Genomic DNA, 99,998 nt, shown 5'->3' on the forward strand with positions numbered 1-99,998 from the left:
CTCCGTCCACGCATTGAACGCCCCACCCACAACGGCATGTGGGGCGACTGCGAAAGGCCACGGATTCGGTGTTCTCCGATTCCGGCAAGAGACCTCACTGGACGGAGCACCATGAAAAAGAATCGCCTTACCGCAACCATCCTGGCCGGAATGCTGATCGGCATTGCCGTGGGCTACGCGTGCCACAAGCTGGCACCCAATGCCGATGCCGCCAAAGCCATCGCCGGCTATTTCTCCATCGTCACGGACATCTTCCTGCGGTTGATCAAGATGATCATCTCGCCGCTCGTTTTTGCGACGCTCGTGTCGGGTCTGGCCGGTATGGATGGCACGCAGGCGGTGCGCCGCATAGGGCTACGCTCCGTGGCGTGGTTTGTCTGCGCGTCGTTGATCTCGCTGGCGCTTGGGCTGGTGTTGGCCAACGTGCTGCAGCCAGGCGCGGGATTGAACATGACGCCCAACGCCGCTGACGTTGCTACCGGCCTGAACACTGCCGGCCTGAACTTCAAGGACTTCATCACGCATGCGTTCCCGACCAGCGTGCTCGATGCGATGGCACGCAACGACATCCTGCAGATCCTCGTGTTCTCGGTGTTCTTTGGCGTGGTGCTCGGCGTGCTCAAGGGCGACGAGCGCGTAGCTCCGCTATCGCGCGCCATCGATGCGCTGGTACCCGCCATGCTCAAGCTGACGGACTACGTGATGGCGCTGGCGCCCATTGGTGTATTCGGCGCCATTGCTTCGGCCATTACGCTGCATGGGCTCGATGTGCTGGCGACGTACGGCAAGCTGGTCGGCAGTTTCTACCTGGGGCTGGCGCTCCTGCTCGCCATCCTGATTAGCATCGGCCACCTGTTCCTCGGGCGCCAGACGTGGGCATTACTCAAGGCGATCCGCGAGCCGGCCATGCTGGCGTTCTCCACAGCGAGCAGCGAGGCGGCGTACCCACGCCTGACCGAGAAGCTCGAAGCGTTTGGCGTCGACAAGAAGGTGGTGGGCTTCACGCTGCCGCTGGGCTACGCCTTCAATCTCGATGGCTCGATGATGTACCAGGCGTTTGCGGCCATCTTCATTGCACAGGCGTTTGGCGTGGAGATGCCGCTGTCGCAGCAGATTCTCATGCTGCTGGTGCTGATGATCAGCAGCAAGGGTATGGCCGGCGTGGCGCGCGGCTCGGTGGTGGTTGTGGCGGCCGTAGCGCCGATGTTCCATCTGCCGCCGTCGGGCGTCGTGCTGATCTTGGCGATCGACCAGATCCTGGACATGGGCCGCACCGCCACCAACGTGGTCGGCAACAGCATCGCCACCACGGCCATCGCCAAATGGGAAACCCGCCGCGCCGCCCGGGAGCAGACGCAGGTGTTGAGCGGCCTCTCGAATATTTCGGGCGAAGTGAAATGACAACTCCGCACGCCAACCGTCGCTCGCTGGGTGTGATCGGCGGCCTGGGTGCCCTGGCCAGCGCAGATGTGTTCTTCAAGCTGATCCAGTCCACCCCGGCCAGCACCGATGCGGAGCACCTCGACATCGTGTTCGAGCAGCATCCCTTTGCTCAGGCTGGCCAGACCACGGCAGCGACCACGGAGCGCAAGCTGTACATCTTCGATCTGATCCGCGACTTCCAGCGGCGCGGCATCGGGGCCGTGGTGCTGCCCTGCTTCTTGAGCCACACCTTCATTGATGAACTTACCGCCAACTCACCGTTGCCGATCATCGACATGATGGCAGGGCTGCGCAGCCATGTGCGGCGCAAGTTCCCAAGGGCGCGGCGGATTGGCGTACTGGCCTCGGACACCACACGCAACAAGCGCCTGTTCGAGCGCTACTTCGACGCGCCGGAATTCGACGTTATTCACCCGCGCATCGACTACGGCATCGATCGGGTAACGGACGCGGTGTACGCCGCCGACGGCATCAAGAGCGGCATCCTGCGCGGTCGCCCGATTACGTTGCTGCGCGAGGCGTGCCTCGACCTCATCGACCAGGGCGCCGAGCTGATACTGCCGGGACTGACCGAGATCGCCCTGGTGCTCGACGAGCTTGGCCCGCTTGGCGTGCCCATCGTCGATTCCAACCTGGCCTACGCGCAGTACGTGGTGTCGGGGCAGCCCGAAGCGCCCGGCAAGCTGTTTAAGGTCGGGGTGGTGGGTGGCGTGGGGCCGGCTGCTACGGTCGACTTCATGCATAAGATCGTGCGTAACACGCCGGCCACGCGTGACCAGGACCACATCAAGCTGCTGGTCGAGCAGAACCCGCAGATTCCCGATCGCACCGAGAACCTCATCGGCGAAGGCCCGGACCCGACCATCTCACTGTACGCCACGTGCCGCAAGCTGGAGGCGGGCGACGCGGACATCATCGCCATCCCGTGCAACACGGCACATGCCTATGTCGAGCGGGTGCAACCGTATCTCGGCATCCCGATCGTCAACATGCTGACCGTCACGGCCCAGCACATTCGCAGCACGTTTCCGACACTGCGCAAGATCGGTCTGCTGGCTACCTCCGGCACCGTAGCCAGCGGCGTGTACCGCAAAGCACTGGAAGCGGCCGGCCTTGAACAGGTGGTGCCCAGCCCCGAGCGACAGGCCGACGTCATGAACGCCATCTACGGCCCGCGGGGCGTCAAGGCGGGCTTCACGACTGGTGCCTGCGTTGACGACCTGACGGCGGCCATCAACGAAATGGCCGCAGATGGCGTGGACGTGGTGATTCTCGGCTGCACGGAGCTGCCGCTGATATTGCCGCACAGCAGTGCCACCACCGCGCAGGGCCACACCGTCACGCTGGTCGACCCTACCGATGTGCTGGCGCGGCACTGCGTTGCCCGCGCGCTCGGCCAATCCTATCTCTCCAACGCTTCAACGCAAACAGCATGACCCACCGTATCGAACACGACCTGCTCGGCGGCCGCGAGATTCCCAACGATGCCTACTACGGCGTCCACACGCTGCGCGCGCTGGAGAACTTTCCGATTACCGGAACACCCATCTCGGCGTATCCGCAATTGATCAATGCGCTCGCCAGCGTGAAAGCCGACGCAGCGCTCGCCAACCTAGATGGGCCGCACGCAGCTTCAAGATGCTGTACCGATGACGCTCGGCCAGGAGTTCAGCACCTGCGCGGCCTTGTAGCCGCCGCCGAGATCCTCCGCACCACGCAGCCCCCAGCGCGACGGCAGCTCGCCGGTAATCGACGGCATCCGCACGATGCCCTTGCCCTGCGTATTCGCGTGCGACACGTATTCGACGCCCGTATCGAGAATGCCGTACAACGTCACGCTGCCTTGCGCGAAACCGGTCGTTGCGATTCAGAACAATGCTCCGCCGACGAGATGCTGAAGTCTCATGTTGTCTCCAAACCTGATGATGGTCGATTCTGTTTATATGGATAGCTGATTGATCGCATCGACCGACCGGACGGGCGATGCGCCGCCGCGACTAGGGCCGCAGCACCGCCACCGCCTTGATCTCGACGATATAGCCGGGCGAGCCGCCGAGCATGTGCGCGCCGGTCGCGGTCCATGCCGGCCGCGGATGCGCATGGAAATAACGGTCGCGCACCTGCATGAACAGCGGCAGGTCGCGCATGTCGGTGTGAAACGTCGTGAGATCGACCACATCGTCGAACGATGCGCCGGCCGCCTCCAGCACTTGCCGCAGGTTCTCGAACGCCTGCACGATCTGGGCTTCGCGGCCCTCGACCAACTGCATCGCCGTGTCGCGGCCGATCTGGCCGGATACGTAAACGGTATCGCCGACCTTGATCGCCGGCGCATAGCCGATTTTTTCGTACACGGCCTCCATGCCGGCCGGGATGATCGCTTCTCGGTTGCTCATGAATGTCTCCGTGGCCGGGCTCGCCGGCCGGTTATATGACGGTCGTCGTCGCGCGCCCTGCCGCGGCACATGCCCCCGTGAGGCAAGCAGCTCGGCCGGCGCGCCCTTCAACCCGTATCCCCACCCGCGACCGGCAGCACCGTACCCGTGATGTAGCTCGCCTCGTCCGATGCGAGGAACAGGATCGGCGCGATCTGCTCGTCGAGGCTGCCGTAGCGCTTGAAGTACGTCGATTCGGTCACCTGCCGCACGGCCTCGGCCATCCACGCCTGTTCCTGCTCGGTGTCGCCGGCCGCATTGCGCGGCACGCGGCGCGGCGGCGCGTTGGTGCCGCCCGGCGCGGTGGCGACGACGCGGATGCCGTGCTCCGCGTACTCCATCGCGAGCGCCGACGTCAACGCGTTCACGCCGCCCTTCGCCGCCGAGTACGGCACGCGGCGAATGCCGCGCGTCGCGTTCGACGAGACGTTGACGATCGTGCCGCCGCCGCGCGCGATCAGATGCGGCAGCACCGCATGGCACGCATAGAGCGTCGGCATCAGCGAGCGGCGGATTTCCGCGTCGATCTGCGCGGGCTCGAACTCGGCGAACGGCCGCATGCGGATCGCGCCGCCGACGCCGTTGATCAGGATGTCGATGCCGCCGAAGGCCTGCACCGCGCACGCCATCGCCGCATGCGCGCCTTCGTACGTCTCGAGATCCGCGACGAAGCCTGCCGTATCGCCGCCCGACGCCTGCGCGGCCACCTCGGCCACGAAATCCGCGCGATCGACAAACAGCACCTTGCCGCCCTCGGCCGCCGCGCGCAGTGCGACGCCGCGACCGATACCCTGCGCCGCGCCGGTGACGACGACGACCTTGCCGGAGAATCGTTGCATGGTCATGCCGCCTTTGCCGTGACGTTGGGGGTGAACTTCTCGTAGTGGAAGCTGTTCGGCTTCACGCCTGCGTCGTCGAAATACTGGCGCACCGCATCGACCATCGGCGGCGGCCCGCACAGATACACGTCGACGTCGCCGTCGTTCAGCGCGTCGGCCGGGATGTGTTGCGTGACCCAGCCCTTGCGCGGATGGCTCGACGCGGCGTCCGCGACGACCGTCGCGAAGCTGAAGTTCGGCAGCTTCGCCGCAAACGCTTCGATCGCTTCGACCAGCACGAGATCGAGATCGCGCGTGACGCCGTACACCAGGTGCACCTTCTGCTGCGACCCGCTGCGCGCGAGCACGTCGAGCATCGACAGGAACGGCGCGAGGCCCGTGCCGCCGGCGAGGAACAGCAGCGGCCGCTGTACGTCGCGCAGATAGAAGCTGCCGAGCGGCCCGTGCAGTTCGAGCGTGTCGCCCGGCCGCGCCGATTCGAGCCACGTGCTCATCACGCCGCCGGGAATCTTCTTGATCAGGAAGCCGACCTTCGCGTCGCCCGGCGCGGACGAGAACGAATACGAGCGGTGCTGGCCGCTGCCCGGCACGCCGATGTTCACGTACTGGCCCGGGAGAAACACCGGCGCGCTCGCGCCGACATCGAGCTCGAGCACGACGGCCGCATCGTTGTGCTGCTCGACTTTCGCCACCGTCGCGGCAAAGCTGCTCTGCCCGGTCTTGCAGGCGACCGACGACGTCGGCACCGCGATCACGCAATCGCCTTGCGGCACCATCTGGCACGTCAGCACGAGGCCGCCGTCCTTCTCGTCCTCGGTGAGCGCGTCGTCGATGTAATCGTCGCCGAGATCGTAGCGGCCGCTTTCGGCGCGGCACTTGCAGGTGCCGCACACGCCGTCGGAACAATCCATCGGCAGGTTGATCTTCGCGCGAAAGGCCGCGTCGAGCACTTTCTCGCCAGCCTTGCAGTCGATGAAGCGGGTGACCCCGTCCTCGAAATTCAGTGCAATCTTGTAGGTGGACATGACGTCGCCTCCCTTTCCTTCCTGTCGAAACGATCGGCGTCAGACGTGGTACACGTCGAGCACCTGCCGGATGTAGTCGTTCTTCAGCACGATCTTCTTGTTCGAGATCAGCAGCGCGTCGCCCACCTTGCGCAACGTGACGAATATCGTGCCGAAGAAGTGATCGGTCACGCGGTAACGGTGGTTCAGCGTGTGAAAGTTGTAGCGCACGTCCACCTCGCCATCGCGCTCGGCCAGCACCTCGACGTTCGTCACGTTGTGGCTGGTGCGCGGCTCGGGTGTCGATGCGCCGCTGCGCTCGGTCTTGATCCGGAACACGCGATCCTCTAGACCGCCGCGATCCGCGTAGTACATCAGCGAGATCTGGCTGGTCGGATCGTCGGTCGGGCGATCGTCGTCGTCCCACGCAGGCATCCAGTACGTGACGTCCTCGGCGTAACAGGTCAGCCACTCGTCCCACGCGCGATCGTCGAGCAGGCGCGCTTCGCGATACAGCGCCGCGCAAATCGTCCGGTAATCGAAGCTCATGCCGCCACCTCCCCGCGTTCCTTCTTCAGCGCATCGCGCATCACGTTCACCCAGTGTTCGTGCTGGCACACGAACAGCCCTTCGTCCTCGCTGCGCTCGCCGGAAATGCGCGGGTTCAGCCCCATCCTTCTCGCGTTCTCGTCCGGCCCGGCGATCCACAGCGGCGCGCCGCGCGACAGGTCGTTCCACATCGCCGTGATGCCCGCATAGCCTGCCTGGCACGCGCGGAACTCCTCGAGATCGTCGGCCGTGCCCATGCCGGTCACGTTGAAGAAATCCTCGTACTGGCGAATCCGCGTCGTGCGATCAGCTTCACTCTCGCCCTTCGGCGCGAAGCAGAAGATCGTGACCTCGGTCCTGTCGACGCCGAGCGGCCGCACCACGCGAATCTGCGTGCTGAACTGGTCCATCAGGAACACGTTCGGGTACACGCACAGGTTGCGCGTCTGGTTCACGATGAAATCGGCCCGCACGTCGCCGACGCGCGCACGGATTTCGTCGCGGTGCCGGTACACGGGCCGCACTTCCGGGTTCATCGTCCGGGTCCACAGCAGGATGTGGCCGTGGTCGAAGCCGTACACGCCCGCGACCGACTTGCTCCAGCTGTTCGCATCGACGGCCTTGGTGCCGTCTTCCTTGCGACGGCCCATCGTCGCCGCATAGTTCCAGTGCACGGTGCTGACGTGATAGCCGTCGCAGCCGTTCTCCATCTGCATCTTCCAGTTGCCTTCGTAGATGTAGGACGAGTTGCCGCGCAGCACTTCGAGCCCGTTCGGCGCCTGGTCGACGATCTGGTCGATGATCACGCGCGCTTCGCCGAGATAATCCTCGAGCGGCAGGACGTCCGCATTGAGGCTGCCGAACAGGAAGCCGCGATAGTTCGCGAAGCGCGCGACCTTCTTCAGGTCGTGGGAGCCGTGCGTGTTGAACTGCACCGGATACTCGGTCGTCTTCTCGTCCTTCACCTTCAGCAGCTTGCCGGTGTTCGAGAAGGTCCAGCCGTGGAACGGGCACGTGAAGCTGCCCTTGTTGCCGTGCTTGAGGCGGCACAGCATCGCGCCCTTGTGCGCACACGCATTGATGACCGCGTGCAGCTCGCCGGTCTTGTCGCGCGTGATGACGACCGGCTGGCGGCCGATCCACGTCGTGTAGTAATCGTTGTTGTCCGGAATCTGGCTTTCGTGCGCCAGATACACCCAGTTGCCCTCGAAGATGTGCTTCATCTCGAGCTCGTACAGTTCCGCGTTCGTGAAGATGTCGCGGCGGCAGCGGAAGATGCCGGCCTCCTTGTCATCCTGCACGGCGGTTTCGAGCAGGTGATCCAGTGTGTCGGTGTGGTCGATCGTGGCAGACATGATGGCTCCTTCCATGCGCGTGCCGCGTCCTGCAAGCACGCTCGCATCGGTATCGGTTGAATCTCGGGGGACCGGCCGGCAGCGGCGGCGCACGCGCGCCGCCCGAGCCGCCGGCGGTTATGCCGCGGCGGAAGCGCGCGGGCGTTCGACGATCTGGTTGTCCCGGCCCTGCACCAGCGGCGTCAACACGAAGTTGAACTCGATGTCCTGGTACGCATCGGCTTTCATGCCGAGCGCCGTGCCGCCGGTCCTGGCGACCACCGGCGGAATCAGCTCCTCGCGCGTCGCATACGCGAAGTCATCCCAGATCAGCGGATCGCCGTCGATGTTGAACTGCGTCGTCAGCTTGCGGTGACCGGGACCGTCGACGAAGAAGTGCACGTGCGCCGGGCGGTTGCCGTGGCGGCCGAGACGGTCGAGCAGTTGCTGCGTCGCGCCTTGCGGCGGGCAGCCGTAGCCGACCGGCATCAGCGTGCGGATTTCGTATTTGCCGTCCGCACCCGTCCTCACCGCGCCGCGCAGGTTGAAATCGCTCTGCGCACCCGTCGGGTCGAAGTGCGAGTAGAAGCCATGCGAGTTCGCGTGCCAGCACTCGACGAGCGCGCCGGCCACCGGCTTGCCGTCGAGGCCCGTGACCGTGCCGTGGATCACGAGCGGGCCTGCGCCGTCGTCGGCATCGAGGTCGATCTTCGCGACGCCTTCGCGCACCGGTGCGCCGGCCACGTACAGCGGCCCTTCGATCGTGCGCGGCGTGCCGCCGCTCAGCCCGATCGCTTCATCCTCGGCGTCCATCCGGATGTCGAGATATTTCTCAAGACCAAGGCCGGCCGCAAGCAGCGCTGCTTCGCCATCCTGACCAAGCTTGTTCAGGTAGTTCACGCCGGCCCAGACTTCGTCGGGCGTGATGTCGAGATCGTCGATCGCCTTGAACAGGTCGCCGAGCAGGCGCAGCACGATCTGCTGCGTGCGCGCGTCGCCCTTCGTGCCGTTCGCGCCCGCGTTCGACGCGGCCTTCAGCAGGTCCTGCACTTCCCGGGTATCGAAAACTTTGACGCTCATGATGCTGTCTCCACGTGTATTTGGGGGAATGACGGTCTTTGTCTGACTCGGTTACCGCACGACTTTCGTCAGCCCGTCGCGGGTGAAGCGCCTGACCTTGTCCTCGTCGAGCGCGATGCCGAGACCGGGGCCGTCCGGCACGGTCAGTTCGAAGTCGCTGTAGTCCAGCGGCTGCGTCAGGATTTCTTCGGTGATCAGCAGCGGCCCGAACAGCTCGGTGCCCCACTGCAGGTTCGCGACACTCGCGAACAGGTGCGCGGACGCCACCGTGCTGAACGCACCTTCGAGCATCGTGCCGCCGTACAGCTCGATGCCGGCCGCGTCCGCGATCGCGGCCACGCGCTGCGCGGCGAACAGGCCGCCGCTTTGTTCGATCTTGATCGCGAACACGTCCGCGCCGTGATGCTTCGCGATCTCGAACGCGCTGTCGGGGCCTTGCAGGATTTCATCGGCCATCAGCGCGACGGGGAAGCGGCGCATCAGGCGCGCCAGCGCCGCCGCGGACGCCACCGGCTGCTCGACCAGCTCGCAGCCCGCATCGGCGAGCGCCGGAATCGCGCGGGCGGCCTGCGTTTCGCTCCACGCCATGTTCACGTCGACGCGCACCGACGCGCGCTCGCCGAGCGCCTTCTTGATCTCGGCGACGTGGCGGATATCCGTTTCCGGCGCTTTCGCGCCGATCTTCAGCTTGAATACGTTGTGGCGGCGCAGGTCGAGCATCCGTTGTGCTTCGGCGATGTCGGTGGCCGTGTCGCCCGACGCGAGCGTCCACGCGACCGGCAGGCGATCGCGGCGACGCCCGCCGAGCAATTCGCTGACCGGCACGCCGAGCCGCTTGCCGTGCGCGTCGAGCAGCGCGGTTTCGAGCGCGCTCTTCGCGAAGTGGTTGACCTTCGCGAGCTTGCCGACGAACGCCATCAGCGTCTGGACGCGCGTCGCGTCCTTGCCGACGATCGCCGGCGCGAGGTACGCGTCGATCGCGAGCTTCATCGCTTCCGGGCTTTCCGGGCCGTAGGCCATCCCGGCGATCGTCGTGCCTTCGCCGATACCGATCGCGCCGTCGCTGCAGAACACCTTCACGAGCATCAGCGTCTGGCCGTGCATCGTGGCCACCGACAGCTTGTGCGGACGGATCGTCGGCAGATCGACGAGGCGGGTTTCGATGCGTTCGACGGTGGCGGAGGACATGGGGCACGCTGCGTGGGGGGAGTTCATGGGACGGATTTATACGCGGCGGGGAAATGGAGCGTCCAATACTTTTGGTCGGGATTTTTGATACCTAATGGGTATGGAAATCGCGGTCAACATGTGGAATATTGCGTTGCACCATACCTGATTTGGCTATGTATACGGGCTGGAAGGCTTGCTGGAGCGGGGTCGCGGGGGTGCGGGATATCGCTTGGTGGGGGCGCGACGCGGTTGCTTTCTGCAGCGGGAAAATCGGCTGGAATCGGCGGCCGGCCTAGGTCGATCAGGGTTTTCCTGATGGGAAAGCGGTGGAGCGGGACGCGCCGGCGTTCGGTTTCTTTGGTTTCGGTTTCTGCGAACGACAGGAAGGAAGTGGATAGGCGGGTATCGCTCTTCGTCGCCGATTCTGATCGTTCGTCAGAAGTCGACGGCAGCTATCGGCCACAAACGGTCGGTCGACTTCAACGTCCAGATCGTTGACAATTGCGTATAGGTCTTTGGCCACTCCCAGTCACGAAACCGTGTGAGGTGCCTAGTCATACATGAACTACCCTCCACTTGAACCTGGTGCTGTTTTCCAAACGGACTGGACAGAGCATCCTATTCGCGTGATCGCGTTTGATGCAGATACGGTCATGTATGACGCTTGGTGGCCGCACAAGCAAGCCTGGGGCATGGAGAGCCTGTCCGGCACCTTTAGCTACTACCGCGTGCGACGCACCTTGTTCTTGTCACGAGCGCATTATCTGCGAACCGATGAATACACTGAGCTCGAGGCTAGCATTCACAGGCCAGATCTTCCCTTGGCCTACGCGCAGCTCGAATCGTTGAACTGGTATGACCAAAGGCCCGATTCTCTATCGCAACTGGCTCAACAGATCGCCCAAGCACGAGGCCATCAAAACCCGAGTGATGATGCTTCGCTTCTAAAAACATCAGCGATCTACCTCGCGCCTTTCGGTCCAAAGGGCAGCCAGAAGCCGCCAACGGTATGCTATGCGCAGGACGGCTATGCGTTCAGTGAATCAGAAGTTCTATGGAACGCGTGGCAATTGCAGGCCCCGCACCTAGGTGATCGCCATCTCACGAGCGGCATCGGCATCTATCGTTTGGGGGTTCGGCGGCGCATCCCGACTTTCTATATCTGGGGTTCTTTGAGCCAGCTTAATGGAGGAACGCGTAGCTCGTAAGACATGGGAGCCACGATTGCTCCAGTCGCTGCTCTGCGTCCCGCGAACGGCTGCTTCCGGGATAGCCCGATGACTGCTTCGAGTCGGGTCCGGCCGACCGGAGTCGGGCAGATGTCGGCCATTTTGAGACGTTCGACATCGTGGTCTGGTTCGTCGACAATCCGCCTGGAGTTCAGGCTCCAGAGTCACGAGTGCTCCCAACTAGCGAACAATCGAATGGCGCAAGAATGACCTCGTATGCAGAAATATATTTGAAAGATTTTCACCGCCGCCGGGCAGGAGCAACGCGTCGAGCCTACGGTAATCGACCTGCACGATCTGCGCAGGCAGCATATCCCTCTTCCTATCACGCACTGGCGAATCGTGTACCGAATGAAGCGATGTCGCGGACTGTGCTCGATCTGGCATGTGGTGATGGGCCATTGCTGCAAATTCTGAACGACAGGGGACATGCAGCAACGAAGCTAATTGGCATAGACATCAGCGATGGCGAGTTAAGCGTGGCTCGGGGATTATTGCCGCACGAAATACGGTTGCTCAACGAGCGTGCACAAGAAATGTCGCTCGATAGCGGCTCGGTAGACTACGTGCTGTCGCACATGGCTCTCATGTTGATGGACGATATCGAACAAGTTGTTCGAGAGATTCGCCGGGTATTGTGTAACGGCGGCAGCTTTTCTGCTATCGTCGGGCGGAGCTTTTTGACTGGCAAGGTCGGCGAAGTCTTTTTGGACATCTTCAAGCCAATCGCGAAGGCTCAGCTTACGGAGTTGCGACTCGGTGACGCGCGCACACGCAGTGAAGCGGGTTGGCAAGAACTACTAAAGTCCGATTTTGTTGATGTGGCTTTTGAAGACATCGAAATCGACTGGACGCCTACACCCGAGCAGCTGTGGTTGGACATGCTGGATACCCATCGGCACAGTTGCTGATTTATGGCATGCGATCATTAGCTCCCCACCCCCAATCCAAGTCCAATGACCACGTTTCCAACCCTGTCAACTTCGCGGCTGTCATTGCGGGAGCTTTTGCCCGGCGACGCGCCATCGGTGTTTGCTGTCCATGGCGATGCCGAAGGCATGCGCTGGTTCGGTACTGACCCAATGACCGATATCGGGGAGGCCGAAAAACTGATTCAAGTATTCGCAGACTGGCGGCACAATAACTCTGGCGTCCGCTGGGCCATCGAGAGGCTTACAGATGGTCTTTTCCTCGGTACGTGCGGTCTCTTCCGATGGAATCGAAGTTGGCGAAGCTGCGTCGTCGGCTATGAACTGGCCCCGTTTGCGCGTGGCAACGGATATATGAAGGAAGCGCTTTCTGCTGCGATCGATTACGGTTTTGAAACTATGCAGATAAACCGCGTCGAAGCCCAGGTTCACGTTCAAAACGCATCCTCGATACACACGCTGGAGACGCTGGGCTTCCTCCGTGAAGGGTACCAGCGTCAGGCCGGGTACTGGCGTGGCTCGTATCATGATCTCCTACAGTTCTCGTTGTTACGTGAAGAATTCCGGCGTGGCATCTAGCAAACCGCTCACTGGCCGCAAGTCCGACAGTGAGCGGCCGCTTCGGAGCAAATCGGATGACCGTAACGGGTCGGCAACCGCCGCTCCGAAGAAGCATGAAGAGCGAACGTCTGGCTCGGCCCAGCTGCGCGCCGAGCCTTCAGACGCGGCATAGGCCGTACTGCACAACGATATCGGCGTGTCATCCGACAGCATGCGGCAAAGCCTCCCACAGCAACTGTTCAGTTTCCGCACACATAATCGCAAACACCTCCCAATCCACGCGCCCTCCGCGCGTGGGAAGAAACCCGGATAGCCCTGCCTCTCCACCCCCGCCTACCCTCCCGCGCATGCCGGCCAGCACCCAAGCAAAACCCCGCCCCGGCCGATCCGAATTTCCCAGGAGCGCAAATGGATAACAACACCCCCGCCCTATTCGACCCCGACGTCTGGCGCGGCAAGACCTTCACCGGACGCTGGCACACGAGCCCGCACGCGGCCGACGTGATCGAACCGGCGACCGGCAACACGCTCGGCCGCATCGGTCTTGCCGACGGCGCGGCCATCGCCGAAGCATCGGCCGCCGCCCACCGCACCCAGCCCGCATGGTTCGCCCTGCCCTACGACGAACGCGCAGCGGTCCTGCGCCGCGCGGCGGCCGTCGCGCAAACGCACTTCGACGCAATCGTCGACTGGCTCGTGCGCGAAAGCGGCTCGACGCGTGCGAAGGCGGCGTTCGAAACGTCGGTCACGATCAAGGCGCTCCACGAAGCAGCCGGGCTGCCATCACGCGCAGCCGGCGAAGTGCTGCCGTCCGCAGCCGGCCGGCTGTCGCTCGCGCGCCGCCGCCCGCGCGGCGTGGTCGGCGTGATCTCGCCGTTCAACTTCCCGCTGTACCTCGCGATGCGTGCGGTGGCATCCGCGCTCGCACTCGGCAACGCGGTCGTGCTCAAGCCCGATCCGCGCACCGCCGTATGCGGCGGCGTCGCGATCGCGCGCGTGTTCGAGCTCGCCGGCTTGCCCGAAGGCGTGCTGCACGTGCTGCCCGGCGACGGCGCGGCCGGCGCGGCGCTGGTCGCCGATCCGCACGTCGCGATGATCCAGTTCACCGGCTCCACCGCGGCCGGGCGCAAGGTCGGCGAAGCGGCGGGCCGTCACCTGAAGAAGGTGTCGCTCGAACTCGGCGGCAAGAACTCGCTGATCGTGCTCGACGATGCCGATCTCGACCGCGCGATCGCCAACACCGCATGGGGCGCGTACCTGCATCAAGGCCAGATCTGCATGGCGACCGGCCGCGTGCTCGTGCAGCGCGCGATTCACGATCGCTTCGTCGCGAAGCTCGTCGAGAAGGCCCGGAGCCTGCGCGTCGGCGACCCCGCCGCCGGCGACGTCGGCCTCGGCCCGCTGATCAACGCCGCGCAACGTGACCATGCCGCGAACCTGGTCGATGCGGCGCGCCGTGCGGGCGCACGCGTCGAGACGGGCGGCGGCCATCGCGGCCTGTTCTTCGAACCGACGGTACTGAGCGGCGTCGCGCCGGGTAATCCGGCATTCGACGAGGAGATTTTCGGGCCGGTGGCAGTCGTCGTGCCGTTCGATACCGACGAAGACGCGATCGCGCTCGCGAACCGGACCGAATACGGGCTGTCGATGGCGATCCTGTCGGCCGACGTCGGTCACGCGCTGCGGATCGGCGAGCGCTTGAACACGGGGCTGCTGCACATCAACGACCAGACCGTCAACGACGAGGCGATCAACCCGTTCGGCGGCGTCGGCGCGTCGGGCAATGGCTCGAGCATCGGCGGTGCGGCAAACTGGGAAGAATTCACGCAGTGGCAGTGGCTGACGATCAAGGGCGAAGCGCCGCTGTATCCGATTTGACGAGGAGACCGACCATGTACACCGAACACGATACACGCGCCGTCACCGCGGCCGTCGCGCGCGCCGCCGGCGCGCCGTTCTCGATCGAAGCGGCCCGGATCCGCGCGCCGCGCGGCGACGAGGTGCTGGTGCGCGTCGTCGCGACCGGCTTGTGCCATACCGACCTGATCGTGCGCGATCAGTACTATCCGGTGCCGCTGCCGGCCGTGCTCGGTCACGAAGGCGCCGGGGTGGTCGAGGCGGTCGGCCCGAACGTGAAGACGCTCGCCGCGGGCGATCACGTCGTGCTGACCTACGGCGCGTGCGGCCACTGCGCGTCGTGCGTCGGCGGTCACGGCGCGTATTGCCGGCAGTTCTTCGCGCTGAATTTCGGCGGCGCCGACGCCGATGGGCAAACCGCGATCCGGGACGAAGCCGGGCAACCGCTGCACGATCATTTCTTCGCGCAGTCGTCGTTCGCGAGCTACGCGCTCGCGCGCGAGAACAACGCGATCAAGGTGCCGAAGGAAGCGCCGCTCGAGCTGCTCGGCCCGCTCGGCTGCGGGATCCAGACCGGCGCCGGCGCGGTGATCCATTCGCTCGCGGTGCGCCCGGGCAGCAGCTTCGCGAGCTTCGGCGCGGGCGCGGTCGGCATGAGCGCCGTGATGGCCGCGCGCATCGCGGGCGCGACGACGATCATCGCCGTCGACATCGTGCCGTCGCGGCTCGCGCTGGCGCTCGAGCTGGGCGCGACGCACGCGATCGACAGTCGGGAAGTCGACGTCGTCGACGCGATCCGCGAGATCACCGGCGGCGGCGCCGACTTCGCGCTCGAATCGACCGGGCTGCCAGCCGTGCTGTCGCAAGGGATCGAAGCGCTCGGTTCGCGCGGCACGATGGGCGTGGTCGGCGCGCCGAAGCTCGGCACGAAGGCCGAATTCGACGTGAACAGCCTGCTGCTCGGCGGCCACACGATCCGCGGCATCGTCGAAGGCGACAGCGTGCCGCAGACGTTCATCCCGCAGCTCGTGCAACTGCACCTGCAAGGGCGGTTTCCGTTCGACCGGCTGGTGAAGTTCTATCCGCTCGACCAGATCAACCAGGCGGCGGCGGACAGCAGCGACGGGAGCACGCTCAAGCCGATCCTGCGTTTGCCGCACTAGGTGCGGGGCACCGCCGGCCGCCCGCCGACGCCGATCGGCGTCATGCGGCGGGCGCCCTTGCCGGGAACGAAAATACCCGGCTTCGGGCACCGGGCTATATTACGCATTCGCGCGACACGCCGGGCCGGCAACACCCGGCCCGGACATCGACCCCACTGGAGCGCAGCGTGAAGCCAGCCCCCGAATCCCTTTCTCGGCCAGTCGACCTCGACCGGCTCCGCGCCCGCTTCGCCGCGGGCGAGCCGCTGCCGGAAGCGGCCTTGCCGGCCAGCGTCGCGCGCTCGTGGGTGCGTTCGCGCGACGCCGGGCTGCGGCCGTGGCAAACCGCCCGCTACGAAATGCAGCGCGAGCTCGACGAATCGCGCGCGGACCGGCGGCTGACCCGCTGCGTCGCGCAGGAAATCGAGCCGCTGTGGGCCGCATTCGGCGGCAACGAATGGGCGATCATGTGCGTCAATCCGCACGGCACGATCGTCCATGTACGGCGCAGCCCGCAATGCGACGACGCGCTGCTCACGCCGATCGTCACTGGACGCCGGATCGTCGAACCGAACATCGGCACGACCGCCCCGAGCTGCGTGATCCACGACGGCGCCGAGACCGTCGTCGCGGGCGCGCAGCACTATCTCGACGCGTTTTCGCGGGTGTTCTGTCTCGCGGTGCCGCTGGTCGGCTTCGACGGCGAAGTGATCGGTGCGCTGGACATCACCGGCGTCGGCCGGCGCAATGTCGCGCAGTTGCGCGAGTCGTTCCGGCACGCGTCGCTGTCCGCCGAGCAGCGGCTCTATGCGATGCTGCGCGACTGCCATCTGCTGCAGGTTCAGCACGACGCGCGCTGGCTCGGCACGCCGCTCGCCGGCGTCGTCGCGCTCGACGCAGCGGGCCGCGTGCGCGCGGTGAGCCGGCTGGCGCGCCGCATGCTCGATCTCGCGCCGGAAGGGCCGCTCGGGCCGTACGATCTCCGGCAGCTGTTTCCCGGTGCGACGCCCGCGCAGCAGCGGCGCTTGCTGACGCCGTCGCGCACGCCGCAGCGGATCGCGCGCGACGACGGTAGCCACGTATGGGTGCGCACCGTGCGTGCGCCGCTCGATCGCGCGACGCTCGCGCGTCAGGCCGACGTGCTCGAAGACGCCGCGAATGTATGCAACGTAGCGCCGGCCGCCGGTCCGCAGGCGAGCCTGCACGAGCAGTCGCTCGATGCGATCCGCCGGGCGCTCGACGAGCACGACGGCAACGTGTCGGCGGCCGCGCGGCAACTCGGCATTTCGCGCACGACGCTGTACGCGAAACTTCGGCAGCTCGATACGGCGGGGATCCGGCCCGACGGGCCGCATCGGCGGTTCGGGACGAAGCCCTAAGCTGCTGCCCGCCGCTCATGCAGCCGCAACGCGAGCCATGCGATTCCGGCCGCGAAGATCGCGACCACGCCGCCGAAGGTGCCGATCCACGGCAGCCCGAAGTCGCCCGCGATATGGTTGCCGAGCAGCGCGCCAGCGCCGATGCCGACGTTGTACAGCCCGGAATAGATCGATACGGCCAGGTCGGTCGCCTCCGGCGCCAGCTTCAGCACCCACGCCTGCATCGCCAGCCCGAAACAGACGATCGCGCCGCCCCACGCCAGCGTGTGCACGGACAGCGTGACGATGTTCAGCGCGCACGGGAACAGGATCAGCAGGCAGCCCGACAGCGCGACGATCGACGCCAGCAGGAAATCGTCGGGACGGTGCGGATAGAGGCGATTGAAGCAGACCGCGGCCGGCAGGCCGGCAACGCCGAACAGGATCAGCACGTAAGTGATCCGGCTGCTGCTCGCATGGTTGACGCTCTGCACGAACGGTTCGATGTACGTGTACGACGTGAAGTGCGCGGACACGACGAGCACGGTGATCGCGTACAGCGCGACGAGCGCCGGCTTGCGCAGGAACACCCCGATGCTGCTCAGCGAGCCTGCGCCCTGGCTCGGCAGCAACGGCAACGTGGCGCGCAGCAGCAGCAACGCGACGCCCGCCGCGCCCGCGATGATCAGGAACGTGACGCGCCAGCCGAACGCCTCGCCGATCACGCGGCCGAGCGGAATCCCGGCCACCATCGCGATCGCCGAGCCCATCGCGAGCAGGCTGAGCGCACGGCTTTTGCGGTCGCTCGGCGCGAGCCGCACGGCGAGCGGGACCGAAATCGACCAGAACACCGCATGCGCGCATGCGATGCCGAGCCGGCCGATCATCAGCACCGTGAAATTCCACGCGACGCCGGTCACGACGTGGCTGCCGACGAACACCAGCAGCGCGACGCTCAACAGCTTGCGGCGCTCGACGTGACGCGTGACGAACGTCAGCGGCAGCGATACGACGGCAACGGCCCATGCGTAGACCGTCAGCATCAGGCCGACCGCGGTCGGCTGCATCTGCAGGCTGTCGCCGATCGCGCTCAGCAGCGCGACGGGCACGAATTCGGTGGTATTGAAGATGAAAGCGGCGAGTGCCAGGGCCAGAACGCCCCACCACGATTGTTCGGAACTGACGGCGTCGGGGGTTGCCATACGGGAATTCGGCGAAGGTTGGGTGCGCGGGCGGCCCGCCCGGCGCATCGGCGCGATTGTACCAGCGCTGTTCGACACGCTGCCGCGGGCGCGGCGCGTGCCACGCGGGACATGGCGGTGACACGGCTGCGCGCCGATAATGTAACGAACCGTGTTTTGCCGACGATTTGCCCGAACGCTACCGGGCCAGGAGATTCGCATGCGTATTGAAACGTCATTTCTGTTCGATCTCGACGGCACGCTCGTCGACAGCGTCTATCAGCACGTACTCGCGTGGAAAGAAGCGCTCGACGCCGAAGGCATCGAGCTGTCGGTATGGCGCATCCACCGCAAGATCGGGATGAGCGGCGGCCTGTTCCTGAATCAGTTGCTGCGCGAGACGGCCGGCGACATCGACGCGGCGCGCGTCGAGCGGCTCGCCCGGCTGCATGCGACCGCATACCAGCGCCTGCGCGCACAGGTCCGGCCGCTGCCGGGCGCGCGCGAGCTGCTGGCCGCGCTGTCGAATGCGGGCATCCGCTGGGCGATCGCGACCAGCGGGCGGATGGAAACCGCGGCGATCAATCTCGAGGCGCTCGGCGTCGATCCGGCGAAGAACGTGGTCGTCACGCGCGATCAGGTGAAGTATGCGAAGCCGGACCCGGACCTGTTCCTGACCGCTGCCGCGAAGCTGAACGTGCCGATCGAGCATACGGTGGTGGTCGGCGACAGCATCTGGGACATGCTCGCCGCCGCCCGCTGCCGCGCGCTCGGCGTCGGCCTGCTGTCGGGCGGGTATGGCAGCGACGAACTGGAACGCGCCGGTGCGCTGCGCGTGTACGACGATCCGGCGGACCTGCTGTGGCACCTCGACGAGGTGGCGGCGCGGCCCTGAGCGGCGGGCGGCGTGTCGACGTCGGCAACCGGCCCACCCGAGGGTGGGTGCAGCGATCGCATGCAAGTTTCCGGCAGCTTGCGTGGGCGACAAGCTCGACGTGAAGGCGCGGCCCGCCCGAACCGGCAGGCCGCGCGCATCGTCGTTACTGCTTCACCGGAGCGGCGATGCCGTCGATGTCGGGCGCCCAGCCGGTGGGGTTCGAGAATCGCAAGGTGTTGGCACTGCCCTGCTGGAACGTGCCGGTCACCGTCAGCGTCGATACATTCCCCCAGCCGCCCGTCGACGGGAACGATACCGTGACCGGCGTCGCGCCGTCGAAGCTGATCTGCGCGCTACGCGGCGCCCCATCGCCGTTCGCGTAGCTGACCGACACACTGTACGTCCCGCTCGCCGCCACGTTGATGCCGTTGATCGTCAGCGTGCCGTTGCTGGTTCCGTCGCCGTTGCCGATGTAGCCGACGTCCTGGCCGCCCGAGCAGCCGTTGCAGGACGCAACGCGCGCCGCACCGCCGAGCGTGTTGGCGGGCGCCTCGGCTTCGTACGCCAGCGGAGGCGGGGGCGGCAGTTTCACCGGCCCGGCCACCACGGCGACCGACGCGATCTCGGGCGCCGGCGTGGCACCGTCGAGGCTCGACAGCGTCAACGTGTTCAGCCCCGACTTCAACCCGACGTATACCGTCACGGTGCCAACGGACGCGCCGGCAGGCGGAAACGCCACCGTCGTCGGATTGCCGCCGTTCACGCCGAGCTGCGCTTTGGCGGTTTCCGGCCCGGCATTCAGGTAAGCGATCCGGACGAAGCCGCCGACCGTCGACGACGCGACGTTGCTGAACGTCACCGTGCCCAGCCCTGTGACCTTCCTGCCGCTCGCGCAATCGATGCAATGCGCATACGCGGCGCCCCCCGACAGCGTGCTCGGCAGGAACGTGGACGACGGCGCGTCCTTGCCGCGTAGCACCAGCATCACGGTGCCTCCGGCCGGAATGCTCGCGACCGTATAGGCGTCGGCGGCCGTGCCGAGATTCTTGTGCGCCCAGACATCGCGCACCGTGGCCCGGGTGCCCGCAGCCAGCCCCAGTTGCTTCCACGTCACCGTCATCGGGCTCGCCGTGGCGCCGTTGTTGAGCAGCAGGACCGCACGCCTTCCGCTGCCGGCCAGCAGCTTCGCCCAGATCTGCTGCCCGTTGGCGTCCGCGACCTTCAATCCCTGCAGTCCCAGCGCATCCTGGTCGATCGCGATCAGTTCGGGGTTGGTGAGCAGGGTCACGCTGTCGCTCGAAAGCGGCTTCGACAGATCGTTGCCGAGGATCATCGGCGCGCCGGCGATCGCCCATAGATTCACGTGGGCGAGATCGTTCGCCGCCGTCATGCCCATGCCGGCAACCATCATGTCGGGATCGTTGTAGTAGCCGGTGTGCTGCCCTTCCGGATGATAGTTTCCGTTGAAGTTGCCCAGCACCGAGCTGAATTTCGGAACGCCGCTTCCGGGGCCGTAGATGTCCCCCGTCGTACGCCACGACGTGGCGATCCCCGCGCCCCAGGCCCACGGCCCCAACCCTGCATCGGGATAACCGCTCTTGCCCAACGTGCCCCAGTCGCACATGTTCAGCACCAGCAGCTTTCCGGTAGCGGCGTAGGCTTTCTGAATGGCCTGCGAGATGGCCGTATACGCTTGCTGCGGATCGTATCCGGCCGCGCTGCCGCCGCACCAGTCGACCTTGACGAAGTCGTAGCCCCATTGAGCGAACTGCAGGAAATCGTGATCGTAGTGCGCGTAATCGCTGCCGACGAAGTGCACGCCGTTCGTGCTGCCGCAGCCCTGCGGCCCGGAGTCGATATAGATGCCCGCCTTCAGCCCCTTGCCGTGAATGTAGTCGGCCATCGCCTTCATGCCGCCCGGCCACTGGTTGGTGGGATTGCCGTTCATGTCGACGTTGATGATGAAGTTGCCGTTCGCGTCGCGCTTTCGGGAAGTCCACCAGCCTTCGTCGATATTCACATACTGGTATTTGTTGCCCGACGCAATGCTTTCGTTCAGCTTGGCCAACCCGTCCGCTTGCGCCTTGATCGTATCGAAACTGACATCTTCCGCGAGGCTGTTCCATGACGACCAGCCCATCGGCGGAGGATTCACGGCGATCTGCTTTCGCGCGGCCGGTGTCGCGTCCGTCGTCGTGCCACCGTCGGACGTCGCGGCCGTCCCAGTACCGCCGGCTCCGGTAGCCGCCATCGCGACGCTGCTACTGACGGAGGCGGGGCTCGTATCGTCACCGCCGCACCCGGATATCACGCCGGCCGCCAGCAGCATGCCGACCGTCAATATTCCTAACTTATTTTTCAAATTCATCTGCGTCTCCAGATTATTTGAGTGGCGCGTACCCGTGTGCGCGGCACGCGTTCGCAGATTAGTGAGTTCCTTGGCGTTTATTCAATCTTTGCGACGCGCGGCCAGATACTGGGATCATTTCCACGATCAAGCCGAAAGATGCAATTATTTAACCGATTCAATCAATTTCGGTTGATAGTCTCATGCTGCCGGACCGCTCCCACCGGCGTGGATAGCGTCGTCTTGCTGTCCGATCCTGTCGATGCATGAGCCGAGCAGCCGGGTCGCGGCGTGCGACGATCTCGCCAGCAACCCGCTTATCGCGTCGACATGCCCCGCAGGCCCTGCGTCTCGATTTCTGCGCGGATCGCGACTATCGCATGCTCCTGCACCATCGCAAATGCGCCCTTGATCGCGTACACATTCCGCAGAATTGCTTCGGTATCCTTATTCGCTATCGCGGCGCGCGTCTGGACAATCGCGTTCATCCAGACGTTGACGGTCAAGGCGATTTATATGAGACCAAAAAGATGACCTCGGTGAGGCGTGGAGGCGGCTAAGCGGACAAATGCACGGGATTGAAGGTTGGCACGTGAACCGGGATTCGAGGTTTGTGCGCTGAATGTCGAGAACGATCGGAGGCACATGGTCGAGCATCGAACGTACGTCGGGGCCTCCAGCACGGTGATCCTGAGATACATTGCGAATGACGCAGCGACCACGACCCACGTCATGCGCTATTCATAGTTTCAGCCGGCAACCATGCCGAAGCGATAGACCTTTCCACGACGACCCATCGAAGTCGTGCGCGTCGCGCTTCATCGCCATGTCGCCTTCCAGGATGGACGGCCGGACTGCGCAACGACCTCTGCTGCAACGACTGATCGCAGTGTTGTCACAAGTTCCACGGCACGCATTCAGGCGTCACGCGTCACACCGTCCGCCTGACCAGCATCGTCCGGATCTCCGAAATCGCCTTCGTCGGATTCAGCCCCTTCGGACACACGTCCGTGCAGTTCATGATCGTCCGGCAGCGGAACAACCGGTACGGATCCTCGAGATCGTCGAGCCGCTCGGCCGTCGCCAGATCGCGCGAATCGGCGATGAAGCGGTACGCCTGCAGCAGCCCGGCCGGCCCGACGAACTTGTCCGGGTTCCACCAGTAGCTCGGGCACGACGTCGAACAGCACGCGCACAGGATGCATTCGTACAACCCGTCGAGCTGGTCGCGCTCTTCCGGCGATTGCAGCCGCTCGCGCGCGGGCGGCGTCGTGTCGTTGATCAGGTATGGCCGGATCGAGTGGTACTGGTTGAAGAAGTCGGTCATGTCGACGATCAGGTCGCGCACCACCGGCAGCCCCGGCAGCGGCCGCAGCACGATCTCGCGCGGCAGCGTCTGCATGTTGGTCAGGCACGCGAGGCCGTTCTTGCCGTTGATGTTCATCGCGTCCGAGCCGCAGATCCCCTCGCGGCACGAGCGCCGGTACGCGAGCGTCTCGTCGTCGCGCTTCACGCGGCCGAGCACGTCGAGCAGCATGCGGTCGGCCGGGTCCACGTCGATCTCGTAGCGCTGCAGGTACGGCTGCGCGTCGCGATCGGGATCGTAGCGGTAGATATGCAGGGTGCGCGGATTGCTCATCGGTTCCTCCCGGCGCGGGGCCGGCATGGGTTCACGTCACGGGGTGCTGCGGGGTGGCGTTGCGGCGCACGGCGCCGCAAGGGCCATGCCGGTCAATCGTCGTCCACGCGCTTGTCGACCAGATAGCGGCCGCGCTCGACGCCCGCGCGCAGCGCCTCGACCTCGGTCAGCCATTCGGGGCCGGCGGCCTCCGGTACAGCCAGTTCGATGCGCGCGCCGGCGGCGTACACCTGTACCTCGTCGCGCCACGCGCCTCGCTCGTTGGGCCGCGCCCATACGAGGATTTCGTGACCGCGATACGGGTCCCGAACCTGTGCGTCCTGTTGATGTGCCACGGTGGCCTCCTGTCTTATCTGCGATGGCGATGCAAAAAATGCGCGCCGGCGGCGCGCCACGCACGCCGTCGGCCTCGTGCGCACGCGCCGTGCCCGGCCGGCACGCCGCTTGCGTCCCATTTCCGCATCGAAGCGCAACGGGCCCGCATCGCGCAGGGCCGGAAAGGATGCACATCATGATCGGCCACCTCGAATTACTCGGACGCCTGCTGCTGGCCGCGCTGCTCGGCAGCGTGATCGGGCTCGAACGCGAGCGCCTGAACTGGGCCGCCGGGCTGCGCACGCACATGCTCGTGTGCGTGGGCGCCGCGCTCGTGATGCTGGTGTCGACGTTCGGCTTCGAGGACGTGCGCGGGCAAAACGGCGTCGTGCTCGATCCGTCGCGGGTCGCCGCGCAGGTGGTGTCCGGCATCGGCTTTCTGGGCGCGGGCTCGATCCTGCTGCGCGGCGAAATGGTGCGCGGGCTGACGACGGCCGCAAGCCTGTGGGCGGTGGCCGGCGTCGGGCTCGCCGCGGGCGGCGGCATGGTGGTTGCGTCGATCGGCGCAACCGCGATCGTGCTCGCGATCCTCGCGGGCGTGAAGCCGCTCGAGCGCCGCTTCATCGCGCAGCGCCAGCAGCGCACGCTGCTGCTCGTGGCCGAGCGCGGCGGCCTGACGCTCGGCACGCTGCACGAAGCGCTCGGCCCCGGCCGCGTGCGCGTGAAACGGTTCATCGTCCAGCAGTCGGACGACGATCCGGACACCGACGACATCTCCGTCTCGTTCTCGCGCACGAGCGGGCCGGAATTCGCGGCGATCTGCGAGACGCTGCGAAACATCGCGTGCGTACGGACCTGTCGACCCGACACCTCGTCAAGGAGTTTCGCGTGACCCAGACCGACCTGCTCTCCTATCTCGTGACGAGCCAACTGGCCGCGCGCATGCGCAGCGGGGCCTGGCTCACGACCGGCCAGCTGGTCGGCGCATTGCGCGCGTGGCTCGCGTGCCGCCACGCCGAATGCGACTGGCTGGACCGGATCAGGATCGCGCACGCGTCGGCGACGATCGCGCAGGAGATCTACGAGATCGCGCTCGCGCACGGCGATCCGCACAGCGGCGAACGCGTGCGGATCGACGCGGATTCGCCGGAACTGCAGGCGCTGCGCGCACGCTGCGATGCGCTGTTGCAGTGGCTCGACGGCGACCGGGACGTCGGCGCCCGATGATCGTGCCGGATCGCATCGCCCGCGCCGACGACCGCCGGCTCGACGCCGCGCCGGCGGACGGCGCGCTGCAGCACGGCCTGCTCGAGCGCGGGCGCAACTGCGAAGCGATCCGCGGCGCGGACCGCTTCGCGATGCTGGTCGACGGCGACGCGTACTTCTCGACGCTGCGCGCGGCGCTGCTGCGCGCACGCCATACGGTGTTCATCGTCGGCTGGGACGTGGACAGCCGGATGCGGCTCGCGCCGGGCGGCGCCGACGACACGTTGCCCGACACGCTCGCGGCCTTTCTGCACGCGCTCGCATCCACCCGCCACAACCTGCGCATCTACGTGCTCGCGTGGGACTTTGCGATGATCTACGCGCTGGAGCGCGACTGGCCGCCCGTGTATCGGGCCGGCTGGCGCGCGCATCGCGGCATCCGGTTCCGGCTCGACGATGCGCATCCGCGCGGCGCGTCGCATCACCAGAAGCTGGTCGTGATCGACGACCGGCTCGCGTTCGTCGGCGGCCTCGACCTGACGCGCGCCCGCTGGGACACGCCCGCGCATGCGGCCGACGACCCGCGCCGCCGCGACGAGCACGGCATGCCGTACGGGCCGTTCCACGACGTGCACGCGATGTTCGACGGCGACGCCGCCGCCGCGATCGGCGAACAGGCGCGCTCCCGCTGGCTGCAGGCATGCGGGCGCCCGATCGCGATCCGCGCGCGGCGCCATCTCGACCGGGCGGACGACGACGACCCGTGGCCGCCCGATGCGCGCGTCGACGTGCGCGACGTGCGGCTCGGCATCGCCTATACGGCGCCGCGCCACGGCGGCCGCGAGCCGGTACGGCAGGTGCGCGCGCTCATCGAGGATGGGATCCGCGCCGCACGGCGGCACCTGTATGTCGAAAACCAGTACTTCACCGCGGCGGTCGTGCGCGAGGCGTTGTCCGCGCGCCTTGCCGACGCGCACGGGCCGGACGTGACGGTCGTCGCGCCGCGCGTGCAGAGCGGCTGGCTGCAGGAAGCGACGATGGGCGTGCTGCGCGCGCGGCTGCACGCGACGCTCGCGGCGGCCGACCGCTTCGACCGCTACCGGCTGCTGTATCCGCACGTCGACGGGCTCGGCGACGCGTGCGTGAACGTGCACAGCAAGGTTGCGATCGTCGACGACGAATGCATCGTGATCGGCAGCGCGAACCTGAACAACCGCTCGATGCTGCTCGATACCGAATGCTGCATCGCGCTCGTCGCGGCCGGCGACGCACGCATTCGCGGCGCGATCGCCCGCCTGCGCGAGCGGCTGCTGGCCGAGCATCTCGGCACGACGCCCGATGCGGTGGCCGACGCGTTCGCGTGCGGAGAGCGGCCGAACGTCGTACTCGACCGGCTGCGCGCGAAGCCGGGCCGCACGCTGCGCACGCTCGACCCGGCCGTGTCGCCGCAATTCGAGGCGCTCGTGCCGGTCAGCGCCCGGCTCGACCCCGAGCAGCCGATCGAGCCGGACCGGTTCGTCCGCGAATTCGTTCCGCACGAGCAGCATCGCTCGCTCACCGCGCGCTTTTTCGTACTGGGGGCGATCGTGCTGGCCATCGCCGCACTGGCGCTCGCGTGGCGCTTCACGCCGCTGGGCGCGCACCTGAACGTCGCGTCGCTGTCGCGCGCGGTGGCCGGCATCGCGCGGCTTCCGGCCGCGCCGGCGCTGCTGCTCGCGGCCTACGTGGTCGCGGCGACCTTCGCGGTGCCGATCACGCTGCTGATCGCCGCGACGGGGCTCGTGTTCGGCGCGTGGCCGGGCTTCGCGTACGCGGGGCTCGGCTCGATGGCGGCCGCCGCGGCGACCTACGCGCTCGGCCGCTGGCTCGGGCGCGACGCGGTGCGCCGGCTCGCCGGCCCGCGCGCGAACCGGCTGAGCGAGCACATCGGCCGGCGCGGCGTGGTCGCGATGGCCGTGCTGCGGCTGCTGCCGATCGCGCCGTTCACCGTCGTGAACCTCGTCGCCGGCGCGTCGCACATCGGGCTGCGCGACTTCCTCGTCGGCACCGCGCTCGGGATGCTGCCCGGCATCGTGCTGACCGTCACGTTCGCGCACCAGTTGACCGCCGCGCTCAGCCATCCCGGACCGGGCGCGTTCGCGTGGCTCGCGGCGATCGGCCTCGCGCTCGTCGGCGTGTCGATCCTGCTCGTGAGGGTGCTGCGACGATGGCGCTGAGCACGCACGCGGCCCCGCCGCCGCAGGTCGTCACCGCCGACGCGGCGCCCGTCGCCGCGCCGGGCGGGCGCGACCTGCGGATCGCGACCTACAACATCCGCGGCGGCTACGGCGTGTGGCACGCGCGCGCGGCCGACCGGATCGCGGCGGTGATCGACGAACTCGACGCGGACGTGATCGCGCTGCAGGAAGTACCGCTCGGCGGCACGCGCGCGCCGGACGTGCTCGCGCACCTGCGCGACGCGACCGGCATGCACGCGGTGGCCGGCCCGACGATCGACACGCCCGAGCGCCGCTACGGCAACGCGGTGCTGTCGCGCTGCCCGATCCGCGCGGCGCGCACGCTCGACCTGTCGTTCCACCCGCGCGAACCGCGCGGCGCGCTCGACGCCGACATCGACTGCAGTGCCGGCACGATCCGCGTGGTCGCGACCCATCTCGGGCTGTCGGCCAGCGAGCGCAGCGCGCAGGTGCAGCGGCTGCTCGCGGCGTTCGACACGGGCACGATGCCGGTGATCCTGCTCGGCGACATCAACGAATGGTTCGTGCGCGGCCGCGCGCTGCAGGCGCTCGTCACGCGGTTCCGGCGCGCGCCTGCGCCGCGCACGTTCCCGACCGTGTGCCCGGTGTTCTCGCTGGACCGGATCTGGATCCACCCGGGCGAGTTGCTGGTGGACGTGGTCGTGCATCGCAGCGCGCGGGCACGGCACGCGTCCGATCACTACCCGCTGGTGGCCCGGATGCGCGCGACGCCCGCGACGGGCACGGCGCTTGCGCGGTGAGCTTTTTTCGATACGACGGAGCCCGCTCATGCGAACCGACGCACTCGACGGAAAGGATCTCGATTACTGGTGCGCACGCGCGTTGTGCGCGGATGACGAAGATACGCTGCGCTTCACCGCCGTCTCGCCCATCGTCGTCGTGACGGCCGCATGCGACGCGCTCCGGCACCTCGATGCGCCGTTCGCGCCTTCGGCATCGTGGGCCGATGCGGGCGCGGTGCTCGATCGTGTGACCGACGTGCGGATCGCCGGTCACGGCAACGCCGTCGAATGCGACGCGACCTTCGTCGACGGCCCGTCGACCTGCGGTGCTCGCGGCCGCACGGCGCGCGAAGCGCTGCTGCGCGCGTTCGTGCGCGCGCGCTTCGGCGACGAGGTGGACGAGCCGCCGCCGTTCCCGCACCGGATCGAACATGGCGCGGTGGTGCGGTATGACCCGGGGGCGCCGATTCCGGACACGGATGATGCCCCGGCGACAGGAGAGAGTTCGGATATCCGGTCGATACCGCGCATGTAAGTGCAGCCGCCGGTCCGGCAGGCATGTAAAAACGACAGCCCCTTCAATTCGCATTCCCGCGGACGCCCCGCCCCGCCGACGGTCGCGCAGCAGGCACGCGCGTTGCGACGCACCGGCTTTACCGCTCGCCGCCACTCGCCCGCGCCACGCCATGGACTCCACACCGCCGTTCGCTCCGCACCTCTACTTCTGCGACGCCCGTCTCGTGGGGCCGCTCGACGCGTGGCCGTCCACCTTCGCGCACATCGCCGGCATGGGCTTCGATCACGTGCTGGTCGGCGCGTTCTGGGCCGCGAGCGTCGCCGGCTTTCCGCGCCACGTGGCCGATTTCCGGCGGCCGGCCCAGTCGTTCGCGACGCGCGCCAGCGCACTCGAAACCTTCTCGCGGCTCGCACAACTGGCGAAGGGCCACGGGCTGCGGCTGCTGCTCGAAGTCGTGCCGGACCGCGTCGCGCGCGAGAACCCGCTGCGCGCCGACCATCCCGACTGGTACGTCGAGCACACGCACGACGATGCGCTGATCGACCCGCGCGGCACCGCGCACGCGCTGGATATCGCGCAGGCGAACGCCGGCGACGCAGCGGCGCGCGACGCGCTGTCGGCATGGTGGTGCGCGCATCTCGCGACGTTCGCCGACGCGGGCGCGGCCGGCTTCCTGATCGACGCCCCCCATCATCTGCCGGCCGACTGGTGGCCCGGCTGGCGCGCGACGCTGCGTCGTACGCGCCCGGACGTCGCCGTGCTCGCCGGCGTGCCCGGCCATGCGCGCGACGCGCTCGCACAGCTCGAAACCGCCGGTTTCGACGCGGTGTTCTCGTCGGTGCGCTGGTGGGACCTGCGCGCGCCGTGGTTCGCGGACGAACACCGGCTGCTGCGGCGCATCGGCGCGCCGATCGCGTTTCCCGATGCGCCGGACGGCCCGCGTCTCGCCGACGACTGGCCCGACGCACCCGACGACACCGTCGCCCGCGCGTATCGCCGCGCGCTGTGGACGGCCGCCGCCGTCGGCACCGGCTGGCTCGTGCCGATGGGCTTCGAGCGCGGCGTGACGGTGCCGCTGATGGCCCGCGACGCGGATGCCGAACGCTACCGTGCCGCGTTCGAGCACGCCCGTTTCGACCTGTCGGGCGCGATCGCCGATGCAAACGCATGGCGCCGCGCCACGCCCGTCGTGGCGGCCCGCGGCGAAATCGTGCAACTGAGCGCGCCGGGCGCGCATGCGACCGCGCTGCTGCGCGGCACCGGTCCATTGCTCGAACACGACGACACCGCGTTGCTGATCGCGTTGAATCCCGATCTCGACGCGCCGGCCACGGTCGACCCGGCGACGATCCTGCCCGGCGTGCCGGGCGGCTTCACGCGCGTCGCCACGCACGACGGCGCGCAAACGCATCCACCGGCCGCGCTCGAGCCGTTCACGCTCGCGCCCGGCGCGTATGCGCTGCTGCACGCGTGGCAGGCGCCGCCCGTCACCACTCGCCCCGACGCCGCGCGCGAGCGCACCGTGCTGTCGGCGGCGCTCGCGGCCGACCGGATCGCGATCGAGCGCGTCGAGCCGTCGGTCGACGACGGCCGCTTCGCGATCAAGCGCGTGATCGGCGAGCCGCTCGTCGTTCATGCGTCGATCTTCACGGACGGGCACGCGCATCTGGCGGCCGTGCTCCAGTGGCGCGCCGCCGCCGACGACGCCTGGCGCGAAATCCCGTTCGAAGCCGAGCCGAACGACCGTTGGCATGCGCGCGTCATGCTCGACCGGCTCGGTCGCCATGAATTTCGCGTGATCGCGTGGCGCGACGACTGGGCGTCGCTGGTCACCGACATCGCGAAGAAGCGGGCGGCCGGCCAGGACGTGACGCTGGAGGTGCGCGAAGCGCAACTGCTGCTCGCGACCGCGCTGAAGCTCGCCGAGCCGGCCGATCCGCGGGCGGTCGCGCAAATGGAACGGCTCGCCGCCGAGCTCAAGGACGCGTCGCCCGACGACCGCCTCGCGCTGATCGGCGCGCCCGCCCTCGCCGACGCGTTCGCGGCGCTGCGCTACCGCCCGTTCGTCACGCACGACGCGACGACCTACCCGGTCGACGTGGAACGCCGCAAGGCACGCTTCTCGAGCTGGTACGAGATGTTTCCGCGCTCGGCGAGCGACGATCCGCACCGGCACGGTACGTTCGACAACGTGATCGCCCATTTGCCGCGCATCCGCGACATGGGTTTCGACGTGCTGTATTTCCCGCCGATCCACCCGATCGGCACGTCCGCCCGCAAGGGCCGCAACAACAGCCTCACCGCCGGCCCCGACGACGTCGGCAGCCCGTACGCGATCGGCTCCCCCGACGGCGGGCACACGGCCGTGCATCCGGAGCTGGGCACGCTCGAATCGTTCCGTGCACTGGTCGACGCCGCGCGCGGGCACGGGCTCGAGATCGCACTCGATTTCGCGATCCAGTGCTCGCCCGACCATCCATGGCTCGCCGCACATCCGGGCTGGTTTGCATGGCGGCCCGACGGCTCGCTGCGCTTCGCCGAAAATCCGCCGAAGCGCTACCAGGACATCGTGAACCCCGATTTCTACGCGCCGGACGCGCTGCCCGACCTGTGGCTCGCGCTGCGCGACGCGGTGCTGTTCTGGGTCGACGCGGGCGTGCGAATCTTCCGCGTCGACAACCCGCACACGAAGCCGCTGCCGTTCTGGGCGTGGATGATCGCCGACGTGCGCGGCCGGCATCCGGACGTCGTGTTCCTGTCCGAGGCGTTTACGCGGCCGGGGATGATGTACCGGCTCGCCAAGGTCGGCTTCTCGCAGTCGTACACGTACTTCACGTGGCGCGAGTCGAAGCGCGACTTCATCGACTATCTGACCGAGCTGACGGCCGGGCCCGCGCGCGAATTCTTCCGGCCGAACTTCTTCGTCAACACGCCCGACATCAACCCGCGCCACCTGCAGAACGCGCCGCGCTCGCAGTTCGTGATCCGCGCGGCGCTCGCGGCGACGCTGGCCGGCTCGTGGGGCCTGTACTCGGGCTTCGAGCTCGGCGAATCGGCACCGCTGCCGGACAGCGAGGAATACGCGGACGCCGAGAAATACGAGCTGCGCGCGCGCGACTGGAGCAAGGCCGCGCACATCGGCACGGAAATCGCGCGGCTGAATCGCGCACGGCGCGATCATCCGGCGCTGCAGACGCATCTCGGGCTCACCTTCGTCGAGGCCGACAACGATTCGGTGCTCGTATTCACGAAGGCGACGCCCGCGTTCGACAGCGTGGTGGCCGTCGCGATCAGCCTCGACCCGTGGCATCCGCAGGCCGCGAACTTCACGCTCGATGCGGCGCTGTGGCGCGGCCTCGGGCTGGCCGACGGCGAACCGCTCGATGCGCTCGAACAGGACGCCGCGCACGCGGAAAGCTGGCGAGGCCATCGCCAGTACGTCTCGCTCGACCCGCACGTGCGGCCGTACGCAATCTGGCGGCTCGCGCCGTCTCCGGGCGCCGCGCGGGCGGCGGCGCCCGCACCGGACGACGCCCGACCCTCCTCGGGAGCCCACGGATGATGAAACGCGAAGATTCCCTCGACGACGTACGGCGCGCGCAGTTCCCGTCGCTCGCGCCGGCCGGCACGCCGCGCCGGCGCCGCGCGCGACGCCGCGAACCCGCGCTCTGTGCGGACGATCCGCTGTGGTACAAGGACGCGATCATCTACCAGGTGCACGTGAAGTCGTTCTACGACTCGAACAACGACGGCATCGGCGATTTCCCCGGCCTGATCGCGAAGCTCGACTACATCGCCGAACTCGGCGTCGACACGATCTGGCTGCTGCCGTTCTATCCGTCGCCGCGCCGCGACGACGGCTACGACATCGCCGACTACCGCGACGTGCATCCCGACTACGGCACGCTGGCCGACGTGCGGCGCTTCATCCGCGAAGCGCATGCGCGCGGCATCCGCGTGATCGCGGAGCTCGTGATCAACCACACGTCGGACCAGCACCCGTGGTTCCAGCGCGCGCGCCGTGCGAAGCCGGGCTCCACGCATCGCGACTATTACGTGTGGTCCGATACCGACACGAAATACGCGGGCACGCGGATCATCTTTCTGGATACCGAAACGTCGAACTGGACCCACGACCCGGTGGCCGGCCAGTACTACTGGCACCGCTTCTATTCGCACCAGCCGGACCTGAATTTCGACAACCCGGCCGTCGTGCGCGAAGTGATACAGGTGATGCGCTTCTGGCTCGACCTCGGCATCGACGGGCTGCGGCTCGACGCGGTGCCGTACCTGGTCGAGCGCGAAGGCACGAACAACGAGAACCTGCCGGAGACGCATGCGATCCTGAAGCGGATCCGCGCGACGATCGACGCCGAGTATCCGAACCGGATGCTGCTCGCCGAGGCGAACCAGTGGCCGGAGGACGTGCAGGAATACTTCGGCAACGAGGACGAGTGCCACATGGCGTTCCACTTCCCGCTGATGCCGCGCATCTACATGTCGATCGCGAGCGAGGATCGCTTCCCGATCCTCGACATCATGCGGCAGACGCCGGCGCTCGCGCCGAGCAACCAGTGGGCCGTGTTCCTGCGCAACCACGACGAGCTGACGCTCGAGATGGTCACCGACTCGGAACGCGACCTGCTGTGGCAGGCCTATGCGAGCGACCGGCGCGCGCGGCTGAATCTCGGCATCCGGCGCCGGCTCGCACCGCTGATGGAGCGCGACCGGCGCCGCATCGAGCTGATCAATTCGCTGCTGCTGTCGATGCCCGGCACGCCGGTGATCTACTACGGCGACGAGCTCGGAATGGGCGACAACATCCACCTCGGCGACCGCGACGGCGTGCGCACGCCGATGCAGTGGTCGTCGGATCGCAACGGCGGCTTCTCGCGCGCCGACCCGGAACTGCTCGTGCTGCCGCCGGTGATGGGCTCGCTGTACGGCTATGACGCGATCAACGTCGAGGCGCAGACGCGCGATCCGCATTCGCTGCTGAACTGGACACGCCGCATCCTCGCGACGCGCCGCGCGTCGCAGGCGTTCGGGCGCGGCACGATCCGCTTCCTGCGTCCGGAGAACCGCAAGGTGCTCGCGTACCTGCGCGAGCTGGAGGGCCACGAGCCGGTGCTGTGCGTCGCGAACCTGTCGCGCGCGTCGCAGGCGGTCGAGCTCGACCTGTCCGAATTCGCGGGCCGCGTGCCGATCGAGATGACGTCCGATTCGCCGTTTCCGCCGATCGGCCAGCTCCCGTATCTCCTCACCTTCCCGCCGTACGGGTTCCTGTGGTTCGTGCTCGCCGAGCACGGCCGCGAGCCGTCGTGGCGGCAGCCGCACGCGGAGCCGCTGCCCGAATACGTGACGCTCGTGATGCGGCGCGGCGATACGCGGCCGGACGTCTCGCAACTGCATGCGCTCGCGCACGACGCGCTCGCGTCGTGGCTCGCGCGGCGGCGCTGGTTCGCGTCGAAGGATCGCGCGATCGGCGACGCGTGGCTGAACGTCGTCACGCCGGTGGCGGACGAGCCGTTCCAGTATGCGGAGGCGTGGGTGTCCGCAAGCGACGGCGGCGTCGAACGCTACGTGGTGCCGCTCGCGACCGCCTGGGGCGGCGAGACGTCTCATCCGTTGTTCACGCAACTTGCGCTGGCGCGCGTGCGGCGCGGCCACACGGTCGGCTACCTGACCGACGCGTTCGCGCTGCCGGCGTTCGCGCGCGGGATGCTGCGCAAGCTGCGCGACGGCGCGACGGTGCCGACGGCCGACGGCGGCCGGCTCGCCTTTCTTCCGGAAGACGCGCTTGTCGGGCTGGACCCGGGCGACGACGCGGAGGTGCGCTGGCTCGCGGCCGAGCAAAGCAACAGCTCGCTCGTGATCGGCGACGCGATCGTGCTGAAACTCGTGCGCAAGGTCGCGCACGGCGTTCATCCGGAAGCCGAAATGAGCCGGCACCTGACGCGCATCGGCTATGCGAACACCGCGACGCTGGCCGGCGAAGTCGTGCACGTCGATCCGGACGGCTCGCCGCACACGGTCGCGATCCTGCAGCGCTACGTCGACAACCAGGGCGACGCGTGGACGCGCTCGTTCGATTTCCTGCGGCGCGCGATCGACGAGCTCGCGCTGCCGGCCGCGGACGAAGGCGAGGCCGCCGAGACGGACGAAGCGCCCGATGCGCTGCTCGGCTACGCGGCGTTCGCGGGCATCATCGGCACGCGGCTCGGCCAGTTGCACGTCGCGCTCGCGCAGCCGTCCGACGATCCCGCGTTCGCGCCGGAGCGCGCGACGCCCGAGCACGTCGACGGCTGGTGCGTGGACGCGATCGCGTCGTTCGAGCGTGCGCTCGACGTGCTGCGCACGCGGCTCGACGCGCTCGATGCGGCCACCCGCGCATCGGCCGACGCGCTGCTCGCATCGCGCGACGCAGCCGTGCGGGCGCTCGGCGAACTCGTGCCGCGCACGCTCGATGCGCAATGCACGCGGATTCACGGCGATTTTCATCTGGGCCAGGTGCTCGACGTGCAGGGCGACGCGCTGCTGATCGACTTCGAAGGCGAACCGGCGCGCCCGCTCGAGCGGCGTCGCGCGAAGTCGCATCCGCTGCGCGACGTGGCCGGCCTGCTGCGCTCGCTGTCGTACGTGAGCGCGACCGCGCAGTTCGCGATCGAAAAAGCGCCGCCGCAGGCCGCCGGCCGCAAGCGCGCGCTGTTCGACCGTTTCGGGCAGGCCGCCGCCGACCGCTTCGTCGAATGCTATCGCGCGGCCGCGGACCTCGCGCCCGCGCGCTTCGTCGACCCGCGCTACGCGGACCGCCTGCTCGCGCTGTTCCTGATCGACAAGGCGTCGTACGAGCTGTGCTACGAAGCCTCGAACCGGCCCGACTGGCTGAGCGTGCCGGTCGGCGGGCTCGCGGCGCTGGTCGATCGCCTGCTCGGCGACGGCGTGCTGCCCGACGACGGAGGAAACCCATGACCGACACGCTGTTCGAACGCGCCGACATCGACGCACTGCTCGCCGGCCAGCATCCCGACCCGTTCGCGTGCCTCGGCCCGCACGAACAGGCCGACCGGATCGTCGTGCGGGCGCTGCTGCCCGGCGCCGAACGGGTGCGCGCGCTGTCGCCGGACGGCGCCGAACTCGGCGCGCTCGCGTGCATCGATCGCGCCGGCTGCTTCGCGGGGACGATCGCGCACGACGGCGGCTGGCCCCATTACCTGCTCGCGATCGACTGGCCGGGTGCGCACCAGGTGACCGACGACGCGTACGCATTCGGCACGCTGCTCGACGACGCGGCGCTCGCGCGCTTCTCGGCCGGCGACCCGGCCGCCGTGCTCGAGTGCCTCGGCGCGACGCCCGTGCGCATCGACGATACCGACGGCGTGCGCTTCGCGGTCTGGGCGCCGAACGCGCAGCGCGTCTCGGTGGTCGGCGATTTCAACGGATGGGACGGGCGCCGCCATCCGATGCGGCTGCGACGGCCGTCGGGCGTGTGGGAGCTGTTCGTGCCGGGCATCGGCGCGGGCGAGCGCTACAAGTACGAGCTGCGCGCGGCCGACGGGCGCGTGCTGCCGCACAAGGCCGATCCGTGCGCGCGCGCAACCGAAGCGCCGCCGCGCACGGCGTCGGTGGTCGCCGACGTCGCGGCGCTCGACGCGTTCGCGTGGCACGACGACGGCTGGATGCAGGCGCGGCCGCGCCACGACCGCTATCGCGTGCCGTGGTCGATCTACGAGGTCCATCCGGAGTCGTGGCTGCGCATACCCGAGGAAATGGAGCGCAGCGCGACGTGGGACGAGCTGGCGGAGCGGCTGATTCCGTACGTCAAGGGCATGGGCTTCACGCACGTCGAGTTCATGCCGATCGCCGAATACCCGTTCGGCGGCTCGTGGGGCTACCAGCCGCTCGCGCAGTTCGCGCCGTCCGCGCGCTTCGGGCCGGTCGACGGCTTCGCGCGCTTCGTCGATCGCGCGCATGCGGCCGGCATCGGCGTGATCGTCGACTGGGTGCCCGCGCATTTTCCGAACGACGCGCACGGGCTCGCGCAATTCGACGGCAGCGCGCTGTACGAGCACGCCGATCCGCGCGAGGGAATGCATCCCGACTGGAACACCTGCGTGTTCAACGTCGGGCGCACGGAGGTCGGCGCGTTCCTCGTCGCGTCGGCGCTCGCGTGGGCGCGCCGCTATCACGTCGACGGCATCCGCGTGGATGCGGTCGCGTCGATGCTGTACCGCGACTATTCGCGCAAGGAAGGCGAATGGGTGCCGAACGTATACGGCGGCCGCGAAAACCTCGAATCGGTCGCGTTCCTGCGCCGGTTGAACGACACGCTGCACGGTGCGGGCGCGCCGGCCGGCGTCGTCACCGTCGCGGAGGAATCGACCGCGTGGCCGGGCGTCACCGCGCCGACCGGCGACGGCGGGCTCGGCTTCGACTTCAAGTGGAACATGGGCTGGATGCACGACACGCTCGCGTATCTGCACGAAGACCCGATCCACCGCCGCTATCACCACGACCGGATGACGTTCGGGCTCGTGTACGCGTTCTCCGAGCGCTTCGTGCTGCCGCTGTCGCACGACGAGGTCGTGCACGGCAAGGGCTCGCTCGTCGCGAAGATGCCCGGCGACGCGTGGCAACGGCTCGCGACGCTGCGCGCGTATTTCGGTTTCATGTGGGCGCATCCCGGCAAGAAGCTGCTGTTCATGGGCAGCGAATTCGCGCAATGGGCCGAGTTCGCGCACGATGCGTCGCCGCACTGGGACTTGCTCGACGCGCCCGCGCATCGCGGCGTGCAGCGGCTCGTGCGGGACCTCAACCGCGCGTATGCGGCCGAACCGGCGCTGCATGCGCTCGACTGCCATGCGGCCGGGTTCTCCTGGCTGATCGGCGACGACCGCGACAACAGCGTGTTCGCGTTCGCGCGCCGCGACGATGCGGGACACCTGGTCGTCGCCGTCTGCAACTTCACGCCCGTGCCGCGCGCCGGTTACCGCCTCGGGCTGCCCGCGCCGGGCCATTGGCGCGAACTGATGAACACCGATGCCGCGTCGTACGGCGGCACCAACGCCGGCAACGACGGCGCCGTGTGGGCCGAAGCCGTGCCCGCCCACGGCGAGGCGTGGTCGGCGACCTTGCGCCTGCCGCCGCTCGCCACGCTGTGGCTGACACGTGCCTGATTTCCCGCGCCCTCGACACGGAGACCGCCCCATGCCGACCGCCCTGCCCGCCCGTCTCGACCCCGGCCGCTGCTACCCGCTCGGCGCCACCTGGGACGGCCTCGGGACCAACTTCGCGGTATTTTCCGCGCATGCGCAGCGCATCCAGCTGTGCGTGTTCGATCCGACCGGCCGCAAGGAACTCGCGCGCCTCGACCTGCCCGAATGCACTGACGAGGTGTGGCACGGCTACCTGCCCAACGCGCATCCGGGCACCGTGTACGGCTTTCGCGCGGACGGCCCGTACCAGCCGCAACACGGCCACCGCTTCAATCCGACCAAGCTCCTGCTCGACCCGTACGCGCGCAAGCTGGTCGGCCAGTTCCGCTGGTCGGACGCGTTGTTCGGCTATCGCGTGCATTCGAACCGCGCGGACCTGTCGATCGACCGCCGCGATTCGGCGCCCGCGATGCCGAAGGCCGTGGTCGTCGACGAGGCATTCGACTGGAGCACCGACCGCCGCCCGAACGTGCCGTGGCGCAGCACCGTGATCTACGAGACCCACGTGCGCGGCGCGTCGATGCGCCGCGCCGGGCTGCGCCCGCCGGAGCGCGGCACGTTCGCGTCGCTCGCGCATCCTGCGTTCATCGATCATCTGCTGTCGATCGGTGTGACGACGGTCGAGCTGCTGCCGGTTCACGCATTCCTGCAGCAGCGTGCGCTCGTGCATCGTGGCATGCGCAACTACTGGGGCTACGACACGGCCGCGTTCTTCGCGCCGGAACCCGCGTATCTCACGACCCGGCGGCTCGACGAAATGCGCATCGCGATCCGCCAGTTGCATGCGGCCGGCATCGAAGTGGTGCTCGACGTCGTCTACAACCACACGTGCGAAGGCAATCAGCTCGGGCCGACGCTGTCGTGGCGCGGCCTCGACAACGCGAGCTACTACCGGCTGCGGCCCGACGATCCGCGTTACCACGTCGACGAAACCGGCTGCGGCAACACGCTGAACATGTCGCATCCGCGCGTCGTGCAGATGGTGATGGACTCGCTGCGCTACTGGGCGACCGCATTCAACGTCGACGGCTTCCGTTTCGATCTCGGCGTGACGCTCGGCCGCGAGGATCACGGCTTCGATCCGGGCGCGGGGTTTTTCGACGCATTGCGGCAAGACCCGGTGCTCGCGCAGCGCAAGCTGATCACCGAGCCGTGGGATCTCGGCCCCGGCGGCTATCAGCTCGGCCGCCATCCGCCCGGTTTCGCCGAATGGAACGACCGGTTTCGCGACACCGTGCGGCGCTTCTGGCGCGGCGATGCCGGACAGCGCCCGGAACTGGCCGCGCGCTTGTCGGGCTCGGCCGACCTGTTCAACCACGGGCGGCGCCGCACGTGGGCGTCGGTCAATTTCATCACCGCGCACGACGGCTTCACGCTTGCCGACCTCGTGTCGTATGCGGGCAAGCACAACGACGCGAACGGCGAGGACAACCGCGACGGCCACGACGACAACTGCAGCGCGAACTGGGGCGCCGAAGGGCCGACCGACGACGCGGCGATCCGCGAGGTGCGCGCGCGCGTCGCCCGCTCGATGCTCGCGACGCTGTTTACCGCGCTCGGCACGCCGATGCTCGTCGCCGGCGACGAATTCTGCCGCACGCAGCAGGGCAACAACAACGCGTATTGCCAGGATAACGAACTGTCGTGGCTCGACTGGGACCTCGCGCACAGCGACGACGGCGTGCAGATGACGCGCTTCGTATCGCGGCTCGCCGCGCTGCGACGCATGTATCCGGTGATGTCGGCGCCGCGTTATCCGTCGGGCGACCGCGACGGCGCGCCTGGCATGCGCGAGATCGAGTGGTTCGACGAACGCGGCGACGCGCTCACCGTGCCCGCATGGGAAGACGGCGAAGGCCGTGCGCTGACGATGCGGCGCGTCGGCACCGGCCGCACCGGCCGCACCGAGGCGTTGCTCGTGATGCTGAACGCGTCGGCCGCGACCATCACGTTCATGCCGCCCGCGCCCGTGCTCGAATACCGCATCCTGCTCGATACCGCCACACCCGACGCCGGCCCGCGCTCGTGGCCGCAAGCCGGGCTCGACGTCGCCGCGCACGCGGCCGTGATCGCGGTCGCGGCCGTGCCGCCCGATTACCCTTCGTGAGGACCGCCATGACCACCCGTTCCGCGCGCCCCACCGGCACGCATGCATTCGAATCGTCGTTCGGCGCGACCTGCGTCGATGCCGAGCGCACGCGCTTCCGGCTGTGGGCGCCCGCGAGCCGCACGGCCGCCGTCGAGCTGCAGGACGAAGGCGGCCGCGCGATTCCGATGACGCCGGCCGGCGACGGCTGGTTCGAGACGGTCGCGCCGTGCGGCCCCGGCACGCTGTATCGCTATCTGCTCGACGACGCGCTCGCGGTAGCCGATCCCGCGTCGCGCTTTCAGCCCTACGACGTGCTGGGCCCGAGCCAGGTCGTCGATCCGGCCGCGTACCGCTGGCGCCACGACGGGTGGCGCGGCCGCCCGTGGCACGAGACGGTGCTGTACGAGCTGCACGTCGGCGCATGCGGCGGCTACGCGGCCGTCGAGCGGCGGCTGCCGTCGATCGCCGAACTCGGCGTGACCGCGATCGAGCTGATGCCCGTCAATGCATTCCCCGGCGCGCGCAACTGGGGCTACGACGGCGTGCTGCCGTTCGCGCCCGATGCGTCGTACGGGCGGCCCGAGGAGCTGAAATCGCTGGTCGACACCGCGCACGGGCTCGGGCTGCAGGTGTTCCTCGACGTCGTGTACAACCACTTCGGCCCCGAAGGCAACCTGCTGCCGCGCTACGCGCCCGAATTCTTCCGCGCGGACCGGCAGACTGCGTGGGGGCCGGCGATCGACTTCTCCCGCCCGCAGACGAGCGCGTTCTTCATCGACAACGCGCTGTACTGGCTCGACGAATACCGTTTCGACGGGTTGCGCATCGACGCCGCGCACGCGATCGACGACGACGCATGGTTGCGCGAACTCGCGCGCCGCGTGCGCGCGTACGCGGGCGATGCGCGCCACGTGCATCTCGTGCTGGAGAACGAGCGCAATACCGCGAGCCTGCTCGGCCCCGGCGGCTTCGACGCGCAATGGAACGACGACTTCCACAACAGCGCGCACGTGCTGCTGACCGGCGAGCGCGACGGCTACTACCGCGCCTACGCCGACGCGCCGCTGCGCCATTTCGCGCGCACGCTCGGCGAAGGCTTCGCGTACCAGGGCGAGCCGTCGCCGCTGCACGACGGCGCCGCACGCGGCGAGCCGAGCGCGCATTTTCCGCCGACCGCGTTCGTCGCGTTCCTGCAGAACCACGACCAGATCGGCAATCGTGCGTTCGGCGAACGGCTGCGTGCACTCGCGAACGACGACGCGGTACGCGCGGCGACCGCGCTGATGCTGCTCGCGCCCTCGATTCCGCTGCTGTTCATGGGCGAGGAAGATGGCAGCACGCAGCCGTTCCAGTTCTTCACCGACTATCGCGGCGCGCTCGCCGACGCGGTGCGCGACGGCCGGCGCCGCGAATTCGCCGCGTTTCCCGCGTTCGCCGACGCCGCGCATCGCGACGCGATTCCCGACCCGAACGACATCGCCACGTTCGTGCGTTCGTCGTCGCACCATCCGCCCGATGAATCGTGGCCCGACGCGGCCGCGTGGCGGCGGTTCTACCGCAGCGCGCTGGCCGTGCGCGCGGCACTCGTGACGCCGCACCTGGCCGGTGCGCAGTCGCTCGGCGTCGACCTGCTCGCGGGCGACGGCGACCCGCAGGCGCTCGTCGCGCGCTGGCGCCTCGGCGACGCCAGCACGCTGACGATCGCGCTGAACCTCGGCTCGCACGACGCGGCGCTGCCCGCGCTACCGGTCGGCAAGATCGTGTTCGAAACGCCGCCGCGCGCACGCGACCGGCTGCCGGGCCGGCAATTGCCGCCGCGCGCGTGCATCGTGTGGCGCGACGGCGCGGTCAACCAGGATGCGCGGCAGCATCGCGCGAACGGACGGAGCCCATCATGACGACCGACGTCCCGATCGCGGCGCTCGCCCGTGCGGCCGGCCTGGAGCCCGACTGGACCGACGCGGGCGGCGTCGCGCGGCGCGTGGACGACGACGCGCTCGTCGCGCTCGTCGACGCGCTCGGCTGGCCGTGCGGCACCGCGATCCAGCGGGTCGACAGCGCGGCGGCGCTCGCCGACGCGAACGCGGCGCCGCCGCGCGTCGTGACCGGCGACGCCGGCCTGCCGCTGACGCTGCCCGCGACCGTCGCGTCGCCGGGCGCGCGCTTCCGGATCTCGCTCGAAACCGGCGGGCACGTGGACGGGCGTGTGGGCGACGCAGGCGAACACGGCACGCTGCCGCCGCTCGCGATGCCCGGCTATCACGCGCTCGACGTCGGCGAGCAGCGCATCGGCCTGGCGATCGCTCCGCCGCGCGCGCAGCCGTTCGACGCATTCGCACGCAGGCACGACGCGAGACGCTGGGGCATCGCGGCGCAGCTCTACAGCCTGCGCCGCGCCGGCGACGACGGCGCGGGCGACTACACGGCGCTCGCGCGGCTGGCCGCGCAGGCGGCGCGCCACGGCGCGCAGGCGGTGGCGATCAGCCCGACGCACGCCGGCTACCCGGCGCTCCCCGCGCACGACAGCCCGTATTCGCCGTCGTCGCGACGCTGGCACAACGTCGCGTATCTCGACTGCAACGCGGTGCCGGGCGCCGATGCCGCGTCCCGCGCATCCGCGGCCACGGCCGACACCGCGCTGATCGACTGGCCCCGCGTGCTGCCGATGAAGCTGCGCCGCCTGCGCGCGTGCTTCGACGCGTGGCGCGCCAGCGACGACCCGTCGCGCGACACGTACCAGCGTTTTCGCGCGGCGGGCGGCGCGGCGCTCGACGCGCATGCGCGCTTCGATGCGCTGCAGGCGTTCTGCATCGAGCACGGAATCGGTGCGGACTGGCGGCAGTGGCCCGCGCCATGGCGCATGCCGGGATCGGCGGAAGTCGACGCGTTCGCGCACGCGCATGCCGACACGATCGCATTCCACACGTTCCTGCAATGGTGCGCGTCGCGCGCGCTCGGCGACGCGCAGCACGCGGCGCGCGGCGCGGGCATGGCGACCGGGATGATCGCCGATCTCGCGGTCGGCTCGGATCGCGCCGGGAGCGACGCGTGGGCGCACGGCACGACGCTGCTGCGCGGCGTGTCGCTCGGCGCGCCGCCCGACCTGTTCAACGCGGCCGGCCAGGCGTGGGGCGTGACGACGTGGTCGCCCGAGGCGCTGCGCGCGGACGGCTTCGTGCCGTTCATCGAGCTGCTGCGCGCCGCGTTCGCGCATGCGGGCGGCATCCGTATCGATCACGTGCTCGGCTTCGCGCGGATGTGGATCGTGCCGGACGGCGGCTCGCCGCGCAGCGGCGCGTACCTGCGCTACCCGCTCGACGATCTGGTGCGGCTCGTCGCGCTCGAGGCGGCCCGCCATCGCGCGATCGCGATCGGCGAGGATCTCGGCACCGTGCCGGCCGGATTGCGCGAACGGCTCGGCGCGCAAGGTGTCGCGGGCATGCGCGTGCTGTGGTTCGAGCGCGAGGCGAATGGCGCGTTCCGGCCACCGTCCGCGTGGGATCGCGATGCGATCGCGACGACCTCGACGCACGATTTGCCGACCGTGGCCGGCTGGTGGCGCGGCGTCGATCTCGGATGGCGGCGCATCGCAGCCGACGCCGACGCCGCGAAACGACACGACGCCACGCCGCCGCGCGACGTCGCCGCCCCGGCGCCGGACGACGCGAGCGCGCACGATTCGGGCGAGATCGTGCAAAGCATGGCGTTCGGACACGACACCGTGCAGCGCCCCGAACCCGGCAACCCGACGCCTCCGCCGGCGCCGCCTGCCGAGCTGCTCGCCGCGCACGCGGAACGCGCCGGCGAGCGCACGGCGCTGTGGCGCGCGCTGCAGGAGGCCGGGTGCGTGCCGGCCGGCGCCGCGATGCCGCCTGCCGACATGCCGCCGGTGACCGCGATCCTCCGATACGTCGCGAGCGGCCCGTCGCCGCTCGCGCTGCTGCCGCTAGAGGATCTGCTCGCGCTCGACGCGCAGCCGAATCTGCCGGGGCCGCCGTGCGGTCATCCGAACTGGCGGCAGCGGCTGCCGCGCACGATCGACACGCTGTTCGACGCCGACGTGCGCACCCGCATCGCCGCGGTCGTGCACGGGCGCCGCGCGCCGAGGCACGGCCCATGATCCCGCGCGCGACGCTGCGACTGCAGCTGCATGCGGGCTTCACGTTCGACGACGCGGCCGCGCACGCCGACTACTTCGCGCGGCTCGGCGTCAGCCACCTGTACCTGTCGCCGGTGTCGACGGCCGAACCCGGCTCGCTGCATGGCTACGACACAGTCGACTACGGCGCGCTCGGCTCGGAACTCGGCGGCGAAGCCGGCTTCATGCGGCTCGTCGACGCGCTGCGCGCGCGCGGCCTCGGCATCATCGTCGACATCGTGCCGAATCACATGGGCGTCGGCGGCTCGTCGAACGGCTGGTGGAACGACGTGCTCGAATGGGGACCGGCGAGCCCGTACGCGCGCACCTTCGACATCGACTGGCACCCGCCCGACCCGGCGCTCGACGGCAAGGTGCTGCTGCCGTGCCTCGGCGCGCCGTACGGCGACGCGCTCGCGGCCGGCGACATCACGCTGCGTGCCGATCCGGCCACGGGCCGCTTCACCATCGCGTGCCCGGGGCGGCAGCTGCCGGTCGCCGTCGCCACCTACGCGGAGATCCTGCGCATCGCGAACCGCGCGGACCTGAACGCGCTCGCCGAGCGCTTCGACGCCGCGCCGGCACGCGACAGCGCGCGGCTCGCCGCCGCCCATGCGGCGCTGCGCGACCATGCGCGCGCGCACGGCCCGCACGCGTTCGACGCGATCTTGCGCGGCGCCGACCCGCGCCGCGCAAGATCGCGCGCGTGCCTGCATCGGCTGCTCGAACGTCAGCACTACCGGCTCGCCTGGTGGCGCACGGCCGCCGACGAGCTGAACTGGCGGCGCTTCTTCGACATCGCGACGCTCGCGGCCGTGCGGGTCGACGACGACGCGGTGTTCGATGCCGTGCATGCGCTGCCGCTGCGCCTCCATGCGGCCGGGCTGGTCGACGGCGTGCGCGTCGATCACGTCGACGGCCTCGCCAACCCGGGCGCGTATTGCCGCCGGCTGCACGCACGGCTCGCCGCGCAGCGCGACGCGCGACCCTACGTCGTCGTCGAGAAGATCCTCGCGCCCGGCGAGGCGCTGCGCACCGACTGGGCCGTCGACGGCACCACCGGCTACGACTTCATGAACGACGTCGGCGCGCTGCTGCACGACCCGGCGGGCGCCGAACCGCTCGCCGCGCACTGGGCGGCCGTATCGGGTTCCGCACGCACGTTCGCGCAGGAAGCCCTCGACGGCAAGCGGCGCGTGCTGATGCGCCAGCTCGCCGTCGAGCATGCGCGGGTCGCGCGGTTGCTGCACGGGATCGCGCGCGCATCGCCGGCGACGCGCGACGTCAGTCGAATCGCGATCCAGCGCGTGCTCGGCGAGCTCGCGGTGCGGCTCCCCGTGTACCGGATGTATCCGGCGCCGGGCGACGAACTCGCCGAGGTCGACCGTCGCGTCCTCGCGCATGCGTACGACGGTGCGTACGCGGCGGTCGATCCGGCCGACCGGTTCGCGCTCGAACGCGTCGCCGCGTGGCTCGGCCTGCCGGTCGTGCGCGTGCCGCGTGCGAACCCGGACGCGCTGGCCGCGGCGCGTGTCGCGTTCGCGCAGCTCACCGCGCCGCTGGCCGCGAAGGGCGTGGAGGATACGGCCAACTATCGCTATGGCCGGCTGCTGTCGCGCAACGAGGTCGGCGCCGACGCCGGCGACTTCAGCCTGTCGCGCGGCGCCTTCCATGCGCGCAACCGGCGCCGCGCGCGCACCGTGCCGCACGGGCTCGTCGCGACGGCCACGCACGACCACAAGCGCGGCGAGGACGCGCGTGCGCGGCTCGCGGTGCTGAGCGAAGCGCCCGATGCGTGGCGCGCGGTGTCGCTCGACTGGTCGGCGCTGAACCTGCCGCATCGCGGCGGCGCGCACCGCGACCTCGCGTGGACGCCCGGGCCGGCCGCCGAGGCGATGCTGTACCAGACGCTGGTCGGCTGCTGGCCGCCGACGCTCGCGCCCGACGATGCGGCGGGGCTCGCCGCGCTCGCGACGCGCGTCGTGCAATGGCAGACGAAGGCGCTGCGCGAAGCGAAGCAATACACCGACTGGCTCGCGCCCGAGCCGGATTACGAGCGCGGCTGCGAAGCGTTCGTTCGCGCGATCCTGACGCCGCGCGGCGCCGGCGATTTTCCGCATCGGCTGCACGCGTTCGTCGCGCGGATCGCGCCGGCCGGCATCGTCAACAGCCTGACGCAAACAGCGCTGCGGATCGCGTCGCCCGGCGTGCCCGATCTGTATCAAGGTACCGAGTCATGGGATCACTCGCTCGTCGATCCGGACAACCGGCGCGACGTGCCGTTCGCGACGCTGGCGGCGCAGCCGGTCGACGGACCGGTCGCGTCGTATCTGCCGACGTGGCCCGATGCGCGCGTGAAGCGCGCGCTGATCGAGCGGATGCTGGCGCTGCGTGCGCGGTGGCCGGCGACGTTCGCGGACGGCGCGTACGTTCCGCTGCGTGTGCGCGGCACGCTCGGGCGGCACGCGGTGGCGTTCGCGCGGTGCGACGACGCGGCGACCGTGGTGGTGGTCGCGACGCGGCTCGCGTGCCGGTTGCTGGGCGAAGCGCCGGGGTTGCCGCGTGTGGCGCCTCGGGAATGGGGCGATACGGCGGTCGTGCTGCCGCGCGGGGTGGAAGGGCCGTGGGTCGACTGGCTGAATGCGCGGGATGCGATCGACGTGCCGGATGGCGTGCTGGCGCTCGATCGCTACCTGGCCGAGTTACCCGTTGCGGTGCTCGTTGCCGCGCGGCGTGGAAAGTGAGGCCGACGCCGAATAGGTGCCAGCCCTGCGTCACCGAAATCGATTTTATGCAAAACGTGCGATACATAATCGATTTTGTGCACGCGTAATCGAATTTCAATCGAAACGCCCGCTCGTAAGCGATTTTGTGCCGCACACGATGGACGTCGGCATCTCACGACCATTCTTCCGGCGGCATCGTCCCGCTGTCGTCCTCCCACATCGGCTTCGATGCCTCTTCTCCACGGCTCGGCGTCACCGGTCCGTTTCCTTTTGCACTACCGCTCCCGCGCTCGGGCCGCCGCGCGCCGTCGCGCGACACCGCCGCATGCGTGCGTGCTGGCTTGCGCGTCGGCGTCACGGTCCGCTGTCCGTTGCGGCGGCGCTCGTCCGTCGCTGCGTCGTTCGTCTGTCGTGCGTTCGAATCTGTAGCCATTTCTTCTCCCCTGAGTCATCGAAGGAACCGGTCACTCGAACGCCGCAATTTCGGTGCCGCCCATCGGGCAAGCGTCTTGCTATCCCGATTCGACCGCAACCGTTCCGGAGGTGACGATGCCGACGAATCGCAACACGCCGCCCGCCACACGCCGCCGCCTCGGCGGATGGATGGCCACCGAGGAATCGCACATGGCCGCGTTCCGCGAAAAAATCGCGAGCGAAGCGCACGCGCAGGCCGGCGACCGGCTGCGCACGCCGGCCGTGCAGGCACTCGCGCGGCTGTTCGACGACAACGCCGTGTTGCGCATGAGCCTGAGCCGCGCGATCGACGAAGCGCGGGAAGCGGGGTACCGGCTCGGCTATGCGTCGATCGGCGAGCTGATGACCGTGCTCGACCATCTGATGACCTACACGCCGCCGTTCAGCGAGGACAGCCTGATCGTGTGCCCGTTGAACGCGTTCTTCGACTGGCCGATGTGCATGCCGTCGGGCCATGCGGTGTTTCGCGACGCGGCCGTCAACGCGCAGTTGAAACGCGTGCTGAACGTCTGGTGCGACTTCCTCGGCGGCCCACATTCGCGCGCGCATCTCGACACGTCGGCGCCCGACGGCTGGTTCTGCGACGCCGCACGCAAGCGTCTGGGGCTCTCGCAGTTCCAGTATCGCGAAGACCAGCCGCACTGGGGCTTCGATTCGTGGAACGACTTCTTCACGCGCCGCTTTCGCGACGGTGCGCGGCCCGTTGCGGCGCCCGACGATCCTCACGTGATCGTCAGCGCGTGCGAAGCCGCGCCCTATCACACCGAAACCAACGTGAAGCTGCGCGACACGTTCTGGATCAAGGCGCAGCCGTATTCGCTGCGCGACCTGTTCACGCCCGCATGGCTGCCGCTCGCCGAGCGCTTCGTCGGCGGCGACGTCTACCAGGCCTATCTCAGTGCGTACAACTACCACCGCTGGCATGCGCCGGTGCGCGGCGTCGTCACGCACGCGTATCGGGTGGACGGCACGTATTACTCGGTCGCCGAAGCGGAAGGCCCGGACCCGGCCGGGCTCAACGACTCGCAGGGCTACATGACGGCCGTCGCCGCGCGCGCGGTGGTCGCGATCGCGAGCGACGATCCCGGCATCGGCACCGTGGCGGCCGTGTTCGTCGGGATGGGCGACGTGTCGTCGTGCGTGATCGAGGTCGTGCCGGGCCAGCGCGTCGACAAGGGCGACGAGATCGGCTATTTCCAGTTCGGCGGCTCGACCTACTGCCTGCTGTTCGAGCCCGGCGTGATCGACCGCTTTCTGCACGCGCCGCCGTTCGAAGGCCAGCCGCCGGTCGTGCAGGTCAATGCGTCCGTCGCGATCGCGCGGTGAGTGCCGCCGCGCGCGCCCGGTGCGTCACGCGTCGCCAACGTCGATCGCACGGGATTCGTCGGCGTCGTGACGCTGCACACACCGCAGGACCGACAGTCCGTCGGCCGTCAATGCGGGCCGGCGTGCGCCCGATGCGTCGTCGCGCTGCAGCACGATCAGTTGTTGCTCGACGAGTGCGACGACGTCGTCGCGGTCGATCTGGATCTGTTCCGGCGCGTGGTGCACCAGGAACAGCGCGGCAAATTCGTGGGCGGTCAGCATGCTCGTTTCCCCGTTGGCGGCGACGCGCGACGCGAAACCGGCGTCGCATCGGCAGCCGACGCGAAGCGCGCGCCGGCGACGTGACGAGCATGCAGGGATCGTGCCAATCGGCGGCGTGCGAGCGGTGTCCGTGCCGTGCGCACGCCGCGCGATATGGCACCGGACGGCGCGTTCGGGCCGCTGCAAAGTTTTCAACGGCATGTAAGGGCGGGCGAGTGAAGGTGGCGGAAGGAACGCTCCGGCAAACGCGATCCCGTCACGATTGCCGTTGGCGGAACGCCCCCGCCCGTCCGCGCTTGGCCGGCGCACGGAAATACCCGCTGTGCAGCACCACGTCGTGGTCGCCGCTCGCCAGCACGTCCGCACACGCGGCTTCGATACGCGTGCGGCCACGCTCGAACGCGTCGCGCAGGTCGGCTTCCAGCGCGGACTGCGCGCCGAAATGATCTTCCAGCGCCTCGACGGTGATCGCGCAGGTCTGCGGCACGCCGGCGACGTCGACGACGAAGCGCAACTGCAGCGCCGCGCCGTCGAATGTGGGCGGTTCGTCGGTGAGCGTCACGGGGCGGGCGGAATCGGCCGGCATCGGCTCATGCCCCCCGCGACGCGAGGCGCTCGACCAGCGCGCCGTTGAACGCGGGCAGGTCGGCCGGCTTGCGGCTCGTGATCAGGTTGCCGTCGCGCACGACTTCCTCGTCCACCCACTTGCCGCCCGCATGGCGGATGTCGTCCTGCAGGCTCGGCCAGCTCGTCATCGTCTTGCCCTCCACGAGCCCGGCCGACACGAGCAACCAGCCGCCGTGGCAGATCGCCGCGACCGGCTTGCCGGCGCCGACGGCCGCCGTCACGAATTCGCGCGCGGCCGGCAGCATCCGGATAGCATCGCCGTTCACGACGCCGCCCGGCAGCACGACCGCGTCGTAGTCGCCTTCGCGCGCATCGTCGAACGTGCGATCGACCTTCACGCGCTCGCCCTTGTCGACGTGCCTGAAACCCTGGATCTCGCCGCGCTTCTGCGAAATCACGTCCACTTGCGCGCCTTCGGCCGCGAGCGCGCGCTGCGGTTCGACGAGCTCGGCTTCCTCGAAGCCGTCGACCGCGAGAATCGCTACCTTGCATTGATCCAGCCTGCCGCTCATGAAATGCCTCCGTGGAGTGGGATAAGGCGGCACACGTCGTGCCGTGCCGTCATGCAGCAATCGCCGTTCCGGCAGCCTGTCGCGGCACACCCGTGCGCCCTCCGGCGTCCGTCGGGGAACGACCCGCAATCGGATCCGACAGGCCCCCGAGGCCGGTCGGCCTGTGACAAACAAACATCGGCCCTGCTGCAAAGTTTTCAACGTGATGTAATGCGACGCCGTGCGTCGATCCGGCGCGATTACTGCAGATGGCGTGCCGCATCGAGCATGGCGTCGGTCAACTCGATCGTCAGCGTCAGGTTCTCGTCGGTATCGGGCAATTGATCGAGCGTCTGCTGCACGGCATCGTGCAGCATCGCGTGCACGCGCATCCGCGCGCCGTCGTCGAGGTCCGCGTAGCGTTCCATCGTCGAGCATTCGAGCGCGAGCACGACCGAATGTCGGGCCGCCTCCGGCGGCGCCTCGACGGCATTCGCCCACGCCGCATGGAACATGACCCGGCCCGTCTCGACGTCCACGTGGACCGTCGTGTCGAGATCGTCCGTGTCGACTGCATCGTCGTCGAGCTCGTCGTGCGCCAGGGAAATTCGGGAATTCGATTGCATGATGTCCTCCTGCGTGGTGGCGGCGTGCCCATCCCGGGAACCGCGCCGCCATCGCGCCGTGCCGGCCGCGCCGGCACGACACCGTCAATAACCGCTGGACCCGCCGCCGGCAGCCCCGCCGCCGCCCGAGCCCGTCGAGCCCGCCGAACCGCCGCCGCCGGTACCCATACCGCCGGCACCCGTCCCGCCGGAGCCGCCCGCACCGCCGGCCCCACCCGAGCCGCCGCCGACACCGCCGCCCGTGGCGCCGCTGCCGCCCTCGCCCGCGCCGTTCGGGCCGCCGCCCGGCTTCGTGTGACGGGCCGATGTGCCGTGCGAGCGCATCCCGTGCTTCGCGCCATGCCGCTGCGTGCCCGCGGGCGGCGGCGGCGCGGCCGTATTGCCGTTGGCGCCCGGCGTCGACATGTCCATCGACGGATTCGGCGCGCCGGTGCCCTCGTCCGAGCGCTGCGAGTTCTGCGCCCACGCGGCCGGCGCGGCCGCGACGAGCGCGACAGCCGCGCAGGCCAGCACGCGCCGCGCGACAAACTTCGATTCGAATGCTGACTTCATGGCGTTTTCTCCCTATGGATGATCGCGTGATGGAAATTCCTGCTCCGATCCTTCAGCAAGGCCCATGCCGTCGCGGGCAGCGTTTGCGACGCGGCACGCGGTTTGCGTCGCCTCTCCCTGCATGCCCGTCCTGCGACCCCATACGGAGCCCTGCCTTATGCCTTCCGCTTCTGCTTCCCACTCGCACGGCAAGCGCCACACACGCCGCCCGGGCCGCGCGCGCAGCGCCGACCCGGCCCACCGCAAGCGCTGGTCCGGCGAAGTCACGCAAAAAAGCGATGCGCTCGACATCGAGCCCGACATTTTCAAATCCGACGATCCAGCCGCGATCGCCGCGTCGCTGAAGCGCTCGGCCGAACACAGCCGCCGCCGCAAGGCGTCGCCGTTCCAGTCGGCGATGTCGATGCTGAACTTCTACGTGAACCGCGCGGGCCGCAACCTCCCCAAGACGCGCCGCACGACGCTCGAACGCGCGAAGAAAAAATTGCGCGAGGCGTTCGGCCGCAAGCCCTGACGATCGGCGCGCCGCCCGTATCGACCTGCCGCGATCACACGCATGCACGAAACCCTCTGGTACCTGATCATCGGGGCGGTGCTGTTGGGCATGGGCGTGGTGACGTCCGCGCTGCGCCACCTTCCCTGCAGTTCGGCCATGATTTACCTGGTGCTCGGCATCGGGCTCGGCCCGGCCGGCGCCGGCCTGCTGCACCTCGACCTCGAACGCGACGGCCGCCTGCTGCGCGAGATCGTCGAAGTCGCGCTGCTCGTGTCGCTGTTCGCGATCGGGCTGCGGTTGCGCGTGCCGCTGTCGGACAAGCTGTGGCTCGTGCCGTGCCGGCTCGGGCTGCTCGCGATGATCGTCACGGTGCCGCTGCTCGCGGCGTGCGCGGTGCTCGCGCTGGGTCTTGGCTGGGGCCCGGCGCTGCTGCTCGCGGCGATCCTCGCGCCGACCGATCCGGTGCTCGCGCACGACGTGCAGGTGCACGATCCGGGCGATCGCGACCTGGTGCGCTTCGCGTTGTCCGGCGAAGGCGGGATGAACGACGGCATCGCGCTGCCGTTCGCGCTCGCGGGGCTCGCGCTGTGCGGCGTACCCGGCGCGACGCACGGCATCCCGCCGCTGTCGGGCACGTTCGCGCTCGTCGCGCTGTGGGGCATCGCGGGCGCGGCCGCGATCGGCGGCGGGCTCGGCTGGGTCACGACGAAGACGATCGGCTGGCTGCGCACGCGCCACGCGCAGGCGCTCGGCCTCGAAGGCTTCTTCGCGCTGGCGCTGATCGTGCTGTCGTTCGGCGCCGCGCAGCTCGCGCATACGTTCGGCTTCATCGCGACGTTCGCCGCCGGCGTCGCGATGCGGCGCGTCGAGCATCGCGCGAGCGGCGACCGCCCGCCGCGCGAAGTGATCGGCCAGATCGATTCGGAAGACGTCGTCGCCACCGAAAAGCATCCGGACAAAGCGCATGCGTTCATGGCCGAATCGGTGCTCGGCTTCACGATCGAGCTCGAACGGATCGCCGAAGCGATCGTGATGACGATGATCGGCAGCGTGCTCTCGACGCTACCCGGCCCGCTGATCACGTGGGGCGCCGCCACGCTGGCCGCCGTGCTGTTCGTCGCGGTGCGCCCGCTCGCGGTGCTGGTCACGCTTGCCGGCTCGCGTGCGACCCATGCGCAGCGGCGGCTGATGGCGTGGTTCGGCATCCGCGGGATCGGTTCGTTCTACTACCTGCTGTTCGCGCTCGAGCATGGGCCGTCCGAGGTCGTGCGCCCGCTCGCGGCACCGGTGCTGGCCGTCGTGTCCGCGTCGGTGGTCGCGCACGGGATTTCCGCTACTCCGCTGATGAACTGGTATTACCGGCTCCAGCATCGGCGCTGACGGTCATGCATCGGCGCCGAGCCGCGAGCGCATCGCCGCGGTGATGCGCTGGCGCGCCTTCGCGTAGCCGTCCCACGGATCGCGCTTCAACGTGTCCAGGCGTTCGTGCAGCGTGTCGATCGTCCATTGCGCGCCGCCCGTCGTGTCGGGCACCTCGTCCCAGTCGAGCGGCACCGACACGCCCATGCCGGGGCGCGCGCGCACCGAATACGCAGCGATCGTGCTCGCGCCGCGCCCGTTGCGCAGGTAGTCGATGAAGATCTTGCCACGCCGATGGCGCGGCCCCATCGTCGCGGTGAAACGGTCGGGCAGCGTACCGGCGACGTGCTGCGCGACCGCGCGCGAAAAGTCCTTCACGTCGTCCCAGCCCGCATGCCGCGCGAGCGGCACGACGACGTGCAGCCCCTTGCCGCCGCTGGTCTTGCAGAACGACACGAGCCCGAGCTCGTCGAGCAGCCCGCGCACGAGTTGCGCGGCGTCGATCATCGTGCGCCACGGCAGCGCCGGGTCGGGATCGAGGTCGAACACGATGCGGTCGGGCCGCTCGATGTTCGACGCGTGCGCGTTCCACGTGTGCAGCTCGACCGTGCCCATCTGCGCCGCGCCAAGCAGCGCATCGACGCTATCGATCGACAGCAGCGGCCCATGGCCCGGGTCGAGCCCTTCGTGCTGCGTGACGAACGGAATCTCGCGGCGCTCCGCGTGCTTCTGGAAGAACAGCTCGCCGGCGATGTCGCCCGGTGCGCGCACGAGCGAGACGGGCCGGCCTTTCAGGTCGGGCAGCAGCCACGGCGCGACCCATTGCCAGTACCGCGCGAGATCGATCTTGCGCGTGCTGCTTTGCGGGTCGAGCACGCGCTCGGGATGCGTGATGCGCACGCGGCCGAGCGTGTCGGCATCGGCCCGCGCGCCGCGCGCGTTACCCGCGCTCGCGTGACGATCGGTGCGCGACGGCCGCCGCGGCTTGTCCTGCGTGGTCGAACGCTGATCCATCGCCTCCTCCGTTTCCAGGTGTTTCGGCATCTCGCGGACGATCTGCGCCGCCGGCTTGTCCTCGCGCAGCGCGATGAACGCGGCCTGCCGCACGATGCCGTCGCCGGTCCATTCCGCGAATTCGCATTCGGCGACGAGGCTCGGCTCGACCCAGTGCACGCGCGTGCGCGTGCGTTCGCGCGGCGGCGCATCGAACGGCATCGTGTCGCGTTCGTGCCGGCGCAGGATCGCGGCGAGACGATCGAGCATCCGCGCGTCGAAGCCGGTGCCGACGCGGCCGACGTAGCGCAGCGGCCCGGCCCCGCGCCGCCGTTTGCCGGCCGGCGCCGGTTCGTGCACGCCGAGCAGCAGCGCGCCGAAGCCGTGCCGGCTGCCCGACGGCTCCGTGAAGCCTCCGATCACGAACTCCTGCCGGCGCCGGCATTTGAGCTTGATCCAGGCAGGCGAACGGCCGGCGCGATAGCGCGAGTCCGCACGCTTGCCGATCAGCCCTTCGAGGCCGGTGTCGCAGGCGCTCGCGATCAGCGACGCGATGTCCTCGCCGAGATCGGGCGAAAAACGCACGCGCGCCGGATCGCTGTTCGCGAGCAGCGGTTCGAGCAGCGCGCGACGGGCCGTGAGCGGCGCGTCGCGCAGGTCGTATCCGTCGAGATAAGGCAGATCGAACACGAAGAAAACGATCGCGTCCGCCTTTCCGGTGCCGAACGCGTTCTGCAACGCCTGGAAATCGGGCAGGCCGTTTTCGCCGAGCACGACGGCCTCGCCGTCGAGCCATGCGTCGTCGACGTCGAGCGCCGCGAGCGCGTCGCGCTGCGCGCGCAGCTTCGCGGTCCAGTCCCGGCCTTCGCGCGTCATCAACGTGACGCGCCGGCGTGCGCCCTTCCCTGCGATACGCGCCAGGATCCGATAGCCGTCGAACTTCAGTTCGTAACTCCAACCGCCCTGCGTCGGCGGCGCGTCGACCAGTGTCGCGAGTTGCGGCGCGACGCGCTCGGGCAGCGGTGCACGCACCGCGCCTTCGACTTGCGACGGTTCGGTGGGGCGCGGGCTTTCGTGTCGCGCGTCACGTGCGGCGCCGTCCGCGCCGGTCGATCCGCGGCGCCGCCCCGCGCCGTTGGACGCACCGTCATGCACGCTTCCCGGCCGCTCGCCGACGACGTCGAATTCATCCGCGCCGCGTGCTTCGTCGTCGCGCTCCTTGATCAGCAGCCACTGCTCCTGGCGCCCTTCCTGCCGCCCGCTGCGCACGAGCGCCCAGCCGCCGTGCAACTTCCGGCCGTCGAGCCGAAACGTCAGCTTGCCGGCCCGATAGCCTTCGCGTGCGTGCGCGATGCCGCCATCGGGCGTCCACGTGCCTTCGTCCCAGACGACGACCGACCCCGCACCGTAATGCCCGGCCGGAATCTCGCCTTCGAACGACGCGTATTCGAGCGGATGGTCCTCGACGTGCACGGCGAGCCGCTTCACCCGCGGATCAAAGCTCGGCCCCTTCGGCACGGCCCACGACTTCAGCGTGCCGTCGAGCTCGAGCCGGAAATCGTAGTGCAGCCGTCGCGCGTGGTGTTCCTGAATCACGAAGCGCAGCGGATGGCGTGCGCGCGCGGCTGGCTTCGTGTCCGCTTTCGTGTGCGCTTTCGCACGACGCTTTCCGTGCGCCCCTTCGGGCTCGGGCGTCGCGCCGAAATGGCGCTTGCGGCGATACGGATCGAGCTTGCCGGCCATCGCATCACCTCGTCGGAGTCGGAGTCGGAGTCGGCGTCATCGGCATCACGCCGCGTGCTTGCGGCGCGCGGCGGTCTTCTTCGCCGCAGGGTCGCTCGCCGCGCCGCGTTTCGCGGCGGTTCGCTTCGCCGCGGTTTTCGTTGCCGCGCCTTTCGATGCGGATTTCGCCGTGGTTTTCGCCGCCGGCTTGCGGCGCGCGCCGCCCCGCGACGACGACGCGTCGCGCTCCGCTTCGTCGCGCTCGTCACGCAGGTCCGCCGCGCGCGCGCCGGCGCCGCCCTTCAGGCTGCGCTTCAGCAGCTCGGTGAGATCGACCACGTTGCTCGCCGCGCGGCCGGTCTGCGCGGGCCGGTCCTCGATCTCCTCGATCTTGCCCGCGCGCACCTTGCGCTCGACCAGTTCGAGAATGTCGTCGCGGAACGTGTCGTGATATTCGTCGGGCGTCCATTTGCCGGACATGTCGTCGATCAGCTTCTTCGCCATGTCGAGTTCGCGCGCGGTGACGCCCGCGCCCTTCGCGTCGTCGGCCGGCACCGACAATTCGTCGAGCGGCCGCAGTTCCTCCTGCCAGCGCAGCGTATCGAGCGCGAGCATCGGCCCGACCGGAATCAGCGCGCCCAGATGCTGGCGGTCGCGCATCACCACGAGCGCGATGCCGATCTTGCCGCTGTCCTTCAGCGCATCGCGCAGCAGCGCGTAGACCTTCTCGCCCTTGCGGTCGGGCACCAGGTAGTACGGCGTGTCGAGATAGAGGAACGACACGGCGTCCTCGTCGACGAAGGTCAGGATGTCCACGGTCTGCGTCGATTCCGGGTTCGCCGCGCGGATTTCGTCGTCGCTGAGCACGACGTAGCGCTCCTTCTCGTACTCGTAGCCGCGCACGATGTCCTCGCGCGCGACCTCCTTGCCGGTGCGCTTGTTGATCTGCCGATAGCCGATCGGGTCCATCGAGCGCTTGTCGAGCATCCGGAACGACGGCTTCACGGTACGCGTCGCCGGAAACAACTGCACGGGCACGTGCACGAGCCCGAAGCTGATCGCACCTTTCCATATCATCCGCGGTGCCATGCGTGGTTCCTCCTTGCCGGATGCGCGCCCGCCCGGGAGCGGGCGCGCCGTACGGCGCAAGCCGCCGCCGGCCCTATGCCGGCAGTTCGGCCGCCTGCTGTTCGCGCGCCCACACGCGATGCTGGCCCAGGTGATCCGACAACGTGTTCAGCACCTTGTCGAGATCGACCGCCTGCCCGACGCACACGCCTTCGGCCGGATCCGGCAGGTGGGCGGCGCTGAGCAATTGCCGCCCCGAACCGACGGCCGCGATCGGCTTCAGGTGCTTGAACGCCTCGCGCACGAAATGGCGGGCTTCGGCGCTGTGCGCGAGGTCGCGCCCATCGCCGTCGCCGCCGCAGACGAACACCGCATCGAACATCACCGACGGCATGCCGGCCAGCGTCGCCTCCGGCACGATTCCGCCGATCGGCGCGAGCGTCGGCGCAACGATCGTCGGCACCGCGTGCGCGGCCTGCAGCGCGTCGCGCACCTGCTCGACGAGCACCTGATTCACGCCGGGCGTCGCGATCAGCGCGATCTTGCGCGAGCGGGTGCCGGGCTTCGCGCGACCGATCAGGCTCAGCGCGGGCGAACGCTGCGCGACGGCCGGCGTCGCGGCCGCCTGCGGCGCGGGCAGCCCGAGCCGTTCGGCGACCTGCGCGGCGAGCCCGGCGTCGAAGCGCGCGATGATCTCGTTGACCACGCGCTCGCGAATCTTCGGCTGCGTCACCTTGCCGAGTTCGAAGCAGTACGCGTCGCGGATATGCCGCTGCTCGATCTCGGTCATGCTCTGGTAGAACAGCGCGGCTTGCGAAAAATGGTCGGCGAACGATTCGCTGCGCACGCGCACCTTGTGGCTTTCGAGCGGCTCGGGCACGGTCTCGAAACCGCCGCCGGACGGCGCGGGCGGCGTCTCGCGCGGCCAGCCGCCGCTCGTCGAGTTCGGCTCGTACGACGCCTGCCCGACGTTGATCGTCTGCCGGTGCATCGCGTCGCGCTGATTGTTCGCGAACGGACACACCGGCCGGTTGATCGGGATCTCGTGGAAATTCGGGCCGCCGAGCCGGCTCAGTTGCGTATCGGTGTACGAGAACAGCCGCCCCTGCAACAGGGGGTCGTTCGTGAAGTCGATGCCCGGCACGACGTGGCCCGGGTGAAACGCGACCTGCTCGGTCTCCGCGAAGAAGTTGTCGGGGTTGCGGTTCAGCGTCATCCGGCCGATCGGCCGCACCGGCACGACTTCTTCCGGTACGAGCTTGGTCGCATCCAGCAGGTCGAAGTCGAATGTGTCCGCGTCGGCCGGATCGATCATCTGCACGCCGAGCTCGAACTCCGGATAGTCGCCGCGCTCGATCGCCGCCCACAGGTCGCGCCGATTGAAATCCGGGTCGTGGCCGGCGATTCGCTGCGCCTCGTCCCACAGCAGCGAATACGCGCCGCTCACGGGCCGCCAGTGGAATTTCACGAAACGCTCGACGCCGGCCGCGTTCACGAAACGGAACGTGTGCACGCCGAAGCCGTCCATCGCGCGATAGCTCGCCGGCAACGCGCGGTCCGACATCAGCCACAGCACCATGTGCGTGGTTTCCGGTACCAGCGACACGAAATCCCAGAACGTGTCGTGCGCCGACGCGCCGGTCGGCATCTCGTTCGGCGCCTCCGGCTTCACCGCGTGCACGAAGTCGGGGAACTTGATCGCGTCCTGTATGAAGAACACCGGCATGTTGTTGCCGACGAGGTCGTAGTTGCCTTCCTCGGTATAGAACTTCACCGCGAAGCCGCGCACGTCGCGCACGGTGTCGGACGACCCGCGCGGCCCCTGCACGGTCGAGAAGCGCACGAATACCGGCGTTTCGGCGGCCGGGTCCTGCAGAAACGCGGCCTTCGTGTAGTCGGCCATCGGCTCGTATACGCGGAACACGCCGTGAGCGGCCGCACCGCGCGCATGCACCACCCGCTCCGGAATGCGCTCGTGATCGAAATGCGTGATCTTCTCGCGCATGATGAAGTCTTCGAGCAGCGACGGGCCGCGCGCGCCGCCGCGCAGCGTGTTCTGGTTGTCGGCGATCCGCACGCCCTGGTTGGTGCGCAACGCCTCGCCGTCGGGCCGCGCACGGTTCTCTTCGAGCTGGCGCGACTTCGCGCTGTCGGGCGGTTGCGTCGGCGGGGTCTGGCCGGCGGATGGGGGATTCGTCATCGTCAGGGGTCCTCGTGGGATTCGCTAGGGAACCGCCGCACGACGACGCGCCGCGGCGCGCGTGCGGACGGCAGGGAACGCCGGCCCCGATGCCGCGAAACGGTCTCGAAACGACCGCGAACGGCCGCGGGCCGGCCGCGGCGTCAGGGCGCGCGCAGCGCCGCGTCGAATTCGGCGCGCGTCACGTCGAGCGCGACGTTGCATTCGATCGCAGCATCCTCGATGCGCGGCTTGTGCTCGTCCACCGCGCGCCGCGCGCGGTCGCACAGCTGCGTGCGCACGCGCAGCCGGTCGGCCGTGTCGAGCGACGCGTAGCGCTCGACCACGTCCGCATCGAACCGCATGTCGACCGCGCAGCGCCATTCGCGCGCGTCCTCGTCGGACGGCACGCGCACCCACGACACGTGGATCGTCAGCCGTCCCGATGCGTCGTCCGCATGCACGACGACGGTCGACTGCGACGGAAAGCCGATCGCGAACGCGTGCTCGAGTTCCTGCACGCGCTGCGACCGGTCGGGCGTCACGCTCATCGTCGCACGACGCCCAGAAGCAGCGTGACCAGGAAGATCACGACGAAGATGTAGAACAGGATCTTCGCGATCTCGGCCGCGCCGGCGGCGATGCCGCCGAAGCCGAACACGGCCGCGATGATCGCGATGACGAAGAAAATGATGGCGTATCGAAGCATGGAACCCTCCTGGATGACAGCAGTCGTCACTAAACGTCGGCGGCGCTCACGCATCGTGCTTGTGTTTCGGTTTGCCGTGCGTGGACGTGGACGCCATTTTCTCGAGCTCTTTCTCGCTCATCGACCTGGCCATCGATTTCGCCGGCGGCTTGAGATCCTTCATTTTCGCGTCGCCGCGCTTGGCCGACAGCGCGGCTCCCGCGGCACGCTGCTGGGCCTGGGATTTGGCTGGCATGGTTGCGCTCCTCTCGTTGGCGCGCGAGCCGACGCAACGCGCGGCACGCGCGGGGTGGAACAATCGGGCCGTCACGCGGCGTCGCGACGCCGCAGGTCGGCCGGCGGAATCTTCATCGCCTGGCGATACTTCGTCACCGTGCGGCGCGCAAGAAGAATGCCGCGGCCCGCGAGGTTCTCGGCGAGCGCGACGTCGGACAGCGGATCGGTATCCCGCTCGGCCGCGATCATGTCGCGGATCAGCACCTTCGCGGCCGACGCCGAACACACGCCCTTGCCCGCGGCCTCGAGCTTGCGCGGGAAGAAGTGCTTGAACTCGAACGTACCGTGCGGCGTGGCCATGTACTTGTTGCCGGTGGCGCGCGATACGGTCGACTCGTGCAGGTCGAGTTCTTCGGCGATGTCGCGCAACACGAGCGGCTTCATCGCGATCTCGCCGTAGCGGAAGAAATCGCGCTGCCGCGCGACGATGCATTCGCCCACGCGCTGAATCGTGTCGAAGCGCTTCTGCACGTTGCGGATCAGCCAGCGCGCCTCCTGCAACTGCTGGCCAAGCGGCGAATCGCGCTCGCCGCTGGACTGCGCGAACAGCGTCGCGTAGCGCTCGTGCAGGCGCGCACGCGGCAGCACGGCCGGATTGATCGTGACGATCCATTCGTCGCGCACCTGGCGCACGATCACGTCGGGCACCACGTAATCGCCGCGCGTGCTGCCGTAGTGATTGCCGGGGCGCGGGTCGAGCCCGCGCACCAGCGCGCAGGCAGCATGCAGCGTCTGCGTGTTGCAGCCGAGGCGCCGCTGGATCTCGGCCGTCTCGCGGCGCGCGAGCCGCTCCAGATGCTCGCGCGCGATCGCTTTCGCTTCCGCGAGCGCCGGCGTGCCGGCCGGAATCGCGTCGAGCTGCAACACCAGGCATTCGGACAACGAACGGGCGGCGATCCCCGGCCGGTCGAGCATCTGCACGAGCCGCAGCGCGACCGCGAGATCCTGCTCCGATAGCAGCCACGCCGGATCGGCGGCGACCAGGAGCTCGGGAAGCGCCTGACGCAGGTAGCCGTCATCGTCCAGCGCATCGATCACGAGGCGCGCGGCTTCGCGATCGCGCTTGTTGAGCGGATAGAGCCGGAGCGCATCGTGCAGTTGCTGATGCAGCGACGGCTCGGCGGCCATCCATTCGCCGGGCGACAGGCCGTCGCCGTCCTCGCCCTGGCGGCTCGTGCCGCGCGGCGCGGGCGCGGCGGTAAACGGCACCTCGCCGTCCGGCGGGCGGATTTCGTCGTGCTCGGGCGCCGCTTCGGGCGCGGCCGCTTCGGTCGGCTGCTCGGGCGTTCCGGCAGCCGTTTCCTCGTCGCCCAGGCCGTCTTCGAGAAACGGGTTCATGTCGAGCGCCTGACGCAATTCCTGTTGAAATTCAAGCGAGGACAACTGCAGCAGCCGCAGCGACTGCTGAAGCCTCGGCGTAAGTGCCAGATGCTGTCGCATCTGCAGCGCAAGCGAGACGGGCATCGAAAGCCTCCTGACGGTTCGGTTCGCGGTATGTCTTCTACCGGACGTCATGCAGCTTCCGTGCCAATCGCGCAAAGCGCGATGCGTCGCGGCTCTCGCGGGTTCGAACCCCGTCTCGACACAAGCCGAGAAAGCTTTTTTACAAGCCGGGGGCAAGTTTGGGGCACGCATTTCGCTCGCGGGAAAACGCGTCTCTTCACCGCTTCGCATCGATGCGGTCGACCGCCGAACGATCGAGAAACGCGGTCGTCAACTCGGGCAGATGACGCAGCAACCATGCGGCCATGTCGCGCTCCTGCTGCAGGATTCGCTCGCAACACGCGCGGATCTCTTCTTCGCCGGCCGCGTGCGCCGCCGCGACGAGCGCCGTGTACGCGGCGATTTCGAGTTGCTCGAACGCATAGCCGGCCAACGCCGTCTTCACGACTTCGTCGTCCGCCAGCATGCCGCTCGCGATCTGCCCGTAGGCGGCGACGCGCGCGGACAGATCCTTGGTCGCCGACGGCGACGTACCGAGCCGCATCAGGCACGCTTCGACGAGCGCCTGCTGGCCGAGCGTCTCGTCAAGATGCAGCCGGAGCCGATCCTGCAATTGCGGATAGTGGCCGACCCGCTTCATCTGCGCGTCGATCATCGTCTCGGCCTGGCGCTCCATCGCGTATGCATCGCGCAGCCAGTCCTCCAGGTGCTCGTGCTGATTCGCCATCGCATTCCTCCGGCCGCATCGCGATGCGGCATGCCGTGACGCGGCGTCGCGACGCGTCGGGTCAGTACTGCATCGGCGGCGGCGTGCCCGGCAGCGGCGGGTCGCCCTGCGTGCCGTTCGGGCCGGGCGGCGGCACGTCGGCCGGTTCGCCGACGGTCGCGCCCTGCGGCATCGCGTTGCCCGGCGACGGACGCGTGTCGTAGCGCGTATTCGCATCCGGCATCGTCGTGGTCGACTGCGCGCCGCGGCCGTCGGGCGGCGCCGCATGCGCGCCGTAGGGGCCGTTGGTCGGTTGCGTGCATGCGCCCAGCGCGCACGCAGCGGCGAACGCACAGGCGCCCACCCGTATCGTCTGGATCGTGTTCATCGAATCCTCCCGCAAGTCGGCGGCTCGGAGCCACGCCGCGGCGGCACCGCTCAGAGCCGGTTGAAATGGAAATCGCCCGCGTACGCGGTCGGCCCGCGGCGCGCCATCATCGCGTCGAATTCGGCCGCGACGCGCATGAGCGCGCCGCGTTGCCGTTCGACGTCGGCCCGTTCGAGCGCGGCGAAGGCGTCGGGGTCGAACGTGACGGTCAGCGACGCCGGATGGTCGTCGACGTGAAAACCGACGTGCAATGCACCGGCCGGCTGCTCCTCGACGTGAAACGGCATCTCGCGCGCCTCGAAATGGCGGCCGAGCGTCTCCGCGATGTCGCGCAGCAGGCCGGGTTTCACGCGGATACTCATTGCAGGCCCTCCCTGCGCACGAGCGACATCGCGCGCACCGGCGGCTCCGGGGACGGTGGATCGCGTTCCGGCGGCGCATGCCCGGGCGGGTCGCCCTCCGGTTCCCGGTACGGTTCGGGCATGTCCGGCGGCACGTCGTCGGGATCGGGCGGCTCGGGGTCCGGCTCGATGTCGGGGATCGGTGGCTCGGGCCGTTGCAGCCACCGCTCGGGTTCGTGTGTCATCGGCATTCCCTATCGTTGCTGGATTCGGGTCGATATCGGCGCGACGGCCGCGTATCGACGATTGGCGAATCGAAGATCCGCAAACCGCGTGCCGTCCGCTCGCGTCGTCCCTGCACGGGCGTCGACGCGACGTCGCGCGGCCCAACGCGAAGCGCCATGCCTTCGCTACACCGTTCGCTGCAAAACTTGCAAGCACGCCGCTACGCGTCGTATGCGGCCATGACCAGCCACAGCTCGCGGCCGTCGTCCCGCACGCGCGCCGCGAGTGCGTAGGGATCCGACGGCTCGCACGCGCGCTGCAGCGCGAAGCGCGCCGGCTCGGTCGCCCCGAACGTCTCGTCGCCGAGCGGCCGCACGTCGGCCTTGCCCTCGAACATCCGGCGCTCGGGCCGGTAGATCAGCGGTTCATGCTTCCACGTATCGAAATGGCTCTTCACGGAATCGAATCCGCCGCCGCATACGTTGATCTCGTAGCGCACCCCTGGTCGTCGTTTCGGAATCATCGTCGTACCTCCCGCTCGATATGCGCGCAGCAGGCCTGCTGTTGCGCCGTGTCGTCATGGTCGTCGTCGTGGTCACCGTGGGAGCGGCAAATCACGTGCCGTGCGTGCGGATCGGGAACGCCGGTTGCGCCGAGGCGGCTCATCGTCCCCGATACGGAGCACCGCCATGAAGGATTCGACCCGGCACGGCCACGACGCACCGGCGCACGAGCGGCAGCCCGACCCGCACCCGCCGCTGAAAGACCAGGACCGCACGCACACACGCCACTCGGAGCGTCATATCGACAAGCAGCTCGAGGACACGTTTCCAGCGAGCGACCCGCCCGCGACCGGCGGCGTCACGCGCATCGAGCCCGACACGCCGCCCGGCACGCACGACGACGGGCCGTGGCAGGACAAGCGGGAACGCGACGACGAATGACGCGACGACCCGCGCGCACGGCATGCGGCTTGCTGGATCGCAGCAGCCGCATCGGCACATTGCTTCACCTACCGCCAAGGAGAATTTCATGCATCGCGTCAACGAAATCATGTCGCAGGACGTCGTGCGGATCGCACCGACCGACTCGATCCGTCATGCCGCCCAACTGATGGAGCGCTACGACATCGGCGCGCTGCCCGTGTGCGACAACAACCGGCTGGTCGGGATGGTGACGGACCGCGATCTCGCGGTGCGCGCGATCTCGGCCGGCAAGCCGCCGGAGACGCGAATCCACGAGGTCGCGTCCGGCCCGATCGAATGGTGCTTCGACGACGATTCGCTGGACGAGATCCAGCACTACATGGCCGATGCGCAACTGCGCCGGCTGCCCGTCGTCGATCACGACAAGCGCCTGGTCGGCATGCTGTCGCTTGCCGACATCGCGACGCGCACGGCCAGCCCGGAGCGCGACGACGTGGCGAACACGCTGGAAGGCGTGTCGCAACCGAAGCAGACGTGACGGAGCGATTTTCGCCCCGCCCCGACAACCCGCGCGACCCGCAGGGCCCGCCCCCCGGGCACGGTCGCGCCCCACGCAGCCTGGAGGAAACCATGCAGACTCCCGATCAAGGTCAGACCCGCATCATCGGCAAGGGCGCCGCGACGGCGGCCGGCCCCGGCCCCGACGTGATGGCGGCCGATACGCTGGAAGGCGACAAGGTCTATACGACCGACGGCGACGATGTCGGCAAGATCAAGGACATCATGCTCGACGTGCGCTCCGGCCGCATCGCGTATGCGGTGCTGTCGAGCGGCGGCATCCTCGGCATCGGCGACAAGCTCCATGCGATCCCGTGGAGCGCGCTGACGCTCGATACCGAGCGCAAGTGCTTCCTGCTGTCGGTATCGTCCGAGCGGATCCGCAACGCGCCGGGGTTCGACAAGGACCACTGGCCGGCAATGGCCGATCCGCAATGGGCCGAGCCGCTGCACGAGTTCTACGGCAGCACCCCGTACTGGAGTGCCGGCGACGAGCTCGGGCTGACCGACCCGACCGAAGACCTCGACGATCCGCGCACGCGCGGCCGCCACTGACCGCACCGCGACGCAGCGCCGGTTCGCCGGCGCATCCGTCCGACACGCCCCGCCCGCGCGGGGCGTTTTTTTGCCCGCGCCGCGCGCGCCGCCAGCCTTTTTACAAGGGTCGTGTAACGTCCCCGTCCGGCGCCACCGCACCGCCGCACGCCGATTCGAGGTAGCCCAGCAGCCGGTGCGGCGTCAGCGGCTTCGCGCAATGCGCATCGAAGCCGGCTTCCTTCGCCAGTTCGCGATCCCGCCGCGACGCCAGCCCGCTGCACGCGATCAGCAGCATGTCGGCCGTTTGCGGATCGCCGCGCAGCCGCGTCGCCAGTTCCAGTCCGTCGAGGCCCGGCATCGCGATATCGAGCACGACCGCGAACGGCTGCCAGTCGCGTGCGACGTCGCACACGGCGAACGGATCGTCGGCGACCCGGCACTCGAAGCCGCGCGCCTCGAGCAGCAGGCGCAGCGCATCCGCCGCATCGCGATAGTCGTCGACGACCAGCACGCGGCGCGGGCGGCGCGGCACGCTGTCGGGCGCGCGCCACAGCAGCACGTCGTCGGCGGCCGGGTCGTCGCCGGGGTCGGGTAGCATCTGCTTCTCCTGTCGTTGGACGGACTTGTCACGCAAGGCGCGCGCCCATAGCGACTGCATGCGGCATGCCGGTTGCTGCGTGGTTCGCATCGTCGATCCGGGAGTCCTTCATGCGTGCGATGCGGCATCAATCGTCCCGTTTGCGTCCCTCTGCGCGTGCGACCATGCGATTGCCGAAGTGTTCCGCCCGATCGCCGCGCGCCGCTGCGTCGGCCCGCACCGGAGGCCCCGCATGACCCGCAAGGCGCCCGATGCTCCGACACCGCCGCCCGACGACGAGGCCCCGCGCACGCTCGACGCGTGCCGCCGCTGCGCGCTGTGGGAACACGCGACGCAGCCGGTGCCGGGCGCCGGGCCCCTCGATGCGACGATCATGCTGGTCGGCGAGCAGCCGGGCGACCAGGAGGACCGCGCGGGCATGCCGTTCGTCGGTGCAGCCGGCCGCATGCTGGACCGCGCGCTCGACGAAGCCGGAATCGAACGCTCGCACGTCTATCTGACGAACGCGGTCAAGCACTTCAAATGGGAACCGCGCGGCAAGCGGCGGCTGCACAAGACGCCCGCGCAGCGCGAAGTGGCCGCGTGCCGCTACTGGCTCGAACGCGAGCTGGCAGCCGTACAGCCGCGCGTGGTGGTCGCGCTCGGCGCGACGGCGTTGCGCGCGGTCCTGCAGGACAACGACGCGACGCTCGAGCGCACGCGCGCGCCGGTGCGCACCGACGACGGCCGGCTCGTCGTCGCCACCTATCACCCGTCGTACGTGCTGCGCACGCGCGGCGCCGATTCCCGCGAACATGCGTACCGCACGCTGGTCGACGCGTTGCGCACCGCGTCGCGCCTCGCGCGCGAGCGACGCGGCGGCGGCGCTCGCCCGTCGCACGGGGACGCCGGATGAGCGGACTGGGCGATGGCGCGCGGGCGGCGGCCGAGACGCCGCCGCCCGCCGCGAAACCGTGGTATCGGCGGCTCGGCCCCGGCCTGCTCGCGGGCGCGTCGGACGCCGATCCGAGCAACGTCGCCGTCTACGCGCAGGCCGGCAGCCAGTTCGGTTTCAACATGCTGTGGATGATCGTCGTCACGCTGCCGATGATGGTCGCCGTGCAGCTGGCGGCGGCGTTCATCGGGCGACGCAATCGCGAAGGCCTCGTGGCCGGCATCCGCGAACGGTTTTCCGATCGCGTCGCGAAGACGCTGATCGTGATGGTCGTGATCGTCAACGTCGTGAACGTCGGCGCCGATCTGGCGGCGATGGGCGATGCGACGGCGCTCGTCGTCGGCGGCCGCAGCTACTGGTATGCACCGCTCTATGGAATCGCATCGCTGGCGTTGCAGGTGATGCTGTCGTACGAACGCTACGCGCGTTGGCTGAAATGGATGACGCTCGGCCTGATCGCGTACGTGCTCGAACTCGGCTTCGTGCACGTCGACTGGGGCAGCGTGCTGCATGCGATCGTGCTGCCGCAGATCGCGTTCACGCATGCGTATGCGACCACCGCGGTCGCCGTGCTCGGCACGACGCTGAGCCCGTATCTGTTCGTGTGGCAGGCCGCGCTCGAAGTCGAGCAAACCACGGCCGAGCAACGGGACGGCGAACGCGACACGCGCCGCGAGACCGAGCAGCGCGTCACGGTCGATACGTGGACCGGCATGATCGTCACCAACGCGGTGTCGTTCTGCATCATGGTGATCGGCGCGGCCGTCTTCTTCGCGCGCGGCCGGCACGACATCGGCAGCACCGCGCAGGCCGCCGAGGCGCTGCGGCCGATCGCCGGCGAAGCCGCGTTCCTGGTGTTCGCGTTCGGCATCGTCGGCTGCGGGCTGCTCGCGATTCCCGCGTTCGCGGGCAGCGCCGCCTACGGTTGCGCGGAAGCCTGGCGGTTCCACGAAGGGTTGAACGAGCCCGTGCGGCGCGCGCCCGCGTTCTACACGGTGCTGGCGCTGTGCGTGATCGTCGGCATCGCGATCTGCTTCAGCCCGATCGACCCGATCCGGGCGTTGTACTGGAGCGCCGTGCTCAACGGCGTCGCGGCGGTGCCGATGCTCGTGCTCGTGATGCTGCTGTCGGGCAAGCGCGATGCGGCCGGCCAGCCCGGAAGCGGCCCGGTATCGAAACTGTTCGGCTGGGTGGCGGTCGCGTTGATGGCGGCGTCGGTGGTGACGATGCTCGTCGACATGCTGACGTGAAGGATCGACACGATCCACCGATGTCGGTTGCGTACGCAACCTTCATGGCGGGCGGGCGCCGCGCCGAGCGCGACGCCGCCCGCCCGGTCGTTACATCATCTTGCCGCGCGAGCGCTCGGCACGTGCCGCATCGGCGGCGGATTCCACCTTCCTCACTTCCTCCGGCGGCGGCAGCACCGCCTTGAAGCCCATCGACTCGATCCACATCTCGCGCGCCCAGCCACGCGTGTGATACAGATGATGATCCTCGTCGGCCTCCACCTCGTCGTGCGCGGCCTTCAGCGCCTTCGCGGCGTCACTGTCGGGCAACTGGTCGGCCGCGTAGCCGATCAGCTCCCAGTTCAGGTGATCCTTGGTTTCGGCCAGCACCACGCACTCGGCTGCCACCACCTGCGCGACGGCCGGGTCGGCCTGCTTCTTCGCCTGCTGGATCACCTGCACCAGCGACTTGCCGGTGGCGGCCACCGCGGCGCGCCCCGGCGATTGCGCATCGGGATCGAGGCCGAGCGTTTCGAATACCTTGCGCAGCACCTCCTGGTGATGCAGCGTCTCGCGGTGGTACTTCTCCCATTCCTTGTGCAGATCCTCGTCGGTCGCGCACTGCAGCGCGGCCTCGTAGATCTGCGCACCGCCAAGCTCGGTCTCGTATGCCTGGCAGAGCAGTTCGAGGATGCCTTCGTGCTTCGATTGCCGTTGGGCCATGACTGCTTCTCCGAAAAAGCGGGCCGCACGTGCGGCCCGAGGGTGGAACCGGGCGCGCGTTATTGCGAGCCCACCTTGCGTGCAACCGTCTCTGCCATGCTCAGGTGATGCCTGAGCGTCGGCAGCGTGGACTTGGCGAACGCGCGCAGTTGCGCGTCCTTGCCGTCGCGAGCTTCGTCTTCGAACAACGCGACTGCCTTCTTGTGTGCATCGGGGCCGGCCGCCGCCAGATACGCGGTGTCGAAGTCGTGCCCGCTCTTGCCGCGCAGCGCCTCCACGTCGGGATCCGAGATCGGGTCGACCTGCGGCTTCATGCCCTTGCGCGAGGCGATTTCCTCGAGCTTCGCATTCGCCTTGCCGTGATCCGCGACCATCCGTTTCGCGAACGCGCGCACGTCCGCCGACTGCGCCTGCTTCAGCGCGAGCTGGCTTGCCTGCACTTCCGCCTTGCCGGCCATCGCGGCCTTGTCGACGAACTCCGCGTCGGTGCCCTTCGGCGCTTTCGCGATGCCGGGATCGCCCGCGGCGCCCGCGCCCGACGACGGATTGATCACGCCGCCCGGCACATGCGAATTCGACGCGGGCGGCTCGCTCGGCATCTGCGCGCGGGCAAGGCCCGACACGGCGAGCACGCCGGCGGCGAGCGCGGCGATCGTCCAGTTGGGTTGTCTCATCTGCTTTCTCCTTGTAGTTGCGTGAGGGCGGCCGTCAGCCGCCGACGATCGAGCCGCCATTCGGATGCAGCGTCTGCCCGGTCATGTAGCTCGCGCCGTCCGACGCGAGCAGCACGTAGCAGTCGATCAGTTCGTCCGGCTGCCCCGGTCGCTTGAGCGGCACGTTCGAGCCGAATTTCGCGACCTGTTCGGGCGTGAACGTCGACGGAATCAGCGGCGTCCAGATCGGCCCCGGCGCGACCGCGTTCACGCGGATGTCGCGTTCGGCCAGCTCGATCGACAACGACCGCGTGAACGCGACGATCGCGCCCTTGGTCGCCGAGTAGTCGGGGAGTTTCGGGCTGCCGTGATAGGCGGTGACCGACGCCGTGTTGACGATGCGTCCGCCCGGCTTCAAGTGCGGCAGCGCGGCCTGCGTGCAGAAGAACATCCCGTACACGTTCGTGCGGAACGTGCGTTCGAGCTGCTCCTCGGACACGTCCTCGATGCCCGGCTGCGGATGCTGCTCGCCCGCGTTGTTCACGAGCACGTCGAGACGGCCGAGCCGTTCGACCGTGCGCGCCACCGCGTCGCGCGCCTGCCGGCGATCGCCGACGTCGCATGCGATCGCCTCGCAGCGCCGGCCGGCCTGCTCGATCAGCTGCTTCGTATGGGCGGCGTCGTCGGATTCCTTCAGGTAGACGATCGCGACGTCCGCGCCTTCCTTCGCGAAGCCGATCGCCACCGCGCGGCCGATCCCGCTGTCGCCGCCCGTCACCAGCGCGACCTTGCCGGCGAGCTTGCCGCTGCCGACGTAGTCGGCCGCTTCGTCGCGCGGCTTCGGATGCATCTCGCGCTCGGTGCCCGGCCGATGCGCCTGTTTCTGCGGCGGCGGGGTCTGTGCGTGGGTCATGGGTTCCTCCTTGAACGAATGCCGACGATGCCGCGCAAGCGGCGTGCCGCGCGCGCCGCACGCCGGCCTGCACGCGTCGACCGTGTTTCGACGGTGGGCGTTGCAAGCGTCTGGAAAAAGGGCATCTTCAGCGCGGGCCGCCGGACGCGGCTTCATCGGGCCGGCGCACCGGATCGAAATCGCGCCATTCGCCGTCCTGCCAGTCGCCTTCGACACGCTCGATCGACTTCGCGCCGGTCGCGCGCAGCACGTCTTCCGCAGCCGTCGCGGTATCGGGCGTCACGCGCGCGGCGAGGATCACGCCGGTCTGGCTCTGCGCGAGCGTGCCCTTGCCTTCGGCCTGCTCGCCGCGCATCCGCCCGAGCGCGCCGCCGAATGCGCCGAGATACGCGCCGGCCAGCGCGCCCGCAGCCGGCACGAACCAGTAGCGCAAGCCGAGCGCATACACGATCAATCCGACGACGACGCCGATCAGCAAGCCGCGAATCGCACCGACCATCGCGCCGCGGCCTCCCGGTTTCGCCGCCGTATCGGCATACACGTCGCCGCCGATCGGGAAGCGCGCGTGCTGGCCGCCGGGGTTCAGGAAGAAGATCGACACGTCGTCGGGCCCGAACGCGCGCTCGTAAAGGTGACGCGCCCCACCTTCCGCTTCATCGAACGTCGTGAAACGGCCTGCGACGATCATCGCCATGGTCGTGCTCCTCGTGATAGGTGCGCCGCGCGCTCGCGCACGCGCACGCGGCGCGACGGGGCGACGCCTACATCAGCCGCCCGAGTTCCTTCGATACCGACGCCGGCGTGTCGTACTCGCGCTCGGGAATCTTGCGCAGCATGTCGAGCACCTCGCGGTCGGCATGCGAGCGCTCCGCGCACTGCACGACGTCCGACTTGCTGGCCGGGTAGTCCATCCCCTTCAGCGCCTTCTGCACGTCGACCGGGCTCGGCGGTTTGCCGTGCCCCGTCTGGTGCCCGCCCTTGTCGTGGTCCTGCTGCGTGCGCTCGCCTTCGTGCGCACGCGAGTGGCTGTATTCGTGGCCCGTATGTTGTCGGGATGTCATGAAAGCCTCCTTGGAAAATCTCAACGAAATCACGCGGACGACCGGCGTGCCCGCGCGAACGCGGCAAACGCCAGCGCCGCCGCGCCCAGCGCGACCGCGCCGGCAACCTTCGGCCGCTGCACCACCGTGTTGTACGCACAGCTGCGCAGCACCGGCCCTTCCATGCCCTCGCGCTCGTGCAGCGCGTGGCGCGAGTCGTACAGCGCGTTGTCGTCGCGCGGCCGCGCGGGGCGCACCGTGCGCTGGCCGCGCGAGAACAGCGTGGTCGCGACGCGATCGAACAGGCGCGGCGCGTGGTAGGCGCTCGCCGACGTGAACTTCGCGGCGCCGCCGACGAACAGCGTGCGGCGCGGGTGCGCGGCCGCGAACAGGATCGCGTTGGCCACCAGGTCGGGGTCGTAGATCGGCGGCGGCAGCTTCGCCTCGACGTTCATGTAGTTCTTCGCGTGCATCACGAACATCGTGTCGATCGCGGCCGGCTTGATCAGCGTGACGGACACCGGCAGGTGATCCGCTTCCATCTCGAGCCGCAGCGAATCGGTGAAGCCTTTCACCGCGTGCTTCGACGCGACGTATGCGCTTTGCAGCGGCACGGGCGCGTCGGACGCCTCGCTGCCCATGTTGATGATCGCGCCGCCGTGGAAATCGCTCTTGCGCCGGAAATGGTCGGCCGCGACGAGCGAGCCGTGTACGACACCCCAGTAGTTGGTGTCGAACAGCCGGCGCTGATCCTCGAGCGGCACCGCAGCCGCCGTGCCGAAGATCGACACGCCCGCATTGTTGACCCAGGTGTCGAAGCCGCCGTACGTGTCGGCCGCCGCCGCGGCCGCGCGCTGCAGATCCTCGATATTGCCGACGTCGCCGGCCACCGGCACCGCAAGGCCGCCGTGCTGGCGGATTTCCTCGCACAGCGTGTTCAGCGCTTCCTCGTTGCGCGCGAACAGCACGAGCTTCGCGCCGCGCCGTGCCGCCTTGCGCGCGGTGACGAGACCGATGCCGCTGGTCGCGCCGGTGATCACGATCGTCTGTTCGCCGACCGGTTTGAGCATGCAGTTCATCGCTGGACTCCTGTGACGGCCGCGCGGTTATTTGGGCCGGATGGTCAACTGGTCGCGCACGGTCTGCACGCCGTCCACCTGCTTCACGACGCTGACGGCCTGCGTGCGCTGCTGCTCGTCGGGCACGCTGCCGGTGAGCGTCACGGTGCCGTGCCGCGTCTTCACGTGGATGTCGCCGGCCGACAGGCCGTTCGTGCCGACGAGCTCGGCCTTCGCCTTGGTCGTGATCGTCGCGTCGCGGATCTTCGTGCCGGTGCTCGAATGCGACGACGACGTCGACGACGATGCGGCGCCGTCGTCGCCGGCGGCAACCGCGTTCGGCGCGACGACCATGCACGCGGTGGCCGCGGCGATCGCGACCGCCATGCCGGTGCGCACCGCACGCTGGCGGCGGATGTGCGGGGAGCGGGCTTGCAGCTGGAATACCTTCATCGTGACCTCCTTTTCATCGGGCCGGGCGGGCCGGCGGGTGAGCAGAGGTCGCGCAAATCGCGTGCCGCGACGCGTGCGCCGCATGCCCGCGGGAAACCGCGATCAGACGCCCTTTCATCCAACGCGTTGTAATTTTTTCGGCACACCGGGAAGCGGTTTTCCCCGCAATCCGGCGGGCATGCCGATTGCCGAGCGACCGATGACGGCGGCCCATGAGCGCGGCCCCGATATCGGGAGCAATACCATGCAAAGAATCGCGTTGATCAGTGAACATGCATCGCCGCTGGGCGTGATCGGCGGCGTCGATGCCGGCGGTCAGAACATCTATGTCGCGAACGTCGCGAAGCAGCTCGCGGAGCGCGGCCTCGACGTCGACGTCTACACGCGCTGCGACAACCCGCATTTGCCGGAAGTCGTGCCGATCGGCCCGCACATGCGCGTGATTCACGTGCCGGCCGGGCCGCCGGCCGACGTGCCCAAGGAGCGGCTGTTGCCGTACATGGGCGCATTCGCGAAATACATGATCGCGCGCATGCGGCGCGAGCCCGACCCGGTCGACGTGATGCACGCGAACTTCTTCATGTCGGGCGACGCGGCGCTGCGCGTGAAAAAAGCGCTCGGCATCCCGCTCGTCACGACGTTCCATGCGCTCGGCCGCGTGCGGCGGCTGCACCAGGGCACGGCCGACGGCTTCCCCGATGCGCGCTTCGCGATCGAGGACACGCTCGCCCGCCGCTCGGACCGCCTGATCGCCGAATGTCCTCAGGATGCGCTCGATCTGACGACGCACTATCGCGCCGACACCGCGCGCATCGAGATCGTGCCGTGCGGCTTCGACGAGCGCGAATTCCAGCCGGTGCCGCGCGTCGATGCGCGCGCGCGGCTGGGCTGGCCGCAGGACGCGTTCGTCGTGCTGCAACTGGGCCGTCTGGTGCCGCGCAAGGGCATCGATACCGTGATCGACGCGCTCGCGCGCATGCCGCGCGATCCGCAGCGGCCGACGCACCTGTACGTGGTCGGCGGCAGCCAGGCGACGCCCGACCCCGCACGCGACCCGGAACTCGCGCGGCTCGCCGCGTTCGCGCACGAACTCGGGATCGCGAACCGCGTGACCTTCGTCGGCCGGCGCGATCGCGACGCGCTGCACCTGTACTACAGCGCGGCCGACGTGTTCGTGACGACGCCGTGGTACGAGCCGTTCGGCATCACGCCGGTCGAGGCGATGGCGTGCGCGGCGGCGGTGATCGGCAGCGACGTCGGCGGCATCCGCACGACGGTCGACGACGGCACCACCGGCTATCTCGTGCCGCCGCGCGACCCGGCCGCGCTGGCCGCGCGCCTCGTGCAACTGCGCGCGAAGCCCGAGCTGTGCGCGGCGCTCGGCCGCGCCGGCTACCTGCGCGCGCATCGCTTCTACACCTGGCAAGGCGTAGCCGACCGGCTCGTCGACATCTATCGCGACGTCGCCCACGCGCAGCGCGCCGGCACGTCGGCCGGCACCGGCCGGCGCACGCCCGTCGGCACCACGACGGCCATGCTCGCACACCGCAAGGAGAATACGTAATGAAGGGCTACGATCGAAAACGCGTCCTCGTCACCGGCGGCGCCGGCTTCCTGGGTTCGCATCTGTGCGAGCGGCTCGTGACGGCCGGCCACGACGTGCTGTGCGTCGACAATTTCTACACGGGCACGAAGGACAACATCGCGCACCTGCTCGATGCGCCGAACTTCGAGCTGATGCGCCACGACGTGACGTTTCCGCTCTACGTCGAAGTCGACGAGATCTACAACCTCGCGTGCCCGGCGTCGCCCGTTCACTACCAGCGCGACCCCGTGCAGACGACGAAGACCAGCGTGCACGGCGCGATCAACCTCCTCGGCCTCGCGAAACGCGTGAAGGCGCGCATCCTGCAGGCATCGACGAGCGAGGTGTACGGCGACCCCGACGTCCATCCGCAGGACGAGCACTATTGCGGCCGCGTCAATCCGACCGGCATCCGCGCGTGCTACGACGAAGGCAAGCGCTGCGCGGAAACGCTGTTCGCGGACTATCACCGCCAGTACGGCGTCGACGTGCGCATCGCGCGGATCTTCAATACGTACGGCCCGCGCATGCACCCGGCCGACGGGCGCGTGGTGTCGAACTTCGTCACGCAGGCGCTCGCGGAACAGCCGCTGACCGTCTACGGCGACGGCAAGCAGACGCGCTCGTTCTGCTACGTGGACGACATGGTCGATGCGTTGATCCGGCTGATGGACGAACCGGGCGATGCGAGCGAGCCGGTCAATCTCGGCAGCGACGTCGAGATCGCGATGATCGACGTCGCGCGGGAAGTCGTGCGGATCGTCGGCGCGACGGTGCCGATCGAATTCCGGCCGCTGCCGTCCGACGATCCGCGCCAGCGGCGGCCGAATCTGGCCGCCGCGCAGAAGCGGCTCGGCTGGCGCGCGACGACGACGCTCGCGAACGGGCTCGCGCACACCGCGCGATACTTCATTCAACGCCAGGTCACGCACCACACGCCCGGCGACCTCGTGCGCAGCACGCGCATCGCGTCGCATCTGCTCGCCCAGGTCCACACGCAGAACCGGCCGGCGCCGACCACCTGACGCGGCCGGTGCGCGACGCGCGTCAGCCGTCGCGCTTCGTCACGTGCGCGATCTTGTGCGCCAGTTCGCGCACGTCGACCGGCTTGCACAGGTAGCCGTCGAAGCCGGCCTCCAGCGCGCGGCGTTCGTCGGCGAGGCCCGCGTGCGCGGTGACGGCCAGCACGCGCACGTCGGGCGGGCCGCCGTCGCCGTTCGTCGTGCCGCGCCGCAACGCGTCCAGCAGCCAGAAGCCGTCGCCGTTGGGCATCGCGAGATCGGACAGCACGACCGTCGGCCGCATGTCGGCCGCCATCGCGAGCGCCTCGCGCCCCGACGACGCGATCGCGACGGCCGCGCCGAATGTGGTCAGCGCGGCCGTGAGGCTCGCACGCGTGGTCGGATCGTCGTCGACGATCAGGATGCGTTGCGTATCGAGCACGAGCGCGTCGCGACGGCTGCCCGCCTGCACGATCCCCCACGCCATCGCGCCGGCCGGCTGCCACCCGGCCGGCAGCGTCACAGTGAACGTCGTGCCGCGATCGCGGCCCGCGCTCGCGACGGTCACCCGGCCGCCATGCAACTGTGCGATGTGCCGCACGATCGACAGGCCGAGACCGAGCCCCCGCCGCGGCGATGCGGGCGAATCGTCCGCACGGCGGAACATGTCGAACACGTACGGGACGAACTCCGGCGCGACACCCTGCCCCGTATCGGCGACGGTCAGCACCGCATGCGCGTCGTCGCGCGCGAGCCCGACCGTCACGCTGCCGCCGGCCGGCGTGAATTTCAGCGCATTCGAAATGAGGTTCGACAGCATCTGCCGCAACCGCTCGGCGTCGCCCGACACGATGCACGCGGACGCGTCGCAGTCGAATTCGAGCATGATGCCGGCCGACGATGCGGCGGTCTGGAACGTGCCGACCTGGTCGGAGAACAACCGGACGATGTCGACCGGCGTCGTGTCGAGCCGCAGCTTGCCGGTCGCGAGCGACGACGCATCGAGGATGTCGCCGACCATCCGCGTGAGCGAACGCGCGCTGCGGTCGATCGCGTCGATCGCCTGATGCTGCAGCGCGTGGTCGCCGGTATTGCGCAGCACCTCGATCCACCCGTAGATCACGTTCAGCGGCGTACGCAATTCGTGCGATACCGTGGCCAGCAACTCGTCCTTCAGCCGGTTCGACGTGTCGGCCTGCTCGCGCGCATGGCGCGCGCCCTGCAACGAGCGCTGCGCCCGCAGCTCGTGGCGGCGCTGCGCGCCGGTTTCTCGCAGCGTCAGCGACAGCGCGACGCAGGCCCGCGCGTCGCCCTGCACCGGACATGCCGATACCGTCGCCCGAAAACGCCGGCCGTCGCGCCGCACGCACAGCAGTTCGAGCGGCCCGACCGGCTCGCGCATCGTGTCGAACGATTTGGCGAGCGGATGGAGCCGCAACCAGCGCGGCGCGATCAGCGTGTCGAACCGGCGGCCGCGCGCATCGGCCTCGTCGTATCCGAAGATCCGCTGCGCGGTCGGGTTCCAGCTCGCGATGTGGCCGCTGGCGTCGATCCCGACGATCGCGTCCGGCGATGCATCGACGACCGCACGCTGCAGCCGCGATGCGTCGACGCGCGCGCGGTCCGCGCCGGCATCGCGCAGCATCAGCACCGCGCCGCCGAGATTGCCGTCCGCATCGCCAAGCGGCGACGCGACCGCGACGATCGGCACCGGATCGCCGTTGCCGGTCTGCAGCCAGTGCCGGTCGGACGTCGCCTCGGCGCCGCCGAGCGCACGATCGAGCGGCGTGGTCGGCACGCGGCGGCCTTCGTGGTCGACGATCCGCAGCACGTCGCGCACCGGCCGCCCCATTGCGTCGTCCGGCCGGCAGCCGACGAGTTCGGCCGCGGCCGCGTTGAGATAGGTGACCCGGCCCATCGTATCGGCCGCGATCACGCCGTGCGGCAGCGCGCCCAGCACGGCCTCGAGCTGCCGGCGTGCAGCCGCCTCGCGTCGGCTTGCGCGAGCGTTCGTCACGCGCGTGTGATGCAGCATCGACGCGATCGCGCACACCAGCGCGCCGATCAGCATGAACGTACCGAGCTGCACGAGCCGCTCGGGCAGCGGCGCCGTATAGGCGGCCGGATCGGACAGGAACAGCGTCCACACGAGCAGCCCGCTGACCACGGTCGACACGATGCCGAACAGGAACGATGTCGCCCACGCGGCGCCGGCGAGCAGCGGGTAATACAGCACGAACGGCAAATTCACGCCGCCGAACCGGATCGCGAGCGTCTGCAGCACGGTCGCGATCGCGACCAGCATCACGGCCGTTGCGTAATTTCCGGCCTGCGGCCGTGCAATTTCGGTCATTGAACACGCTCCTGCGGGAACAGTCGGCAGCGGGCGCCGTGCGCGCCGCCGGCGGGCACGGCGCATGCTGGCCGATCGGCACCGGCGGCCCGGCCGCTCACGATGGAGATCCTCACGCCATGCCCGACCCGACACGCTGGCTCGTCGTCTCGCCGCATCTCGACGATGCCGTCTTCAGTTGCGGACAACTGCTCGCGCAGGCGCCCGGCTCGATCGTCGTCACCGTATTCGCGGGAATCCCGCCGCGCGGCATGCCCGCGCCGCCGTGGGATCGACGCGCAGGGTTTCACGACGCCGACGAAGCAGTGCGCGCGCGCCGCGACGAAGACCGCCGCGCGCTCGCGCGGCTCGACGCACGCCCCGTGTGGCTCGACTTCCTCGACGACCAGTACGGCATCCCGGCCACGTCGACCGCGATCGCGGCACACGTGGCCGCGACGATCGACGCGCACCCGGGCTTCGGCGTGCTCGCGCCGGCCGGCCTGTTCCACCGCGATCACCTGCAGGTGCAGGAGGCCATGCTGTCGCTGCTGCGCGAAGACAATCCGTCGCGCATCTGGCGCTTCTACGAGGACGTGCCGTATCGCCGCATCGATGGACTGATGGCAAGGCGCGTGATCGGCTGGCGCGAGCGCGGCTGGATCGCGCATCCGGTCGCGCCGCCCGCCGGCGGCGATACGGCGGGCGCCACCGCGAAAGCCGCCGCCATCGACGCATATGCAAGCCAGGTAACGCTGTTCGAACCTCATATGCGCGCCGCTCTCCACGAACCCGAAATGACCTGGCGGCTCGAATGCGACGTCACGTCCGCGTAACGCCCGCGCGCGTCGCGCTGCCGCCGGGCGAGCCGCGCATGACCGCCATCGTGCTGACCTGCCGGCGCGCCGCCGAACTCGCGCGCACGCTCGAACATCTTTCCGCGCTGCCCGACCGGCCGGCGATCGTCGTCGTCGACAACGCGGCGGACGCCGAGACGGCCGCGCTGATCCGCGAGCGCTTCGCGCACGTCGCGCTCGTGCATGCGCCGGGCAACCTCGGCGCGGCCGGCCGCAATCTCGGGGTCGCCGTGGCGCGCACGCGCCATGTCGCGTTCTGCGACGACGACACGTGGTGGGCGCCCGGTTCGATCGCCGAAGCCGCGAACCTGCTCGACGCGTATCCGCACGTCGCGGCCGTCACCGCGCGCGTGCTCGTCGGCCCCGACCGGCGCGAGGACCCGACCTGCCGGCTGATGGCCGACAGCCCGCTGGACGCGCCCGTCGCGCTGCCGGGCCGCCCGATCCTCGGGCTGCTGGCCGGCGCGACCGCGTTCCGGCGCGACGCGTTCGTGCGCGCGGGCGGCTACCATCCGCGCTACTTTCTCGGCGGCGAGGAAGCGCTGCTCGCGCTCGATCTGTCTCGCGCCGGCCACTGGCTCGTGTATGCGCCCCACCTGACGGTCCATCACTACCCGTCGGCGCAGCGCGACCGGCCCACACGCGCGCGCACCGCCGCCCGCAACGCGGTATGGACGGCGTGGCTCAGATGGCCGGCCGCGGCCGCGTGGCTGCACACGGTGCGCATGCTGCCGCTGCTGCGCCGCGAACGGGCGATCGTGCGCACGTTCGCTGGCCTGCCGTGGACCCTGCGCGAACGCCGCGCCATTCCGCCGCACGTCGAACGCATGCGCCGCCGGCTCGAGCGCGACGCGCCCCGCGGAGCCGAAACGGGACGATGAGCGGGAACATGAGCGCGATCGGGGCCACATCAGGAATCCGGTTTTTCCGTTTCGTCTTCCAGTTGCGCGAGCCGGTTGTAGATCGTCTTCAGGCTGACGTCGAGCACCTCGGCCGCCTGCGCCTTCACGCCGCCGCATTGCGCGATCGTGCCGAGGATCAGCTTGCGGTCGACCTCCTCGAGCGGCGTGCCGAACGGCACCGTCACGCGATCTTCATGCGAATCGACCATGCTGGACAGCTCGTCCATGATCGGCGGAGGCAGCGTCTCGATCACGTCGGCATCGGTGAAGATACTCGCGCGCTGCACGAAGTTGCGCAACTCGCGCACGTTGCCGGGCCATTCGTAGCTCTTCAGCGCTTCGCGGGCAGCGGGCGCGAAGCGCAGGTTGCGGCCGCTCTCCTCGTTGTAGCGCTGCAGGAACGCGTCGGCGAGCATCGGGATGTCGTCGCCGCGTTCGCGCAGCGACGGCAGCGGAATCGGAAACACGTTGATCCGGTGGAACAGGTCCGGCCGCAGCTTGCCTTCCGCCATCGCCGCCTCCGGGTCGCGGTTCGTCGCGGCTACGATGCGCACGTCGACGTCGATCTCGCGCGTCGAGCCGAGCCGCGTGACGCGCCCGGTCTCCAGCACGCGCAGCAGCTTGACCTGCGATTCGACCGGCATCTCGGTGATTTCGTCGAGAAACAGCGTGCCGCCGTCCGCACGTTCGAAAAAGCCCTTGTGCTGGCGTTCCGCGCCGGTGAAGCTGCCGCGATCGTGGCCGAACATCTCGCTCTCGACGAGATTCGCGGCGATCGCGCCGCAGTTCACCGCGAGGAACGGGCCACGGCGGCGCAGGCTGAGGTCGTGCACGGTCTGTGCGGCGAGCTCCTTGCCGGTGCCCGATTCGCCGGTGAGCAGCACGGACGCTTCGGTGCGCGCGACCCGGCCGATCGCATCGTAGACGGCCTGCATCGCCGGCGAGCTGCCGAGCATGCGGCCGAATCGGCCGAGCCGCTGCAACTCCGAGCGCAGCTCCGCGATTTCCTCGTGCAGCGCGGTCGTGCGCGGCACGCGCGCGAAGATGCTGTTCAGCCGCTGCATGTTGAGCGGCTTCACCAGATAGTCGGTCGCGCCGCGCCGCAACGCGTCGATCGCGGTTTCGAGGCTCGCGTGGCCGGTGGTCAACACCATTTCGCAATGCCCGCGCTTGGGCAATGCGTCGAACAGATCCATCCCGTTGCCGTCGGGCAGCACGAGGTCGCACAGCACGAGATCGGGGGTATGCGTCGAGACGAGCGTGCGCGCTTCTTCAAGCGTCGCGGCCGTATCGCACGAAAGCTGCTGCGTGCGTGCGAGCGTGGCCAGCATCGTTCGCGTATCGGCGTCGTCTTCGACGATCAGGACGTAAGGCATCGAGGCTCCTTTTGATACGGCCCGGCGCATAGGTGGGCCGGCACCGCGACACGTGCAGCGTCATGCACGTCAGCGGGCACACGACGCATCTTCAACGCTGCACACGATCGGGCAGACAGGCGGTCCTGCACTGAAAACGAGTGCTTAGCAGTATAGAAGAACGGTGTCGTGCATTCGCCGTTCATCGAATAAATCTATCTGCCGGCGCCAGCCGCATTGCCAGATTCAATGTCGACGAATCGGTATAAAAGGTATCCTGCATACGTGAAAGACGACGTGTGCCACGTCGTTTTTTACCTGATCACGACACCTTCGGTCAAAACTTCCCAACTCGGTCATACTCCATGTCGAAATCCGACGATGACGGCACGCGACTGTTCGGGCGTTCGCGAACAATTCAGGATTTGCTGCTGAAAGTGTCGCGCGTCGCCGCCACCCGCGTGAGTGTGCTGGTGGTCGGCGAAAGCGGGGCGGGCAAGGATATCGTCGCCCGGCTCATTCACGACATGAGCCCGCGCCGGCGCGGGCCGTTCGTGCCCGTCAACTGCGGCGCGATTCCGAAGGACATCGCGGAGTCGCACTTGTTCGGTCACGAAAAAGGCAGCTTCACGGGCGCCGTCGCGCAACATGTGGGCATGTTCGAGGCCGCGCGCGGCGGCACGCTGTTTCTCGACGAGATCGCCGAGATGCCCGCCGAGTTGCAGGTCAAGCTGCTGCGCACGCTCGAAACCAACACGATCGTGCGCGTGGGCGGCCACGAGCCGATTCCGCTCGACGTGCGGATCGTCGCGGCCACCCACCACGATCCGGTCGAGGCACTGCGCAGCGGCCGGCTGCGCGAAGACCTGTTCTACCGGATCGCGCCGGTCGCGCTGCACGTGCCCGCGCTCAGGCAGCGCGAGGACGACGTCGGCGACATCGCGCTGCAGATCGTCGAACGGCTGAACGCGCGGCACCGCACGAGGAAGCGCCTGTCGACGCAGGCGATGAAGGCGCTGCGCGCGTACACGTGGCCCGGCAACGTGCGCGAACTGCGCAACGCGCTGGAGCGCGCGTTCATCCTCGCCGACGAGCAGATCGAACTGCAGTTGCCGCGCCGCCAGCCGCCGCGCGAAGAAGTACGCCACAACGCGATGACGCTGCATATCGGCACGACGCTCGCGCATACGCAGCAGCGCTTCATCGTCGCGTCGCTGCGCCATTTCAACGGCGACAAGCCGCGCACCGCGAAAGCACTCGGCATCAGCCTGAAAACGCTGTACAACCGCCTCGCGCTGCTGCCCGAAAACGAACGCAATGCGGCCAGCGGCAGCGCGCCGGCGGCGCCGAACGCCGCGAACGGCGGTAGTCCGCCCGCTTCGCCGCCCGCGACGACGCAATGAAGACGGCGGGTGACGCCGCCTTCGTCATGCCGTCACGTCGCGCAGTGCGGCGTCCCAGTCGCGCGCGAAGCGCTCGATGCCGAATCGCTCGCAGGCGTCGCGCCTGGCCGCCGCGCCCCACTCGCGCGCCAGTTCCTGATCGCGAATCAGCATCCGCATCGCGTCGATCAGCACGGCCGGCCGCGTATCGGCCACGCCGTTGCTGCCGGTCTTCACGAGTTGCGCCATCTCGGTCGTCGCGAGCGCGACGATCGGCAGCCCGATCATCATCGCCTCGATCACCGCGAGCCCGAGGCTCGTGTAGCGGATCGGATTGAAGAAGAACCGGTAGTGCGACAGGAATTGCGGCAGCGCCGGGTTCGGCACTTCGCCGATCCCGCCGAGTTCGGTCGAGCCCATCCCGACCAGATCGATCGGCACGCTGTGCCGCACTACCTCGAACAGGTCCGCGCCGAGGCGCCGGCCGCGGCGCGCGAGGTTGTTCACCACGGCCACGCCCTTCGGCAGCGTGCCGTGATACTCGACACCTTCCGGCAGCAGCACGCCGTGCTCGATCACGCGCGTCGGCGTCACGCCGTTGTCCCACATCAGCGCGTTGAACGGCGTCACGTGCACCAGCAACACGTTCGGGTCCTGCACCGGATGCAGCGTGTCGGTCGGATGCTCGCGCGGCGGATCGTGCTCGACGAACAGCGTCGGCAGCGCGCGCTGCGCTTCGCTCAGCAGCCGCAGGCGGTCGTTCCGGTAATGATTCACGTGCTGGTACAGCACGCAGTCGAATGCGGTGTCGCGCACGCACTCGGCCGGCACTTCGTGCACGTTGTCGCCCCACGGCAGGTGCCCGACGCGGCCCGCATAGCCGGGCGGATGCTGCGGCTTCGTCACGATGTAGAAATCGTGCGGCGCCTGCGACAGGTAATACAGGTAGTTGCCATGCACGTGCCAGGTCAGCACGCGCAACCGCTTACGTGACATGACGTCTCTCCTCGGCGAGCAGCTCGCCCGCCCGATCGATCACTTCGCCGACGCCGATCGCCGTCGCGCATTCGTGCCCGTACGGACACGTATCGAACATGCACGGCCGGCACGCCGGGTAGTTCGCGAGCACGCGATGGCGTTCGGCGTCGAGCGGCGCCCAGCGGGCCGTATCGCTGCCGCATGCGACGACGATGCTCGGCGTGCCGAGCGCCGCCGCGACGTGCGACACGCCCGTGTCGTTGCACAGCAGCAGCCGCGCGCGGGCGATCAGCGCGGCCAGCGCGCCGAGCGGCGTGCGGCCGCACAGGTTCACGCACGGCCGCCCGAGATGCTCGGCGAACGCGCTCGCCAGCGCCAGTTCCGCGCGCGTGCCGGTCAGCACGATCTGCCAGCCGTCGTCGGCGAGCTGCCGCGCAGCGAGCGCGAAGCGCTCGACCGGCCAGCGCCGCGATGGCATCCGCGCGCCGGGATGGACGATCACGTAGCGGCCGGGATCGAGCGCGTGTTCGTCGCAGAGCACGTGCCACAGCGCGTAGTCGAGCCCGCCGAGCGGGAATTCGAGGTAGTCGCCCCAGTCCGCGTAACCGAGCTTGCGCGTGAGCGCCAGATAGCGCGCCACTTCCGGTTCGTCGTCGCGCCACACGAGCGTGCAGTCGAGCGCGGCCGTGCCGCCGTCGGCCGGCACGAAGCCGGCCGTGCGCGTCGCGCCGAGCGACGCGACGATCGCATTCGTGTGCGCGCCGCTGCCGTGCAGCTGGATCGCGAGGTCGAAGTCGCGCGAGCGGCATTCGGCGATGAACGCCTCGCGCGTGGCCGCGTCGGGTTCGGGCTGTTCGGCGAGCCCCGCCGCGCCGGGGAAGGCGATGAAACCGTCGATGTAGTCCGAAAAGCGCGACGCGAACTCGCGCGCCCACGGCAGGCCGATCAACGTGATGCGCGCATCCGGTTCGCCGCGCCGCAGCGCACGCAGCGCGGGCACCGCGCACAGCATGTCGCCGAGCTGCAGCGCGCGGAACACCGCGATCCGCTTGGGGCCGCGCGGGCCGTCGGAATCGACGCTGGGATCGAGCTTCATAGGAAGAGCACCCGGAAGTGAAGCGCGCCGCGCATGCGCCAGTACAGCGACACGGGCGGAATCGCGATGGACGTGACGATCATTTCGGCCACATGCGACGGCGTGAGCTGCGTGCCGCGCAACCGTTTCGCGCAGAACCCAGCGGTAATCGCGGCCCACACCACTGCGCACGCGATGGCCGGCGCCGGCCAGCCGGCCGCGAGGCAGCCGAGCGCGCCGAGCGCGGCGAGCACGGCCGCGTAGTAATGCCACGGCGGCATCGGCCGGATATGACGCCGGTAAGTCGTGCGATGCTTCTTGTACAGCAGCGCATCGAAATACACCTTCGACTGCGCGCCGATGCTCGATCCCCAGCGCGCGGGACGCACCGGATGCACGATGCGCGCGGCGTCGGCCTCGACGATCGGCCCCGCATGCTCGCGCAGCGCGAACATCAGGTCGGCGTCCTCGCGCCACGCGCGCGTGAAGCGCTCGTCGAAGCCGCCGACGCGTTCGAGTGCCGCGCGCCGCACGAAGCAGTTCGCGGTCGCGAATTCCGCATGCGCGAGCCCCGCCGCATCGCGCTCGTAGTCGGTCGGGCACGGCCGCAGCGGCACGTCGATCCGGCCGGCCGCGGCCGCCGCAGACGGTTCGGCCAGCAGCGCGGCCGCGCCGTGGCGCAGCCAGGTCGGATCGGGAATCGTGTCGTCGTCGGTGAACGCGATCAGCGCGCCGCACGCGCTGCGCCAGCCGACGTTGCGCGCGCCGGCCGGGCCCTGCGTGTCGGGTGCGGTCATATAGCGGATCGCCGGCACGTCGGTTACGCGTGTGCGGCACGCATCGACGACGGCGCGCGCACTGCCGGCCGGATCGTCGTCCACGACGACGATCTCGTAGGTGGTCGGATCGAACACCTGCACGCACAGCGCGTCGAGGCAGCGTGCGAGCAGGTCGGGCCGCCGGTAGGTGGGCACGACGACCGACACGACCGGCGGCAGATGCGTGTCGCGCGCGTTCATCTGGGTTTCTCCAGCAGGAACGGCCCGATCACGAGCGCATCGAGCGGCGACGTCCAGAAGCATTCGATCGCGTCGCGCGGCGAGCACACGATCGGTTCGCCGCGCGTGTTGAACGACGTGTTGACGAGCACCGGCACGCCGGTGAGCGCGTCGAACTCGGTCAGCAACGCATGCAGCAGCGGGTGCTGCGTTTCGTCGACGGTCTGCACGCGCGCGGTGCCGTCGATGTGGCGCACCGCCGGAATTCTCTCGGCGCGCTCGGGCACGACGTCGTACACGAACAGCATGAACGGCGCGCGCAGCGGCGTACGCCGGCCGCCGCTGAACCAGTGATGCGCACGGTCTTCGAGCACGACCGGCGCGACCGGCCGGAAATCCTCGCGATCCTTGATCCGGTTCAGCTTGCGCTGCATGTCCGGGTCGATCGGCGACGCGAGGATCGACCGTGCGCCGAGCGCGCGCGGGCCGAATTCCATGCGCCCCTGGAACCAGCCGATCACGCGGTTCGCCGCGAGCAGCGCAGCCGTCTGCGCGGCGACGTCGGCGAGCCGCCGGTACGGCAGTTGCGCCTCCTTCAGGAACGCCTCGATCGCGTCGTCGTCGTAGGCCGGCCCGAGATACGCATGATCCATCCGCCAGTCGCCGCGCTCGCCGCGCATCCGAAAGTCGGCCCACAGCGCGGCGCCGAGCGCCGTGCCCGCGTCGCCGGCAGCCGGCTGCACCCACACGTCGTCGAACGGGCCGCGATCGCGAATCTTCGCGTTCATCACGCAGTTCAGCGCGACGCCGCCCGCCATCGCGAGCTGCCGCTCGCCGGTTTCGGCGGCCAGCCAGTCGACCGCCTGCAGCGTCGTCTCCTCGAGCACCAGTTGCAACGCGTGCGCGATGTCGCAGTGATGCGGCTCGATCGGGCCGCCGCGTTCGCGCGGCGCGCCGAATTGCGCGGCCAGATCCCCGTCGATCACGTCATAGCGCCCTTCGCCGCGATACCGCACCAGCTTGCGCATCTCGTCGGCGAACACCGGCTTGCCGTACGACGCGAGCGCCATCACCTTGTATTCGTCGGACGAGTGCAGGAAGCCGAGATAGCGGGTCACGCGCTCGTACAGCAGCCCGAGCGAATGCGGCAGGTTGACCTGCCCGACCCGCCGGTACGAGCGGCCGTCGAACACGCCGTAGCTCGTCGTCGCGCGCTCGCCGCGCCCGTCCATCGTCATCACCGCGCAGCGTTCGAACGGCGCCGCGAGAAACGCGCTCGCCTCATGCGCGAGATGGTGCTCGATGAAATGCCAGCGGAACGGCCCGTCGTGCGTGACGCCGCGAAAGCGCCGCTGCAGATGATGCGGCGCGCCGCCCGCGAGCTGGCGCGGCGCGTTGACGATCGACGACAGGAACAGCGGATGCCACGGCGACGCGCCGTCGTCGCGCGGCGCATGCGCGGACGGCGACAGCGGCAGGGTCAGCGCCGGCTCCGTGCCGTCGCGGTCGAGTTCGAGCCACGGGTCGTACGAATACGCGACGTGGTCCACGTCCGCGAGCGTGATGCCGGCTTCCGCGAGGCAATAGTCGATCGCGTGGAAGGGCAGCTCCCAGGTCGAGAACGGCACCGGGCGCTTCGCGTGCTTCACGTGCGTGAAGCGTTCGTCCTCGGCCGCCGCGATCACGACGCCGTCGCGCACGATGCACGCGGCGCTGTCGTGAAAAGCGGCGTTGATGCCGAGCGTATGGATCGGGTCAGGCATGCGTCAGTTCCTCGTGATGACGTGCGCGAACGGAAGCACGTTCGATGCGTGCGCCGCGGCCGGCTCGCTGCCGGGCGCGGCGGCCCGCGCGGCCGCGCGTTGCGCATGGCGCGCGCGGCCGTGCAGCAGCGCGTGCACGGCGGCGACCACGTCGTCGACGCTCACGCCGCGCAGGCACGGATGGCCGGGCTGGTTGCACACGCTGCGGTAGCAGTTACGGCACGGCACGTCGACGTTCAGCACACGGTGCGGCACACGCCACGGCGTGTGCTGCGGATTGGTCAGCGCGTACAGGTCGACCACCGGCGTGCCGAGCGCGGCCGCGAGATGCACGGGGCCGCTGTTGTTCGACAGCAGCAGGTCGGCCGTCTCGATCAGCGCGCCGAGTTCGCCGAGCGGCAGCACGCCGGCGAGCGGCACCGCGCGCGGCCCGGCGCGTTCGCACACCGCGTCGATCAGCTCGCGTTCGCCCGCGCTGCCCGTCACCGCGATGCCGTCGAACAGCGGCGCGACCGCGGCGGCGGCTTCGCCGAAACGCTCGGCCGGCCAGCGCCGCGACGCCGCGCTCGCGCCCGGATGGACGACCAGCCAGCGCGCGCGCCGCGCATCCGGCCCGCGTGCGCCGCCGATGCGTTGCAACGCGGCCTGCAAGCGCGCGTGCACCGCGCGCCGCGCCGCGTCGCCCGGGTCGAACGCCATCCGCCAGTCCGACGTCGTCGCGCCGACGGTGCGCACCAGCGCGAGCTGACGCGCGACCTCGTGGCGCACGTGCGATTCCGGCTCGGTCTCCGGCACGCGGTCGGTCAGCAGTTCATACGGGTTCTCGCGGCAATGCGCGAGCCGCAGCGGAATGCCGGCGAGCCAGCACATCATCGCGGCGGGCAACGGATTCTGGCTGTAGACGGTGAAGATCACGGCCGCGTCGAAGCGGCCCGCCAGCAGCCGGTCGATCATGTCGAGATCGGCCACCGGATCGCCGCGCACGTCGGGATGCTTGACCCACGGCGCATCGTAGCTCCACACGTCGTCGACCATCGGCAGATGCCTGGCGAGCGCGGCGCCCGTGCGCGACGTCAGCAGCGTCAGCCGGCGGTCGGCGCCGCTTTCCTTCAGCGCGCGCAGGGCGGGCGTCGTCATCAGCACGTCGCCCATGCTGTCGAGCCGCACGCACAGGATGCGGCGGGCGCGGCTCCAGGCCATGTTCATCGCCGCACTCCCGAGCCGTGCCGGCGCACGGCTTCGCGCACGACGATGTCGGCGGCCAGGTCGACGCGGTCGACGACGTGGAGCGGCGTGCGCGCGGCGTTGACGCGCCACTCCGTCTCGTGACCGCAGTCGACCAGGATCGTGCCGCAGCGTGCGGCGCGGCCGGCCTCGACGTCGTCGAGGATGTCGCCGATCATCCAGCTCCATTCGGGCACGGCGCCGAGCGCCGCCAGCGCGCGCCGCAGCATGCCGGGGCGGGGCTTGCGGCAGATGCAGTCACAGGTGTAGCGCGGCACGCTGCCCCGCGGGTGATGGGGGCAGTAAAAAAAATCCGCCAGCGTCGCACCGTTCGCTTCGAACAGTTCGGCGAGACGCTGGCGGACCGCGCCAAGCTCGTTTTCGGTAAAGCGGCCGAGCGCGACGCCCGACTGGTTCGACACGACCGCCAGCGGCATGCCGGTCGCGCCGAGCGTGCGCAGCGCGCGCGCCGCGCCCGGCGCGAGGCGCATCCGGGCGGGATCGACGTTGTACGGCACGTCGTCGAGCAGCGTGCCGTCCTTGTCGAGCAGCACCGCGCCGGGCAGCCGCCGTTCGCGCTTCAGGGCCATGACGTCTCCTTCATCGGCAGCACCATCAGTTCCGGCACGACCGTGCCCGGCGGCTGGGTCAGCACGAAACGCACGGCGGCCGCGACGTGCTCCGGCGGCTGCAGCGTGTCCTCGTCGATGTCCGGAAAACGGTCGAGCAGGAACGGCGTGCGCATCCCGCCCGCGACGATCGCCGACACGCGCACCCCGCTCGGCCGCAGTTCGGCATGCAGCGCGTGCGACAGGCCGAGCAGCCCCCACTTCGTCGCGTGATACGCGGACGCGTTCGGCCACGCCCGCTTCGACGCGGTCGACGCGATGTTGACGATATGCCCGTCGCCGCGCGCCTTCATCATCGGCACGGCCGCGTGACACATCAGGTACGGGCCGAACAGGTTCGTCATCAGCACCTGCTGCCACGCGTCGACGCTCACGTCGTCGATCGGCGCGGTCACGTCGATCGCCGCGTTGTTGACGATCACGTCGAGCTCGCCGAGCGACTCGCGCGCATCGTGCACGACCTGCAGCACCGACGCTTCGTCGCGCACGTCGAGCGGCCGGCCCACCGCCTGCCCGCCGTGCCGTTCGAGCCGCTGCGCGACGGCCGCCGCGCGATCGCCGTCGAGATCGGCGACCACCACGTGCGCGCCATGGCGCGCAAGCTCTTCGCAAATGGCTTCACCGAGACCGCGGCCGCCCCCGGTCACGAGGGCGGTCCGGCCGGCGAGCGGCGGTCTGGCTGGATCGTGAGTCGCGTTCACCTGCACCTCCTGTCGATGTCGGAAAAGCAATCCGGCTGACGGCGACGCTTGTCGCGACAACCGTCCGTGGAGGAGATACAGCGAAAACCGTGCCGGCCCGCGCGCGCCCGCACCGCATCGGGCCGTGCCGCGCGCTCGCTGGCTTTTTTATAACCGGCTGTAAAAACGGGTCCCGGGCGGCCGCGCCTGGGCGGCCCCCTCAGATCGCGAGCCCGTCGGGCGTCGCCTGCGCACGGTGCTTCGCGAGCGCGCGCAGGCAGTGCGCGATGCAACCCGCGAACGCCTCGTCGAACCACGGCTGCGCGCCCGACACGCCGACCACGATGCCGCCGAGCGCGACGCCGCCCCACAGGTTCGTGTCGCCCGCGCGCAGCCGGTACGGCTCGAGCGCCTGCACGACATGGCCGTCGCGGCCCGTTTCCCACGACAGCCGCGCCTTGGCCCGCGCATACGCGCGATAGTCGGCGTCCCAGTCCTTCGGGTCGGGCAGCGAAAATTCATACAGAATCGCGTCCTCGAACGCCGCGTCGTGCGGCCCAAGCGCCGGGTCCATGATCACGATGTGCAGGCAGCCGCTGTCGCCGACGAAGTCGCTCTGCAGCGCGGCGGCCAGGCTCGGCAACAGCAGCTCGACGGCCGCCACCGCCGCCTGGCGGTCGGCGAACGCACTACCGCCGCGACGCGCGTTCAGGGCTTCGGGTGTCGTCGGATTCAGAAGGTTCGGCATGGATTTCTCCGGAGGAAAACGCGAGCGCGCGCAACGCCGCGATCAGGTCGGCCGCTACCGCGGGCTTGGTCAGGTACGCATGGAAACCGGCTTCGACCGCGCGCGTGCGATCGCGATCGCGTGCATGGCCGGACAATGCCAGCGCCTCGAGCGGCGCGCGGCCGTCGCGATCGCGCGCGGCGTCGAGCTGACGCACGCGCGACATCACCGTGTAGCCGTCCTCCTCGTCGTCGCCGAGATCGATGTCGCAAACGAGCAGCGCCGGCCAGTCGGCCCGGCGCGCGCGCCACAGGTCGTCCAGCAATGCCTGGCCCGACGCATACGCGCGCACGTCGGCGCCGGCCACCTCCAGCAGCGCGGTGAGCGCGTCGCGCGCCTCGTCGTGGTCGTCCACGCACGCGATGCGCAGGCCGTCGAGCGGCTTGGCCGTCGCGCCGGCGCCCGCGTTCGGCACGGCACCGTTCGGCTGCATCGACGCCGGCGCCACCGCGCACATCGGCAGCGACAGGTGCAGCGTCACGCCAATGTCGTCGCGTTCGCGCACGACGTAGCCGCCGGCCTCCTCGATCGCGTCCTGCAATCGTTCGAGATCGATCAGCGACAGCTCGGTGGCGTCGACGCCCGCGCACGCGATCGTGATCCGCGCTTCCGGATCGTGGCGCGCCGTGCGCACTTCGAGCTGCCCGCCGCTGCTCGCGTCGATCGCGCCGCGGCACAGTTCCCACACGAAGCGCCGCAGCGCGGCCGGATCGGCCTTGACGACGAGATCCTCGTCGGACACGTGGCGGAACACCGGCACGCCGCGCTGCGCGGCCGCCTCCGCCAGCGAATCGAGCACCTGCGACACCATCGGGTTGATCCGCACCGGCTGCCGCGCGAACTTCGCCTCCGTGCGTTCCAGTTCGCGCTGCTTCGCCTGCAGCGACCACATCTGCGCATACACGCCGCCGCTTTCGAGCAGCTCGTCGTGGGTGCCGTGCTCGACGAGCCGGCCGTGCTCCATCACGAGGATGCGATCGGCATCGACGATCGTCGACAGCCGGTGCGCGATGATGAGGCTCGTGCGATGCTGCGCGACGCGCATCAACTCCTGCTGGATCGCTCGCTCCGAGCGCGTGTCGAGCGCCGACGTCGCCTCGTCGAACACGACGATCGGCGGCGCCTTCAGCAACGCGCGCGCGATCGCGACACGTTGCCGCTCGCCGCCCGACAGCCGCACGCCGCGCTCGCCGACGCGCGTGTCGTATGCGTCGGGCAGCCGCTCAATGAACGCGTCGAGCTGCGCGCCGCGCGCGGCCGCGATCACTTCGCCGCGGGTCGCATCGCGCTTGCCGTATGCGATGTTGTACGCGAGCGTGTCGTTGAACAGGATGGTGTCCTGCGGGACGATGCCGAGCGCGTCGCGCAGGCTGCGCTCGGTGACGAGCCGCAAGTCCTGGCCGTCGATCCGGATCGTGCCCGCGTCGGGCTGATACAGCCGGAACAGCAGTCGCGCGAGCGTCGACTTGCCCGAGCCGCTGCCGCCGACCACGGCGATCGTCTGCCCGGCCTCGATGCGGAACGACACGTCGAACAGAATCTGCCGGCTCGGCTCGTAGCCGAAGTCGACATGCTCGAACTCGATCGCGCCGCCGCGCACGACGAGCGGCTGCGCACCGGGCGCATCGCCGTCCTCGCCGGGCTTGCCGCGCGCATCGAGCAGCCCGAACAGCCGCTCGATGTTCGTCATCGCATCGTTCGCCTCGCGAAACACGAAGCCGAGCGCGTTCAGCGGCAGGCTGATCTGGATGATGTATGCGTTGATCAGCACGAGATCGCCGATCGTCATCGCGCCGCGCGCGACCTGCTGCCCGGCGAGCAGCATCACGGCCGCGATCCCCGCGCCGATGCACGCGCTCTGCCCGATATGCAGCGTCGACAGCGCGTACTGGTTGTCGACGCCGGCTTCGCGCCACGCGTCGAGCACGCGATCGAGCCGGTCGCGCTCGACGTCCTCGCGGGCGAAGTACTTGACCGTATCGACGTTCAGCAGGCTGTCGACCACCCGCGAATTCGACTCGGCCTCGAGCGCGTTCACTCGCCGCTGGAAACGCATGCGGCGGCGCGTGAACACCACCGTATACGCCGCGTAGACGGCGAACGTGACGAGAATGATCGCGGTAAAGCCGCCGCCGTACTTGCCGATCACGATCACGAGCACCGAGCCGATCTCGATGGCCGTCGGCACGATCGTGAACACGGCGACGCCGAGCAGATAACCGATGCCGGCGGTGCCTTTCTCGAGGTCGCGCACGACGGCGCCGGTCTCGCGCTGCGCATGAAAACGCGCGCCCAGCCGGTGCAGGTGACCGAACGTGCGCACGGTAAACGACGCGACCGTATGCTGCGTGACCTGCACGAAGGTCATGTCGCGCACTTCGTTCAGCGCGTTCGACGCGAAGCGCACGACCGCGTACGCGAACAGCAGCAGCACCGGCCACGCCAGCGGCTGGCCGGCCACGCGGCCGAAACCGTCGACGATGTCCTTGAGCAGCAGCGGCACCGAGACGGCCGCCGCTTTCGCGAGCACCAGCAGCGCGATCGCCGCGAGCACGCGCGCGCGGTAATGCCAGATCGCGCGCCAGAGTTCGGCCGCGATCCGCAGCCGCAAGCCGCGCGCGTCGCGGCGCTCGCGGGCTGCAGGGGCATCACGGCGCCTGATTGGCGTGTCGTCGATTCCGGTCGTCATGCACGCGTTGCCCGCGGTCGGGGTCTGGCCGTTTCACGCACGGGCGTCAATGGCGCGATTCGCGCTCGCGGCCGGGCACGACGGTGCCGGGCTCGGGGTCGCGCGCGACAGGCTGGGTCGGCGTGACGGTCCGCTGATCGGGATGCAGCACCATGCCCGTATCGTGTTCGCCGTCGCGGCGCACGCGCACGCGATTCTCGACGTCGCGCACGCCCATGCAGCCATCGGCCAGATCCTCGATGTCGTGCCTCATCCAGCGTGCCGGCACCGTGCCGTCCAGCTCGACTCGCCCTTCCTTCACCTGCACGGTGACGTCGCTCACGTCGATCTCGAGCGCATGCGCGAGCCGCTCGCACACGTCCTCGCGAATGCGCTCGTCCGAGCGCGTATAGCCTTTCGGCCCGCGGCGATGGCGCAGCGCGTCGCGTTCGGCTTCGCTGCCGAACCGCGACAGGTCGGGGGCGCGACCGCCGTAGCGCGGGTCGCCACGGGGATCGCCGCGGGGATTACCGACGTCGCGCTCGCCGCCGTACCAGCCCATCCGGTGCTGGCCGCGGAATTCCGGGCGCTCGCCGCCGTACCGGCCTTCGCGGCCCTCCGCGCGGCGGGCCGGCCCGCCGTAGCCGCGCTCGGGGTCCCGCGCCGGCTGGCGCGCGCCGCCCGGCCAGTCCGGGTCGGTGCCGCCGCGCCGCTGGTCGGCCGGGCGCGCGGCGCGCTCAGTCCATTCGCTGCCCCAGTCTTCCGGGCCCACGTCCTCGCTCGCGAAGCGGCGGTAAGCCGATTCATCGTCTTCTTCCGGCCACAGTGCCGGGTCGTCCGGGATGCCGCGCTCGCCGGCGCCCCGGTACGCGCGTTCGTTGCGCTCCTGCCAGTCGGGCGGGCCGCCACGCTCGCCGTGCCGTCCGGGATATCGTCGTTGCATCGTGTCTCTCCTTGATCGCGCCTGCGCCGCGCGGCCCCATGCCGGATCGCGACGCGCGTCGGTCGGGTCAATGCAAATCGCGTGCCGGCGCCGTTGCCGGGCCGCGACGGTTGTGCGCCGCAGCGCCGGGAAGCCGCCAGGCGCCCCAATCTGCAACGCGATTGCAGTTTTTGCGTGCCGGGCATCACGGCGCGCCGCCGGCCTCGCCCCCGTCGCCCGGTTCGTCCGTGCGACCGGGCTCGCTCAGCCGCTCGGTGCGGTCCGGCTCGATGTCGGCGCCTTCCTCGAGCGTCGAGTCGCCGTCCGCCGACGCGCGCTCGCCGGTACCCGCGCGGTCGGTATCGCTGTCGAGCGACGCGTCGCCGCGTTCGAGCGCGTGATCGTCGAGCGGCGAATCGACGTCGAACGGATGGCGCCGCGCGCCCGCCGTGTCGCTGCCGCTGTCGGAGGAATCGCTCGGGCCGAGCGCGCGCCCGTCGCGGCCGCGGCTGGCGTTGTCGTCGTCCGGGCCGGCCGGTTCGTTGTCGGGATTCAGCGTGCTGTTCATGTCGATCTCCTTGCCTGGCTTGCCTGCCGTGCCGCCGCACGGCAGGGGGACCGAACGGTCGTGCAATCGGCATGCCGCGCCGGCCGCCGTCGGGCGCGCCGGCGCGAATCCGGCTCGCGGTGCGGTGGACGGCACGGCCGATGCGCACCCATTGATCACCCGAATCGAGTTCCTTTATTCTTTCGGACGTGCCAATCCGGTTCGCGTAGCCGCCCCCGGCGTATCCGGCGGCGGGCGGACGGTATTCGGCCGCCCGCATTTTGGACCTGCCGCCCCTGATGACGAACGACGACGCCGATCTTCACCCGCCTCTGCCGCCTGGCTCGCACGACGCGCGGGACCTGCTGCATCGCTTCGCCGAATTCCGGTTCCAGACCGTGGTGGAGTCGATCACCGACTACGCGGTGTTCATGCTCGACCCGCACGGCAACGTCGCGACCTGGAACGCCGGCGCGCAGCGCATCAAGGGCTACCGCGCCGCCGAGATCGTCGGCCGCCACTTCTCGCTGTTCTATCCGTCCGACGCGATCGCGGCCGGCCGGCCGGCGCACGGGCTCGCGCTGGCCGCCGCGCACGGCCACTTCGCGGACGAAGGGTGGCGCGTGCGCAAGGACGGCACGCAGTTCTGGGCAAGCGTGACGATCACGCCGGTGCACGACGCGACGCACCAGCTGTGCGGCTTCATCAAGATCACGCGCGACATGACCGAGCGCAAGCGGCTCGAGGCACTCGAAGCGTCGACACACCGGCTCAGCGTATTCATCGCGATGCTCGCGCACGAGCTGCGCAATCATCTCGCGCCGCTGCGCAATTCGGTCGGCGTGCTGCAGAGCCTGCCCGATCCGGCGCCCGCGCTCACGCAGTGCCGCGACGCCGTGCACCGTCAGGTCGGGCAACTGACACGGCTCGTCGACGATCTGCTCGACGTCGGGCGCATCACGGCCGGCAAGGTCGAGCTCGACGATCGCCCCGTCACCGTGCGCGACATCGTGTGCCGCGGCGTCGAGAGCATCCAGCCGAAACTGGCCGCGCGCGGGCAGTGGATCCGTGTCGACCTGCCCGACGATTCCGTGGTGCTGCACGGCGACGACGCACGGCTCGTCCAGGTGCTGCACAACCTGCTCGACAACGCATCGAAATTCTCGCCGCACGGCGGCCGGATCGACGTCGGCGCGCGTATCGACGGATCGTCGGTGGCGATCGACGTCGTCGATCACGGCGTGGGCATCGCGCCCGGCGCGCTCGAAACGATCTTCGACCTGTTCCAGCAGGAAGGTGCGTCGGGCCACTCCCCGTCCGGCGGGTTCGGGCTCGGTCTCGCGATCTGCCGGTCCTTCGTCGAACTGCACGGCGGGCGGATCGTCGCGAAAAGCGACGGGCCCGGCCACGGCGCGACGTTCACGATCTGGCTGCCGATCGTGCAAACGACGCGCAACGAGCGCGCCGAGCCGCACGCGCCTGCCGCGCCCCCACAGCCTGCCGCCGTGCCGCTGCGCATCGTCATCGTCGACGACAACCGCGACTCGGCCGACACGCTCGCGGTGCTGCTGCAACTGAAAGGCCATGCACCGCGCGTCGCGTACAACGCGGCCGACGCGCTGGCGCTCGCGCGCGACTATGCGCCGCAGTTGATGCTGCTCGACCTGACGATGCCGGACGTCGACGGCTTCGCGCTGCTGGAGGAACTACGCACGATCGACGCGCTGCGCGACACGACCTGTGTCGCGCTGTCCGGCCATGCACGCGCGTCGGATCTCGCGCGCACGGAACTGGCGGGTTTCGACGATCATCTCGTGAAGCCCGTCGAGATGGCCGTGCTCGATGCGTTGCTCCAGCGCGTCGCGCGCGAAGTTCAGGACACGCCGTAAGCGCCCGTGCTCAGGCCATCGCGCGGCACATCGCCGCGCAGGCCTCGCACGCCAGCGCACAGCGGCGGCAATGTTCGTGCGCATGCCGCGAACACTCGGCCGCACACAGGTCGCACGCGTGCGCGCACAGCCCGCAAATGCGCGGGGCGAACGCGCTGCGGCGCGCCATCGCACCCGACGCGAAGCGGCACAGCTGTGCGCATTCGATGTCGAGCGCGATGCAGCCGGCCAGCGCATGCACGTCGCGCTCCGCGAGGCAGGCGGCCGCACAGGTGTCGCACGCGTGCGCGCAGGCGTCGCACGCGGCCATGCAGTTGTCGTATCGATCCGTCATTGCAGTGCTCCCGGTTGAGGTTCGTGTCGTCACGGCGTCAGCTTCACCTTCATCCAGCCCGGCTCGCGCACGTCGAACGCGCGGTACGCGTCGATCGCGTTCGTCAGCGGCTCGCAGCGCGTGAGCACCGACAGCGGATCGAACGCACCGCTGCGCACGAGCTCGACGAGCGGCGGCGTCACCGTCCGGTGATTGCAGTTGCCCATCTTGATCGTCAGGTTGCGGTTCATCGCCTCGCCGACCGGAAACACGCGGGCCGCCGGCGGATACACGCCGATCACCGCGACCGTGCCGGCCTTCGCGACCGCGCGCACCGCCCATTGCAGCACCTGCGACGGCCCGTCGCCCGGCACCCAGTTGCGACCGTCCGGCTTGCGGTGCGGCGCGATCGCGTCGACTTCCTCATCGAACGCGCGCGCAGCCTCGCGATCGGCCGCCGCCGGCCCGTGCGTCGCGCGCATCGCGTCGACGCCCACCGCGTCGATCACGCGATCGACGCCGATCCCGCCCGTCAGCCGCAGCACCGTATCGACCGGATCGTCCTCGGAAAAATCGACGATCTCGGCGCCCTGCGCGCACGCCATCTCGAGCCGCGACGCGATGCGGTCGATCGCGATCACGCGCCCGGCGCCCATCAGCTTCGCGCTCGCGATCGCGAACTGGCCGACCGGCCCCGCGCCGAACACGGCCACCGTATCGCCGGGTTTCACTTCCGCGAGCTGCGCGCCGAAATAGCCGGTCGGGAAAATGTCCGACATCAGGATCGCGCGATCGTCGTCGATCGCATCGGGCAGCCGGATCAAGCTTGCGTGCGCAAGCGGCGTGCGCGCGTATTCGGCCTGCAGCCCGTCGAACGGGCCCGTATCGGCCGGGCCGCCGAAGAACGCCGTGCCTGCCCGCGGCCCGCCCGGGTTCGCGGCGTCGCATTGCGCGGTGTAGCCCGCGCGGCAGTATGCGCAACTGCCGCACGCGATCGTCGACGGAATCAGCACGCGATCGCCGCGCCGCAGGTTGCGCACGTCGCGCCCGACCGCCTCGACGATGCCGACGCCTTCGTGGCCGAGAATCGTGCCCGGCTTCATGCCGCCGAGCGTGCCGCGCACCATGTGCAGATCGGTGCCGCAGATCGCGCTGGCGGTCAGGCGCACGACCGCGTCGGTCGCCTCGGAGACTTCCGGATCGGGCACCGTGTCGATGCGAATGTCGCCGATGCCGTGAAATACGACTGCTTTCATGTCTGGCCCTCCTTGTCGAAAGCGGAAACGGTGAATGTGACCGTCGAGCCGATCGAGCAAGGCATGCTCCTGTGCTGCGCACGTGCGGCGCGATGCACGGACAGGAAGCGCTTCGTTTTCGAGGAGGGGTCGTGCCGACGCGTTGGTCCGTCGCCGGGCCGCTGCCGTCATGCGCGTTCGAGATCGCTTCGACGAGCGTCGGTGCGGCGCCGATCGGCGGTGTCGTGTCGGTCGCGTCGCCGCCCAGCGGCGCGCGGCGCGTCGATATCGGAACAGGACAACACGTCGCGCGTTGCTGATACGATCGACGCACCGCATTCGCGCACGACGGAGGGCCCCGACCGATGCAAGCCACCGACATTTTCATGGATCACGAAATTCGCGTCGACGCGACGCGCAACGCGAACGGCGCGTGGGTCGCGCAGGTGCGGATCTTCCGCGACGGCGCGCCGGTCGATCTGCCCGCACCCGAACTCGTCACACCCGAATGGCTCACGTGCGACGAAGCGCTGCGCGGCGGCATCGACCAGGGGCGCGTGATGATCAGGACGCGCGACCGGTAACGACGCCCGGAACATCCGCGCGTCGCGATGCGCGGCGCGAACGCGGTTCTGAAACGTGCACGGACGTCGGGGCCTCTCTCGCCTCCATCGGCGGTTCGGCCGTCACGCGGCGGACATCTGCCGCTCGAGGGCGGCTTCGGCCTTCAGGCTGTCGAGATCGCGACCGATCGTCACGACCGCGAGCCGCGTGTTGCCACGCCAGTACCCGATCGTGCAATCGTGCGCGCCGAGGTTGCCGTCGATTTCGACGCGATCCCATTGCTCCGCATGGCCGACATAGCGAATCGTCAGGTCGTACTGCTGACTCCAGAAAAACGGCGCGGCGTCGAACGGCCGCTGCTGGCCGAGCATGTTGCGCGCCGCGACGCTGCCCTGCCGCTCGGCGACGACCCAGTGCTCGACGCGAATCCGCTCGCCCGTGAGCGGATCGGGCCAGCGCGCGATGTCGCCGGCCGCGTAGATGTCGGGCGCGCTCGTCCGAAGGAAGCGGTCGACCGTCACGCCGCGTTCGACGGCGAGCCCCGCGTCCTGCGCGAGCCCGACGTTCGGCTGCACGCCGATGCCGACCACCACGACGTCGGCCGGCAGCACGTCGCCGCTCGACAGCATCACGCTGTCCGGCCCGATCCGCGCGGGTGTCGCGCCGAGATGGAACACCACGCCGTGCGCTTCGTGCAGCGCCTTGATCGTGTCGCCGAGCGCATCGCCGAGCACGCGGCCCATCGGATGCGCATCGGGCGCGACGACGTGCACGTCGAGCCCGCGCGTGCGCAACGCGGCGGCCGCTTCGAGCCCGATGAAGCTCGCGCCGACCACCACGCAACGGCGCGCCGTTTTCAGCTTGCCGATCAGCGCATCGCAATCGGCGCGCGAGCGCAGCAGGCAGACGTGCGGCAGATCGGCGCCGGGCACGTTCAGCCGGTTCGGCTCGGCGCCGGTGGCGAGCAGCAGCGCACCGTATTCGACACGGCTGCCGTCGGCCAGCTCGACCGCCCGCTGCGCGGGATCGATGCGCACGACCCGCGTGTTGCAGCGCACGTCGATCCGCTGCTCGGCATAGAACGACGGCGCACGCAGCGGCAGCCAGTCGGCCTGAGCCGTGCCCGCGAGGTAATCCTTCGACAGGTTCGGCCGGTCGTACGGCGGATCGGCATCGGCGCTCAGCAGCGTGATCGAATGCGGATAGCCTTCCTGCCGCAGCGTCACGGCGGCCGCGATCGCAGCGGCGCCGCCGCCGACGATCACGACCGACGCTGGCAGCCCGGCTGTCTTCGGCGCAGACGGCACGGCGGCGGGCCTCGCATCGAGTACGACGGCGCGGCCATCGCGCCGCTCGACGCGCCAGCACGTCAGCCCGTCGAGCGCCGGCGCGCGCTCCATCTCGCCGGTACGCAGGCAGAACGCCGCGTGATGCCACGGACAGCGAATCGTATCGCCGATCAGTAGGCCCTGGGCCAGCGGGCCGCCGTAGTGCGGGCATTGCGCGCCCATCGCGAACAGTTCGTCAGCGCGGCGCACGAGCAGCACCGCCGCGTCGCCGACATGGCCCTCGATCATCGCGCCGTCGGCGAGATCGTCGAGGGCGATCCCTTGCGTGAGATCGGGTGAGGACGCAGCATCGCTTCCAGTCATGACGTGGCTCCCGGAAAGTCAGGTAACGATCCCATTATCGACGTCCGTCCTGAAAAGAACAGGTACAGACGCCCCGCAGCGCACGCAAACGCCGACTGCAGCGTGTACGCGATCCATGACCGGCGTAGCCCATGATCGACGTTGCGGCGCAACACGGCGGCCGCTCCGCGAAGGGCCGCCGCGCGACGCGCGCAAGCCGCGTGCCGCCTTCCCCCGTCAAAGGGGCGCGTTGTCCGCGCAGGCGCGATGCGGGCGGCACGCTGGAGATCCTGCAATGCCGGTTCGACGGCAAGCCGTTCCGCAACGAATGCCTGATCGTCGACGGCGGCACGCTTGCATGCACTGGCGCGCAGTCGTACCGGCTGACATGACGACGCGCCGCGCGATGGTGCGCTCAGCCGACGCAGGCTGCGGCGAGCTTGCCGACGACGATGACCGCACGCTCGATATCCGGCGACCATGGGCTGCTGTAATTCAGGCGGATGAAGTTCCGGTAGTTGTCGGTGATCGAGAACATGTAGCCCGGCCCGATCGTGATCCCCTGCTCCAGCGCGAGCTGATACAACCGCATCGCGTCGACCTGCGCGGGCAACTCGACCCACAGCACGTAACAGCC

At 69.3% G+C, this 99,998-nt stretch carries 91 protein-coding genes and 3 pseudogenes; 38 read left to right on the forward strand and 56 right to left on the reverse strand.

Annotated features, from left to right (window positions below):
- The first annotated feature begins 111 nt into the window (after positions 1-111).
- The 3 genes and pseudogenes from WT97_RS30690 to aspA form a co-directional block, all read left to right on the forward strand.
- Positions 112-1,401 carry a dicarboxylate/amino acid:cation symporter gene (locus WT97_RS30690; RefSeq protein WP_060354998.1) on the forward strand — a complete coding sequence of 430 codons (1,290 nt, stop codon included), beginning with the start codon at positions 112-114 and terminating at the stop codon, positions 1,399-1,401.
- A complete protein-coding gene (locus tag WT97_RS30695) occupies positions 1,398-2,879 on the forward strand; it encodes an aspartate/glutamate racemase family protein (RefSeq protein ID WP_060354999.1) in 1,482 nt (493 codons plus the stop codon). The genes WT97_RS30690 and WT97_RS30695 overlap by 4 nt, the downstream gene beginning before the upstream one ends.
- Positions 2,876-3,061, forward strand: a pseudogene (gene aspA, locus WT97_RS35070) (aspartate ammonia-lyase); the annotation flags it as partial. The gene WT97_RS30695 and the pseudogene aspA, both read left to right, overlap by 4 nt.
- A gap of 27 nt (positions 3,062-3,088) precedes the next feature.
- On the opposite strand, the pseudogene WT97_RS30700 reads toward aspA, so the two are convergent.
- The 8 genes and pseudogenes from WT97_RS30700 to WT97_RS30735 all read right to left on the reverse strand — a co-directional run.
- Positions 3,089-3,310, reverse strand: a pseudogene (locus WT97_RS30700) (porin); the annotation flags it as partial.
- A gap of 130 nt (positions 3,311-3,440) precedes the next feature.
- Positions 3,441-3,839, reverse strand: a complete 399-nt coding sequence (locus WT97_RS30705) for a RidA family protein (protein ID WP_060355001.1) — start codon at positions 3,837-3,839, stop codon at positions 3,441-3,443.
- 107 nt (positions 3,840-3,946) lie between these two features.
- Positions 3,947-4,723, reverse strand: a complete 777-nt coding sequence (gene benD / locus WT97_RS30710) for a benzoate diol dehydrogenase BenD (protein ID WP_060355002.1) — start codon at positions 4,721-4,723, stop codon at positions 3,947-3,949.
- Positions 4,720-5,742 (reverse strand): benzoate 1,2-dioxygenase electron transfer component BenC, encoded by a 1,023-nt coding sequence (gene benC / locus WT97_RS30715; RefSeq protein ID WP_060355003.1) that lies wholly within the window; start codon positions 5,740-5,742, stop codon positions 4,720-4,722. The genes benD and benC overlap by 4 nt, the downstream gene beginning before the upstream one ends.
- A 39-nt stretch (positions 5,743-5,781) precedes the next feature.
- Positions 5,782-6,270: a benzoate 1,2-dioxygenase small subunit gene (gene benB, locus WT97_RS30720; RefSeq protein ID WP_060355004.1), complete on the reverse strand. Its 489-nt coding sequence runs from the start codon at positions 6,268-6,270 to the stop codon at positions 5,782-5,784.
- The gene (locus WT97_RS30725; protein ID WP_060355048.1) at positions 6,267-7,625 is read right to left on the reverse strand and encodes a Rieske 2Fe-2S domain-containing protein; all 1,359 of its coding nucleotides are present in this window, start codon (positions 7,623-7,625) and stop codon (positions 6,267-6,269) included. Before WT97_RS30725 ends, benB begins: the two co-directional genes overlap by 4 nt.
- A gap of 117 nt (positions 7,626-7,742) precedes the next feature.
- A complete protein-coding gene (gene catA / locus WT97_RS30730) occupies positions 7,743-8,684 on the reverse strand; it encodes a catechol 1,2-dioxygenase (RefSeq protein WP_060355005.1) in 942 nt (313 codons plus the stop codon).
- 51 nt (positions 8,685-8,735) lie between these two features.
- Positions 8,736-9,872, reverse strand: coding sequence for a muconate/chloromuconate family cycloisomerase (locus WT97_RS30735; RefSeq protein ID WP_060355006.1), 1,137 nt, complete (start codon positions 9,870-9,872; stop codon positions 8,736-8,738).
- Positions 9,873-10,414: 542 nt separating this feature from the next.
- Between WT97_RS30735 and WT97_RS34415 the strand changes: the two genes are divergently transcribed.
- From WT97_RS34415 to WT97_RS30760, 6 genes are all read left to right on the forward strand, one after another.
- The gene (locus WT97_RS34415) at positions 10,415-11,062 is read left to right on the forward strand and encodes a hypothetical protein (RefSeq protein WP_156440343.1); all 648 of its coding nucleotides are present in this window, start codon (positions 10,415-10,417) and stop codon (positions 11,060-11,062) included.
- Positions 11,063-11,289: 227 nt separating this feature from the next.
- Positions 11,290-11,994, forward strand: coding sequence for a class I SAM-dependent methyltransferase (locus WT97_RS30740; protein ID WP_257128581.1), 705 nt, complete (start codon positions 11,290-11,292; stop codon positions 11,992-11,994).
- Positions 11,995-12,039: 45 nt separating this feature from the next.
- Positions 12,040-12,591 (forward strand): GNAT family N-acetyltransferase, encoded by a 552-nt coding sequence (locus tag WT97_RS30745; protein ID WP_060355007.1) that lies wholly within the window; start codon positions 12,040-12,042, stop codon positions 12,589-12,591.
- 390 nt (positions 12,592-12,981) lie between these two features.
- Positions 12,982-14,451, forward strand: a complete 1,470-nt coding sequence (locus WT97_RS30750; RefSeq protein ID WP_060355008.1) for a benzaldehyde dehydrogenase — start codon at positions 12,982-12,984, stop codon at positions 14,449-14,451.
- A gap of 14 nt (positions 14,452-14,465) precedes the next feature.
- On the forward strand, positions 14,466-15,593 hold the full coding sequence (locus tag WT97_RS30755) for an NAD(P)-dependent alcohol dehydrogenase (RefSeq protein WP_059794194.1): 1,128 nt from the start codon (positions 14,466-14,468) through the stop codon (positions 15,591-15,593).
- A gap of 167 nt (positions 15,594-15,760) precedes the next feature.
- Entirely contained in the window at positions 15,761-16,951 is a 1,191-nt protein-coding gene (locus WT97_RS30760) for a helix-turn-helix domain-containing protein (protein ID WP_257128582.1), read from the forward strand.
- On the opposite strand, the gene WT97_RS30765 is transcribed toward WT97_RS30760, so the two are convergent.
- Entirely contained in the window at positions 16,948-18,132 is a 1,185-nt protein-coding gene (locus WT97_RS30765) for a sugar transporter (protein ID WP_060355009.1), read from the reverse strand. The two genes, WT97_RS30760 and WT97_RS30765, sit on opposite strands and share 4 nt — an antisense overlap.
- 199 nt (positions 18,133-18,331) lie before the next feature.
- On the opposite strand from WT97_RS30765, the gene WT97_RS30770 reads away from it, so the two are divergent.
- Positions 18,332-19,006, forward strand: coding sequence for an HAD family hydrolase (locus WT97_RS30770; protein ID WP_060355010.1), 675 nt, complete (start codon positions 18,332-18,334; stop codon positions 19,004-19,006).
- Between the two features lie 145 nt (positions 19,007-19,151).
- On the opposite strand, the gene WT97_RS30775 is transcribed toward WT97_RS30770, so the two are convergent.
- The 4 genes from WT97_RS30775 to WT97_RS30790 form a co-directional block, all read right to left on the reverse strand.
- A complete protein-coding gene (locus WT97_RS30775; RefSeq protein WP_257128583.1) occupies positions 19,152-21,356 on the reverse strand; it encodes an alpha-galactosidase in 2,205 nt (734 codons plus the stop codon).
- A gap of 296 nt (positions 21,357-21,652) precedes the next feature.
- On the reverse strand, positions 21,653-21,841 hold the full coding sequence (locus WT97_RS30780) for an Hpt domain-containing protein (protein WP_060355011.1): 189 nt from the start codon (positions 21,839-21,841) through the stop codon (positions 21,653-21,655).
- A gap of 425 nt (positions 21,842-22,266) precedes the next feature.
- Complete coding sequence (locus tag WT97_RS30785; RefSeq protein WP_060355012.1) at positions 22,267-22,974, reverse strand: succinate dehydrogenase/fumarate reductase iron-sulfur subunit; 708 nt, start codon at positions 22,972-22,974, stop codon at positions 22,267-22,269.
- Positions 22,975-23,066: 92 nt separating this feature from the next.
- On the reverse strand, positions 23,067-23,309 hold the full coding sequence (locus tag WT97_RS30790) for a DUF6566 family protein (RefSeq protein ID WP_034209223.1): 243 nt from the start codon (positions 23,307-23,309) through the stop codon (positions 23,067-23,069).
- Between the two features lie 176 nt (positions 23,310-23,485).
- Between WT97_RS30790 and WT97_RS30795 the strand changes: the two genes are divergently transcribed.
- From WT97_RS30795 to treY, 12 genes are all read left to right on the forward strand, one after another.
- Entirely contained in the window at positions 23,486-24,181 is a 696-nt protein-coding gene (locus tag WT97_RS30795; RefSeq protein ID WP_060355051.1) for an MgtC/SapB family protein, read from the forward strand.
- On the forward strand, positions 24,178-24,516 hold the full coding sequence (locus WT97_RS30800; RefSeq protein ID WP_060355013.1) for a hypothetical protein: 339 nt from the start codon (positions 24,178-24,180) through the stop codon (positions 24,514-24,516). The genes WT97_RS30795 and WT97_RS30800 overlap by 4 nt, the downstream gene beginning before the upstream one ends.
- Positions 24,513-26,711: a VTT domain-containing protein gene (locus WT97_RS30805; RefSeq protein ID WP_060355014.1), complete on the forward strand. Its 2,199-nt coding sequence runs from the start codon at positions 24,513-24,515 to the stop codon at positions 26,709-26,711. Before WT97_RS30800 ends, WT97_RS30805 begins: the two co-directional genes overlap by 4 nt.
- A complete protein-coding gene (locus WT97_RS30810; protein ID WP_060355015.1) occupies positions 26,702-27,493 on the forward strand; it encodes an endonuclease/exonuclease/phosphatase family protein in 792 nt (263 codons plus the stop codon). The genes WT97_RS30805 and WT97_RS30810 overlap by 10 nt, the downstream gene beginning before the upstream one ends.
- A 28-nt stretch (positions 27,494-27,521) precedes the next feature.
- Positions 27,522-28,010, forward strand: coding sequence for a phage protein NinX family protein (locus tag WT97_RS30815; RefSeq protein WP_060355016.1), 489 nt, complete (start codon positions 27,522-27,524; stop codon positions 28,008-28,010).
- Positions 28,011-28,161: 151 nt separating this feature from the next.
- Entirely contained in the window at positions 28,162-31,554 is a 3,393-nt protein-coding gene (locus WT97_RS30820) for a maltotransferase domain-containing protein (RefSeq protein WP_060355017.1), read from the forward strand.
- A complete protein-coding gene (gene treS / locus WT97_RS30825) occupies positions 31,554-34,964 on the forward strand; it encodes a maltose alpha-D-glucosyltransferase (RefSeq protein ID WP_060355052.1) in 3,411 nt (1,136 codons plus the stop codon). Before WT97_RS30820 ends, treS begins: the two co-directional genes overlap by 1 nt.
- Positions 34,961-37,168: a 1,4-alpha-glucan branching protein GlgB gene (gene glgB, locus WT97_RS30830; RefSeq protein WP_060355018.1), complete on the forward strand. Its 2,208-nt coding sequence runs from the start codon at positions 34,961-34,963 to the stop codon at positions 37,166-37,168. The genes treS and glgB overlap by 4 nt, the downstream gene beginning before the upstream one ends.
- Positions 37,169-37,199: 31 nt before the next feature.
- Positions 37,200-39,314 carry a glycogen debranching protein GlgX gene (gene glgX, locus WT97_RS30835; protein WP_060355019.1) on the forward strand — a complete coding sequence of 705 codons (2,115 nt, stop codon included), beginning with the start codon at positions 37,200-37,202 and terminating at the stop codon, positions 39,312-39,314.
- Between the two features lie 8 nt (positions 39,315-39,322).
- Positions 39,323-41,194 (forward strand): malto-oligosyltrehalose trehalohydrolase, encoded by a 1,872-nt coding sequence (treZ, locus tag WT97_RS30840; RefSeq protein ID WP_060355020.1) that lies wholly within the window; start codon positions 39,323-39,325, stop codon positions 41,192-41,194.
- The gene (gene malQ / locus WT97_RS30845) at positions 41,191-43,416 is read left to right on the forward strand and encodes a 4-alpha-glucanotransferase (RefSeq protein ID WP_060355021.1); all 2,226 of its coding nucleotides are present in this window, start codon (positions 41,191-41,193) and stop codon (positions 43,414-43,416) included. The genes treZ and malQ overlap by 4 nt, the downstream gene beginning before the upstream one ends.
- Positions 43,413-46,178: a malto-oligosyltrehalose synthase gene (gene treY / locus WT97_RS30850; protein ID WP_060355022.1), complete on the forward strand. Its 2,766-nt coding sequence runs from the start codon at positions 43,413-43,415 to the stop codon at positions 46,176-46,178. Before malQ ends, treY begins: the two co-directional genes overlap by 4 nt.
- A 154-nt stretch (positions 46,179-46,332) precedes the next feature.
- Here the strand turns inward: treY and WT97_RS34735 are convergent, their stop codons facing one another.
- Positions 46,333-46,593: a hypothetical protein gene (locus WT97_RS34735; protein WP_179949821.1), complete on the reverse strand. Its 261-nt coding sequence runs from the start codon at positions 46,591-46,593 to the stop codon at positions 46,333-46,335.
- A 116-nt stretch (positions 46,594-46,709) separates the two neighbouring features.
- Here WT97_RS34735 and WT97_RS30855 point away from each other — a divergent pair, with 116 nt between their 5' ends.
- The gene (locus WT97_RS30855) at positions 46,710-47,960 is read left to right on the forward strand and encodes a phosphatidylserine decarboxylase family protein (RefSeq protein WP_060355053.1); all 1,251 of its coding nucleotides are present in this window, start codon (positions 46,710-46,712) and stop codon (positions 47,958-47,960) included.
- Between the two features lie 24 nt (positions 47,961-47,984).
- On the opposite strand, the gene WT97_RS30860 is transcribed toward WT97_RS30855, so the two are convergent.
- The 5 genes from WT97_RS30860 to WT97_RS30880 all read right to left on the reverse strand — a co-directional run bounded on the left by WT97_RS30860 (position 47,985) and on the right by WT97_RS30880 (position 50,517).
- Positions 47,985-48,221, reverse strand: coding sequence for a hypothetical protein (locus WT97_RS30860; protein ID WP_059500521.1), 237 nt, complete (start codon positions 48,219-48,221; stop codon positions 47,985-47,987).
- 256 nt (positions 48,222-48,477) lie between these two features.
- Entirely contained in the window at positions 48,478-48,807 is a 330-nt protein-coding gene (locus WT97_RS30865; protein ID WP_060355023.1) for a DUF1488 domain-containing protein, read from the reverse strand.
- Positions 48,808-48,811: 4 nt separating this feature from the next.
- Positions 48,812-49,360, reverse strand: a complete 549-nt coding sequence (locus WT97_RS30870; protein WP_059502828.1) for a type 1 glutamine amidotransferase domain-containing protein — start codon at positions 49,358-49,360, stop codon at positions 48,812-48,814.
- 239 nt (positions 49,361-49,599) lie between these two features.
- Entirely contained in the window at positions 49,600-49,965 is a 366-nt protein-coding gene (locus tag WT97_RS30875; protein ID WP_059502830.1) for a DUF3022 domain-containing protein, read from the reverse strand.
- An 84-nt stretch (positions 49,966-50,049) separates the two neighbouring features.
- Positions 50,050-50,517, reverse strand: a complete 468-nt coding sequence (locus WT97_RS30880) for a hypothetical protein (RefSeq protein WP_059794168.1) — start codon at positions 50,515-50,517, stop codon at positions 50,050-50,052.
- A 157-nt stretch (positions 50,518-50,674) separates the two neighbouring features.
- Between WT97_RS30880 and WT97_RS30885 the strand changes: the two genes are divergently transcribed.
- Positions 50,675-51,031, forward strand: coding sequence for a DUF3175 domain-containing protein (locus WT97_RS30885; RefSeq protein WP_059502833.1), 357 nt, complete (start codon positions 50,675-50,677; stop codon positions 51,029-51,031).
- A 42-nt stretch (positions 51,032-51,073) separates the two neighbouring features.
- Positions 51,074-52,393, forward strand: coding sequence for a cation:proton antiporter (locus WT97_RS30890; RefSeq protein WP_060355024.1), 1,320 nt, complete (start codon positions 51,074-51,076; stop codon positions 52,391-52,393).
- A gap of 3 nt (positions 52,394-52,396) precedes the next feature.
- Here the strand turns inward: WT97_RS30890 and ligD are convergent, their stop codons facing one another.
- The 12 genes from ligD to WT97_RS30945 all read right to left on the reverse strand — a co-directional run bounded on the left by ligD (position 52,397) and on the right by WT97_RS30945 (position 62,945).
- Positions 52,397-55,108: a DNA ligase D gene (ligD, locus tag WT97_RS30895; protein WP_060355025.1), complete on the reverse strand. Its 2,712-nt coding sequence runs from the start codon at positions 55,106-55,108 to the stop codon at positions 52,397-52,399.
- Between the two features lie 45 nt (positions 55,109-55,153).
- On the reverse strand, positions 55,154-56,176 hold the full coding sequence (locus tag WT97_RS30900) for a Ku protein (protein ID WP_059502839.1): 1,023 nt from the start codon (positions 56,174-56,176) through the stop codon (positions 55,154-55,156).
- A 73-nt stretch (positions 56,177-56,249) separates the two neighbouring features.
- The gene (gene katE / locus WT97_RS30905) at positions 56,250-58,355 is read right to left on the reverse strand and encodes a catalase HPII (protein WP_060355026.1); all 2,106 of its coding nucleotides are present in this window, start codon (positions 58,353-58,355) and stop codon (positions 56,250-56,252) included.
- Positions 58,356-58,498: 143 nt separating this feature from the next.
- Complete coding sequence (locus WT97_RS30910) at positions 58,499-58,885, reverse strand: DUF3022 domain-containing protein (protein ID WP_059502843.1); 387 nt, start codon at positions 58,883-58,885, stop codon at positions 58,499-58,501.
- Complete coding sequence (locus WT97_RS33845; protein WP_006498332.1) at positions 58,882-59,043, reverse strand: DUF1328 family protein; 162 nt, start codon at positions 59,041-59,043, stop codon at positions 58,882-58,884. The genes WT97_RS30910 and WT97_RS33845 overlap by 4 nt, the downstream gene beginning before the upstream one ends.
- 46 nt (positions 59,044-59,089) lie before the next feature.
- Positions 59,090-59,278 (reverse strand): DUF3008 family protein, encoded by a 189-nt coding sequence (locus WT97_RS30915; protein WP_059503021.1) that lies wholly within the window; start codon positions 59,276-59,278, stop codon positions 59,090-59,092.
- Positions 59,279-59,349: 71 nt separating this feature from the next.
- On the reverse strand, positions 59,350-60,783 hold the full coding sequence (rpoN, locus tag WT97_RS30920) for an RNA polymerase factor sigma-54 (RefSeq protein WP_060355027.1): 1,434 nt from the start codon (positions 60,781-60,783) through the stop codon (positions 59,350-59,352).
- 196 nt (positions 60,784-60,979) lie between these two features.
- Positions 60,980-61,489, reverse strand: coding sequence for a DUF892 family protein (locus WT97_RS30925; RefSeq protein WP_059502847.1), 510 nt, complete (start codon positions 61,487-61,489; stop codon positions 60,980-60,982).
- Positions 61,490-61,550: 61 nt separating this feature from the next.
- Positions 61,551-61,856 (reverse strand): hypothetical protein, encoded by a 306-nt coding sequence (locus tag WT97_RS30930; protein WP_060355028.1) that lies wholly within the window; start codon positions 61,854-61,856, stop codon positions 61,551-61,553.
- A 50-nt stretch (positions 61,857-61,906) separates the two neighbouring features.
- Complete coding sequence (locus WT97_RS30935) at positions 61,907-62,218, reverse strand: hypothetical protein (RefSeq protein WP_060355029.1); 312 nt, start codon at positions 62,216-62,218, stop codon at positions 61,907-61,909.
- A complete protein-coding gene (locus tag WT97_RS30940; protein WP_082742079.1) occupies positions 62,215-62,448 on the reverse strand; it encodes a hypothetical protein in 234 nt (77 codons plus the stop codon). The genes WT97_RS30935 and WT97_RS30940 overlap by 4 nt, the downstream gene beginning before the upstream one ends.
- A gap of 194 nt (positions 62,449-62,642) precedes the next feature.
- Complete coding sequence (locus WT97_RS30945) at positions 62,643-62,945, reverse strand: hypothetical protein (protein WP_012336612.1); 303 nt, start codon at positions 62,943-62,945, stop codon at positions 62,643-62,645.
- Between the two features lie 166 nt (positions 62,946-63,111).
- Here WT97_RS30945 and WT97_RS30950 point away from each other — a divergent pair, with 166 nt between their 5' ends.
- The 3 genes from WT97_RS30950 to WT97_RS30960 all read left to right on the forward strand — a co-directional run bounded on the left by WT97_RS30950 (position 63,112) and on the right by WT97_RS30960 (position 64,461).
- A complete protein-coding gene (locus WT97_RS30950; protein ID WP_059502854.1) occupies positions 63,112-63,366 on the forward strand; it encodes a hypothetical protein in 255 nt (84 codons plus the stop codon).
- A gap of 88 nt (positions 63,367-63,454) precedes the next feature.
- The gene (locus WT97_RS30955) at positions 63,455-63,886 is read left to right on the forward strand and encodes a CBS domain-containing protein (protein WP_006498341.1); all 432 of its coding nucleotides are present in this window, start codon (positions 63,455-63,457) and stop codon (positions 63,884-63,886) included.
- Between the two features lie 92 nt (positions 63,887-63,978).
- A complete protein-coding gene (locus WT97_RS30960) occupies positions 63,979-64,461 on the forward strand; it encodes a PRC-barrel domain-containing protein (RefSeq protein WP_006498342.1) in 483 nt (160 codons plus the stop codon).
- Between the two features lie 100 nt (positions 64,462-64,561).
- Here WT97_RS30960 and WT97_RS30965 read toward each other — a convergent pair whose 3' ends face one another.
- Complete coding sequence (locus WT97_RS30965) at positions 64,562-65,041, reverse strand: response regulator (RefSeq protein WP_059503025.1); 480 nt, start codon at positions 65,039-65,041, stop codon at positions 64,562-64,564.
- A gap of 232 nt (positions 65,042-65,273) precedes the next feature.
- Between WT97_RS30965 and WT97_RS30970 the strand changes: the two genes are divergently transcribed.
- Together WT97_RS30970 and WT97_RS30975 are read left to right on the forward strand one after the other, a co-directional pair.
- Positions 65,274-65,936 (forward strand): UdgX family uracil-DNA binding protein, encoded by a 663-nt coding sequence (locus WT97_RS30970; protein WP_059794583.1) that lies wholly within the window; start codon positions 65,274-65,276, stop codon positions 65,934-65,936.
- A complete protein-coding gene (locus WT97_RS30975) occupies positions 65,933-67,225 on the forward strand; it encodes an Nramp family divalent metal transporter (protein WP_060355030.1) in 1,293 nt (430 codons plus the stop codon). Before WT97_RS30970 ends, WT97_RS30975 begins: the two co-directional genes overlap by 4 nt.
- 90 nt (positions 67,226-67,315) lie before the next feature.
- Here WT97_RS30975 and WT97_RS30980 read toward each other — a convergent pair whose 3' ends face one another.
- From WT97_RS30980 to WT97_RS31010, 7 genes are all read right to left on the reverse strand, one after another.
- Entirely contained in the window at positions 67,316-67,927 is a 612-nt protein-coding gene (locus WT97_RS30980; protein WP_059794153.1) for a hypothetical protein, read from the reverse strand.
- A gap of 59 nt (positions 67,928-67,986) precedes the next feature.
- Positions 67,987-68,601 (reverse strand): DUF4142 domain-containing protein, encoded by a 615-nt coding sequence (locus WT97_RS30985; RefSeq protein WP_059794151.1) that lies wholly within the window; start codon positions 68,599-68,601, stop codon positions 67,987-67,989.
- A gap of 34 nt (positions 68,602-68,635) precedes the next feature.
- Positions 68,636-69,493: an SDR family oxidoreductase gene (locus WT97_RS30990; RefSeq protein WP_060355031.1), complete on the reverse strand. Its 858-nt coding sequence runs from the start codon at positions 69,491-69,493 to the stop codon at positions 68,636-68,638.
- A gap of 127 nt (positions 69,494-69,620) precedes the next feature.
- Positions 69,621-70,187, reverse strand: coding sequence for a hypothetical protein (locus WT97_RS30995; RefSeq protein WP_059502864.1), 567 nt, complete (start codon positions 70,185-70,187; stop codon positions 69,621-69,623).
- A gap of 67 nt (positions 70,188-70,254) precedes the next feature.
- Positions 70,255-70,554 (reverse strand): DUF2795 domain-containing protein, encoded by a 300-nt coding sequence (locus tag WT97_RS31000; protein WP_059502866.1) that lies wholly within the window; start codon positions 70,552-70,554, stop codon positions 70,255-70,257.
- A gap of 29 nt (positions 70,555-70,583) precedes the next feature.
- Positions 70,584-71,612 carry an SDR family oxidoreductase gene (locus WT97_RS31005; protein ID WP_060355032.1) on the reverse strand — a complete coding sequence of 343 codons (1,029 nt, stop codon included), beginning with the start codon at positions 71,610-71,612 and terminating at the stop codon, positions 70,584-70,586.
- A gap of 27 nt (positions 71,613-71,639) precedes the next feature.
- Positions 71,640-72,044 (reverse strand): BON domain-containing protein, encoded by a 405-nt coding sequence (locus WT97_RS31010; RefSeq protein WP_060031215.1) that lies wholly within the window; start codon positions 72,042-72,044, stop codon positions 71,640-71,642.
- A gap of 244 nt (positions 72,045-72,288) precedes the next feature.
- Between WT97_RS31010 and WT97_RS31015 the strand changes: the two genes are divergently transcribed.
- Both WT97_RS31015 and WT97_RS31020 read left to right on the forward strand, forming a co-directional pair.
- Positions 72,289-73,608, forward strand: a complete 1,320-nt coding sequence (locus WT97_RS31015) for a glycosyltransferase family 1 protein (RefSeq protein ID WP_060355054.1) — start codon at positions 72,289-72,291, stop codon at positions 73,606-73,608.
- The gene (locus WT97_RS31020) at positions 73,608-74,654 is read left to right on the forward strand and encodes a UDP-glucuronic acid decarboxylase family protein (RefSeq protein ID WP_059502871.1); all 1,047 of its coding nucleotides are present in this window, start codon (positions 73,608-73,610) and stop codon (positions 74,652-74,654) included. The genes WT97_RS31015 and WT97_RS31020 overlap by 1 nt, the downstream gene beginning before the upstream one ends.
- 22 nt (positions 74,655-74,676) lie before the next feature.
- Here WT97_RS31020 and WT97_RS31025 read toward each other — a convergent pair whose 3' ends face one another.
- On the reverse strand, positions 74,677-76,983 hold the full coding sequence (locus WT97_RS31025; RefSeq protein WP_060355033.1) for an ATP-binding protein: 2,307 nt from the start codon (positions 76,981-76,983) through the stop codon (positions 74,677-74,679).
- 119 nt (positions 76,984-77,102) lie between these two features.
- Here WT97_RS31025 and WT97_RS31030 point away from each other — a divergent pair, with 119 nt between their 5' ends.
- Both WT97_RS31030 and WT97_RS31035 read left to right on the forward strand, forming a co-directional pair.
- Positions 77,103-77,798 carry a PIG-L family deacetylase gene (locus WT97_RS31030; protein WP_060355055.1) on the forward strand — a complete coding sequence of 232 codons (696 nt, stop codon included), beginning with the start codon at positions 77,103-77,105 and terminating at the stop codon, positions 77,796-77,798.
- Positions 77,777-78,700 carry a glycosyltransferase family 2 protein gene (locus tag WT97_RS31035; RefSeq protein WP_060355034.1) on the forward strand — a complete coding sequence of 308 codons (924 nt, stop codon included), beginning with the start codon at positions 77,777-77,779 and terminating at the stop codon, positions 78,698-78,700. The genes WT97_RS31030 and WT97_RS31035 overlap by 22 nt, the downstream gene beginning before the upstream one ends.
- Positions 78,701-78,729: 29 nt before the next feature.
- On the opposite strand, the gene WT97_RS31040 is transcribed toward WT97_RS31035, so the two are convergent.
- Entirely contained in the window at positions 78,730-80,097 is a 1,368-nt protein-coding gene (locus WT97_RS31040) for a sigma-54 dependent transcriptional regulator (protein ID WP_059502877.1), read from the reverse strand.
- Positions 80,098-80,441: 344 nt separating this feature from the next.
- Here WT97_RS31040 and WT97_RS31045 point away from each other — a divergent pair, with 344 nt between their 5' ends.
- Positions 80,442-81,479 carry a sigma-54-dependent Fis family transcriptional regulator gene (locus tag WT97_RS31045; RefSeq protein WP_060355035.1) on the forward strand — a complete coding sequence of 346 codons (1,038 nt, stop codon included), beginning with the start codon at positions 80,442-80,444 and terminating at the stop codon, positions 81,477-81,479.
- A 24-nt stretch (positions 81,480-81,503) separates the two neighbouring features.
- Here the strand turns inward: WT97_RS31045 and WT97_RS31050 are convergent, their stop codons facing one another.
- From WT97_RS31050 to WT97_RS31100, 11 genes are all read right to left on the reverse strand, one after another.
- Positions 81,504-82,454 carry a glycosyltransferase family 4 protein gene (locus WT97_RS31050; RefSeq protein WP_059502880.1) on the reverse strand — a complete coding sequence of 317 codons (951 nt, stop codon included), beginning with the start codon at positions 82,452-82,454 and terminating at the stop codon, positions 81,504-81,506.
- A complete protein-coding gene (locus WT97_RS31055; protein ID WP_059502882.1) occupies positions 82,444-83,532 on the reverse strand; it encodes a glycosyltransferase family 9 protein in 1,089 nt (362 codons plus the stop codon). Before WT97_RS31055 ends, WT97_RS31050 begins: the two co-directional genes overlap by 11 nt.
- Positions 83,529-84,530 (reverse strand): glycosyltransferase family 2 protein, encoded by a 1,002-nt coding sequence (locus tag WT97_RS31060; protein WP_060355036.1) that lies wholly within the window; start codon positions 84,528-84,530, stop codon positions 83,529-83,531. Before WT97_RS31060 ends, WT97_RS31055 begins: the two co-directional genes overlap by 4 nt.
- Entirely contained in the window at positions 84,527-86,272 is a 1,746-nt protein-coding gene (locus WT97_RS31065; protein WP_060355037.1) for a carbamoyltransferase C-terminal domain-containing protein, read from the reverse strand. Before WT97_RS31065 ends, WT97_RS31060 begins: the two co-directional genes overlap by 4 nt.
- A gap of 3 nt (positions 86,273-86,275) precedes the next feature.
- Positions 86,276-87,478: a glycosyltransferase family 9 protein gene (locus WT97_RS31070; protein WP_060355038.1), complete on the reverse strand. Its 1,203-nt coding sequence runs from the start codon at positions 87,476-87,478 to the stop codon at positions 86,276-86,278.
- Positions 87,475-88,086, reverse strand: a complete 612-nt coding sequence (locus tag WT97_RS31075) for an HAD-IIIA family hydrolase (RefSeq protein WP_059502890.1) — start codon at positions 88,084-88,086, stop codon at positions 87,475-87,477. Before WT97_RS31075 ends, WT97_RS31070 begins: the two co-directional genes overlap by 4 nt.
- Complete coding sequence (locus tag WT97_RS31080) at positions 88,077-88,826, reverse strand: SDR family oxidoreductase (protein WP_059503032.1); 750 nt, start codon at positions 88,824-88,826, stop codon at positions 88,077-88,079. Before WT97_RS31080 ends, WT97_RS31075 begins: the two co-directional genes overlap by 10 nt.
- A 199-nt stretch (positions 88,827-89,025) precedes the next feature.
- Positions 89,026-89,553, reverse strand: a complete 528-nt coding sequence (locus tag WT97_RS31085; RefSeq protein WP_034185503.1) for a hypothetical protein — start codon at positions 89,551-89,553, stop codon at positions 89,026-89,028.
- Complete coding sequence (locus WT97_RS31090) at positions 89,495-92,281, reverse strand: ABC transporter transmembrane domain-containing protein (RefSeq protein WP_060355039.1); 2,787 nt, start codon at positions 92,279-92,281, stop codon at positions 89,495-89,497. Before WT97_RS31090 ends, WT97_RS31085 begins: the two co-directional genes overlap by 59 nt.
- 46 nt (positions 92,282-92,327) lie before the next feature.
- Positions 92,328-93,203, reverse strand: coding sequence for a BON domain-containing protein (locus tag WT97_RS31095; RefSeq protein WP_060355040.1), 876 nt, complete (start codon positions 93,201-93,203; stop codon positions 92,328-92,330).
- Positions 93,204-93,387: 184 nt separating this feature from the next.
- The gene (locus WT97_RS31100; RefSeq protein WP_059503034.1) at positions 93,388-93,750 is read right to left on the reverse strand and encodes a hypothetical protein; all 363 of its coding nucleotides are present in this window, start codon (positions 93,748-93,750) and stop codon (positions 93,388-93,390) included.
- A 278-nt stretch (positions 93,751-94,028) separates the two neighbouring features.
- On the opposite strand from WT97_RS31100, the gene WT97_RS31105 reads away from it, so the two are divergent.
- Positions 94,029-95,618: an ATP-binding protein gene (locus WT97_RS31105; RefSeq protein WP_060355041.1), complete on the forward strand. Its 1,590-nt coding sequence runs from the start codon at positions 94,029-94,031 to the stop codon at positions 95,616-95,618.
- Positions 95,619-95,628: 10 nt separating this feature from the next.
- On the opposite strand, the gene WT97_RS31110 is transcribed toward WT97_RS31105, so the two are convergent.
- Positions 95,629-95,952, reverse strand: coding sequence for a four-helix bundle copper-binding protein (locus WT97_RS31110; protein ID WP_034209281.1), 324 nt, complete (start codon positions 95,950-95,952; stop codon positions 95,629-95,631).
- A 29-nt stretch (positions 95,953-95,981) separates the two neighbouring features.
- Positions 95,982-97,187 carry a zinc-dependent alcohol dehydrogenase gene (locus tag WT97_RS31115; protein WP_060031244.1) on the reverse strand — a complete coding sequence of 402 codons (1,206 nt, stop codon included), beginning with the start codon at positions 97,185-97,187 and terminating at the stop codon, positions 95,982-95,984.
- 344 nt (positions 97,188-97,531) lie between these two features.
- On the opposite strand from WT97_RS31115, the gene WT97_RS31120 reads away from it, so the two are divergent.
- A complete protein-coding gene (locus WT97_RS31120; RefSeq protein WP_059502900.1) occupies positions 97,532-97,750 on the forward strand; it encodes a DUF6566 family protein in 219 nt (72 codons plus the stop codon).
- A 102-nt stretch (positions 97,751-97,852) separates the two neighbouring features.
- Here the strand turns inward: WT97_RS31120 and WT97_RS31125 are convergent, their stop codons facing one another.
- Complete coding sequence (locus tag WT97_RS31125) at positions 97,853-99,382, reverse strand: FAD-dependent oxidoreductase (RefSeq protein ID WP_060355042.1); 1,530 nt, start codon at positions 99,380-99,382, stop codon at positions 97,853-97,855.
- A gap of 131 nt (positions 99,383-99,513) precedes the next feature.
- Here WT97_RS31125 and WT97_RS35245 point away from each other — a divergent pair, with 131 nt between their 5' ends.
- Entirely contained in the window at positions 99,514-99,753 is a 240-nt protein-coding gene (locus WT97_RS35245; protein ID WP_060355043.1) for a hypothetical protein, read from the forward strand.
- Between the two features lie 23 nt (positions 99,754-99,776).
- Here WT97_RS35245 and WT97_RS31135 read toward each other — a convergent pair.
- A pseudogene (locus tag WT97_RS31135) lies at positions 99,777-99,998 on the reverse strand (2-aminoadipate aminotransferase); the annotation flags it as partial.

The sequence above is a fragment of the Burkholderia sp. MSMB1459WGS genome (genome assembly GCF_001534535.1).
GTDB lineage: Bacteria > Pseudomonadota > Gammaproteobacteria > Burkholderiales > Burkholderiaceae > Burkholderia.

What these genes read in the sequence shown, in the direction of transcription:
- WT97_RS35245 (WP_060355043.1), top strand. Translation starts at nt 99,514, where the DNA reads ATGATCGACGTTGCGGCGCAACACGGCGGCCGCTCCGCGAAGGGCCGC.
- WT97_RS30755 (WP_059794194.1), top strand. Translation starts at nt 14,466, where the DNA reads ATGTACACCGAACACGATACACGCGCCGTCACCGCGGCCGTCGCGCGC.
- WT97_RS30705 (WP_060355001.1), bottom strand. Translation starts at nt 3,839, where the DNA reads ATGAGCAACCGAGAAGCGATCATCCCGGCCGGCATGGAGGCCGTGTAC.
- WT97_RS30740 (WP_257128581.1), top strand. Translation starts at nt 11,290, where the DNA reads ATGACCTCGTATGCAGAAATATATTTGAAAGATTTTCACCGCCGCCGG.
- catA (WP_060355005.1), bottom strand. Translation starts at nt 8,684, where the DNA reads ATGAGCGTCAAAGTTTTCGATACCCGGGAAGTGCAGGACCTGCTGAAG.
- WT97_RS31035 (WP_060355034.1), top strand. Translation starts at nt 77,777, where the DNA reads ATGCGACGTCACGTCCGCGTAACGCCCGCGCGCGTCGCGCTGCCGCCG.
- WT97_RS31100 (WP_059503034.1), bottom strand. Translation starts at nt 93,750, where the DNA reads ATGAACAGCACGCTGAATCCCGACAACGAACCGGCCGGCCCGGACGAC.
- WT97_RS30690 (WP_060354998.1), top strand. Translation starts at nt 112, where the DNA reads ATGAAAAAGAATCGCCTTACCGCAACCATCCTGGCCGGAATGCTGATC.
- WT97_RS33845 (WP_006498332.1), bottom strand. Translation starts at nt 59,043, where the DNA reads ATGCTTCGATACGCCATCATTTTCTTCGTCATCGCGATCATCGCGGCC.
- WT97_RS30900 (WP_059502839.1), bottom strand. Translation starts at nt 56,176, where the DNA reads ATGGCACCGCGGATGATATGGAAAGGTGCGATCAGCTTCGGGCTCGTG.
- WT97_RS30815 (WP_060355016.1), top strand. Translation starts at nt 27,522, where the DNA reads ATGCGAACCGACGCACTCGACGGAAAGGATCTCGATTACTGGTGCGCA.
- WT97_RS30930 (WP_060355028.1), bottom strand. Translation starts at nt 61,856, where the DNA reads ATGAACACGATCCAGACGATACGGGTGGGCGCCTGTGCGTTCGCCGCT.
- WT97_RS30725 (WP_060355048.1), bottom strand. Translation starts at nt 7,625, where the DNA reads ATGTCTGCCACGATCGACCACACCGACACACTGGATCACCTGCTCGAA.
- WT97_RS31070 (WP_060355038.1), bottom strand. Translation starts at nt 87,478, where the DNA reads ATGAACATGGCCTGGAGCCGCGCCCGCCGCATCCTGTGCGTGCGGCTC.
- WT97_RS30880 (WP_059794168.1), bottom strand. Translation starts at nt 50,517, where the DNA reads ATGAAGTCAGCATTCGAATCGAAGTTTGTCGCGCGGCGCGTGCTGGCC.
- benD (WP_060355002.1), bottom strand. Translation starts at nt 4,723, where the DNA reads ATGACCATGCAACGATTCTCCGGCAAGGTCGTCGTCGTCACCGGCGCG.
- WT97_RS30770 (WP_060355010.1), top strand. Translation starts at nt 18,332, where the DNA reads ATGCGTATTGAAACGTCATTTCTGTTCGATCTCGACGGCACGCTCGTC.
- WT97_RS30775 (WP_257128583.1), bottom strand. Translation starts at nt 21,356, where the DNA reads ATGAATTTGAAAAATAAGTTAGGAATATTGACGGTCGGCATGCTGCTG.
- WT97_RS31025 (WP_060355033.1), bottom strand. Translation starts at nt 76,983, where the DNA reads ATGACCGAAATTGCACGGCCGCAGGCCGGAAATTACGCAACGGCCGTG.
- WT97_RS30870 (WP_059502828.1), bottom strand. Translation starts at nt 49,360, where the DNA reads ATGAGCGGCAGGCTGGATCAATGCAAGGTAGCGATTCTCGCGGTCGAC.
- WT97_RS30925 (WP_059502847.1), bottom strand. Translation starts at nt 61,489, where the DNA reads ATGGCGAATCAGCACGAGCACCTGGAGGACTGGCTGCGCGATGCATAC.
- WT97_RS30745 (WP_060355007.1), top strand. Translation starts at nt 12,040, where the DNA reads ATGACCACGTTTCCAACCCTGTCAACTTCGCGGCTGTCATTGCGGGAG.
- WT97_RS31095 (WP_060355040.1), bottom strand. Translation starts at nt 93,203, where the DNA reads ATGCAACGACGATATCCCGGACGGCACGGCGAGCGTGGCGGCCCGCCC.
- treZ (WP_060355020.1), top strand. Translation starts at nt 39,323, where the DNA reads ATGACCACCCGTTCCGCGCGCCCCACCGGCACGCATGCATTCGAATCG.
- ligD (WP_060355025.1), bottom strand. Translation starts at nt 55,108, where the DNA reads ATGGCCGGCAAGCTCGATCCGTATCGCCGCAAGCGCCATTTCGGCGCG.
- treS (WP_060355052.1), top strand. Translation starts at nt 31,554, where the DNA reads ATGAAACGCGAAGATTCCCTCGACGACGTACGGCGCGCGCAGTTCCCG.
- WT97_RS30975 (WP_060355030.1), top strand. Translation starts at nt 65,933, where the DNA reads ATGAGCGGACTGGGCGATGGCGCGCGGGCGGCGGCCGAGACGCCGCCG.
- WT97_RS30805 (WP_060355014.1), top strand. Translation starts at nt 24,513, where the DNA reads ATGATCGTGCCGGATCGCATCGCCCGCGCCGACGACCGCCGGCTCGAC.
- WT97_RS34735 (WP_179949821.1), bottom strand. Translation starts at nt 46,593, where the DNA reads ATGGCTACAGATTCGAACGCACGACAGACGAACGACGCAGCGACGGAC.
- WT97_RS30910 (WP_059502843.1), bottom strand. Translation starts at nt 58,885, where the DNA reads ATGAGCGTGACGCCCGACCGGTCGCAGCGCGTGCAGGAACTCGAGCAC.
- WT97_RS30820 (WP_060355017.1), top strand. Translation starts at nt 28,162, where the DNA reads ATGGACTCCACACCGCCGTTCGCTCCGCACCTCTACTTCTGCGACGCC.
- WT97_RS30940 (WP_082742079.1), bottom strand. Translation starts at nt 62,448, where the DNA reads ATGCCGATGACACACGAACCCGAGCGGTGGCTGCAACGGCCCGAGCCA.
- WT97_RS30980 (WP_059794153.1), bottom strand. Translation starts at nt 67,927, where the DNA reads ATGGCCCAACGGCAATCGAAGCACGAAGGCATCCTCGAACTGCTCTGC.
- WT97_RS31050 (WP_059502880.1), bottom strand. Translation starts at nt 82,454, where the DNA reads ATGTCACGTAAGCGGTTGCGCGTGCTGACCTGGCACGTGCATGGCAAC.
- WT97_RS31020 (WP_059502871.1), top strand. Translation starts at nt 73,608, where the DNA reads ATGAAGGGCTACGATCGAAAACGCGTCCTCGTCACCGGCGGCGCCGGC.
- WT97_RS30945 (WP_012336612.1), bottom strand. Translation starts at nt 62,945, where the DNA reads ATGATTCCGAAACGACGACCAGGGGTGCGCTACGAGATCAACGTATGC.
- WT97_RS30960 (WP_006498342.1), top strand. Translation starts at nt 63,979, where the DNA reads ATGCAGACTCCCGATCAAGGTCAGACCCGCATCATCGGCAAGGGCGCC.
- WT97_RS30955 (WP_006498341.1), top strand. Translation starts at nt 63,455, where the DNA reads ATGCATCGCGTCAACGAAATCATGTCGCAGGACGTCGTGCGGATCGCA.
- treY (WP_060355022.1), top strand. Translation starts at nt 43,413, where the DNA reads ATGATCCCGCGCGCGACGCTGCGACTGCAGCTGCATGCGGGCTTCACG.
- WT97_RS30810 (WP_060355015.1), top strand. Translation starts at nt 26,702, where the DNA reads ATGGCGCTGAGCACGCACGCGGCCCCGCCGCCGCAGGTCGTCACCGCC.
- WT97_RS30950 (WP_059502854.1), top strand. Translation starts at nt 63,112, where the DNA reads ATGAAGGATTCGACCCGGCACGGCCACGACGCACCGGCGCACGAGCGG.
- WT97_RS30795 (WP_060355051.1), top strand. Translation starts at nt 23,486, where the DNA reads ATGATCGGCCACCTCGAATTACTCGGACGCCTGCTGCTGGCCGCGCTG.
- WT97_RS31090 (WP_060355039.1), bottom strand. Translation starts at nt 92,281, where the DNA reads ATGACGACCGGAATCGACGACACGCCAATCAGGCGCCGTGATGCCCCT.
- WT97_RS31115 (WP_060031244.1), bottom strand. Translation starts at nt 97,187, where the DNA reads ATGAAAGCAGTCGTATTTCACGGCATCGGCGACATTCGCATCGACACG.
- WT97_RS30965 (WP_059503025.1), bottom strand. Translation starts at nt 65,041, where the DNA reads ATGCTACCCGACCCCGGCGACGACCCGGCCGCCGACGACGTGCTGCTG.
- WT97_RS31015 (WP_060355054.1), top strand. Translation starts at nt 72,289, where the DNA reads ATGCAAAGAATCGCGTTGATCAGTGAACATGCATCGCCGCTGGGCGTG.
- WT97_RS30890 (WP_060355024.1), top strand. Translation starts at nt 51,074, where the DNA reads ATGCACGAAACCCTCTGGTACCTGATCATCGGGGCGGTGCTGTTGGGC.
- WT97_RS30970 (WP_059794583.1), top strand. Translation starts at nt 65,274, where the DNA reads ATGACCCGCAAGGCGCCCGATGCTCCGACACCGCCGCCCGACGACGAG.
- WT97_RS30985 (WP_059794151.1), bottom strand. Translation starts at nt 68,601, where the DNA reads ATGAGACAACCCAACTGGACGATCGCCGCGCTCGCCGCCGGCGTGCTC.
- rpoN (WP_060355027.1), bottom strand. Translation starts at nt 60,783, where the DNA reads ATGCCCGTCTCGCTTGCGCTGCAGATGCGACAGCATCTGGCACTTACG.
- WT97_RS30990 (WP_060355031.1), bottom strand. Translation starts at nt 69,493, where the DNA reads ATGACCCACGCACAGACCCCGCCGCCGCAGAAACAGGCGCATCGGCCG.
- WT97_RS30695 (WP_060354999.1), top strand. Translation starts at nt 1,398, where the DNA reads ATGACAACTCCGCACGCCAACCGTCGCTCGCTGGGTGTGATCGGCGGC.
- WT97_RS31125 (WP_060355042.1), bottom strand. Translation starts at nt 99,382, where the DNA reads ATGACTGGAAGCGATGCTGCGTCCTCACCCGATCTCACGCAAGGGATC.
- benC (WP_060355003.1), bottom strand. Translation starts at nt 5,742, where the DNA reads ATGTCCACCTACAAGATTGCACTGAATTTCGAGGACGGGGTCACCCGC.
- WT97_RS31060 (WP_060355036.1), bottom strand. Translation starts at nt 84,530, where the DNA reads ATGAACGCGCGCGACACGCATCTGCCGCCGGTCGTGTCGGTCGTCGTG.
- glgB (WP_060355018.1), top strand. Translation starts at nt 34,961, where the DNA reads ATGACCGACACGCTGTTCGAACGCGCCGACATCGACGCACTGCTCGCC.
- WT97_RS34415 (WP_156440343.1), top strand. Translation starts at nt 10,415, where the DNA reads ATGAACTACCCTCCACTTGAACCTGGTGCTGTTTTCCAAACGGACTGG.
- benB (WP_060355004.1), bottom strand. Translation starts at nt 6,270, where the DNA reads ATGAGCTTCGATTACCGGACGATTTGCGCGGCGCTGTATCGCGAAGCG.
- WT97_RS30995 (WP_059502864.1), bottom strand. Translation starts at nt 70,187, where the DNA reads ATGGCGATGATCGTCGCAGGCCGTTTCACGACGTTCGATGAAGCGGAA.
- WT97_RS30765 (WP_060355009.1), bottom strand. Translation starts at nt 18,132, where the DNA reads ATGGCAACCCCCGACGCCGTCAGTTCCGAACAATCGTGGTGGGGCGTT.
- WT97_RS30855 (WP_060355053.1), top strand. Translation starts at nt 46,710, where the DNA reads ATGCCGACGAATCGCAACACGCCGCCCGCCACACGCCGCCGCCTCGGC.
- WT97_RS31105 (WP_060355041.1), top strand. Translation starts at nt 94,029, where the DNA reads ATGACGAACGACGACGCCGATCTTCACCCGCCTCTGCCGCCTGGCTCG.
- WT97_RS30865 (WP_060355023.1), bottom strand. Translation starts at nt 48,807, where the DNA reads ATGCCGGCCGATTCCGCCCGCCCCGTGACGCTCACCGACGAACCGCCC.
- WT97_RS31065 (WP_060355037.1), bottom strand. Translation starts at nt 86,272, where the DNA reads ATGCCTGACCCGATCCATACGCTCGGCATCAACGCCGCTTTTCACGAC.
- WT97_RS30935 (WP_060355029.1), bottom strand. Translation starts at nt 62,218, where the DNA reads ATGAGTATCCGCGTGAAACCCGGCCTGCTGCGCGACATCGCGGAGACG.
- WT97_RS31045 (WP_060355035.1), top strand. Translation starts at nt 80,442, where the DNA reads ATGTCGAAATCCGACGATGACGGCACGCGACTGTTCGGGCGTTCGCGA.
- WT97_RS31110 (WP_034209281.1), bottom strand. Translation starts at nt 95,952, where the DNA reads ATGACGGATCGATACGACAACTGCATGGCCGCGTGCGACGCCTGCGCG.
- WT97_RS31085 (WP_034185503.1), bottom strand. Translation starts at nt 89,553, where the DNA reads ATGCCGAACCTTCTGAATCCGACGACACCCGAAGCCCTGAACGCGCGT.
- WT97_RS31005 (WP_060355032.1), bottom strand. Translation starts at nt 71,612, where the DNA reads ATGAACTGCATGCTCAAACCGGTCGGCGAACAGACGATCGTGATCACC.
- glgX (WP_060355019.1), top strand. Translation starts at nt 37,200, where the DNA reads ATGCCGACCGCCCTGCCCGCCCGTCTCGACCCCGGCCGCTGCTACCCG.
- katE (WP_060355026.1), bottom strand. Translation starts at nt 58,355, where the DNA reads ATGACGAATCCCCCATCCGCCGGCCAGACCCCGCCGACGCAACCGCCC.
- WT97_RS31010 (WP_060031215.1), bottom strand. Translation starts at nt 72,044, where the DNA reads ATGAAGGTATTCCAGCTGCAAGCCCGCTCCCCGCACATCCGCCGCCAG.
- malQ (WP_060355021.1), top strand. Translation starts at nt 41,191, where the DNA reads ATGACGACCGACGTCCCGATCGCGGCGCTCGCCCGTGCGGCCGGCCTG.
- WT97_RS31040 (WP_059502877.1), bottom strand. Translation starts at nt 80,097, where the DNA reads ATGCCTTACGTCCTGATCGTCGAAGACGACGCCGATACGCGAACGATG.
- WT97_RS30735 (WP_060355006.1), bottom strand. Translation starts at nt 9,872, where the DNA reads ATGTCCTCCGCCACCGTCGAACGCATCGAAACCCGCCTCGTCGATCTG.
- WT97_RS31030 (WP_060355055.1), top strand. Translation starts at nt 77,103, where the DNA reads ATGCCCGACCCGACACGCTGGCTCGTCGTCTCGCCGCATCTCGACGAT.
- WT97_RS30875 (WP_059502830.1), bottom strand. Translation starts at nt 49,965, where the DNA reads ATGCAATCGAATTCCCGAATTTCCCTGGCGCACGACGAGCTCGACGAC.
- WT97_RS31055 (WP_059502882.1), bottom strand. Translation starts at nt 83,532, where the DNA reads ATGAAGCTCGATCCCAGCGTCGATTCCGACGGCCCGCGCGGCCCCAAG.
- WT97_RS30885 (WP_059502833.1), top strand. Translation starts at nt 50,675, where the DNA reads ATGCCTTCCGCTTCTGCTTCCCACTCGCACGGCAAGCGCCACACACGC.
- WT97_RS31120 (WP_059502900.1), top strand. Translation starts at nt 97,532, where the DNA reads ATGCAAGCCACCGACATTTTCATGGATCACGAAATTCGCGTCGACGCG.
- WT97_RS31000 (WP_059502866.1), bottom strand. Translation starts at nt 70,554, where the DNA reads ATGACATCCCGACAACATACGGGCCACGAATACAGCCACTCGCGTGCG.
- WT97_RS30860 (WP_059500521.1), bottom strand. Translation starts at nt 48,221, where the DNA reads ATGCTGACCGCCCACGAATTTGCCGCGCTGTTCCTGGTGCACCACGCG.
- WT97_RS31075 (WP_059502890.1), bottom strand. Translation starts at nt 88,086, where the DNA reads ATGGCCCTGAAGCGCGAACGGCGGCTGCCCGGCGCGGTGCTGCTCGAC.
- WT97_RS30785 (WP_060355012.1), bottom strand. Translation starts at nt 22,974, where the DNA reads ATGAGCAATCCGCGCACCCTGCATATCTACCGCTACGATCCCGATCGC.
- WT97_RS30750 (WP_060355008.1), top strand. Translation starts at nt 12,982, where the DNA reads ATGGATAACAACACCCCCGCCCTATTCGACCCCGACGTCTGGCGCGGC.
- WT97_RS30915 (WP_059503021.1), bottom strand. Translation starts at nt 59,278, where the DNA reads ATGCCAGCCAAATCCCAGGCCCAGCAGCGTGCCGCGGGAGCCGCGCTG.